The 90,692-nt window shown below is 66.3% G+C and carries 81 protein-coding genes and 2 tRNA genes; 49 read left to right on the top strand and 34 right to left on the bottom strand.

All coding sequences use genetic code 11. From position 1 onward, the window contains the following. From HUW43_RS02000 to HUW43_RS01960, 9 genes are all read right to left on the bottom strand, one after another. A partial coding sequence (locus tag HUW43_RS02000) for a zf-TFIIB domain-containing protein (RefSeq protein ID WP_188235850.1) occupies window positions 1-144 on the bottom strand: 144 nt, incomplete at its 3' end. Between the two features lie 49 nt (window positions 145-193). Continuing rightward, a complete protein-coding gene (locus HUW43_RS01995; RefSeq protein WP_053555767.1) occupies window positions 194-802 on the bottom strand; it encodes a cation transporter in 609 nt (202 codons plus the stop codon). Further along, window positions 795-1,295 carry an SRPBCC family protein gene (locus tag HUW43_RS01990; RefSeq protein ID WP_053555766.1) on the bottom strand — a complete coding sequence of 167 codons (501 nt, stop codon included), beginning with the start codon at window positions 1,293-1,295 and terminating at the stop codon, window positions 795-797. The genes HUW43_RS01995 and HUW43_RS01990 overlap by 8 nt, the downstream gene beginning before the upstream one ends. Before the next feature lie 97 nt (window positions 1,296-1,392). Further along, entirely contained in the window at window positions 1,393-4,629 is a 3,237-nt protein-coding gene (locus tag HUW43_RS01985; protein ID WP_188235849.1) for an efflux RND transporter permease subunit, read from the bottom strand. Window positions 4,630-4,634: 5 nt separating this feature from the next. Then, window positions 4,635-5,807, bottom strand: a complete 1,173-nt coding sequence (locus HUW43_RS01980; RefSeq protein WP_053555764.1) for an efflux RND transporter periplasmic adaptor subunit — start codon at window positions 5,805-5,807, stop codon at window positions 4,635-4,637. After that, window positions 5,804-7,072 carry a TolC family protein gene (locus HUW43_RS01975; protein WP_027443720.1) on the bottom strand — a complete coding sequence of 423 codons (1,269 nt, stop codon included), beginning with the start codon at window positions 7,070-7,072 and terminating at the stop codon, window positions 5,804-5,806. Before HUW43_RS01975 ends, HUW43_RS01980 begins: the two co-directional genes overlap by 4 nt. A gap of 57 nt (window positions 7,073-7,129) precedes the next feature. Further along, complete coding sequence (locus tag HUW43_RS01970; RefSeq protein WP_188235848.1) at window positions 7,130-7,591, bottom strand: hypothetical protein; 462 nt, start codon at window positions 7,589-7,591, stop codon at window positions 7,130-7,132. Window positions 7,592-7,808: 217 nt separating this feature from the next. Beyond that, window positions 7,809-7,884, bottom strand: a tRNA-Thr gene (locus tag HUW43_RS01965). A 68-nt stretch (window positions 7,885-7,952) separates the two neighbouring features. Next, the gene (locus tag HUW43_RS01960; protein WP_188235847.1) at window positions 7,953-8,423 is read right to left on the bottom strand and encodes an Lrp/AsnC family transcriptional regulator; all 471 of its coding nucleotides are present in this window, start codon (window positions 8,421-8,423) and stop codon (window positions 7,953-7,955) included. A gap of 124 nt (window positions 8,424-8,547) precedes the next feature. Between HUW43_RS01960 and HUW43_RS01955 the strand changes: the two genes are divergently transcribed. The 3 genes from HUW43_RS01955 to HUW43_RS01945 all read left to right on the top strand — a co-directional run bounded on the left by HUW43_RS01955 (window position 8,548) and on the right by HUW43_RS01945 (window position 11,198). Next, the gene (locus tag HUW43_RS01955; RefSeq protein ID WP_188235846.1) at window positions 8,548-9,600 is read left to right on the top strand and encodes a Leu/Phe/Val dehydrogenase; all 1,053 of its coding nucleotides are present in this window, start codon (window positions 8,548-8,550) and stop codon (window positions 9,598-9,600) included. Window positions 9,601-9,612: 12 nt separating this feature from the next. Then, on the top strand, window positions 9,613-9,867 hold the full coding sequence (locus tag HUW43_RS01950; protein ID WP_188235845.1) for a hypothetical protein: 255 nt from the start codon (window positions 9,613-9,615) through the stop codon (window positions 9,865-9,867). Between the two features lie 107 nt (window positions 9,868-9,974). Beyond that, complete coding sequence (locus HUW43_RS01945) at window positions 9,975-11,198, top strand: NAD(P)/FAD-dependent oxidoreductase (protein WP_188235844.1); 1,224 nt, start codon at window positions 9,975-9,977, stop codon at window positions 11,196-11,198. Here the strand turns inward: HUW43_RS01945 and HUW43_RS01940 are convergent. Then, on the bottom strand, window positions 11,195-11,815 hold the full coding sequence (locus HUW43_RS01940; RefSeq protein WP_188235843.1) for a DUF4126 domain-containing protein: 621 nt from the start codon (window positions 11,813-11,815) through the stop codon (window positions 11,195-11,197). The two genes, HUW43_RS01945 and HUW43_RS01940, sit on opposite strands and share 4 nt — an antisense overlap. 111 nt (window positions 11,816-11,926) lie before the next feature. On the opposite strand from HUW43_RS01940, the gene HUW43_RS01935 reads away from it, so the two are divergent. Next, the gene (locus HUW43_RS01935; RefSeq protein WP_188235842.1) at window positions 11,927-12,724 is read left to right on the top strand and encodes an NUDIX domain-containing protein; all 798 of its coding nucleotides are present in this window, start codon (window positions 11,927-11,929) and stop codon (window positions 12,722-12,724) included. A gap of 173 nt (window positions 12,725-12,897) precedes the next feature. Further along, the gene (locus HUW43_RS01930) at window positions 12,898-13,125 is read left to right on the top strand and encodes a hypothetical protein (protein WP_188235841.1); all 228 of its coding nucleotides are present in this window, start codon (window positions 12,898-12,900) and stop codon (window positions 13,123-13,125) included. A gap of 122 nt (window positions 13,126-13,247) precedes the next feature. On the opposite strand, the gene HUW43_RS01925 is transcribed toward HUW43_RS01930, so the two are convergent. Beyond that, window positions 13,248-14,120, bottom strand: a complete 873-nt coding sequence (locus HUW43_RS01925) for a carbon-nitrogen hydrolase family protein (protein ID WP_188235840.1) — start codon at window positions 14,118-14,120, stop codon at window positions 13,248-13,250. A gap of 83 nt (window positions 14,121-14,203) precedes the next feature. On the opposite strand from HUW43_RS01925, the gene HUW43_RS01920 reads away from it, so the two are divergent. Beyond that, window positions 14,204-17,128, top strand: a complete 2,925-nt coding sequence (locus HUW43_RS01920; RefSeq protein WP_188235839.1) for a M16 family metallopeptidase — start codon at window positions 14,204-14,206, stop codon at window positions 17,126-17,128. 103 nt (window positions 17,129-17,231) lie between these two features. Next, the gene (locus HUW43_RS01915; RefSeq protein ID WP_188235838.1) at window positions 17,232-18,107 is read left to right on the top strand and encodes a hypothetical protein; all 876 of its coding nucleotides are present in this window, start codon (window positions 17,232-17,234) and stop codon (window positions 18,105-18,107) included. A gap of 53 nt (window positions 18,108-18,160) precedes the next feature. Here HUW43_RS01915 and HUW43_RS01910 read toward each other — a convergent pair whose 3' ends face one another. After that, window positions 18,161-19,951, bottom strand: coding sequence for a cation:proton antiporter (locus HUW43_RS01910; protein WP_188235837.1), 1,791 nt, complete (start codon window positions 19,949-19,951; stop codon window positions 18,161-18,163). A gap of 138 nt (window positions 19,952-20,089) precedes the next feature. After that, complete coding sequence (locus HUW43_RS01905; RefSeq protein ID WP_188235836.1) at window positions 20,090-21,304, bottom strand: NADP-dependent isocitrate dehydrogenase; 1,215 nt, start codon at window positions 21,302-21,304, stop codon at window positions 20,090-20,092. A 162-nt stretch (window positions 21,305-21,466) separates the two neighbouring features. Between HUW43_RS01905 and HUW43_RS01900 the strand changes: the two genes are divergently transcribed. Both HUW43_RS01900 and HUW43_RS01895 read left to right on the top strand, forming a co-directional pair. Beyond that, window positions 21,467-22,201, top strand: coding sequence for a phosphatidylserine decarboxylase (locus HUW43_RS01900; RefSeq protein ID WP_188235835.1), 735 nt, complete (start codon window positions 21,467-21,469; stop codon window positions 22,199-22,201). Window position 22,202: 1 nt separating this feature from the next. After that, window positions 22,203-22,982: a CDP-alcohol phosphatidyltransferase family protein gene (locus HUW43_RS01895; protein ID WP_188235834.1), complete on the top strand. Its 780-nt coding sequence runs from the start codon at window positions 22,203-22,205 to the stop codon at window positions 22,980-22,982. On the opposite strand, the gene HUW43_RS01890 is transcribed toward HUW43_RS01895, so the two are convergent. After that, the gene (locus tag HUW43_RS01890; RefSeq protein ID WP_188235833.1) at window positions 22,966-23,229 is read right to left on the bottom strand and encodes a hypothetical protein; all 264 of its coding nucleotides are present in this window, start codon (window positions 23,227-23,229) and stop codon (window positions 22,966-22,968) included. The two genes, HUW43_RS01895 and HUW43_RS01890, sit on opposite strands and share 17 nt — an antisense overlap. Window positions 23,230-23,728: 499 nt before the next feature. On the opposite strand from HUW43_RS01890, the gene rpsB reads away from it, so the two are divergent. The 12 genes from rpsB (at window position 23,729) to rpmE (ending at window position 35,497) form a co-directional block, all read left to right on the top strand. After that, the gene (gene rpsB / locus HUW43_RS01885; protein WP_188235832.1) at window positions 23,729-24,562 is read left to right on the top strand and encodes a 30S ribosomal protein S2; all 834 of its coding nucleotides are present in this window, start codon (window positions 23,729-23,731) and stop codon (window positions 24,560-24,562) included. Between the two features lie 132 nt (window positions 24,563-24,694). Further along, window positions 24,695-25,621 carry a translation elongation factor Ts gene (tsf, locus tag HUW43_RS01880; RefSeq protein ID WP_188235831.1) on the top strand — a complete coding sequence of 309 codons (927 nt, stop codon included), beginning with the start codon at window positions 24,695-24,697 and terminating at the stop codon, window positions 25,619-25,621. 231 nt (window positions 25,622-25,852) lie between these two features. Then, window positions 25,853-26,575: a UMP kinase gene (pyrH, locus tag HUW43_RS01875; RefSeq protein WP_188235830.1), complete on the top strand. Its 723-nt coding sequence runs from the start codon at window positions 25,853-25,855 to the stop codon at window positions 26,573-26,575. Window positions 26,576-26,655: 80 nt separating this feature from the next. Continuing rightward, window positions 26,656-27,210 (top strand): ribosome recycling factor, encoded by a 555-nt coding sequence (frr, locus tag HUW43_RS01870; RefSeq protein ID WP_120218853.1) that lies wholly within the window; start codon window positions 26,656-26,658, stop codon window positions 27,208-27,210. Between the two features lie 96 nt (window positions 27,211-27,306). Beyond that, window positions 27,307-28,020 (top strand): polyprenyl diphosphate synthase, encoded by a 714-nt coding sequence (gene uppS, locus HUW43_RS01865; RefSeq protein WP_188235829.1) that lies wholly within the window; start codon window positions 27,307-27,309, stop codon window positions 28,018-28,020. Window positions 28,021-28,155: 135 nt separating this feature from the next. Further along, window positions 28,156-28,827, top strand: a complete 672-nt coding sequence (locus HUW43_RS01860) for a phosphatidate cytidylyltransferase (protein ID WP_188235828.1) — start codon at window positions 28,156-28,158, stop codon at window positions 28,825-28,827. A gap of 1 nt (window position 28,828) precedes the next feature. Next, the gene (locus HUW43_RS01855; RefSeq protein ID WP_188235827.1) at window positions 28,829-29,992 is read left to right on the top strand and encodes a 1-deoxy-D-xylulose-5-phosphate reductoisomerase; all 1,164 of its coding nucleotides are present in this window, start codon (window positions 28,829-28,831) and stop codon (window positions 29,990-29,992) included. Further along, window positions 29,985-31,118 carry an RIP metalloprotease RseP gene (gene rseP / locus HUW43_RS01850; RefSeq protein ID WP_188235826.1) on the top strand — a complete coding sequence of 378 codons (1,134 nt, stop codon included), beginning with the start codon at window positions 29,985-29,987 and terminating at the stop codon, window positions 31,116-31,118. Before HUW43_RS01855 ends, rseP begins: the two co-directional genes overlap by 8 nt. 71 nt (window positions 31,119-31,189) lie before the next feature. Then, entirely contained in the window at window positions 31,190-33,880 is a 2,691-nt protein-coding gene (gene bamA, locus HUW43_RS01845) for an outer membrane protein assembly factor BamA (RefSeq protein WP_188235825.1), read from the top strand. Next, on the top strand, window positions 33,880-34,569 hold the full coding sequence (locus HUW43_RS01840) for an OmpH family outer membrane protein (protein ID WP_188235824.1): 690 nt from the start codon (window positions 33,880-33,882) through the stop codon (window positions 34,567-34,569). Before bamA ends, HUW43_RS01840 begins: the two co-directional genes overlap by 1 nt. Before the next feature lie 5 nt (window positions 34,570-34,574). Next, entirely contained in the window at window positions 34,575-35,057 is a 483-nt protein-coding gene (gene fabZ / locus HUW43_RS01835; protein WP_188235823.1) for a 3-hydroxyacyl-ACP dehydratase FabZ, read from the top strand. A 212-nt stretch (window positions 35,058-35,269) separates the two neighbouring features. After that, complete coding sequence (gene rpmE, locus HUW43_RS01830) at window positions 35,270-35,497, top strand: 50S ribosomal protein L31 (RefSeq protein WP_011542237.1); 228 nt, start codon at window positions 35,270-35,272, stop codon at window positions 35,495-35,497. 33 nt (window positions 35,498-35,530) lie between these two features. Here the strand turns inward: rpmE and HUW43_RS01825 are convergent, their stop codons facing one another. Next, entirely contained in the window at window positions 35,531-37,003 is a 1,473-nt protein-coding gene (locus HUW43_RS01825; protein WP_188235822.1) for a glycerol kinase, read from the bottom strand. Window positions 37,004-37,428: 425 nt separating this feature from the next. Between HUW43_RS01825 and HUW43_RS01820 the strand changes: the two genes are divergently transcribed. The 3 genes from HUW43_RS01820 (at window position 37,429) to HUW43_RS01810 (ending at window position 41,695) form a co-directional block, all read left to right on the top strand. Beyond that, a complete protein-coding gene (locus HUW43_RS01820) occupies window positions 37,429-38,808 on the top strand; it encodes a DEAD/DEAH box helicase (RefSeq protein WP_188235821.1) in 1,380 nt (459 codons plus the stop codon). Between the two features lie 120 nt (window positions 38,809-38,928). Further along, complete coding sequence (locus HUW43_RS01815) at window positions 38,929-40,593, top strand: MFS transporter (protein WP_188235820.1); 1,665 nt, start codon at window positions 38,929-38,931, stop codon at window positions 40,591-40,593. Window positions 40,594-40,651: 58 nt separating this feature from the next. Next, window positions 40,652-41,695 carry an alpha/beta fold hydrolase gene (locus tag HUW43_RS01810; protein ID WP_188235819.1) on the top strand — a complete coding sequence of 348 codons (1,044 nt, stop codon included), beginning with the start codon at window positions 40,652-40,654 and terminating at the stop codon, window positions 41,693-41,695. On the opposite strand, the gene HUW43_RS01805 is transcribed toward HUW43_RS01810, so the two are convergent. The 6 genes from HUW43_RS01805 to HUW43_RS01780 form a co-directional block, all read right to left on the bottom strand. Then, on the bottom strand, window positions 41,649-42,401 hold the full coding sequence (locus HUW43_RS01805; RefSeq protein WP_188235818.1) for an alpha/beta fold hydrolase: 753 nt from the start codon (window positions 42,399-42,401) through the stop codon (window positions 41,649-41,651). The genes HUW43_RS01810 and HUW43_RS01805 overlap by 47 nt on opposite strands. A gap of 72 nt (window positions 42,402-42,473) precedes the next feature. Beyond that, window positions 42,474-42,716 (bottom strand): hypothetical protein, encoded by a 243-nt coding sequence (locus HUW43_RS01800; RefSeq protein WP_188235817.1) that lies wholly within the window; start codon window positions 42,714-42,716, stop codon window positions 42,474-42,476. A gap of 218 nt (window positions 42,717-42,934) precedes the next feature. Next, window positions 42,935-43,606 (bottom strand): spermidine synthase, encoded by a 672-nt coding sequence (locus tag HUW43_RS01795; RefSeq protein ID WP_188235816.1) that lies wholly within the window; start codon window positions 43,604-43,606, stop codon window positions 42,935-42,937. A 6-nt stretch (window positions 43,607-43,612) separates the two neighbouring features. Then, window positions 43,613-44,860 (bottom strand): N-succinylarginine dihydrolase, encoded by a 1,248-nt coding sequence (locus HUW43_RS01790; RefSeq protein WP_188235815.1) that lies wholly within the window; start codon window positions 44,858-44,860, stop codon window positions 43,613-43,615. A gap of 123 nt (window positions 44,861-44,983) precedes the next feature. After that, on the bottom strand, window positions 44,984-45,985 hold the full coding sequence (locus HUW43_RS01785; RefSeq protein ID WP_188235814.1) for an arginine N-succinyltransferase: 1,002 nt from the start codon (window positions 45,983-45,985) through the stop codon (window positions 44,984-44,986). Further along, window positions 45,982-47,190 (bottom strand): hydrolase, encoded by a 1,209-nt coding sequence (locus tag HUW43_RS01780; RefSeq protein WP_188235813.1) that lies wholly within the window; start codon window positions 47,188-47,190, stop codon window positions 45,982-45,984. Before HUW43_RS01780 ends, HUW43_RS01785 begins: the two co-directional genes overlap by 4 nt. A gap of 175 nt (window positions 47,191-47,365) precedes the next feature. Between HUW43_RS01780 and HUW43_RS01775 the strand changes: the two genes are divergently transcribed. Continuing rightward, window positions 47,366-48,553, top strand: a complete 1,188-nt coding sequence (locus HUW43_RS01775) for a GGDEF domain-containing protein (protein WP_223181192.1) — start codon at window positions 47,366-47,368, stop codon at window positions 48,551-48,553. Between the two features lie 118 nt (window positions 48,554-48,671). Here the strand turns inward: HUW43_RS01775 and HUW43_RS01770 are convergent, their stop codons facing one another. After that, a complete protein-coding gene (locus HUW43_RS01770) occupies window positions 48,672-48,971 on the bottom strand; it encodes a hypothetical protein (RefSeq protein ID WP_188235812.1) in 300 nt (99 codons plus the stop codon). Window positions 48,972-49,138: 167 nt separating this feature from the next. Between HUW43_RS01770 and HUW43_RS01765 the strand changes: the two genes are divergently transcribed. Next, window positions 49,139-51,232 carry a malate synthase G gene (locus HUW43_RS01765; protein ID WP_188235811.1) on the top strand — a complete coding sequence of 698 codons (2,094 nt, stop codon included), beginning with the start codon at window positions 49,139-49,141 and terminating at the stop codon, window positions 51,230-51,232. Window positions 51,233-51,341: 109 nt separating this feature from the next. Here the strand turns inward: HUW43_RS01765 and HUW43_RS01760 are convergent, their stop codons facing one another. The 4 genes from HUW43_RS01760 to HUW43_RS01745 all read right to left on the bottom strand — a co-directional run bounded on the left by HUW43_RS01760 (window position 51,342) and on the right by HUW43_RS01745 (window position 54,216). Further along, complete coding sequence (locus tag HUW43_RS01760) at window positions 51,342-52,139, bottom strand: hydrolase 1, exosortase A system-associated (RefSeq protein WP_188235810.1); 798 nt, start codon at window positions 52,137-52,139, stop codon at window positions 51,342-51,344. After that, window positions 52,124-52,807, bottom strand: coding sequence for a hypothetical protein (locus HUW43_RS01755; RefSeq protein ID WP_223181190.1), 684 nt, complete (start codon window positions 52,805-52,807; stop codon window positions 52,124-52,126). Before HUW43_RS01755 ends, HUW43_RS01760 begins: the two co-directional genes overlap by 16 nt. 144 nt (window positions 52,808-52,951) lie before the next feature. Next, a complete protein-coding gene (locus HUW43_RS01750; RefSeq protein ID WP_188235809.1) occupies window positions 52,952-53,230 on the bottom strand; it encodes an acyl carrier protein in 279 nt (92 codons plus the stop codon). Continuing rightward, the gene (locus HUW43_RS01745) at window positions 53,227-54,216 is read right to left on the bottom strand and encodes a GNAT family N-acetyltransferase (RefSeq protein ID WP_188235808.1); all 990 of its coding nucleotides are present in this window, start codon (window positions 54,214-54,216) and stop codon (window positions 53,227-53,229) included. The genes HUW43_RS01750 and HUW43_RS01745 overlap by 4 nt, the downstream gene beginning before the upstream one ends. Before the next feature lie 35 nt (window positions 54,217-54,251). On the opposite strand from HUW43_RS01745, the gene HUW43_RS01740 reads away from it, so the two are divergent. From HUW43_RS01740 to HUW43_RS01645, 20 genes are all read left to right on the top strand, one after another. Then, entirely contained in the window at window positions 54,252-55,784 is a 1,533-nt protein-coding gene (locus HUW43_RS01740; protein WP_188235807.1) for an acyl-CoA ligase (AMP-forming), exosortase A system-associated, read from the top strand. Beyond that, on the top strand, window positions 55,781-57,010 hold the full coding sequence (locus tag HUW43_RS01735; RefSeq protein WP_188235806.1) for a pyridoxal-dependent decarboxylase, exosortase A system-associated: 1,230 nt from the start codon (window positions 55,781-55,783) through the stop codon (window positions 57,008-57,010). The genes HUW43_RS01740 and HUW43_RS01735 overlap by 4 nt, the downstream gene beginning before the upstream one ends. Window positions 57,011-57,239: 229 nt before the next feature. Further along, a complete protein-coding gene (locus tag HUW43_RS01730) occupies window positions 57,240-57,836 on the top strand; it encodes an XrtA/PEP-CTERM system exopolysaccharide export protein (protein ID WP_223181194.1) in 597 nt (198 codons plus the stop codon). A gap of 49 nt (window positions 57,837-57,885) precedes the next feature. Beyond that, entirely contained in the window at window positions 57,886-59,415 is a 1,530-nt protein-coding gene (locus tag HUW43_RS01725; RefSeq protein WP_188235804.1) for an XrtA system polysaccharide chain length determinant, read from the top strand. 14 nt (window positions 59,416-59,429) lie between these two features. Then, window positions 59,430-60,437, top strand: coding sequence for a P-loop NTPase (locus HUW43_RS01720; RefSeq protein ID WP_188235803.1), 1,008 nt, complete (start codon window positions 59,430-59,432; stop codon window positions 60,435-60,437). Continuing rightward, on the top strand, window positions 60,434-62,140 hold the full coding sequence (locus HUW43_RS01715) for a hypothetical protein (RefSeq protein ID WP_188235802.1): 1,707 nt from the start codon (window positions 60,434-60,436) through the stop codon (window positions 62,138-62,140). The genes HUW43_RS01720 and HUW43_RS01715 overlap by 4 nt, the downstream gene beginning before the upstream one ends. A gap of 37 nt (window positions 62,141-62,177) precedes the next feature. Then, window positions 62,178-63,425, top strand: a complete 1,248-nt coding sequence (locus HUW43_RS01710; protein ID WP_188235801.1) for an XrtA/PEP-CTERM system-associated ATPase — start codon at window positions 62,178-62,180, stop codon at window positions 63,423-63,425. Between the two features lie 45 nt (window positions 63,426-63,470). Then, window positions 63,471-64,331 (top strand): XrtA system polysaccharide deacetylase, encoded by an 861-nt coding sequence (locus HUW43_RS01705; protein ID WP_188235800.1) that lies wholly within the window; start codon window positions 63,471-63,473, stop codon window positions 64,329-64,331. Between the two features lie 20 nt (window positions 64,332-64,351). Beyond that, window positions 64,352-65,398, top strand: coding sequence for a FemAB family XrtA/PEP-CTERM system-associated protein (locus HUW43_RS01700; RefSeq protein WP_223181193.1), 1,047 nt, complete (start codon window positions 64,352-64,354; stop codon window positions 65,396-65,398). A 9-nt stretch (window positions 65,399-65,407) separates the two neighbouring features. Beyond that, entirely contained in the window at window positions 65,408-66,613 is a 1,206-nt protein-coding gene (locus HUW43_RS01695; protein ID WP_188235798.1) for a TIGR03087 family PEP-CTERM/XrtA system glycosyltransferase, read from the top strand. Beyond that, window positions 66,610-68,088: an exosortase A gene (gene xrtA / locus HUW43_RS01690; RefSeq protein ID WP_188235797.1), complete on the top strand. Its 1,479-nt coding sequence runs from the start codon at window positions 66,610-66,612 to the stop codon at window positions 68,086-68,088. The genes HUW43_RS01695 and xrtA overlap by 4 nt, the downstream gene beginning before the upstream one ends. Window positions 68,089-68,097: 9 nt before the next feature. Further along, window positions 68,098-69,993, top strand: coding sequence for an XrtA/PEP-CTERM system amidotransferase (locus tag HUW43_RS01685; protein ID WP_188235796.1), 1,896 nt, complete (start codon window positions 68,098-68,100; stop codon window positions 69,991-69,993). Between the two features lie 128 nt (window positions 69,994-70,121). Beyond that, window positions 70,122-71,306, top strand: coding sequence for a GNAT family N-acetyltransferase (locus HUW43_RS01680; protein WP_188235795.1), 1,185 nt, complete (start codon window positions 70,122-70,124; stop codon window positions 71,304-71,306). After that, the gene (locus tag HUW43_RS01675; protein ID WP_188235794.1) at window positions 71,303-72,169 is read left to right on the top strand and encodes a transcriptional regulator; all 867 of its coding nucleotides are present in this window, start codon (window positions 71,303-71,305) and stop codon (window positions 72,167-72,169) included. The genes HUW43_RS01680 and HUW43_RS01675 overlap by 4 nt, the downstream gene beginning before the upstream one ends. A gap of 257 nt (window positions 72,170-72,426) precedes the next feature. Further along, a complete protein-coding gene (gene infA / locus HUW43_RS01670) occupies window positions 72,427-72,645 on the top strand; it encodes a translation initiation factor IF-1 (RefSeq protein WP_010162480.1) in 219 nt (72 codons plus the stop codon). 14 nt (window positions 72,646-72,659) lie between these two features. Next, window positions 72,660-73,232, top strand: coding sequence for a Maf family protein (locus tag HUW43_RS01665; protein ID WP_188235793.1), 573 nt, complete (start codon window positions 72,660-72,662; stop codon window positions 73,230-73,232). Then, on the top strand, window positions 73,225-74,217 hold the full coding sequence (locus HUW43_RS01660; protein WP_188235792.1) for a ribonuclease: 993 nt from the start codon (window positions 73,225-73,227) through the stop codon (window positions 74,215-74,217). The genes HUW43_RS01665 and HUW43_RS01660 overlap by 8 nt, the downstream gene beginning before the upstream one ends. Further along, window positions 74,207-74,386 (top strand): DNA gyrase inhibitor YacG, encoded by a 180-nt coding sequence (locus tag HUW43_RS01655; RefSeq protein WP_188235791.1) that lies wholly within the window; start codon window positions 74,207-74,209, stop codon window positions 74,384-74,386. The genes HUW43_RS01660 and HUW43_RS01655 overlap by 11 nt, the downstream gene beginning before the upstream one ends. A gap of 85 nt (window positions 74,387-74,471) precedes the next feature. After that, window positions 74,472-74,547: transfer RNA gene (locus HUW43_RS01650), tRNA-Phe, on the top strand. Window positions 74,548-74,769: 222 nt separating this feature from the next. Then, window positions 74,770-77,358 (top strand): TonB-dependent receptor, encoded by a 2,589-nt coding sequence (locus tag HUW43_RS01645; RefSeq protein WP_188235790.1) that lies wholly within the window; start codon window positions 74,770-74,772, stop codon window positions 77,356-77,358. 136 nt (window positions 77,359-77,494) lie between these two features. On the opposite strand, the gene HUW43_RS01640 is transcribed toward HUW43_RS01645, so the two are convergent. Beyond that, complete coding sequence (locus tag HUW43_RS01640; RefSeq protein ID WP_188235789.1) at window positions 77,495-80,404, bottom strand: TonB-dependent receptor; 2,910 nt, start codon at window positions 80,402-80,404, stop codon at window positions 77,495-77,497. A 435-nt stretch (window positions 80,405-80,839) separates the two neighbouring features. Here HUW43_RS01640 and folE point away from each other — a divergent pair, with 435 nt between their 5' ends. Next, window positions 80,840-81,442: a GTP cyclohydrolase I FolE gene (gene folE, locus HUW43_RS01635; RefSeq protein WP_188235788.1), complete on the top strand. Its 603-nt coding sequence runs from the start codon at window positions 80,840-80,842 to the stop codon at window positions 81,440-81,442. 13 nt (window positions 81,443-81,455) lie between these two features. Here the strand turns inward: folE and HUW43_RS01630 are convergent, their stop codons facing one another. The 5 genes from HUW43_RS01630 to HUW43_RS01610 form a co-directional block, all read right to left on the bottom strand. Continuing rightward, window positions 81,456-82,112: a Fe2+-dependent dioxygenase gene (locus HUW43_RS01630; protein ID WP_188235787.1), complete on the bottom strand. Its 657-nt coding sequence runs from the start codon at window positions 82,110-82,112 to the stop codon at window positions 81,456-81,458. An 11-nt stretch (window positions 82,113-82,123) separates the two neighbouring features. Continuing rightward, the gene (locus HUW43_RS01625) at window positions 82,124-83,161 is read right to left on the bottom strand and encodes a hypothetical protein (RefSeq protein WP_188235786.1); all 1,038 of its coding nucleotides are present in this window, start codon (window positions 83,159-83,161) and stop codon (window positions 82,124-82,126) included. A 159-nt stretch (window positions 83,162-83,320) separates the two neighbouring features. Then, window positions 83,321-84,748, bottom strand: coding sequence for an SPOR domain-containing protein (locus HUW43_RS01620; protein ID WP_188235785.1), 1,428 nt, complete (start codon window positions 84,746-84,748; stop codon window positions 83,321-83,323). A 22-nt stretch (window positions 84,749-84,770) separates the two neighbouring features. After that, on the bottom strand, window positions 84,771-85,361 hold the full coding sequence (locus HUW43_RS01615; RefSeq protein ID WP_411157923.1) for a hypothetical protein: 591 nt from the start codon (window positions 85,359-85,361) through the stop codon (window positions 84,771-84,773). A gap of 89 nt (window positions 85,362-85,450) precedes the next feature. Beyond that, complete coding sequence (locus HUW43_RS01610) at window positions 85,451-86,173, bottom strand: AAA family ATPase (RefSeq protein WP_188235783.1); 723 nt, start codon at window positions 86,171-86,173, stop codon at window positions 85,451-85,453. Between the two features lie 259 nt (window positions 86,174-86,432). On the opposite strand from HUW43_RS01610, the gene HUW43_RS01605 reads away from it, so the two are divergent. Beyond that, complete coding sequence (locus HUW43_RS01605; RefSeq protein WP_188235782.1) at window positions 86,433-87,626, top strand: SPOR domain-containing protein; 1,194 nt, start codon at window positions 86,433-86,435, stop codon at window positions 87,624-87,626. 23 nt (window positions 87,627-87,649) lie between these two features. On the opposite strand, the gene HUW43_RS01600 is transcribed toward HUW43_RS01605, so the two are convergent. Together HUW43_RS01600 and bla are read right to left on the bottom strand one after the other, a co-directional pair. After that, window positions 87,650-88,717 carry a TonB family protein gene (locus HUW43_RS01600; protein ID WP_188235781.1) on the bottom strand — a complete coding sequence of 356 codons (1,068 nt, stop codon included), beginning with the start codon at window positions 88,715-88,717 and terminating at the stop codon, window positions 87,650-87,652. Between the two features lie 81 nt (window positions 88,718-88,798). After that, window positions 88,799-89,665 (bottom strand): subclass B3 metallo-beta-lactamase, encoded by an 867-nt coding sequence (gene bla / locus HUW43_RS01595; RefSeq protein ID WP_188235780.1) that lies wholly within the window; start codon window positions 89,663-89,665, stop codon window positions 88,799-88,801. A 95-nt stretch (window positions 89,666-89,760) separates the two neighbouring features. Between bla and HUW43_RS01590 the strand changes: the two genes are divergently transcribed. Beyond that, complete coding sequence (locus HUW43_RS01590; protein WP_188235779.1) at window positions 89,761-90,639, top strand: LysR family transcriptional regulator; 879 nt, start codon at window positions 89,761-89,763, stop codon at window positions 90,637-90,639. The last annotated feature ends 53 nt before the right edge of the window (window positions 90,640-90,692 follow it).

The following is a 90,692-nucleotide window of genomic DNA, read 5'->3' as shown; positions in this document are numbered from 1 at the left end:
GATCTTGTCGAGTTCGCCGCGATCGAGCCAGACGCCGCGGCATTGCGGGCAGTAGTCGATCTCGATGCCCTGGCGCTCGCTCATGACGAGATCGACGCGACAGGCTGGACACAACAGACTCGTTGAAGTGCGGCCTTCTACCATGATGGCATCCTTTCTTCTTCGGCTTGGGGGGAGTGAATGGTGGGAGGCCTCATTCCTTTGCCTCCCTGTCCCGGCGCGCTTCCTCTCGCGCATCGCGCAGGATCTCGACGCCACCCTTGACGGCGATGGCCGCGGCAAGCAGCCCGACCAGCAGATCGGGCCAGTTGGAGCCGAGCCACCAGACCAGCAGGCCGGCGATCAGGATTCCGCCGTTCGAGATGAAATCGTTGAAGCTGAAGGTCGTCGCGGCGCGCAGGTTGACGTCGGGCTCGCGCAGCCGTTGCAAGAGCTTGAGGCAGATGAAGTTGACCACAGCCGCGACCGCAGACATCGCCATCATGGTGATGCCGATCGGCTCGCTGCCTTGCAGGTAACGTCGTCCGACATCGAGCATGATGCCGCCGGCGAAGATCAGGAGCATGACCCCCGACACGGCGGCCGCGCGGGTCTTCCATTTCGCGCCTCGGCTGAGCGCGATCAGGCTCAGTGCGTAGACCGCCGCGTCCGAGAGATTGTCGAGACCGTTGGCGAGCAGCGCGCTGGAATCGCCACTGATCCCAGCGATCAGGAAGGCCAAGGCGATCCCGACGTTGAGCATCAGCACGATCCAGAGCGTGCGGCGCTCGGCGGGCGCGCCCGCGGATGCAGGGTCAGTCATTGGCGGCCTTTCGGGTGAGCTGGGCCTTGCGGGCACGCCGGCGCTGGCGGTTGATGGTGAGGCTGCTGCCGCGCGCTTCCCTGGTGAGGTAGCGGAGCAGCGCCGCATCCTGCGCGCGCATCGATCTGCGCAGGCCTCGCCGCACGAGATAACCAAGCGGGCTCAGCGCGCCTTCCATCCTGACCGTATGGCGAACCTGCGTCTGCGGGCCGGCCTCTTCGAGCGCATATTCCTCGCTCAGCGTGAACAACCCGCCGAGGCCGATCCGCCAGGCGAACCGTTGTGCCCGTTCGTAGGCGACGATCGTGGCTTCGGTTCTTAGCGGCAGTTCTCCCTTGAGCATGCCGAAGGTCAGACCGACCTCGGCGTCAGGGGCAGCAACGCCGCGAAAGCGATAGCTTGGATGCCACAGTGCGAACGCAGCGAGATCGGCGATATGGGTCCACGCCCGGATCGGCGTGATGGTCAGGGCGAAGGAGGTGGTCTCCTTCATGGCCGGCGCGCCGCTTCGGTGGCCCAAGGGGCGGACGGCAAAGCCGTCTGCCACTCAGCCCGCACGCTAGGCGTGCTGGTGCGATGATCGTCGAGCCTCACAGCGGAGCCTCGACGGGATCGGAAGGCGGCGTGTCATGCCGCTCCTCCCGTGGCGGTACGTCCGTCTCCTTGCGCCCATAGCGGGCATAGAGCGTCGGCAGCACGAACAGTGTCAGCAGCGTCGCCGAGACGAGGCCCCCGATCACCACGGTCGCGAGCGGCTTCTGCACCTCCGCGCCCGATCCGGTGGCGATCGCCATCGGCACGAACCCGAGGCTCGCCACCAGCGCGGTCATGACGACCGGCCGCAGCCGCATCATCGCGCCCTCGCGCGCGGCCCGTGCCCGGTCCATGCCTCGCGCCATCAGGTCCTGGATCGAGGAGACCATGACCAGGCCGTTCAGCACCGCGATGCCGGACAGGGCGATGAACCCGACCGCCGCCGAGATCGAGAACGGCATCCCTCGCAGGAACAGCGCAAGCACGCCCCCGACCAGCGCCAGCGGCACGCCGGTGAACACGATCGCCGCGTCGCGCACGCTGCCCAATGCCCCGTACAGCAGCAGGATGATGAGCGCGAAGCAGGCCGGGACCACCAGCATCAGCCTTTGACTGGCCGACTGGAGGTTCTCGAACTGGCCGCCCCAATCGAGATATTGCCCTGCCGGCAACCGGACTTGGGCGTCGATCGCGGCCTGGGCGTCGGCGACGACGCCCGCCACGTCGCGCCCGCGCACGTTCGCCTGGACGACCACGCGGCGCTTGCCGTTCTCGCGGCTGATCTGGTTGGGACCGTCGGTGACGCCGATCTCGGCGACGCTTTGCAGCGGGACGAACCCACCGTTCGGCAAGGGCACCGGCACCTGGCCGAGCGTTTGCAGATCGGCGCGCGCCGCATCCGACAGGCGGATGGTCACGGCGAACCGCCGGTCCCCTTCGAAGATCATCCCGGCGTCGCGGCCGCCGATCGCCGCCGATATCGTGTCCTGCACGGTCTGTGCGGTGATGCCGAGCCTCGACATGATGTCGCGGCGCGGGCGGATGTCGAGCATCGGCAGGCCCTCGGTCTGCTCGACCCGGACATCGGTCGCGCCCCGCGTCTGGCGCAGGATCGCCGCGATGCGGTTGGCGGTCGCGGTCATCGCGTCGGTGTCGTCGCCGAACACCTTGATCGCGATGTCGCCCCGCACGCCCGCGATGAGCTCGTTGAACCGCATCTGGATCGGCTGGCTGATCTCGAACGCGCCGCCGGGCAGCCCTTCCAGCACCCGCTCGACCTTCGCCACCAACTCGGCCTTGGAGAGGTTCGGGTTGGGCCATTCATCGCGCGGCCTCATGATGATGAAGGTGTCGGAGATGTTGGGCGGCATCGGATCGGACGCGAGTTCCGCGGTGCCGGTCTTGGAGAAGACGAACCGCACCTCCGGCAGCCGCCCGATCTGCCGTTCGATGCGTGACTGCATCGCCTGGCTCTGATCGACCGAGGTGCCGGGGATACGCAGCACCTGGGCGGTGAGGTCGCCTTCGTCGAGCTGAGGCAGGAACTCCTGGCCGAGAAACGAGAAGGTGAGGATCGCGGCGAGGAATGCGCCGACCCCGACCCCCATGGTGAGGGTCGGCCGCTTCATCGCCCGATCAAGACCCGGCACGTACCGGCGCTTGAGCCAGGACATGATGCGGCCTTCCTTCTCCTCGACCGGCTTTGAGAGCCAGATCGCGAGCATCGCCGGCACGAAGGTGAGCGAGAGCACGAAGGCGCAGACGAGCGCGATGATGACGGTGAGCGCCATCGGCGTGAACGTCTTGCCCTCGACGCCGGTGAGCGTCAGCAGCGGCACATAGACGAGGATGATGATCGCCTGCCCGAAGACGGAGGGGCGGATCATCTCGCGGGCGGCCGTGGCGACCACCGACAGCCGCTCGTCCAGGTCAAGCGTGCGGCCATGATGATGTTGCCGCTCGGCGATGCGCCGCAGCGCATTCTCGACGATGATGACCGCGCCGTCGACGATCAGGCCGAAGTCGAGCGCGCCGAGGCTCATGAGGTTGGCCGAGACGCCGCCGCGCAGCATGCCGAAGCTGGTCATCAGCATCGTGACCGGGATCACCAGCGCCGCGATCAGCGCCGCGCGGAAGTTGCCGAGCAGCAGGAACAGCACGACGATGACCAGCAGCGCGCCTTCGGTGAGGTTCTTCGCCACGGTTTTGATGGTGGAATTGACCAGCGCCGTGCGGTCGAGCACCGGCTGCACCACGACATCGGTCGGCAGCGACGCGTTGATCTCGGTGAGGCGCTCCGCGACCGCCGAGGCGACGGTGCGGCTGTTCTCGCCGATCCGCATGATCGCCGTGCCGACAACCACCTCCTCCCCATTCTCAGACGCCGAGCCGTAGCGGATCGCCTGTCCCAGGCGGACCTGTGCGACCTGATCGAGCCGGATCGGCACGCCTTCGCGCGTCGCGATCACGGTGCTCGCCAGCTCTCCGACATTGCGGATGCGTGCGTCCGAGCGGACTGCCAGACCTTCGCCGCCGCGGTTCACGACGCCGGCGCCCACGCCGACATTGTTCTCTTCGAGCGCGCGGGCGAGGTCGGACAGGTTCATGCCGATGGCGGCGAGGCGCTGCACGTCCGGCACGACCTGGAACTGCTTCACATAGCCGCCGATCGAGTCCACGCCGGCGAGGCCGGGCGTGTTCCTGAGCAGCGGAGCGACGATCCAGTCCTGCGCGGTGCGCAGATAGGTCGCCTTGTCGGCTTCGGTGACGAGCCGCTCGCCTTCGGGCGTGATGTAGCTGCCGTCGGGCTGGATGCCCGGCTCGCCGGGCCGGTGCCGGTCCTCCCGGCGATGTTCGAGATGGACCGTCCACATATAGACTTCGCCGAGGCCGGTCGCGATCGGCCCCATGGTCGGGACCGCACCCTCGGGCAGGCTTTCCTCGGCGACCCGCAGCCGCTCGGCAACCTGCTGGCGGGCGAAGTAGATGTCGGTCGAATCCGAGAAGACCGCCGTGACCTGCGCAAAGCCGTTGCGGCTCAGCGACCGCGTGTATTCAAGGCCGGGAACGCCCGCGAGCGCGTTCTCGATCGGGAAGGCGACCTGCTTCTCGACCAGCTCGGGCGAGAGCGCCGGCGCGGTGATGTTCACCTGCACCTGATTGTTGGTGATGTCGGGAACGGCGTCGATCGGCAGGCGACTGATGGCCCAGCCGCCGATCACCGCGGCGATGAGCGTCAGCAGCAGGATGAACCAGCGGCGCTCGACGGAGAATGTGACGATGCGGTCGATCATGGCGGTCAATGGCCTCCATGCTCGGCTTCGCCCTTGCCGAGTTCGGCCTTGAGGGTGAAGCTGTTGGCGCCGGCGAGCTGTTCGTCGCCGCGAAGGCCCGAGGTCACGGCCACATTGTCGCCGCTGGGCGCGCCGAGCGTGACCGGGGTTGCCCGGAAGCCGTGCTCGGTGCGCACGAACACCATCTGTCGGCCTTCGACGGTCTGCACCGCGCTTTGCGGGACCAGCACCGAACCGGCGCCGGCATCGCCGCCGGCCAGCCGGATCGACGCGGTCACCGGCTCGCCGACCCGCCATTGGCCCAAGCGGTTGTCGATCACCGCGATCACCGTCGCGAGCCGCGTCGCCTCGTCGAGGATCGGCGAGACAAAATCGACCCTCGCCACCGACCTGCGTTCCCCCGCGACGACCTCGATGTCCGATCCCGGCCGCACCCTGCCGGCATCAGCCGGCGAGAGGGCGAGCGTGACCGCCACGCGCGAAAGATCGGCGACCCGGAACAACTCCGCGTCGGCCGCGACCGTCTGGCCGAGCGTCACGCTGCGCGCGACCACCTGGCCGGACAGCGGCGATGCAATGCTGACGCGGTTGAGCGCGCCGCCTTGGCCACCGGCCGCGGCGACCTGCTGCTGCGCGAGGCGCAACGCGATCCGCGCCTCGGTCGCCGCCGTTCGTGCGGCGATCAGATCCTGCTCGGGCGAGACGCGCTCGTTGAACAGGCGCTGTTCGCGGCGAAGATTGGATTCAGCAAGTCCGAGCCTGGCGCGTGCTGCCTCGATCTCGGCGTTAAGCGACGCCGCCTCACGGCTTTCGATCACCGCGAGCGTTTGCCCCCGGCCGACCGATTGACCGAGATTGCGGGTGAGCGACACCACGCGCCCGCCGATCGCGGCCGACACCACCTGCATGCCTTGCGGATCGCCTTCGATCGTCGCCGGCAGCGTGAGCGCGCCACCACCGCTGCGCACCGCACGGACCAGCTCGATGCCTGCCGCGCGTATCTGCTGCGGCGTCAACTCGATCTCGCCTTCTTCTTCCGCGTGACCGCCTTCCTTGCCGGCTTGCGCGGTGTTCCCGGCATCGGCGTTCTCCGGCGCGGGGTCGCCGCCGGAGCATCCCGCGACAGCGAGGGCGGCGGCGAGGGTGAGCGGCAGGACCGCTGCAAAACGGGTCTTCATGGGTTTTCCCCCTGGGTAGTCGGCGCGCGTGCGGTCAGCCGCTCGAGCTGCGCCTGGGCGATGTGGTAGGAGAGCAGCGCGTCGATTGCGGCTGCGCGCGTCTCGGCAAGCGTGCGTTCGGCGTCGAGCAGGTCGAGCTGGCCGAACTTGCCTTCCCGGTAGCCGATGCGGGCGATGCGGGCGGCTTCCTCGGCCGCCGCCAGCGCAGGACCGCTCGCGGTCGCGGCGCTGGTCGCGGCATTGGCAGCGTCCGCTTGTGCGCGGGCGATGGCCTGATCGACGTCGAGCGCGGTGACCCGGCGTTGCGCCTCTGCCCGCTGCCGTTCGGCCGAAGCCTGTGACAGCGCCGCGCGCCCATTGTTGAACAGCGGGAGCGGGATCGACAGGCTGAAGATCGCCGCCGTGTCGTTGGTCTGCTCGAACCGACGGGCGCCGGCGCCAACAGTTAGATCGGGCACACGCTGCGAACGGGCGAGCCGAACCCCTGCGTCGGCTATGGCGAGGTCGGCGTCGGCCGCAGCGAGCGCCAATGTGCCGGCGCTCTCGATCGGACGGAGCGGCCCATAGCCTGCCGGCACCTGGCCGAACCAGCCCGCATCGAGCGGCCCTGTGATCGGTTGCCCGACAATCCGTGAGAGGCTGTAGCGCGCAACCTCGACGGCGCGTTCTTCGCGGGCAAGGGCCGTCTCGGCATTGACGCGAGCCACGTCGGCGCGCTGGACCTCGATCGGCGAGGCTCGGCCCGCCTGGACGCGAACCTGCGCGGCGCGCAGCGCCTCCGTCGCGATACGCACTTGATCGCGCGCCGTTACAAGCCGCCTCTCTGCGGCGGCGGCTTCGGCATAGGCGCGGACGACCGACAGCCGGAGATCAGCCTGCGCGATCGCCGCCTGGATAGCCGCTCGATCACTGCGCGCATTGGCGACGGCGATCCGCGCCGATCGCTTGCCGCCAAGCTCGATCGGCAACGTGAGGGAAGTCGTCGCCTCCACGCTGTCGATGCCCCGATAGGGGCCGGAGCCGGCCACATTTTCGGCTTCGACGGTGACGCTTGGATTGGGGCGCAGACCAGCCACGCGGCGACCGGCTTCTGCCGCCCGCACGTCGGCCGATGCGGCCTCCAGCGACGGCGAGACCGCGCCCGCCAATTCCAGCGCTTGGTCTAGTGTGAAGGATTGGCCAGCTTCCGCTGGCGGCGGCTCTTGGGCCTGCGCGACGCTCGCGCAAGCCATCGCGGCCAACACGGCCGCGAGCAATCGGTGCATGATCGAAGACTCCTGACGATTCCGGAAAGCCCCGCAGACGGGGCTAGGTTGGAGTCGTCAGGCTCTTGGAGGGCGGAGTGCTGGGTCTGTGCCAGCCGACACGAGGTCTCTGGCGTTGCCGATGGAGGGCGGCGACGCCGACAGCGACAAACTGGCGCCGACCCCGTCGTCAACCGGCGGGGCGACCTGATGATGCCCGTGACATCCGCCATGCTGGTGCGGCGTGGCCTTGTTATCGTCGGAAGGGACCTGCTCGCTGCCGCCGCTGTCATGGGCCGGGTCTGATGCAATGTCCGAGTCGACGCAGACAACAACAACTGGCTCCGCGGCATGCGCGATCGTGCCCGCCGTCACCGACAGCGCGACAAGGCACATCAAGATCGCAGCCAAAATACGAGCCATTCGCATCTCGTAGCACAGCAGCGCCGCCTTGAGAACCGTTGCATCGTCGGCCGTGATCGCGCACGGGTTGGGCTTGGTGTGTTCTGGCAGTTCCTTTGGAGTAGCGCTTGCGGCCATTCTCGGCAGTGCCGAGCGGCCGTGAGCACGTTTAGACGGTGCTAGGGTAGTATGACCGGCGACACATATTCGTTATGTTTATCCAGCGTGGGGCACCATTTTTCTTTCCACCAGCGGTGATTGCAGGGCGGTCAGGTGACAAGCCGGACCTCGGCGCGCGGGGCCGCGGCCCGGCTGAGCGCTGTCCGTCGGTGGGCCAGTCATGTTCGGGGATACGTGGTGCCGCTTACAGGACTCGAACCTGTGGCCCCATCATTACGAATGATGTGCTCTACCAACTGAGCTAAAGCGGCAACGGGGGCGCCACTAGCAGTGGCGTGGGGCGAAGACAAGCGCCCTTGCGCAAGATTCGGGCGGAGGCTCATTCGCCGCCGAGCGGCAGCTGCGTTGTCGCCTTGATTTCGGAAAGCGCGACGGTCGAGTTGATTTCCTGAACGCCGGGCAGCTTGCTGAGCTGGTCGAAGAAAAAGCGTTCATACGCGTCGATGTCGCGCGCCACGATGCGCAGCATGAAATCGGTCGTGCCCATCAGGACGTAGGCGTCGAGCACTTCGGGAAAGTCCTGAATCGCGGCGCTGAACTCGTCGAGGTTGGCGCGGCCGTGCGCGTTGAGCTTGACCTGCGCAAAGACATGCGCGTTGAGCCCGACCTTGCGGCGATCGACGATCGCCACCCGCTTCTTGATGAAACCCTCGCGCTCCAGCCGGTCGATGCGGCGCCAGCACGGCGACACCGACAGGCCGACGCGCTCGGCGATCTCGGCCGTCGTCTGATTCGCGTCGCGCTGCAATTCGCGGAGAATCCTTATCTCAAATGGGTCCAGATCGGGCATTCATTTCGTCTATCAGCTGATCGCCGAACAGAATATCCCCAAAATGCGCCAACGAATGAAATCGCGATCAAGAACGTCCCGCCAGTCGATGCGATAAGCAGCGCATCGTTCAGGGAGAATCGTCATGGTCGTCCGTCCTGCCCGCCTCGCCCCGCCGCTTGAATGCGTGCGCCTTTATGATCCCGAAGCCGGGCTCGACGGCTTCATCGCGATCCATTCGACCGCATTGGGACCGGCGGCCGGCGGCTGCCGCCTGTGGTCCTATCCAGACGCGAGCCATGCGCTTGCCGACGCCGTGCGGCTGGCCGAAGGGATGAGCTACAAGAATGCGCTTGCGGGACTGCCGCTCGGCGGCGCGAAGGCCGTGTTGCGGCGGCCCCGGGGCGAATGGGATCGTGCCGCGCTGTTCCGCGCCTTCGGCCGCGCGGTCGAAGATCTGGGCGGCCTCTATGTGACCGCCGAGGATGTCGGGACGAGCGTGGAGGACATGCAGGAGGTCGCGCGGGCGTCCCGACATGTTGCCGGCTTGCCGTCTGTCGAGGGGCGCGCCGGGGGCGATCCGTCGCCCTGGACCGCCAGGGGGGTATTCGACGCAATGGCGGTCGCGGCCGAGTTTGCGCTGGGCCGCGGACTCGACGGGCTTACCGTCGCGGTCCAGGGCACCGGCAATGTCGGCGCCGACCTGTGCCGCCGCCTTGCCGACGCAGGCGCGCGGCTGGTGATCGCCGATATGAGTCCCGTGCGCCGCGACCGGCTGAAAGCCGTGCTTGGCGCCGAAGTGGTCGACGTGTCAGAGATCGCCTTGGTCGAGGCCGATATCTTCGCGCCCTGTGCGCTTGGCGGCTCGCTCGACCGCGACACGGTGGTCCGCATGAAGGCCAGGGTCGTCTGCGGCGCGGCGAACAACCAGCTCGCAAGCCCCGATGTCGCCCGCCTGTTGCTTGATCGCGGCATCGTCTATGCGCCCGATTATGTCGTCAACGCGGGCGGCATCATCAATGTCTCGGCCGAATATCTGGGCGAGGGCGCGTGCGACGTCGAGTTGCGCGTCGCCGAAATCGGCCCGCGCGTCGGCGCGCTGCTGGAGCGGGCGGCGCGCGAGGGGCGCTCGCCCGCGATCGTCGCCGACGAAATGGCGGAAGAAGTGATCGCGGGCGCACAGCGCGCGGCGGCCTGAGCCGGCATTCCCATGCACCGCTTTGCAATCGACGCGATGGCCGACCCGCAATCGCTGCCGCGCGTCGCCGATTTTTTCGCGCAGCGTGCGCTGGTTCCGGCGACGATGACGATGCACCTGCTATCGGCGCACATGCGCATCGAGATTATTGTCGCCGGACTGGACGCCGCGCAGGCCGCCGTTCTCGCCGCCAGGCTGGCCGAGGCTGTTGCGGTGTTGCGATCCGACGTGACGGCCGCCGACCCGCCGCTGCGTCTCGCCGGCTGACAGCGCTGCATTCAACTTTTTCTTGACCGGGCAAGAGGCGAGCACGGCTTGCCTCGCCGCGCCGTGCGTGCAACGGGCGCGCTGATCAATGGCGGGAGGCAGGCGCAATGCAGTTCGATGTGGTGATCGTGGGCGGCGGGCATGGCGGCGCGCAGGTGGCGGTGATGCTGCGGACGCAAAAGTTCGCGGGCAGCATCGCGATTATCGGCGACGAACCTGAACTGCCCTATGAACGCCCGCCGCTGTCGAAGGAATATTTCGCGGGCGAGAAGGCATTCGAACGCATCCTGCTGCGCCCCGCCCGTTATTGGGACGAGCGCGAGGTGACGATGCTGCTTGGCCAGCGGGTCGTGTCGGTCGATCCGGTCGGTCACTGCGTTACCACGGACAGCGGGGCGACGATCGGTTATGGCAAGCTTGTATGGGCGACCGGCGGCGCCCCGCGCATGCTGCCGATTCCCGGCGGCGACCTGCCCGGTGTGCAGGGCGTGCGGACGAAAGCCGATGCCGATGCAATGAAGGCGGCGTCCGAAACCGCGCGTCAGATCGTCGTCATCGGCGGCGGCTATATCGGGCTTGAGGCGGCGGCGGTGCTGCGCAAGGCCGGCAAGGCGGTCGTGCTGCTCGAGGCGCTCGACCGCGTGCTCGCACGCGTCGCGGGGGTCGAACTCTCGCGCTTTTTCGAGAAGGAGCATCGCGATCATGGCGTCGACCTTCGGCTCGGCGTCAGCGTCGAGGCGATCGAGGGCGACACGCACGCCACCGGAGTGCGGTTGGCGGACGGCAAGGTGATCCCCGCCGACCTCGTCATCGTCGGCATTGGCATCGTGCCCGCGGTCGAGCCTTTGATCGCTGCGGGAGCGAAAAGCGGCAACGGCGTGCTCGTCGACCGCTTTTGCAAGACGAGCCTGCCCGACATCTATGCGATCGGCGATTGCGCAGCGCACGCCAATGATTTTGCCGAAGGCGCGGTGATCCGCCTTGAATCGGTGCAGAACGCCAACGACCAGGCCAATGTCGTCGCCAAGGCCATCTGCGGCGACGAAGCCCCCTATCAGGCGCTGCCCTGGTTCTGGTCGAACCAATATGATCTGAAACTCCAGACCGCAGGCCTGTCGACGGGCCATGATCAGGCGGTGCTGCGCGGCGATGTCGCCAGCCGCAGCTTTTCGATCGTCTATTTGAAGGCGGGCAAGGTCATCGCGCTCGACTGCGTCAATGCGACGAAAGATTATGTGCAGGGCCGCATGATCGTGACCGCCGGGCTGCGCGCGACGGCGGAGCAACTGGCCGATACCGCAACGCCGCTGAAAGCTCTGCTGCCGGATTAAGCGTCCAGCGGCGGCTCGTCGCCCAAGGCTTTCTTCAGCTTCGTCTGGATGTTGCGGAGCAGACGGCGCAGCGCGACGATGACCATCACCGCACCGATGGCGAGCAGAACCGCGATGACGACCGCGAGCGGCGGAAACGCAATGGCGAGCGCGATCAGGCCGCCCGTCGCGACATCCTCGCCGGTCGATACGACGGCATTGCTGACGGGTTCGGGGCTGACATTGACGACGGCGCGCGTCGTCGCCTTGGCACCGTGGCTGAGCAGCGCGCCGCCGCCGCCGAGCAGGAAGGCGACGACCTGCCACGCCGGATCCGAACTGTCGACCAGTGCCAGCGCAAGCAGCGCGCCGCCCAGCGGGCGGATGATGCTGTGGACCGTATCCCATGCCGTGTCGACCCAGGCGATCTTGTCGGCCAGGAACTCGGCGATCGTGCCGACCGCGGCGACACCCAGCACCCATGGGTTTGCGAGCACCTGCAGCGCCGCCAATTGTTCGGGAAGCGGCAGCCAGCCGAAGCGCATCGCAACGCCCGTTGCCAGAATCGTCAGATAGAGCCGCCAGCCCGCGAGCAGGCTGAGACTCCCCGCAACGCCCAAAATCTCCACGATTCCCAATGGTCCGCTCCCTGTCCCGTGGATATGGTCCGCCGATCATCCTGCACCCTTGGCGGCGCGGCGGCAATGGCGGGATGACAAGGTGGAACGGCGCGGTTATCGACGGGAGCCATGAGCGATGCCGTTTTGCCGTCCACACCCGAAGCCGTCCTGCCCGACGGCGCCATTCCCGCCGCGACGCTGGTGATCATGCGGCCCTCCGGCGACGGCGGCCCCGACGAGATTTTGATGGTCAAACGATCGGCGAATATGGCCTTCGCCGCGGGGGCGGTCGTTTTTCCCGGCGGTCGCATTGACCCCGACGACCACAAGGTCGCGCGTCGTCACGCGCCCGACATCGACCCGGCCGACGCCGCCGCGCGCGTTGCCGCGCTCCGCGAAACGCTGGAGGAAACGGGGCTGGCGGTCGGTTGGCCGGGCCTTGCCGAACGCGATGTCGCCGACGTGCGGCGCGCCCTGCTCGGCGGGACGTTGCTATCCGACATATTGGCGGCGCGCGATGAACGAATCGCGTTGGAATCGCTCGTTCCGTTCGCGCGCTGGTGCCCGAACTTCAAGGAAGCGCGGACCTTTGACACGCGTTTTTATGCGGTCGCTGCCCCACCGCACAGCCACGAGCTCACCGTCGAGGAAGCCGAGCACAGCCATATATTCTGGGCCAGCGCCGCGGCGACACTGGCGATGGCCGACCGCGGCGAGGTGTCGGTGATCTTTCCAACGCGCCGCAATCTGGAGCGGCTGGCGCAGGCGCCCGATTTTCAAAGTTTTTCGGCGCATTCCCGCCAATATCCGGTCGAACTTATCACGCCCTGGATCGAAGATTGCGATGGTCGATCGCATCTGTGCATTCCCGATCATCTGGGCTATCCGGTGACCCGCGAGGCCATTGATCGTGTGCGGCGTGGATAAAGCGAAACGGGCGACAAGTTTCCGTCTGTTTATAATTTACTAAGATTTCAGGGGGTAGGTCAAAACGTCGTTGCAATTGCCGAAGCCCGTGCGTAAGAAGATCGGGCAGAAGCAGACCGGGGACGAACTTCGCGGTGTGATTCGACAAGACTATCCAGTGGACGGAGAAAAAGATGAACCTGCTTAAGAAAGCTGCGATCTCCCTCGCAGCCACCTCGATGATCGTGGCGCCTGTCGCTGCGTCGGCTGCGCCCGCGGCGCGCGCCGCTTCGGCCGTTGATGGCCAGAGCGAACTGGAAGGCAGCACGAGCTGGATCATCGCTGTCGTCGCTCTCGCTGCTATCATCGGCGGCATCATCATCGCGTCGGACAACGACGACGATGAACCGACCAGCCCGTAAGATCGGCTGATCGCCAGAAATACCAAAGGGCTCCGAGCATCGCTCGGGGCCCTTTGTGCATTGGGGCATCGCGTTTCGATGGATTGGGTGCTTAAGGACAGTGCGTCCAGCCCGATCGCGCCCTAAAGGTCGATACGCCGGGTCGCGCGCGATCGGTCCAGCGGAATCGCCCGGCGCGCCTTGCCGACCAACGCCGGATCGATCGGCACGATCGTTAGCGTATAGCCCTTTTCACTTGCCTCATTGGTCCGCGCGGCATCGGCCAGGACGGCGCCCCACGGATCGACAGCCAGGCTGTGTCCATAGGTCGCGCGGCCGTCGGCGTGGGTGCCGCACTGGGCCGCGGCTAAGACATGGCAGGCGGTTTCGATCGCGCGGGCGCGGAGCAGGACGTGCCAATGCGCTTCGCCCGTCGGCACGGTGAAGGCGGCAGGGACCGCGATCAGCGTCGCGCCGCGATCGACCAGCGCGCGATACAGTTCGGGAAAGCGCAGATCGTAACAGATGCTGAGCCCCAGTGCGCCAAGCGGTGTATCGACCACGCAGAGCGCATCGCCCCCGGCATAGGTCGCTGATTCGCGCCAATTCTCGCCCGACGGCAGCTGCACGTCGAACATGTGGATCTTGTCGTAACGCGCGCGGACGCTCCCGTCGGCGGCGATGATATGGCTGCGGTTGATGCGCTGCCCGCCATCATCGGCGAGCAGCGGCATCGACCCCGAATGCAGCCATATCGCGTGCCGCTGCGCCATCTCGCGCAACGCTTGTGGCCAGGGGCTGTCGGCCTCGGTCGCGATATGCGTCGCCGACCGCGCGCGATCACGGTCGAGCAGCAGCGACATTTCGGGCAGGAAGGCCATCGCCGCGCCATGGCTTGCGGCCTCGCCCATCGCGCGGTCGATCACCGCCAGATTCGCTGCGGGATCGATGCCGCTGGTCATCTGAACCAGCGCGGCGAGCGGGGCAGGGGACGGGTCGTCGTTGGGGCCGGTCATGTTCCATCGCTAATCCTGCGCGCTGCCGCGGACAAGGCGACAGTTCAGTGGCCAGCAAGGTTCGAAGGCGATAAGGTAGCGCAATGTCATCTGATCCCGCGCGCATGTGCTTTCATTTTTCTCGGTCTCTGGCTGTCGGCGCCGCCGCCCTGCTGCTGCTGGCACCGCTTGGCGCGCGCGCCGAGGATGATGTCGCGACGGTGAAAGCGGCAAAGAACAGCGACTGGCTCTATGTCGGCAGCGACATTCCGCGCGATACCGCGTGGCGGTTCGGCATGCTTCCCAATGGCCTGCGCTATGCGGTGCGCAACAACGGTGTGCCGCCGGGGCAGGTGTCGATCCGTGTGCGTATGGATGTCGGCTCGATGTTCGAAAGCGAAGCCGAGCGCGGCTATGCGCATTTGCTCGAACATCTGACCTTTCGCGGGTCCGAACATATCCCCGATGGCGAGGCAAAACGCATCTGGCAGCGTTTTGGCGTCACCTTTGGCAGCGATTCGAACGCCCAGACGACCCCGACGCAGACCGTATATCAGCTCGACCTGCCGAGCGTGACGCCCGCGAACCTCGACGAGAGTATGAAGTTGCTTGCGGGCATGATTCGCGCGCCGCGCATTTCGGAACTGGCGGTGGCCGCCGAACGCGGCGTGGTGATGGCCGAACTGCGCGAATCGGATGGCCCACAGAAACGCATCGCCGATGCGACCAATGCGCATCTGTTCGCGGGGCAGTTGCTTGGCGACCGGTCGCCGATCGGCACGACCATGTCGCTCGGCAAGGCGAGCGCGGCGTCGGTCGGCGCCTTTCACGATCGCTGGTATCGACCCGAACGGGCCGTCGTGGTCATCGTCGGCGACGGCGATCCCGCCACCTTCGCCGGGCTGATCGCCCGCTATTTCGGCGACTGGAAAGGCGAGGGGGCGAATCCGCCCGATCCCGATTTCGGCCAACCCGACCCGGCGGCGGCTGCCGCCCTGGAAATTGTCGAGCCGAATCAGCCGCTCGCACTGACGCTTGCGATGGTTCGGCCGTGGAAAAAGCGCATCGACACGGTTGAAAATACGCGGCGGCTTTACCTTGAGTTCATCGCGCAGGCGCTCGTCAACCGGCGGCTGGAAAATCGCGCGCGCGCGGGTGGCAGCTATCTCGTCGCGACGGTCGAACAGCAGTATGTCAGCCGCAGCGCCGATGTGACCGCGGCTTCGATCGTTCCCTTGAGTGACTGGAAGGCCGCGCTCGCCGACGTCCGCGGCGTGATTGCCGATGCGGTGAGCCGGCCGCCGTCGCAGGCCGACATCGACCGCGAAACCAACGAGATCGAGGCCTTTCTGCTGAAAGAGCTGGAAAATGCGCGCAACGAGCCCGGCGCGCGGCTTGCGGACGACCTGGTGCGCGCGGTCGATATCAACGAAACGGTGACCAGCCCGCAGGGACAGGTCGATATGTTCAAGGCGATCCGCGCTTCGGCAACGCCCCAGGTGATGCTCGAGATCAGCCGCGCCATCTTCTCTGCGCCGGTTACGCGCGTCGTGCTGACCACGCCCACCTCGGCAGGCGGCGACGACGCGGTTCTGGCCGCCTTGAAGGCGCCCGTTGCGGTGCGCGACGAACGGCTTGCGGCGGTCGAGGCCGATTTCGGCCAGCTTCCTTCGCTCGGCAAACCTGGCGCCATTGTCGCAACGGCGCCGCTGCCGGGGCTTCGCGCCGACCGGATCGAGCTGTCGAATGGTGTCACCGCGCTTGTGTCCAACAACAAGGTCGAACCGGGCAAGGTGCGGGTCAACGTCCGCTTCGGCACCGGCAATCGCAGCGTCGCCGCCGATGCGCCGAACCTCTTGTGGACCGGCGACTATGCGCTCGTCGCCAGCGGCATCGGTCCGTGGGGGCAGAATGAGATCGACCAGCTGACCAATGGGCGGCAGATCCAGATGAACTTCGCGATCGACGACGACGCGTTCGAGCTGTCGGCCGAAAGCCGCCCCGCCGATCTTGCCGACCAGTTGCGGCTGATGGCGGCAAAGCTCGCGCTGCCGCGGTGGGACGCAGCGCCCGTCGAGCGGTTGCGGATCGGCTATCTGACAGGATATGAACTCAATGACGCGACCCCCAATGCCGTGCTCGAACGCCATTTGCGCGGCTGGTTGACGGGGAATGACGCACGTTGGGCGGCGCCCGACCGGGCGGCGATCGAGGCGCTGACGCCCGCGGCCTTTCGTGCCTTCTGGGAACCGCGGCTCGCCAGCGGTCCCATCGAAGTGCAAATCTTCGGCGATCTCGAAACGGTCGATTACAGGAAGATTCTGGCCGAAACCTTCGGTGCGCTAGTGCCGCGCAGCATATTGGCGCCGCCGGGCGGCCAGCGCGTCGATTTTGCGCCGCATGTCACCGTTCCCGAAATCGCTTATCACCGCGGCGAGCGCGGACAGGCCGCGGCGATGACGGCATGGCCGACCGGTGGCGGACGCGCCAATCCGCGCGATGCGCGCGCCCTCGACGTGCTCGCGGCGATCTTCAACGACCGGTTGTTCGATCGGCTGCGCGCCGAAAAGGGTGCCAGCTACGGCCCCACCGTCGACAGCCACTGGCCCACCGGTTTTGACAGCGGTGGCTATCTGCTCGTCGGCAGCCTGCTCGCGCCCAAGGACATCGACGGCTTCTATGACATTGCGCGCGACATCGCTGCCGACCTTGTCGCGCGGCCGGTCAGCGCCGACGAACTGGCGCGCAACGCCGGTCCGATCCGCGAACAGGTGGCGCGTGCATCGACGGGCAATGTCTATTGGATGTTCCTGCTCGAAGGCGCGACGCGCGACCCGCGCGTGGTCGCGGCGGCCTTGTCGCTCCAGGACGATCTGGCGGCGGTCACCGCCGCCGATGTACAGCGGGTCGCGCGCCAATATCTGACGCCCGCTCGCCAATGGTCGCTGGCGATCCTGCCCAGGGGCATGACGCTGGCGGCGGCGCGCGACGTGGGCGCGACCGCGGCGGACGGACGGGCAGCCTATTGAACTTTGGCCAAATCTTCGCGACATGATTGGATTGGGGAAAGATGTGCGTGGCTGTCAATCTGGTCAGGGAAAGCAATTGACGATGCGGCGATGGACGGTGCTGATGGCTTTCGTCTGCATGTCGCCGGCCGCGGCACAGCAGAATGTCGAGGCGGAGGCGCCGATCGTCGTGACCGGCGAGCGCGCCGAACAGGCCGAACGCGCGGCCGATCAGGCGCGCGCGATCACGTTGCGGCCGTCGGCCGACCATCCGTTGCCCCGCCGCTATGCCCCCTTGTGTCTGGAACTGTTCGGCATAGACGCAGACTATGGCGCGGCGATTGCCGACCGCATCCGCGACAATGCGCGTGCGCTCGATCTTGATGTTGCGGGCGCCAATTGTCAGGCGAATGTGTGGATCGGCTTCGTTCGCGACAGCAAGGCCGCGGTTGAGCGGCTGCGCCGCGAAGAACCGGAGCTTTTTGCGTCTCTCAAATCCTTTGAAATCGACCGCATCTTTCGCGGCAGCGGCAAGGCCCAACTGTGGAACGTGACAGAAATCCGCAACCGCGATGGTCGGCCGATATCCGTCGTAGTCGATGGCGCGACGGGCACCGAATATAAAACCAACGCGCTCTATCAGGCCGGGCGACTGACGTCACCGATCCGCAACGACATCAACGGCACGATATTGCTGTTCGATGCCGGCCATGCCGCTGGCCGCAGCGTGCAGCAGCTTGCCGACTATGCGACATTCCGGATTCTTGCGCCGGTGCAGGACTTCGCCGAGGCAGGTGGCGAAGGGATGGAAACGATTCTGACGTTGTTCGCCACCGGGGCGACGCCGCCTGATGGCCTCACGGATTTCGATTGGGCCTATCTGGCGGCTTATTACCGCCTCGATCGCGGGGCGAAGGCGAGCGCGGTGCATGATGCCGTCAAGCGGTCGATACTCGACGGCCCCGGTCAGAGGCCGAACGCCAACGCAGCGAAGCAATAGCCCCCAAGCGATCCGCCTGGCGGCACGGAAGGCCGCTTCCGGCCTGCGCGACGCTAGGACCGATCGACATTGGCCGATCTTTTACCGTGCCGCCGGTTCACAATGCGCGGTTCGTGATCCAGCTTGCCCTTGGTCATGATGTCGTGGCGCATCTTGGCGCGGACGTCGTGGATGGATGCGATCACCGGGCCCATCGCGACGCCGAGGTCGATCAGCACGGCTTCGGCCAGTTGCAGCGAGCTTTCGAGCGTTTCGGGCACGGCATCGCTGGCGCCCGCCTGATAGAGAGCGGCGGCATGGTCGGCATCGCGCGCGCGGCTGATGATCGGCAGGTCGGGATATTTCTGCCGAAGCCGCCGGGTCATTCGCAGTTGCTGGACGGGATCGTCCATCGTCAGCACGATCGCCTGGGCGTTGTCGATCCCCAGCCTGTCGAGGCTGCCGGGCCGCGCCACGTCGGCATAACGGACGATAAAGCCATCCCGCCGGGCCGTCGCCACGGCGTCGATGTCGGCATCCACCGCGATATAGGGCCGGTCATGTTCGCGAAGCAGCTCGGCGACGGTATGTCCGACGCGCCCGAACCCGACGATGACCGTGCGCCCCTCCGGCGTCTCCTGATCGTCGGCATCGCCGCCGCGCATTTCGATCCGCCGCGCAACGTCGTGGCCGATGCGCGCGAGCAGCGGCGTGATCGTCAGACCGATCGCGGTGACGAGTTGCCAGAACTCGGCCGTGTCGCTGGTGATAAGCTGTGCCTGTAAAGCGGCGGCGAGTACGATCAGCGTGGTTTCCGACGGACTCGCCATCAACAGGCCGACTTCGGCCGCGGTCCCACGGCTTGCGAAACCCGAAAAGCGCAGCAGCGCGGCGGTGACCGCCGCCTTGATCGCAATGACCCCGACCACGGCAATCATCAATTCGGGCCATTGTTCGACGATCGTGCGGAGGTTGAGCCCCATGCCGACGCTGATCAGGAAAACGCCGAGCGCAAGCCCCTTGAACGGCGCGGTGATCGCTTCGACCTCGCCATGATATTCGGTTTCGGCGATCATCAGTCCGGCGAGCAACGCGCCGACGATCGGCGACAGGCCGACCGCTGCCGTCGCCAGCGCCGCGACGATGACAACCAGCAGACTGGCAGCGAGGAAAAGTTCGGGGTCTTTGGCGCGCGCCGCCTGGGCAAAGATGCGCGGCAGCAGGAACCAGCCGCCAATGGCAAGCGCCGCGATGACAAGCGCGCCTTGCCACAGCGTCGCGAACAATAACTCGGTGCTGTCGCCGCCCACCGTGGGGGCAAAGGCGCCGAGGATGAAGATGATCGGGACGATGGCGAGATCCTCGAACAGCAGCATCGAGAAGGACGCGCGGCCGACCGCCGATCGGGTGCCGGCGATCGGCAGCACGAGCGCGGTCGACGACAGCGCGAGCGCGATGCCGAGGCCGAAGGCGGCGGGCGTTGCATGGTCGGTGAAGAGCATCAGCGCACCGCCCAGGATCGCGCCGCCGAACAGCAGCTCGGCGGCGCCGATACCGAACACCAGTTTCCTGAGTTGCCACAGGCGGCGGAACGAAAGCTCCAGCCCGATCGAAAAGAGCAGCAGGATGATGCCGAATTCGGCGAACAGCGCGATATCCTCGGTCGATCCGATCGTGACATGTCGCAGCCACGGATAGTCAGCGGCGAGCGCGCCCAGCCCCGACGGTCCGACCAGCAGCCCGACGAGGATGAAGCCGATGACCGGGGGCAGGCGAAAGCGCGCAAAGGCGGGGATCACGACGCCCGCCGCGCCGAGCACCACCAGCGCGTTGCCGATGGCGGAGGTTTCTGTTTCGGATACCATAAGGGCCGACCTTATGCAGGCCGGCCCCGATTGGCTAGGAGGTTATGGGCACAAACCTCGCTCCCGCGCGGGCGCCGCCGCTATCGGCGGGCGCCCGATTGCCTGCGGCCCACGCCTGCGCCGGGGCGCCGCATGACCTCAGGCGCCCATCTTCTTGTCCAGATTCTCGACGATCGCTTCGAAAAAGCCTTCGGTGGTCAGCCAATTCTGGTCGGGACCGATCAGCAGCGCCAGGTCCTTGGTCATCTTGCCGCTCTCGACCGTCGCGACGCAGACTTTTTCGAGATCGTCGGCGAACTTCACCAGTGCCGCATTGTCGTCGAGCTTGCCGCGGTGCTTGAGCCCGCCGGTCCAGGCAAAGATCGACGCGATCGGGTTGGTCGAGGTCGCCTTGCCCTGCTGGTGCATACGATAGTGCCGCGTGACCGTGCCGTGCGCGGCTTCGGATTCGACGGTCTTGCCGTCGGGGGTCATCAGCACGCTGGTCATCAGCCCGAGCGAGCCGAAGCCCTGGGCCACCGTGTCTGACTGGACGTCGCCATCGTAATTCTTGCACGCCCAGACAAACTTGCCCGACCATTTGAGCGCCGATGCGACCATGTCGTCGATCAGGCGGTGTTCGTAAACGATGCCGAGCGCATCGAACTTCGCCTTGAACTCGGCCTGGAAAACCTCTTCGAAAATGTCCTTGAAGCGGCCGTCATAGGCTTTCAGGATCGTGTTCTTGGTCGACAGATACACCGGCCATTCGCGCGCAAGGCCGTAGTTCAGGCTGGCGCGGGCGAAATCGCGGATCGAATCGTCCAGATTGTACATGCCCATCGCGACGCCCGACGAGGGGAATTGGAATACTTCCTCGTCGATCAGCGTGCCGTCTTCGCCCTCGAACACCAGGCGCAGCTTGCCGGGGCCGGGGATGCGAAAGTCGGTCGCCTTATACTGGTCGCCAAAGGCGTGACGGCCGACGACGATCGGGTCGGTCCAGCCGGGGACGAGCCGCGGGACGTTCCTGATGACGATCGGTTCGCGAAAGACGACGCCGCCCAGGATGTTGCGGATCGTGCCGTTCGGCGACTTCCACATCTTCTTGAGCCCGAACTCCTCGACGCGGGCTTCGTCGGGGGTGATCGTCGCGCATTTGACGCCAACGCCATATTTCTTGATCGCGTTCGCGGCTTCGACGGTGACCTTGTCGTCGGTGCGGTCGCGTTCCTCGATGCCAAGGTCGTAATAATGCAGGTCGATGTCGAGATAGGGCAGGATCAGCCGCTCGCGGATCCATTGCCAGATGATCCGGGTCATTTCGTCGCCGTCGAGTTCGACGACCGGGTTGGCTACCTTGATCTTGCCCATGCGTTTCTGCCTTTATCCTTGGGGAGTCGGAGTTGCAGCGGGCCTTAGGCAAAGCGGGGCGATTGATCAACTGCCCCGACGCGACGGGCCTCGCGCATCTCCGCAACGATGTCGGCGCCTTATGCATTGTCACTGGGGACGCTGCCCCCTAGAAGAACGGCCATGTCGAACATCATATCATCGAACCGGCCCGGCGGCGGCATCAAGTGGCAATGGCCGTCGGTTCATCCCGAAGGCCGCAAGTTCCTGTTGATCGCGGGGATTGTGACGCTCTGCTTCTGGCTTCTGGGATGGGAAATCCTCGGCTGGCTGATGTTCGGCGTGACGTTGTGGGTCGGCGCTTTCTTTCGCGATCCGGTGCGCGTTACCCCCGCTGGCGGCGACATGATCGTCGCGCCCGCCGACGGATTGGTCACGCAGATCGCCGAAGTCGCGCCGCCGCCCGAAATCGCCGGACCCGACGGCCTGGGCAGCGCGCCGACGCTGCGCGTGTCGATTTTCATGAGTGTATTCGACGTCCACATCAATCGCACGCCGGTTGCAGGGACGCTGCGCAAACTTGTCTATATTCCGGGCAAGTTCGTCAACGCCGACCTCGACAAGGCGAGCGAGGAGAATGAGCGCCAGCATTTCGTCGTCGAACGCGCCGACGGGGTTCGGATCGGCTTTACCCAGATCGCGGGGCTTGTCGCGCGGCGCATCATGCCCTTCGTGTCGATGGGCAGCGACCTCGCGATCGGCCAGCGCGTCGGTCTCATCCGCTTCGGTAGCCGCGTCGACGTCTATCTGCCCGCGGGCACCACGCCGCAGGTGCTGCTCGGCCAGCGCACGCTGGCTGGCGAAACGGTGATTGCGCGGATCGGCACTGCCGAGACGATCGAAGGCGTCGGGCAGTAAAGTGGCGGACGGCGACCAGTCCCTGCCCGAAGCCGATGCCGCGGGCCGCCGCATCGGCGGGATCAGTTTGCGCGCCTTTGCGCCCAACGCGATCACCGCGCTTGCGCTCTGCTTTGGCCTGACCGGCGTGCGCTTTGCGATCGGCGAGGAGTGGGACAAGGCGCTGGCGGCGATCATCTTTGCCGGGGTGCTCGACGGCATGGACGGGCGCATCGCGCGATTGCTTCGCGCGCAGAGCAAATTCGGCGCCGAGCTTGATTCCTTGTCGGACGTGATCGCCTTTGGCGTTGCACCGGCGATGATCCTGTTTCTCTGGTCGTTGCAATATGCGCCGAAGTTCGGCTGGACCGCTGCGCTGGCGATCGCGGTGTGCTGTGCGCTGCGCCTCGCGCGCTTCAATTCGCGCATGGATGCCGAAATCCAGCCGCACAAATCGGCGGGGTTCCTCACCGGCATTCCGGCGCCGGCGGGCGCCGGGCTCGCCTTTGTTCCCGTCTATCTGTGGCTGGTGACCGGCAACGACCTGTTCCGCCAGTGGCAGCTTGTGATGCCTTGGGGGCTGGGCGTCGCGATGCTGATGATCTCCGCCATTCCGACCTATGGCTGGTCGTCGATCCGGCTGCGTCGTTCGTGGCGGCTTTTTGCGCTGGCGGGGGTGGGCCTGCTCGGCGCCGCGCTCGTCACCGCGCCCTGGCACACGCTGCTTGCCGTGTGCGCCATCTATATCGTCCTCATTCCGTTCGGTTTCGCGAGCTACGCAAAGGTCAGGCGACGCGGCTGAGCGCGGGTTCGGCGCGAAATGCCGCGCTGGCTGCGCGCGAAGCCGGGCGCCGACCGTCCGCGCGGCGCGGTGTCATCCGCTGGGGAGCGGGGGCCGTTTGCATTCCGGTCGCGGCTTCGGGAAATGCCCCTTCGCCAAGCAGCGCCGACAGGATCGCATCCGCATTGTTCCAAAGCATCGCGAGAATGATCGTCACGCCCAGGCAGGCGGCGATGGCAAAGAGGAGGGCGGCGGCGACCTGAACCATGACCTTGTCCTTTCGGCTTTCGCATGCAAAACCGTGATGCCTGCAATGGCTCCGTTGGGCTTTTGTTGCATGTTCACGGTATGTTCTCAATCATATTGCGACGAACCGTGAGTTTTCGTCGATGAACTGGGTATGCGCCAGACGGAGACGACAAAGGCGCGGAGGCTTTGGGGGCAGCCACAAAAACCTTTCGCTTCGGCGATCGGGTTGGGAGAAGGGCCATCCCAAACCCTCTCCACCGCGGCCAGGCACAAGCTGCCAAGCCTGCCTGCCCCTTCCCCTGAAAGGCAGACAGGATGAAATGCCAACGGCCATTTCCGGTCGGCAGCGGGCATTTTGCGCCCCCGCGCCCCCGGCGTTTCCCGCTTGCTTTTCGTGCACAAGCCCGCTAACGGGCCGCCCATTCCACATGGAAGGCGCACATAAACCGGTGCCGGATGATCCGCCCCGCGGACCCCGGTTCTTGCTTTCCAGAGGATCAACCGGAAGGAGAAAGACCATGGCGGCACCTGTCGTCACGATGCAGAATCTTATCGAGGCCGGCGCCCACTTCGGCCACCAGACGCACCGTTGGAACCCGCGCATGAAGCCGTATATCTTCGGTGCGCGCAACGGCATCCACATTCTCGACCTGTCGCAGACCGTGCCGCTCTTCGCGCGCGCGCTTGACTTCATCGCCTCGACCGCGGCTGCCGGGGGCAAGGTGCTGTTCGTCGGCACCAAGCGCCAGGCGCAGGGACCGATCGCCGATGCCGCGCGTGCTTCGGGTCAGCATTTCGTGAACCATCGCTGGCTGGGCGGGATGCTCACCAACTGGAAGACGATCTCGAACTCGATCAAGCGGCTGAAGGCTCTTGAAGAGCAGCTTTCGGGCGACACCTCGGGCCTTACCAAGAAGGAAGTGCTGAACAAGACCCGCGAACGCGACAAGCTGGAACTCAGCTTGGGGGGTATCCGTGATATGGGGGGTATTCCCGATGTCATGTTCGTGATCGACGCGAACAAGGAAGAGCTGGCGATCAAGGAAGCCAATGTCCTTGGCATCCCCGTCGTCGCCATCCTCGATTCGAACGTCTCGCCCGACGGCATCGCCTTTCCGGTTCCGGCGAACGATGACGCGGCGCGCGCGATCCGCCTCTATTGCGATGCCGTCGCCCAGGCGGCGACCCGTGGCGGCCAGCAGGGCCGCGCCGATCGCGGCGAGGACCTGGGCGCGGCGGTCGAGCCTGTCGCCGAAGCGGTGCTGGCCGACGATGCCGCGGCTCCGGTGACCGAGGACGAACAGGTTCCCGCCGAAGCGGCCGCCGAAACCGAACGTCAGAGCGACGCCTGAGCGCTCGCGCAGGACGGGGCGGCGCGGCATCGATCCGGCGCCGTCCCTGTCATCGGTTTGACTTATCGCGCCGCCATGCGCGCGGCGAACGCAGGCCCCAGCGAGCCTGCCCCTGTTGGAAAGGATTATGACATGGCTGAGATCACGGCCGCCCTCGTCAAGGAACTGCGCGACCGCACCGGCGCCGGCATGATGGACTGCAAAAAGGCGCTCGCCGAAAATGGTGGCGATATCGAAGCGTCGATCGACTGGCTGCGCACCAAGGGCCTCGCCGCCGCCGCCAAGAAGGCAGGCCGCGTCGCCGCCGAAGGACTCGTCGGCTTTGCGACTGACGGCACCAGGGGCGCTCTCGTCGAAGTGAACAGCGAAACCGATTTCGTCGGCAAGAATGAACAGTTCCAGGCTTTCGTCCGCGACGTGACGCAGGTTGCGCTTGCCGAAGGCATCGCCGACATCGACGCGCTCGCCGCCGCGCCTTATCCCACCGGGGGCACCGTGGCCGAACAATTGACCAGCAACATCGCCACGATCGGCGAAAATCAGTCGCTGCGCCGCGCCGCGCTGCTGACGGTGAAATCGGGCGCCGTGACCGGCTATGTTCACAACGCCGTTGCGCCGGGCATGGGCAAGATCGGTGTGCTGATCGCGCTCGAATCGAGCGCCGGACCCGACGTTCTTGAACCGCTCGGCAAGCAGCTCGCGATGCACGTCGCCGCCGCCAACCCGCTGGCGCTGAACGGCGACGACCTCGACGCCGACCTCGTCGCGCGCGAACGCGCGATCGCGGAGGAAAAGGCCGCGCAGTCGGGCAAGCCCGCCGACATCGCCGCCAAGATGGTCGACGGCGCGATCGCCAAGTTCCGCAAGGAAAACGCGCTGTTGTCGCAGCTCTTCGTGATGGACGGCAAAACCCCGGTCGCCGAGGTCGTCGCCGCCGCCGGCAAGGATGTCGGCGCCGCGATCACGCTCAAGGGGTTCGTGCGCTTCCAGCTCGGTGAAGGCATCGAGAAGGAAGAAAGCGACTTCGCCGCCGAAGTCGCGGCCGCCGCTGGCGTGTGACCCGAAATCGGGACTGCCGCCCTTTTCTCGTCACCCTGAACCTGTTTCCGGGTCCATGGCCGGTCCTTCCGGTCTCTGCACGGCTGGAAGGCGAATGCCGGGCCATGGATGCTGAAACAGGTTCGGCATGACGGTGTGAACGGACGCGGCAGTCCGCTTGGCAATGGCGCGCGCCTTCACTAGGGTGCGCGCCATTCGCATATCATCCCTACGCAAAGGTATCTTCGCACCATGGCATTGCCCGGCCTGAAACGCATATTGCTGAAACTGTCGGGCGAGGCGCTGATGGGGTCGAGCCCCTTTGGCATCGACCCCGAAACGGTCGCGAGCATGGCCGCCGAGGTCAAGGAGGCCAAGGATCGCGGGCTGGAGATTTGCCTCGTCATCGGTGGCGGCAACATCTTTCGCGGCATGGCGGGCGCCGCCAAGGGCATGGACCGCGCGCAGGCCGATTATATGGGGATGCTCGCGACGGTGATGAACGCGCTCGCGATGCAGAATGCGCTCGAGCAGCTTGGCGTGCAGACGCGCGTGCAGTCGGCGATCGAGATGGACAAGGTGTGCGAACCGGTGATCCGCCGCCGCGCCGAGCGTCATATGGAAAAGGGTCGCGTGGTGATTTTTGCCGCGGGTGTCGGCGCCCCCTATTTCACCACCGACAGCGGCGCGGCGCTGCGCGCGGCGGAGATGAAGTGCGACGCGCTGCTCAAGGGCACGAGCGTCGACGGGGTTTACAATGCCGACCCCAAGCAGAACGCCGATGCCGTTCGTTATGATCGCCTGAGCTATGACCGCGTGCTGGCCGATAATCTGAAGGTGATGGACGCGAGCGCCGTCGCGCTGTGCCGCGACAATCATATCCCGATCGTGGTGTTCAACATCCGCGAACCGGGAAATCTGGCGCGCGTGCTGGCGGGCGAGGGTGTGTGCACCGTCGTCGGCGACGCGGGCTGATGGATCTGTCATGCGGATTTTGGCTTTGCCTTTCGCGTTCGCCCGATGCGAACGGGGCTGGGGAATAGAGAGGAAGAGAGATGGCGAAATATGACAAGGCCGACCTCGAACGCCGGATGCACGGCGCGGTCGAATCCTTAAAACATGACCTCGCCGGGCTGCGCACGGGCCGCGCCAATGCCGCGCTGCTCGACCCGGTGACGGTCGAAGTTTACGGCAGCCACATGCCGCTCAACCAGGTCGCGTCGATCAGCGTGCCCGAACCGCGCATGCTGTCGGTGCAGGTGTGGGACAAGGCGAACGTCGGCCCCGTCGACAAGGCGATCCGTTCGGCGGGCCTGGGGCTCAATCCGATCGTCGACGGCCAGATGCTGCGCCTGCCGATCCCCGAAATGACGCAGGAGCGCCGCAAGGAATTGTCCAAGCTCGCGGGCCAATATGCCGAAAAGGCGCGTGTCGCGGTGCGCAACGTCCGCCGCGACGGGATGGACAACCTCAAGGCCGACGAAAACAAGAAGGAAATCAGCGAGGACGAACGCAAACGCGCCGAAACAGAGGTGCAGAAGCTGACCGACGCGACGATCGCAGAGATTGACGCCGCGGCCGCCGCCAAGGAAAAGGAAATTCTGGGCTAGTGCGTTTGGGCGCCCCACTCTCTTCCGCTCGCGTCGATCGAAGTCGCGACACCCATCGGACCGGAACGCGGCCGAGGGGCAAATCGACGTCGCTCGATGCGAACCGATTTTGAGGTTTTGCCGGTGACGGTTTCAGGCCACGGCGCGCGCCATGTCGCCATCATCATGGACGGCAACGGTCGCTGGGCCAAAAAGCGCATGTTGCCGCGCGTCGCCGGGCACAAGGCAGGGGTCGAAGCGGTGCGCACCATCGTGCGCGCAGCGGGCGAGCTGGGGCTGGAGGCGATGACGCTCTATGCCTTCAGTTCCGAAAACTGGAAACGGCCGGAGGAAGAGGTCAACGACCTGATGGGTCTGATGAAGCGCTTCATCCTGTCCGACCTCGACGAATTCGCCGCGAACGACGTCAAGCTCAAGGTCATCGGCAACTGGCGCGCGCTGGCGCCCGACGTCGTCGCGCTGATCGACAATGCGCTGGAACGCACATCGGGTAACAAGCGCACGACGCTGGCGGTCGCGCTCAACTATGGCGCGCAGGACGAGCTGGTTCGCGCGGCGAATGCGGCCGCCGCGAACGGCAAAATCTCTGCCGAGACGATCGAGGCGAACCTCGATACTGCCGATATGCCGCCGCTCGATCTGCTTATCCGCACGTCGGGCGAGGTGCGCTTGTCGAACTTTCTTTTGTGGCAATCGGCCTATGCCGAACTTTATTTCACCGACACGCTGTGGCCCGATTTCACCCCGGCGGACCTGAAGGCGGCGCTCGATCAGTTTGCACGGCGCGATCGCCGTTACGGGGGACTTTGACGATGGCCGCCGGTTCGTTGACCCTCTCGTCATTCCGCGGGCGGCCGCAGACAGGGCCAACGGCCGGTGATGGCGTTCCGCCTTCGCGGGGGACGATGTTGGTTCGGTTCGGTCAAGGCGAAGAAGTTTAGAGCGATGGCAACCACGACAAAATCGGATCTGTGGGTGCGGGTCGGGTCGGCGATCATATTGTTTGCGATTGCCGGAACCGCGCTGTGGTTCGGCGGAATCGCGTTCGGCCTGCTGCTGCTCGTCGGCGGCGCGCTCGTTCTCGTCGAATGGCTTGCGCTGGTGCGGTCGATGGCGCCTGGTGGCGGGGCGCGGGCGGGGCTGATGATCCTCGGCCCGATCCTGATCCTCGGCGCGGCCGCGGGGCTGTGGTTCATTCGCGACCATTTGGGCATGACCGCCGCGCTCTGGGTCTTCGGCATGGTCTGGGCGACCGACATCGGCGCCTATTTTGCCGGGCGTGCCTTTGGCGGCGCGCGGCTGGCACCGACGATCAGCCCGTCGAAGACCTGGTCGGGCCTGTTCGGCGGCATGGTCGCGGCGCTGATCGCCAGCGCGACGATCGGCGACCGTGCCGGGATCATCGGCGTGCCGCTGTGGATCGGCCTGTTCATGGGGCTGCTCGCGCAGATGGGCGATCTTGGCGAAAGCTGGATGAAGCGCCGCGCAGGCGTGAAGGATTCGGGCAGGCTGATCCCCGGCCATGGGGGGCTGTTCGACCGCGTCGACGGTCTGCTGCCGGTGGCGCTGCTGCTCGGTGCCCTGGCGTTCGCGGGCCAGATCATGGTGCGCGGCTGACATGACGCGCTGCCTCTCCCTCTTCGGCGCCACGGGGTCGGTCGGGCAATCCACGCTCGACCTTGTCCGCCGCGACGGCGAGGCGTGGCGCGTCGGCGTGCTGACCGCCAATTGCGACGTCAGCGAACTGGCGCGGCTGGCGATCGAGTTTCGGCCCGATGTCGCGGTGGTCGCCGACGAACGCTGTCACGACGACCTTAAGGCCGCGCTTGCGGGATCGGGGATCGAAACCGCGGCGGGCGCGGCCGCGCTGGTCGAAGCTGCGCAGCGCCCGACCGACCTGGTGATGGCGGCGATCGTCGGCACGGCCGGGCTGGCGCCGACGATGGCGGCGCTGGCCGCGGGGCACGACGTCGCGCTCGCCAACAAGGAAGCACTGGTGTCGGCGGGTGAGCTGATGACCGCTGCGGCGCGCGCATCGGGCGCGACGATCCTGCCCGTCGACAGCGAGCATAATGCGATCTTCCAATGCCTTGCGGGCGGGCGGATCGACCAGGTGCGGCGCATCATCCTGACCGCGAGCGGCGGGCCGTTCCGCACGATGAGCGCCGCCGACATGGCCGGGGTGACCCCGGCGCAGGCGGTGGCGCATCCCAATTGGTCGATGGGCGCGAAAATCAGCGTCGATTCGGCAACGATGATGAACAAGGGCCTTGAACTGATCGAGGCGCATCATCTTTTTCCCGTCGGGCTCGACCGGATCGAAATCCTTGTCCACCCGCAATCGGTGATCCACAGCCTTGTCGAATATATCGACTGCTCGACGCTGGCGCAGCTCGGGTCGCCCGACATGCGCATTCCCATCGCGTCGGCGCTGGCGTGGCCGCAGCGAATGGCGACGCCCTGTGCCCCGCTCGACCTGGCGACGATCGCGCGGCTCGATTTCGAGGCGCCCGACGAGGTGCGTTTTCCCGCGACCGCGCTCTGCCGCGCCGCGATCGCCGCGGGCGGCGCGCGCCCGGCGCAACTCAACGCCGCCAACGAGGTAGCGGTCGCCGCGTTCCTCGCCGGACGCATTTCCTTTCCCGCCATTGTCGACACGGTGCGCCGGGTGATCGACGCGGCGGAACCCGCGGCTCCGTCATCGCTTCAGGACATATTCAGCGTCGATGCCGCATCGCGCGCGGCTGCCCGGCTTTTTGTGGACCAGTTTGAACATGCTTGAAACCCCCGGTTTCGCCTTCACCGTTCTGGCCTTTCTCCTTGTCCTTGGCCCGCTCGTGTTCGTGCACGAATATGGCCATTATATCGTCGGGCGCTGGTGCGGGGTGAAGGCGGAGACTTTCTCGATCGGTTTCGGGCGCAGGATATTCGGCTGGACCGACAGGCGCGGCACCGAATGGAAGATCGGCTGGCTGCCGCTCGGCGGCTATGTGCAGTTCGCGGGCGACCGCGATGCGGTGAGCCAGCCCGATGCCGGATGGCGGTCCTTGCCCGACGACGTGCGTTTGCAAAGCTTTCCCGCGCAGCCCGTTTGGAAACGCGCGGCGATCGTAGCGGCGGGGCCGGTCACCAACTTCCTGTTTGCGATCCTGATCCTCGCCGGTTTTGCGTGGGTCGGCGGCAAGGTCGTGACACCCCCCGTCGCAGGCGCGATCGAGGTCGGGTCGGCCGCCGATGACGCGGGGCTGCGCGTGGGCGACCGGATCGTTGCCATCGATGGCCGACCGATTGCGACGTTCGGCGATATTCCGATGGCCGTCGCGCACCGTCCGGGCGAGGTGATGCAGTTGCGTGTGCTGCGCGAGGGGAGCGAGCGGATGGTGACGCTGGCGCCGCGGCTGATCACCGAAAAGGATCCTTTCGGCAAGGAATATGAACGCGCGATCATCGGCCTCGCGCCGCCGCCGCCGCGGCTTGAGGCGGTATCGCTGATCGAAGCGCCCGCGGTCGGGCTGCGCCAGACGTGGCAGATCGTCCGCCAGACCGGCGAGGTGCTTGCCCAGTTTCTCACCGGTCGCCGTTCGATCAAGGACATGAACGGCCCGGTCAAGATCGCGGAGATTTCGGGGCAGGCGGCGACGCTGGGCATCGCCTCGCTCATATTCTTCATCGCGCTCATCTCCATCAATCTGGGGTTCATCAACCTCTTGCCATTGCCCATGCTCGATGGCGGTCATTTGCTTTTCTATGCCTATGAAGCGATCCGGCGGCGGCCTGCACCGCTCCGCGTGCAGGAATGGGCATTCCGCTTCGGCTTTGCCGCGGTGGTGACGCTGATGCTGGTCGTAACTTTCAACGATTTGGGCTCATTGGGCCTTTGGGACAGGATCGCGCGCTTGATTGGCTAGCGAGTCTGGGGCAGGGAGTGCGCGCAAGCCCGCGGTCAGGCGGGTTTGTCGTTTTTTGAGTATTTTGCGGGATGAACGGCGTGGCTTCACACAAAATCTTGAGCCGGACACAATTGTCGGTGGCTCTTCTGGCCGGTACGATGCTCAGTGCGCCGCTGATGGCGCAGGATGTCGTGCCGCCGACCGTTCCGGCGCCGACGATTCCCGCGGCTGCAACGGCGCCCGCCGCCAGCACGATCCAGTCGATCACCGTCACCGGTAACCAGCGGCTCGAGGCGCAGACGATTCTGTCCTATCTGCGGCTGCGCGTCGGTCAGACCTATGACCGCGCGGTGCTCGACCAGGCGCTGAAAGACCTTGCCGCGACCGAGCTGTTCAAGGATTTCCAGATCACCGACAACAATGGCGCCCTGCAGATCCAGGTTACCGAGAATCCGGTCATCAACCGCGTGATCCTCGAAGGCAACAAGCGGCTCAAGGAAGACAAGATCCGCCCCGAAATCAAGCTGGCGCCGCGCCAGATATTCACGCGCTCGAAGGTGCGCGCCGACGTCGCGCGCATCATCGAGCTTTACAAGCGGCAGGGTCGCTTCGCCGCGACCGTCGAGCCCAAGATGGTATCGCTCGATCAGAACCGCGTCGACGTCGTGTTCGAGATTAACGAAGGGCCGAAATCCAAGGTCCGCCAGATCAATATCATCGGCAACGAAAAGTTCAGCGACGGCGACCTCAAGGACGAGATGGCGACGAAGGAAACAGGGCTGCTGACGATCCTGTCGTCGAACACCAGCTACGACCCCGATCGCCTGGCCTATGACCAGCAGAAGCTGCGCCTGTTCTACCTGACCAACGGTTACGCCGATTTCCGCGTGATTTCGGCGGTGGCGGAGCTGACGAGCAACCAGCAGGATTTCATCATCACCTATGTCGTCGAGGAGGGCGAACGATACAAGTTCGGCAACGTCGACGTGAAGAGCGAGCTGCGCGACTTCCAGCCCGAGATGCTGAAGAGCCTGCTGCCGATGAAGACCGGCGACTGGTATGACGCCAAGCTGGTCGAGGATACGGTCGAGAGCCTCAGCGAAACCGCGGGCCTGTTCGGTTATGCCTTTGCCGACATCAACCCCGAGTTTCGCCGCAATCCGGACGATCGGACGATGGACATCACGTTCAACGTCGCCGAAAGCCCGCGCACCTATGTCGAGCGCATCGACGTCAACGGCAATACGTTGACGCACGACAAGGTGGTGCGCCGCGAGTTTCGCCTCAATGAAGGCGACGCCTTCAACAGCTTCGGCGTCAAGCGGACCGAGAACCGCATCAACAGCCTGGGCTATTTCCAGGAGAATCTGGAGATCGAGCGCAAGGAAGGCAGCGCCCCCGATCGCATCATTCTGGAAACCAATGTCGAGGAAAAGCCCACGGGCGAACTGTCGCTGTCCGCCGGTTTCTCGTCGATCGAGAACTTCCTGCTCCAGGCGTCGATCCGCCAGCGCAATTTCCGCGGGCTTGGCCAGCAATTGCAGGCGTCGGTCAATTATTCGAGCTATTCCAAGTCGGTCGAGCTGGGCTTTACCGAACCCTATCTGTTCGATCGCAACATCTCGGTCGGCGGCAGCATCTATCGCCGCGACCTCAATTCGTTCAACTTCATCGACAACGACCGCCGCACGACGTTCGAGCAGGTGACGACGGGCTTCCAGATCAACGCAGGTGTGCCGCTTACCGAGTTTCTGTCCTTTTTCGGCCGTTACAGTCTCAACTATGACGATGTCACGCTCGATCGCGACATCTATTTCTTCGGCGACCAGTGCGACCCGCTGGTTGCCGGTCGCTATCTCTGCGACGCCATTGGCAAGCGCACGACGTCGCTCGTCGGCTTCACGCTCGCCTATGACGACCGCGACAACCGGATTCGCCCGACGCGCGGCCAGTCGGCGTCGATCAGCCAGGATTTCGCGGGGCTGGGCGGCAGCGTCAAATATGTCCGCACGCGCCTTGCCGCATCGAAGCACTTCAATCTCGGCAACCGCTTCATCCTCAACATCTCGGCCGAGGGGGGCTATATCCACCCCTTTGGCAGCGCGCCGACGCCGACGAGCGACAAGGTGCGCCTGACCGACCGCTTCTTCCTGGGCGAACCGCAGATGCGCGGCTTCGACATCCGCGGCGTTGGCCCGCGCGTCATCCGCTATGCCGCCACTTACGATCCGACCAACCCGGTCATCGATACCAGCAATGACAATCGCGGCCAGATCGACGACGCGCTCGGCGGTCGCGCTTATTATCAGGGACGGCTCGAACTCGACATCCCGCTCGGCACGGGTGCAAAGGAACTGGGGCTCAGGCCGTCCATTTTCCTCGACGTCGGTTCGGTGTGGAGCGTGAAGCGCCCGACGCTGACCACGCTTGAAGATTTCCGCGACACGCGCGACGGTGTTCCGGGCAGCGGGCTTTACAAGTTCCTGTGCCGCAACGCGTCGACGGGCGTGACCCAGTTTGCGGACGAAACCACCACCACGACAAATGGGGTGACCACCGGCACCGGGCAATATACCACCTGTCCCACCGGTTTTTCGTCCCTGGCGCCGTTCGAGGAACGCTTTTTCGGCGACACCTGGATGCCGCGCGTCGCGATCGGCGCCGGGGTCAATTGGAACTCCCCCTTCGGTCCCTTTCGGATCGACTTCGCTTACGCCCTTCGCAAAGAAGAGGGCGATGATACCAAACGCTTCTCATTCAACGTAGGAACCCAATTCTGATGAAAAAACTTCTTGCCGCTTCCGCGCTGGCGATTGCCGCGCTGTCGGTCTCGCCCATCCTGTCGGCCCCCGCCATCGCGCAGGCGAAGGGTGTCGCCGTCGCCGACGTGCGCGTCGCCGCCGCGCGTTCCAACGCTTTCCGCACCGCCTCGCAACAGATCGAGACCACTTACAAGGCGCAGATCGACCAGCAGCAGTCGCGCGGCCAGACGCTTCAGGCCGAAATCAACGTGCTGATCGCCAAATATAATGAAGAGGCGAAAAAGACTCCTCAGAACCAGGCCGCGCTTCAGGCGGCGGCCAAGGCGGTGCAGGACAAGCGCCAGGCCGCGCAGGCCGAACTCGCCCAGATCAGCCGACCGGTGGACCTGGCCATCGCCTATGTCGAGGATCAGATCAGCGTGCGCATGAACGATGCGATCAAGGCGGCGATGACGGCGAAAAAGGTCGACCTGCTGCTCAATCCCGACGCGGTGCTCGCGCGCGAGAACAATGTCGACATCACCGACGCGGTGGTGACCGAACTCAACCGCATCCTGCCGAACGTGTCGATCGCGGTCCCGGCCGGCTATCAGCCGGGCCAGCTCGTCCAGCAGCGCAACCAGCAGCTGATGGACGCCGCACGCGCCGCGCAGCCCGGCGCCACGCCCGCACCGGCGCCGACCGCCAACCAGCCGACGACGCGCTAAACGCGATGGCGGCCGGGGAAGGCAGCGTGGACGAAGCGATGGGGCCGGCGGACATTCGCCGCGTCCTTGGCCTTCTGCCGCATCGTTATCCGATGCTGCTCGTCGACCGGGTGGTGTCGATGGTCAAGGACCAGTCGATCCACGCGGTCAAGGCAGTGACGATGAACGAGCCCTTTTTCCAGGGCCATTTCCCCGGCCGACCGATCATGCCGGGCGTCCTGATCGTCGAGGCGCTGGCGCAGGCGGGCGGCGTGCTCGCGATCGAATCGCTCGGCCTCGCGGGATCGGGCAAGCTCGTCTATTTCATGGGCATCGACGGCGTGAAGTTCAGAAAGCCGGTCGAACCCGGCCATCTGCTAGACCTGCACGTCACCATCCTTCAGGCAAAGCGCAACATCTGCAAATTCGAGGGCCGCGCGATGCTGGACGGGCAACTCGCGACCGAATGCCAGTTCACCGCGATGATCGCCGACCCGCCGAGCGATTGAGTCGCTTTACGATATTCCGTTTGCCCCGACCTTGTCGACGGGCCGCTCTTTCTGTCGACGCCGCAGGAAGAGGGACGGTGCTTCGACAAGCTCGGCACGAACGGGGTTTGGGTTGCATTTTGCCTTTCAGCCCAGTAAGGGCGCCGCTTCGCGTCCCCGGACGCACAGACTCAAGCTCGCTGGTCGGAAACCAGCGGCACAGGAGCCAGGACATGAAAAAAGACATTCACCCCGACTATCACATGATCACGGTCAAGATGACCGATGGCACCGAATATCAGACGCGCTCCACCTGGGGCAGCGAAGGCGACGTGATGACGCTGGAAATCGACCCCACGGCACATCCGGCATGGACGGGCGGCCAGGGGCGTATGCTCGACAGCGGCGGCCAGGTTGCCAAGTTCAACAAGCGTTTCGGCGGCCTCACCCTCAAGCGTTGAGGGCCGTTGCCCTCGCCTTTGCGGGGCCGACGATCAGCCCAAAACCTTCGCAAGCGCGCCTTGCCACCCGGCAAGGCGCGTTTTGCGGTTCTGGACGTCCAGCGCGGGCGTAAAGCGCGTCGCGGTGCCGCGCATCGCCTGTGCCGCGGTCTTAAGGTCGGGATAGAGACCCGCGCCGGTCGCGGCGAGCATGGCGGCGCCGAGCGCGGTGCTCTCGACGAAATCGGGCCGCTCGACCGTCAGATCGAGCATGTCGGCCAGATCCTGCGCCATCCAGTCGTTCGCCGCCATGCCGCCGTCGATTCGGAGCTCGGCCCAGTCGACCCCGTCAGCGGCGAAGGCGGATTTGAGGTCGTGCGCCTGATAGGCCTGCGCTTCGAGCGCTGCGCGCGCCACATGCGCCTTGGTGCTGGCAAAGCTGAGGCCTGACAGCGCCGCCAGCGCATCGGGCCGCCAGTGCGGCGCACCCAGCCCCGACAGCGCCGGGATGAGATAGACGCCGCCATTGTCAGCGACCGATCGCGCCAAACCCTCGCTTTCGCCCGCGCTTGCGAGCAGGCCCAGTCCGTCGCGCAGCCATTTGATGAGACTGCCCGCAACGAATACCGATCCTTCGAGCGCATAGGAACGGACGTCCCCTTCCTGCACCAGGACAGTCGCAAGCAGGCGATTCCGAGAAACCGGCCGAGTGGTTCCGCTCGCCGACAGGATGAAGGCGCCGGTGCCGAAGGTCGCCTTGGTTTGCCCCGGCACCAAACATGCCTGACCGATCGTTGCCGCCTGCTGGTCGCCGGCCATGCCGCAGATCGGGATCGCGCCCCCGAACAATGTGGGATCGGTTGTGCCGACGGTCGTGGTGCAGCCCACGATCTCGGGCAGCGATCGCATCGGCACGCCGAACAGATCGCAAAGCCCGGCATCCCAGCCGCCCTGACGCTCGATCGCCATCAAGGCGGTGCGCGACGCATTGGTCGCGTCGGTGACATGCGCGCCGCCGGTCAGCCGATAGACGAGCCAGGATTCGATCGTCCCGACGGCGAGCCGGTCGCCCGCCTCGCAGAGCTGCGGCCAATGCCTGAGTGCCCAGCCAATCTTGCTGCCGGAGAAATAGGGATCGAGCAGCAATCCGCTCGCCCGCTGCACCGTCGCCTCGTGCCCAGCGTCCTTGAGCGCGGCGCAGTCGGCGGCGGTGCGCCGGTCCTGCCACACGATTGCGCGGGCGAGCGGGGCGCCCGTCTGGCGGTCCCAGAACACCACCGTCTCCCGCTGGTTGGTGACGCCGATCGCCGCGACATGATCCGGCCCACCCGCGCGGGCGATCATCTCGCGCGTGCAGGCGAGCGTCGCCTCCCAGATCTCGGCGGCGTCATGTTCGACAAGGCCGGGCGCGGGATAATGCTGGCTTATCTCCCGCTGCGCACTGCCGAGCGGCGTGCCGTCGGCGCCGAAGAGCATCGTGCGGGTCGAGGTCGTGCCCTCGTCGATGACGATGATCTTTTCGGCCAAAATATATCCCCTCTGTTTACCCGAATGTCTGCCAAAGGCCGCGGGGCAGGACAAGGGTTCACGCGAAGACGCGAAGGCGCGGAGAAGGCAGGGAAACGATTGTCGACCTCTGCATCATTTTCTTTCTCTTCTGCGACCACTGCGCCTCTGCGCCTATCCTCTTTCTTTCTTCCAGCGGCGCCCAAGCAATTATCTTGCAATTGCGCACAGTCCATGCCATATGATTGTGCAGCGCAACATGGCGGACTCATCCGCCGCAACCACCGGCAGCGTGATTTTCCCGCCCCAAGAAGGCGCGGGTCGAGCCGGAAGCGCTTTGTCCTTAAGAGGCACCCTTTCACGCGGGTCGTTTCGAGCCCGCGGTCCGTGCGCCGTCCGTTCGCGCGCGAACGGATGCGCCTGCGCGTCGCGCATAGTGAGTATATATGAAGACTTTCAACGACTTTGACCTGCACGCCGACATCAATCGTGCGCTTGCGGCCAAAAAATATAGCCAGCCGACCCCGATCCAGCTTCAGGCAATCCCGGTGCTGAAACAGGGCCGCGACCTGTGCGGCATCGCGCAGACCGGCACCGGCAAGACCGCGGCCTTTTCGTTGCCGGCGATCCACCATCTTCTGACCTATCCGCATCGCGCCAACCCGCGCGGTTGCCGGATGCTCGTCCTCTCGCCGACCCGCGAGCTGGCGGCTCAGATCGCGCAGAGCTGTCGCGATTACGGCCGCTTTACCGAGCTCAGCGTCGCGACGGTGTTCGGCGGCGTGCCGATCAACCGGCAGATCCGCGACCTTGCACAGGGCGTCGACATTCTCGTCGCCACGCCCGGCCGCCTGCTCGACCTCATCGACCAGCGTGCGCTGCGTCTCGACGATGTCGAAATCTTCGTCCTCGACGAAGCCGACCAGATGATGGACATGGGTTTCATCCATTCGCTGCGCCGTATCGCCAGGCTGCTCCCGTCGCGCCGCCAGAACCTCTTTTTCTCGGCGACGATGCCCAAGGAGATCGCGGGGCTCGCCGACCAGTTCCTCAACGATCCGGTCACCGTGTCGGTGACGCCGCAGGCGACCACCGCGGAAAAGATCCGTCAGTTCGCCACCTTTGTCGAGCAGAAGGAAAAACAGGCGCTGCTGACGTCGGTGATCCAGCGCGAGGACATCGACCGCGCGCTCATCTTCACGCGCACCAAGCACGGCGCCGACCGTGTCGTTCGTCATCTGGCGGGCGCGAAGATCAAGGCGATGGCAATCCATGGCAACAAAAGCCAGGCGCAGCGCACCCAGGCGCTCCAGGCCTTTCGTTCGGGGGAGATCAAACTGCTCGTCGCGACCGATATCGCCGCGCGCGGCATCGACGTGTCGGGGGTCAGCCATGTCATCAACTTCGAGATTCCGAACGTCCCCGAACAATATGTCCACCGCATCGGCCGCACCGCGCGCGCCGGCGCCGAGGGCAAGGCGATCAGCTTCATCGCGCCCGACGAACGCCCCTATATGCGCGACATCGAGCGCGTGACGCGGACCAGGGCCGAACCGATGCCGTTGCCCGACAATTTCGGCGAACTGGTGCGGAGCCTCCCCAGGCCGGTCCAGCCGCCGCGCGATACCGGCAGCAAGGGCCGCAACCCGCAGCGCCAGCGCGAAGACGCCATGCGCGGCCGCGGTCCGGGCAAGCCGGGCGGCGATCGCGGCCCGCGCCGCGATGGCGCGGCCGGCGAAGGCGCCGAAGGCCAGCGCAAGCGTCGTTTCCGCCCGCGCAACAAGAGCGTCGGCGCGCACAAGGGCGCGGTGAAGCGCGTCGGTTGATGCGGTAAACCTTCCTCTTTTTTCCGTGTGCGCCGAGCTTGTCGAAGCACCGTTCTTTCCTTTAGCGTGGCTGAAAGAAGGACGGTCCTTCGAAAGGCTGAGGGCGAACGGGGAAAGATAATGACCGAGCAAGCCGCGACGCCCGTCGACACCCGCCAGAGCGAGCGCAAGGTCATTCTGGCCTCTTCGCTGGGCACGGTGTTCGAATGGTATGATTTCTACCTCTATGGCCTGCTCGCGACGGTCATTTCGGCGCAATTCTTTTCGGGCGTCAACGAAACCACGGGGTTCATCTTTGCGCTCGCGGCCTTTGCCGCGGGCTTTGCGGTCAGGCCGTTCGGCGCAATCGTCTTTGGGCGCATCGGCGATCTTGTCGGTCGCAAGAACACCTTTCTGGTGACCATGGGGCTGATGGGCGGGTCGACCTTCCTCGTTGGCCTGCTGCCCAGCTATGCGTCGATCGGCGTCGCGGCGCCGATTCTGCTCGTGCTGCTGCGGCTGGTGCAGGGTCTTGCGCTGGGCGGCGAATATGGCGGCGCCGCCACCTATGTCGCCGAACATGCGCCTGACGGGAAGCGCGGGCTGTTCACCAGTTTCATCCAGACGACCGCGACGCTCGGCCTGTTCGCGGCGCTCGGCGTTGTCATCGTCATCCGTTCGGCGATGGGCGAAGCGGCGTTTGCCGACTGGGGCTGGCGCATTCCGTTCCTGATCTCGATCGTCCTGCTTGGCATTTCGCTCTGGATTCGCCTCCAGCTCGAAGAAAGCCCCGTGTTCAAGCAGATGAAGGTCGAAGGGACGACGTCGAAGGCGCCGCTGACCGAAGCGTTCGGGCGCTGGGCCAATCTCAAATGGGTGCTCGTCGCGCTGTTCGGCGCGGTCGCGGGGCAGGCGGTGGTCTGGTATTCGGGGCAATTCTATGCGCTTTTCTTCCTCGAAAAGACGCTGAAGGTCGACGGCGCGACCGCGAACATATTGATCGCCATCGCGCTCGCGCTCGGCACACCATTTTTCATCCTCTTCGGCTGGCTCAGCGACAAGGTGGGGCGCAAGCCGATCATCCTTGCGGGCTGCGCGCTTGCGGCGCTCACCTATTTCCCGGCGTTCCAGATGCTGACCCAGGCGGCGAATCCCGCAATGGCAAAGGCGCAGGCCAGCGCGGCGGTGCGCGTCACCGCAGACCCCGGCACCTGCACCTTCCAGTTCGATCCCGTCGGCAAGGAAAAGTTCGAAAGCACCGGCTGCGACATTGCCAAATCGGCGCTTGCCAAGGCCGGGGTCAGCTACACCAGCGTGACGCGGCCGCGCCATACGGGCGACGCCGCCGACGTCTGGATCGGCGACCGCGTGCTGATCGCGCCCGAACCGTGGCGGATCGCCGAGGAAGATCGCGCCGCGGCCGTCGAGGCCTTTCGAAGCGAGCTCGCCGCCGCGACCGCCGCCGCGGGCTATCCCGCCAAGGCCGACCCCGCGCGGATCAACAAACCGCTCGTCGTCGCGATCCTCTTCTACCTCGTGCTGCTCGTGACGATGGTATATGGTCCGATCGCCGCGCTGCTCGTCGAGCTTTTCCCCAGCCGCATTCGCTACACCGCCATGTCGTTGCCCTATCATATCGGCAACGGCTGGTTCGGCGGATTCCTGCCGACGACGGCGTTCGCGATGGTCGCCGCGACGGGCAATATCTATTACGGCCTCTGGTATCCGGTGATCGTGGCGCTGATCACTTTGGTGGTCGGCCTGTTGTTCCTGCCCGAAACTTTCCGCCGGTCGATCCATCAATAGCGGATATTGACGTCGGTAGGGCGTGGGTTAGGTTCCCCTCCGTCTTGAGGGGCGCGCGATGATTGCCGACGACGATCTGGATTTCGATCCGCCGCCACCGCCGCGGCGGCCGTTCTACCGGCGCAAGCGCGTCCTGGTCCCGCTCGCCCTGCTCGCGGCGTTCATCGCCGCTTTCCTGCTGCTCCTGACCCCCGACACCGACCGCGAAGCGATGATCGCCAAATATGGCGGACCCGGCGCCGCCTTCGCAGCGGGGCCGGCGGGTCAGCGGATTCACTATCGCGATCAGGGACGCCGTGACGGCCCCGCGATTGTCCTGCTCCACGGATCGAACGCGAGTCTCCATACATGGGAGCCGCTGGTCGAAAGGCTCGGCGGCGAATATCGCATTGTAACACTCGACCTGCCGGGGCACGGGCTGACCGGCGCGATCCCCGGCCGCGACTATAGCGCCGCCGCGATGATCGAGGCGGTCGATGTCGTTGCGGCAAAGCTGGGGCTCGACCGGTTCGTCCTCGGCGGCAATTCGATGGGCGGCTGGGTTGCGTGGCGCTACGCGCTCGAACGCCCGGCGCGGATCGAGGCGCTGCTGTTGCTCGACGCCGCCGGGATGCCGCTTCGCAAGGGCGAGCGGCCACCTGAATCGAACGTCGGTTTTCGCCTGCTCGAATATCCCCTGGGTCGCTGGCTTGCGACGCGGATCACTCCGCGGATGCTTGTCGAACAGTCGCTGCGAGGCTCGGTCGAGAAGCAGGAGATCGTCGATGAAGCGATGATCGATCGCTATTGGGAATTGCTGCGCTTCCCCGGCAATCGCGAGGCGACGGTGATCCGCGCTCGGACCGGCCGCGAACCCGAAATGGCGGCACGGGTGCGGGAGATCAGGGCGCCGATGCTGATCCTGTTCGGCGATCGCGACCGGATCATCCACCCGAGCGCGGCACAGACTTTCCACGAGCGCGTTGCGGGGTCGGAACTGCTGCTGCTGCCGGGTATCGGGCATCTTCCGATGGAGGAGGCGCCCGACGCGACCGCCGCGGCGATCGCGGGATTCCTCAAGCGGCGGCTTGCAATGCGGGCGGCTGATCCAGAAACGCGCTGACCCGCGCCGCGATGGCCGCGGCGTGGGTGAAGGGAAAGAGGTGCGAACCCGGCACCACTTCCAGCACCGCGCGGTCGATCAGGTCGGCGATCGCCTGACCGTGGCAGGCGGGCACGACGCCGTCGCGCTCGCCCATCAGCACCAGCACCGGCACATCCTTCAGCCGCGGCAGCATCGTCGCGCTGGTCCAGCCTGCCATCGCCATGGACTGATAGGCAAGGCCGAGCGGTGTCGCCGTCGGCAGCCTGAGCCCGCTCGCCAGCATGTCGTCGTCGAGCAGCGCGGCCCAGCCGATCCCCGGCGCGCCGACACTGGGCGTCGTCGCCATCAGCACGAGGCGACGCACGCGCCCTGGAAACTGGATCGCGATCTGCTGCGCCAGCGCGCCGCCCCAGCTGAAACCCGCAATGTCGAGCGCGGTGTGACCGAAGCGCCCGGCGATCTCCATGACGATTGCCGCCATCGTCGGCGCCGAATAGGGGAGCAGCGCGTCGGGCGAGCCGCCGACGCCCGGCATGTCGAGCGTCCACACCTCGCGCCCGTGCATCTGCGCGAGGAGCGGCGCGGCGGCGGCGATGTCGGCGCCGATGCCGTTGAGGAACAGCAGCGGCGCGCCGGGAGCGCCTTCACGCCAGCGCGCGACGCGCAGCGTCAGGCCATAGACATGCTGGGTGCTGATGGCCGGGTGGCCTTCGATCCTGCTCATGCAACGCGCCTTGACACAGTCGAGAGACGTAAGAAAGTCCGCTCTGGCTTCGCCCGGATGACGGCAGGAAAATCAGGCGTCTGTCTGTCTCGCGGCCTCGGCCGCCTGTTCATAGCGCAGACAATCGAAAATCTTTGCGCCCGCGAGGAATACCGCGCCGGTGCAGGCCAGCATCAGCAGCTTGCCGCCCAACCCTGGATATTCGTGCAGATAGGCGGACCCCCGCGCCATCGCCCCGACGGCGAGCGCATAGATGATGAGGCACGCCTCGAGGCGGGTCTTGATGACGAACAGGCGTCCGATCTTCTTCAGCATCGTCAATGTCCAAGCAAGCGCCGTGCCAGCCGCGCGAATGCAGGGTTTGCCAGGCGGCAGATATAGTAAACTGTAAATTAACCCGACAGCCGGGGCAAGGCGCATGGGTTCCGGGGTGGGATAAGCCAACGCTTGCTTTTAGGCACCATGGACCCCGGCATTCTTCGGGATAGGGCAACTTTCGGTCGAAAGCCGACCGCCTGCTGGACAGCCTGACCCTAATCCCTGTGCGCGAACCAGATGATGTGCCGCGCACCCTTGCCGCCTGCGCGCGCACGAACGCCGACCTCTTCGACCCTGAAGCCCGCCCCGGCCAACCGCCGCGCAAAGCGGGCATCGGGTGCGGCCGACCAGATCGCAAGGAGTCCGCCGGGACGCAGCGCCGCCTTCGCGGCGGCCAGGCCGACCGATGAATAGAGCCGGTCGTTCTGCGCGCGGACCAGTCCGTCGGGGCCGTTGTCGACGTCGAGCAGGATCGCGTCATAGCGCCCGCGTCCCTCGGCAATGACAGCAGCCACATCGCCCATGACCAGATCGACACGTGGATCGTCGAGGCAGCCCGCCGCGAGCGCGGCCATCGGCCCGCGCGCCCAGTCGATGATCGCGGGGACCAGCTCGGCGACGGTGACGTTGGCACCCGGTCCCAGCACGGCCAACGCCGCGCGAAGCGTAAAGCCCATGCCATAGCCGCCGATCAGCAGATGCGCCTGCGCCGCGCTGCGCAGCCGATCGCAGCTCATCACCGCCAGCGCTGCTTCAGAGCCGCTCACGCGGCTGCTCATCAGCTCATTGCCGCCGATTGCGATGATATATTCGTCGCCGCGCCGGAACAGGCGCAGCGGCTCGCCGCCCGGCACCGGCGCCGTGTCGATCAGTTCGCGAATCTGCAAGTCGCGTCAGCCCAGTTCGGCCAGATCGAGCGCGTCGAGCAGCGCGGCGCGGGCCTTGCGAACGTCGGCCATCAGCGCGGTCGAGGCAAGGTCCGCCGGCGCGATCGCCTCCGGCCAATGCGCCGCAACCACCTGGGCGATCCGGTCAAGCTTTTCCTCGTCGGCGATGAAGCGCGGATCGACCGTGGCGGGATCGGCGACGACGCGCAGCCGAAGGCACGCCGGGCCGCCGCCGTTCGCCATCGATTGCCGCACATCGACGGGCAGCAAGCGGCGGATCGGGCCGTTGCCGACGATCATCTCTTCCAGCCAGCTCCACACCGCGGGGGTTTCGCGCGCCTCGGTCGGCAGCACCAGCGCCATACCCCCTTCGGGCAGGCTGACGAGCTGGGCGTTGAACAGATAGGATCTGATGGCGTCGGGCAAGCTGACCGCGCTTGCGGGCACCTCGACGATTTCGACCGCGGGAAAGGCCGCGCGGATTTCGGCGTGCGCGGCTTCGCGATCCTCGAACGCGGTTTCGTGGGTGAACAGCACATGTTCGTTCGCGACCGCTACCACGTCGTTGTGAAAGGCGCCGCCCTGGATCGCGGTGTCCGACTGTCGGATGAACAGCGTGCGCGCCGGGTCGAGCCGGTGGTTGCGCGCCACCGCCTTCGACGCGTCGAGATGTTGGCGTGCAGGGAAGCGCCCGCCGCCGACGCCATAGACGAAGATTTCGACCCCGGCGCCGTCGTGCCCGCTGCACAGCCGCATATGGTTTGCCGCGCCTTCGTCGCCGAAGGGGGCAGGGATCGGCGCGTGCACGGCAAAGGCGGGGTGCGCAAAGGCGAGGCGAAGCTGCGCCAGCGTCCCCGGCCATTCGTGGCTGCGGTGCGGCATGGTGACGAGGTTGGCGACGGTGAGGTGGCATTTGCCGTCGGCGCAGTCGGGCGCGGGCGAGACGGTCGCGGCGTTTGCTGCCCACATCGACGAGGCCGACCATGCCTGCGCGCGCAAATGGCCTTCGGCCGCCTCGGGCGAGGTGCCAAGCTGGGCAAGCCATGGCGCGTCAGGGCGATCGAGCGGCACGAAAAAGCCTTGCGGCAGGCCAAGCGCAAGGTTGTGGCGCATCTTTTCTATGCCCTGCAGCGCGGCGGCGCGCGGCTGCGACACGTCGCCCGCATGGCTTGCCGAGGCGATATTGCCGCGGCTCAGCCCGGCATAATTATGCGTCGGGCCGATGATCCCGTCGAAATTGATTTCGGTGAGCATGGTTTTCTTTCCAACTATCCAGCCAAAGCCGTTTGCCCTGAGCTTGTCGAAGGGCCGTTCATTCTTTGCGGCACTCAAAAGGGAAAACGGTGCTTCGACAAGCTCAGCACGAACGCAAGAGGGTCATCGTCCTATCCAGCTGATCGTGTCGCCAACCCCGACATTCAATATGCGCGCGGCGTCGGCGTCGATCCGGCCATCGGCATCGACCTTGCCAAAGCAGCAGCGGAAATCCGCGAGCCGACCGGTTGCGATCAGCGCATCTTCGCCGCCTTCGGCGATGCCCGTCAACTCGATATGGCGCGCGTCGCGGATACTGGCCACCTGGTCGGTGCGCGCAGTCATCGTCGGACCGCCGTCGAAAATGTCGATGTAGTTTTCAAAGGCGAAGCCCTCGTTTTCCAGCATCCGCATCGCGGCGCGCCCGGTGGGGTGCGGAACGCCGATCACCGCGCGCGCGGTTTCGGGCAGCATCGCGATATAGACGGGATGCTTGGGCATCAGGTCGGCGATGAACTGGTTGCCGTGGACCGCGTTGAACTGGTCGGCTTCCTGAAAGCTCATCCCGAAAAACTTGCCGGCGACTCCGTCCCAGAAGGGCGAACCGCCCGCCTCGTCGATCACCCCGCGCAGTTCGGCAAGGATGCGGTCGGCGAAGCGCGCACGATGGCGCGCGATAAACAGATAGCGCGAGCGTGCGAGCAGCAGCCCCAGCCCGCCGGCGCGCGCCGCCGGGTGCAGGAACAATCCGCCGACTTCGCTGGCGCCGTTCAAATCGTTGCTCAGCATCAGCACCTGCGCGTGAAAGGTGCGGCCCAGCTGTTCGCTGTGCTTGCTGTCGGTGCCGATGCGATAGGAATAAAAGGGCCAGCGCTGGCCGACCTGCCCGAAGATCTGGCAGGTGCCGCGCACCTCGCCGCTGTCGATATCTTCGAGCACCATCAGATAGAGTTCGTCGGCGGGATATTCCTTTTCCGACGCAAAGCTCGCCTCGGCGCGTTCGAGCTTGGCGCGCAGCGCTCTTTTGTCGGGAGGCAGGTTGGTGAAACCGCCACCCGTCAGTTTCGCCATTTCGTAGATGCTTTGCAGGTCGCCCGGTTTGGCCGCCCGGATCACATAATTCACACAGTCCCCCGTTCCGCTATTCGCAACATGGTCAGCGCCGACAGCTGCGCGCGTTCGGCGAGGCTGTCGACGATCAGATATTCGTCCGATGAATGAATCGCGCCGCCGCGCGGACCCATGGTGTCGACCACGGGGATGCCGCAGGCGGCGATGTTGTTGCCATCGCACACGCCGCCCGTCGCCTTCCACGCAATGTCGATTCCCAGCGCGGCGCCGCATGACCGAACCAGTTCGAACAGTCGCGTCGCGGCGGGGTCGAGCGGTTTGGGCGGGCGATTGAAACCGCCGTGAATGTGGCAATGCACGTCATGTTCGCGCGATACCGCTGTGACCGCGGCGCGCAGCGCATTTTCGGCTTCGCCCATCGCTTCGCGCGTCGACGGGCGCATATTGACGCGCAGGATCGCGCTGTCGGGGACGACATTGTTCGGGCCGCCGCCGTCGATTTTTGCAGGATTGACCTTGAGCGACGGCGACTTGAGCTGCGCAAGCCGCAACGCCAGATCGGCCGCCGCCAGGAGGGCGTTGCGGCCGTCGTCCGGATTGCGCCCCGCGTGCGCCGACCGGCCATGGACGATCACCGAAAAATTGCCGCTGCCCGGCCGTGCGCCCGCCAGCGTGCCGTCGGGCAGCGCGGGTTCGTAGGTGAGCGCCGCGGTCTTGCCGCGCGCCAGTTCGGCGATCAGCGCCGCCGACGCGTGGCTGCCCGTTTCCTCGTCGCTGTTGATCAGCACGTCATAACCGACGCGGGCGGCGAGCGGCGAGCGTTCGAGCGCGGTCAGCGCGGCGAGGATCACCGCGATCCCGCCCTTCATGTCGGCGGTGCCGGGGCCGTTGAGCACCCCATCATCGAGCCACTTCAGCGTCTGGAACGGATGGTCGGCGCCGAACACCGTGTCCATATGACCGGTCAGCAGCAATTGCACCGGCGCCTCCGGGCGCACGCGAAGGTGCAGATGGTCGCCGCGCTGGATGATGTTCACTTGCCCCGCTGCGTCGACGCTCTCGACCGGATCGGGGGCGACAAGCCGGACCTCGCCGGGCAAGGCGGCAAAGGCGTCGGCAAGCTGACTGGCGACCGCCTTCAGCCCCGCCAGATTGCCCGTGCCGCTATTTACCGCCGCCCAGCGTTCGACCTGCGCCAGCATCGGCGCATCGGCGGCGTGTTCGAGGGCCGCCCGTTCGGTTGTCGTCATGGATGTCATGGCGCGGCTATAGCGAGCGGCGCGCCGCTTTGGCACCCCCGCCCGCGATTTTGTCGCCGTCATGGGCCGCATCGCGGGTTTCGGATGCGGGATCGGTTATCGCGACCGGGAATATCGCGAATTGCAAGGCGTTAACCGAACCTTGGGGACCAGGGCCTAGGCTGGCTGAAAATTGATGAGCGAGCCGATGTCCGTCGCCTTTGTCCTTGGCATCAACATGTCCGTCGCCGGCCTGATCGCCGCGGCGTTCGCCGTGATTGCGGCGACGAACCGGACGGCGCGCGGCGCCTGGTGGCTCGCGGCCGGAAGCGCGCTGGGCATCGTCAATGTCGGCCTGGAGTTCCTGTTGACGCACCAGGTCGATCCGACGCCCATCGGCATCAGCATATTCCTGGTCTTTCTGATGGCGCAGAGTTTCGCCCTGATCGGCGTCGCATCGCATTACCGGGTCGCGCCGCCATGGACCGCGATCGCGACGATCTGGGTGCTGACGATCCTGGCGGTGCCGGTGATTTTCAGCCTGCCCTATGGATCGTCGCCGCGACTGACGCTTTATCAGATGCCCTATTTCGCGATGCAATCGCTCTTTGCCATCATCATCCTGCGGTCGGGGCGGCGGCAGGTGCTCGACCTGTTGCTGATCGCGCTGCAGATCGTTGCGGCGCTGATCTATCTGGCCAAGCCGCTGATCGCGGCGGTTGTCGGCACCGCGAGTTCGCCCCAGGGCTATATCGCGTCGACCTATGCGGCGATTTCGCAAAGTGGCAGCGTCGTTGCGCTGTTGGCGATCGCGCTCGTCCTGTTGCTGGTGATGATGCGCGATACGACCGCCGAAATCGTCGCGCGATCCGAAACCGATCCGCTGTCGAGCGTGCTCAACCGGCGCGGTTTCGAACAGCATGCCGGGATGGCGTTGCTGCGCGGCGGCGAGACGGCGGTGCTGATCGCGGCCGACCTCGACGATTTCAAGACGATCAACGACAGCTTCGGCCATGCCGCAGGCGACGGCGTGATCGCGCATTTCGCCGCGATGCTGGTCGACGCCGCCCCCGCCGACGCCATCGTTGGCCGCATCGGCGGCGAGGAGTTTGCCGTGCTGGTCCCCGACGCGATGCTGTCGGACGGGCGCATCTATGCCGAACGGGTGCGCGCCGCCTTTGCCGCGGCGCGGTTGCCGGTGCTGGGAGTCGATCGCGGCTTTACCGCCTCGTTCGGCGTCGCGCAGCGCGTGGGGGAAGATTCGCTGTTCGACCTGCTGCGCCGTGCCGATGCCGCGCTTTATCGTGCCAAGGCAAGCGGTCGGAACCAGGTTTGCGTCGCGCTGGGCGAGATGGTGCCGACGTCGGCGGTTGGCGCGGCGTGAGGCCTGATCCGACCCGGCTTGTGACCTGCATGTTCCCATCAGCGCCACCCGCAACCGACCGGAGATGGACCCCCGGCTTTGCGGCGACGCGCAGGCGTTTTGCCGTCATGTCATCAGGCTAAACCCCCAACAGCGGGATATCCTCCTCCCGCGGCGGGGCGGCGTCGAAGCCGGGCAGGGGGGCAAAGTCATCGTCGCTGAGCACGACCGCCGCGAGCCCGCCGAGTTTGAAATGGCCGAGCCGTGGTTCCTCGTCCGCCCGCCAATTCTTGCCCAGGTTGAGCGCGCTGACGAACAGGTCGCCATGCCGTTCGAACAACAGGTGCGGCGCAAGCGTCAGCGACTGGCCGTTATACCGCGCCGTCACCAGTTTTTTGCGCGCGATGGCTTCCATCAATTTCAGTCGTGTATCGTCCATGAATCCGGTCGTTTGGGGAGATGTTTTTTCGTGGTCCAGTGCAACCTAACCCAGGCCGTCGGGCTTGAAAAGCGCCCATTGCCAATCGAAACCAATCGCGGCATAGGGCGGCTGCCCTTTCCTCCCCGGGTCCACGGGCGCAGCCGCGCCGACCAGAGGGTGATAGCATGACCGAATTTCTCGACCGCTCCGGCCTGTCCGTCGATTCGCGGCTGGCCGATTTCATCGAGCAGCGCGCGCTGCCGGGAACGGGGCTGGACGCTGCGCGCTTCTGGGCCGACTTCGCGGCTTTGCTTGGCAGATTCGCGCCGGAAAATGCGGCGCTGCTGGCGAAGCGCGAGGATTTGCAGGCCCGGATCGACGCCTGGCATCTGGATCGAGAAGGTCAGCCGCACGATCCCGCCGCCTATCAGGCCTTTCTTGCCGACATCGGCTATCTCGTCCCCGAACCCGCGCCGTTCCAGATCGGCACGGCGAACGTCGATCCCGAAATCGCGACGATGGCGGGGCCGCAACTGGTCGTGCCCGCATTGAACGCCCGCTTTGCCCTTAACGCCGCCAATGCGCGCTGGGGCAGCTTGTATGACGCGCTTTACGGCACCGATGCGCTTGACGCGCCGCCCGCAAAGCCCGGTGGTTATGATGCGCCGCGCGGCGCCGCGGTGATCGCGCGCGCCAAGGCGTTCCTTGACGAAGCGGCGCCGCTGGCATCGGGCAGCTGGGCCGACTGGCAGGGCGGCCAGCCGGCGCTTGCCGACCCGGCGCAATGGGTCGGCAGCAAGCCCGGCGGCATCCTGCTTCGCCACAACGGCCTGCATATCGAACTGGTGATCGACCCGGACAGCCCCATTGGAAGGGCCGACCCGGCGGGAATCGCCGATGTCGTGCTGGAAGCCGCGCTGACGACGATCATCGACCTGGAAGACAGCGTCGCAGCGGTCGATGGCGAGGACAAGACGCTCGGCTATGCGAACTGGCTGGGGTTGATGCGCGGCGACCTTGCCGAAAGCTTTGAGAAGGGGGGGCGGATCGTCAAGCGCGCGATGGCCGCCGACCGTCAATGGATCTCTCCGTCGGGCGAACCGTTCACCCTGCACGGGCGCAGCGTGATGTTCGTGCGCAATGTCGGCCATCTGATGACGACGCCGATGATCCGGCTGCCCGGTGGCGCCGAAGCGCCCGAGGGGCTGTGCGATGCGGTCGTCACCAGCCTGTGTTCGCTTCACGACCTGAAAGGACTTGGAACCCTTACGAACAGCCGTGCGGGCAGCATCTATATCGTCAAACCCAAGCAGCACGGGCCAGAGGAATGCGGTTTCACCAACCGGCTGTTCGACGCGGTCGAGGATATGCTGGGGCTGGCGCGTCACACGATCAAGGTCGGGGTGATGGACGAGGAACGCCGCACCAGCGCCAATCTTGCGGCGTGCATCCATGCGGTGAAGGACCGGATCGTTTTCATCAACACCGGCTTTCTCGACCGCACCGGCGACGAGATCCACACGTCGATGCGCGCGGGGCCGATGATTCCCAAGGGCGAGATGAAGGCATCGGACTGGATCGCCGCCTATGAGGACCGCAACGTCCGCATCGGGCTGGCCTGCGGGCTGTCGGGCAAGGCGCAGATCGGCAAGGGCATGTGGGCGATGCCGGACCTGATGCGCGCGATGCTGGAAGCGAAGATCGGCCATCCGAAATCGGGCGCGAACACCGCCTGGGTGCCCTCGCCGACCGCTGCGACCCTCCACGCGCTGCATTATCATATGGTCGATGTGTTCGCGCGGCAGCGCGAGATTGCGGGCGAAGCTGTGCCGTCGCTCGACCGCCTGCTCGCCATTCCCGTCGCGACGGGGCGCAACTGGAGCGAGGCGGAGATTGCCCGCGAGCTCGACAATAATTGCCAGGGCATATTGGGCTATGTCGTGCGCTGGATCGACCAGGGGGTCGGCTGTTCCAAGGTGCCCGACATCGACGACATCGGGTTGATGGAGGATCGCGCGACGCTGCGGATCAGCAGTCAGGCGCTTGCCAACTGGCTGCTCCACGGCGTTTGCACGCCCGCGCAGGTCGATGCCGCGCTGGCGCGGATGGCGGCAAAGGTCGATGCGCAGAATGCGGGCGACCCGCTGTACGAGAAGCTGACGCCGGATGGCGTCGCGTGGCAGGCGGCGCGGGCGCTGATCTTTGAAGGCGTGACGCAGCCGTCGGGCTATACCGAGCCGCTGCTGCACAAATATCGGCAGATGAAAAAGGCGGGGTAAGCGGCGGGGCGCGGCCCATACCGGCCGTCGCCGCCTTTCATCGGGGTGCAACGTCAAGGCGAACCATCGCCCGCGCCCCAATGCGCCATCGCTTGCCGACGCGACGACATCAACGGCCCAAAATCGTCAATATCCGCGCCGCCAGCCAGTCGGCATCGTCGCCTGCAAAGCTGTGCGAGGCGCTTGCGATGCGTTCGACGGGCAAGCGCGCCAGAATTGCCGGGCAGTCGGCGGCGAATGCCTGCGCGGTGCGGTCGCCGGTCGCGAGCAGGATCGTCGCGGGAATGGCAAGGCGCCGGGCCGCCGCGTCGAGGCGCGCGGCGAGGCTGTCCGGCGCGGCGGCTTGTTTGGGGCGGCGCAGCGCCGCAAGGCCGCGGCGCAGCTTGGCGAAATCGACCTCGCCGCGCAGCAGGCGCAGCAGGCTTTCGGGATTGGTGAGCCGCGACAGGTAACGCGCGCGGATCGCCGCGGCGGGGGGCAGCGCGGGTTCGTCGGCGGTCTCCGCCGCGGCCTCATAGGTCCAGGGGTTGGCGAGGATCAGCGCGTCGAGCGGCAGCGGCTGGTGGAGGAGAAGCGCGCTCGCCGCGTCGCAATTGCCGAAGGCGGCGACCCGTTCGACATGCGGTGCAGCGTCGCGGAACGCGGCGATCGCGGCGGCGATGTCGGGCGCGCTGCTTTCAAAGCCGCCGTTCGCCCCCTCGCTGTCGCCGATGCCGCGACGGTCAAAGCGGAACACCGGATAGCCTGCATCGGCGATGCGCGCCGCGAGCATCGCCATGCCGCGATGCGCGCCGCTGCGGATTTCATTGCCGCCCGATACGATGAGCAGCCCGGTCGTTCCCGGCGCCTCGTCGAGCGTGGCGGCAAGCGCCGCGCCGTCGCAGGGGAAGCTCAGCCGATGCCGCACGTCGCGCTCCATGCCGCAATGTCGGCGGCAATCGCGTTGACCATGGCCGCGTCCTCGCCGGGCTCGGCGCGCAGCCACAGCGGCGTGCCGACGATGGCGTCGGCGCCGCCGCCGCCGACGGTGACGGTGCGGAGCGGTTCGACAGGCCGGATTTCCGCGCTGCCCAACTGCGCGATCATGGCGGGCGACAGGCGATTGCCCGCGAGCAACAGCGGCGCGGTGGCGGCATCTGCTTGCAGGCTGTCGAGCGACGAGGTGACGCCGCTTTCGCGGTCGGCGGCGACACGCGCGCGCAGAAGGGTGCGGAGCAGCGCGGCGCCGCCAACGGGGGCGAGGCGCCACCAGGCGGTGGCTTTCGCATGGTGGTCGATCAACGCGCCGCCACGCAGAGCGGCGATGATAAGGGGGCCGTCGATGGCGGCTGCGACGTCGGCCAATGCGCCTTGCCAGGCGGCAAGGTCGACCTGTTCGAGCGGGACCAGGCTTTCATTCTGCCCGGGAAGGTCGGGGATCAGGGTCGCAAAGCCGTCCGCGGCCAGCGCGCGCATCGCGCATACGAGGGTGCGGCGAATGCGGTTGGCTTCGTCGAACAGCGGCGGGACGAAAAGGATGGTGGCGCGCGGCGTGCCGACGGGGGCGATGCGGAACTGATGTTCGGGGGCGGACATCGCGTTACCCGTCAGCAGCTCTGACCCACCGCCGTTTGTCCTGAGCTTGACGAGGGACCGTCCTTCTTCTTTCCAGGGTCCGAAAGAATGGAACAGCCCTTCGGCAAGATCAGGGTGAACGCGGAAAGCGAGTGCTCCATGCCGTCAACCCGTCACCTTGCGCGTCACAAAGGCGAGCAGGTTGCCATAGGTTTCAAAGATTTCGCCCTCGATCTCGTCATCGTCGATGAGGATGCCAAGGCGGTCCTCCATCTCGGTGAGCACCGTCGCGACCGCCATTGAGTCGAACTCGGGCAGCGCGCCGAACAGCCCGCTGTCGTCAGAGAGCGCGGCCGCGCGGTCGGTCCCAAGACCCAGCACGTCGGCGAGCAGCGCGCGGAGGGCGGCGTCGACGCCCGATGTTTGGGAGGCGGAATCGGTCACGTGTCTTTCCTCAAAATCGATCGGGCAAAGGCTTTCAACGCCGGTCCCCATGCCGCGGCGCGCGACGGATTGAAAGCCTCGATGCGCCACAAGGGATCGTGGCGGTTCATCCAGTCGCGCTTGTAGGCATCGTTGCCGGTGCCGAAATCGACCCGGCGGACACCGTCGACCTCGATCACATGGCGGAACAGCGCGGCCGAGAGCAGGGTGCCGGGGGACGCTTTCAAGCTGTCCTCGACATGCGCGAGCTTGTGGATGAAGGCGGTGCCGCCCTCGACGGTCCAGAACTGCGCCGCGACGGGCATATGGTCGATGCGCGCGATCCCCATGCGCAAGGTGCCGCGCGCCCCTTCCATTTCGGCAAAGGCGCGGAGCAGGGCGGGGTGCCCTTCTTCGGGTTTCCAGCTTGCGGCGTATATCTGTTCATAGGCGGCCCAGCTTCCGGGATCGAACTCGGTCAGCAGCTGAATGTCGACGATGCCCTTTTTCGCCTTGCGCCGGACGGTGCTGCGCAGCGCGCCGGGGCGGCTCGCCCACCAGGCGGCATGGTCCATCCCGCCGAGGTCGAGCCAGTGGCGATCGCCCGCGGGGGTGGCTTGCACCCACCAGCCGGCGGCGCGCAGCGCCGCGGCGATTCGGTCCTGTTCGCCTTCGATCACGGGATAGAGCGACAGGCGGGCGGCCTCTGCGCGCAGGCGCCTGAACAGGTCGGCGAGCGCCGCCGGGCGGTCCCCGGTTCCGATGAACAAGGGCCGGATCGCGAAACTGTACCAGTTGGTCAGGCCCGCCAGATGTGCGGCCCTTTCACGGCGCAGCGGCAGAACCGCCGTGGCGGCGGCGCACGAACCCCTGGCATCGACGCGGCCCTTGCCCGCAAAGCCATAGGCTTCGAGCAGATCGAACCATTCGGCGCGGTCGAAAGGCGAGGCGAAGTCTGCGGCGCGCGCCGCATCGTCATTAGCCTGATCTTCACCGTTCCCTTGCATGGTGCGCCCCTCTATCATCCCACCCCTAACAGCCGATGACCAAGCCCCAAAATCCCGTGTCGCATCCAATTGACCATCTCGCCCGCCGCGGCGCGATGGACGCGACTGCGCTGCTGACCGGCGAGCGGAGCACGACCTACGCCGAACTCGATGCAGGCGTGGGACGGCTTGCCGCATGGCTGCGCGAACAGGTCGGCGATCCGGGCGAGCGCGTCGCGAGCTGGAGCGCCAAGACGCGGCTTGCTTGCCTGATGCCGCTCGCCGCGGCGCGCGCGGGGCTGATCCATGTGCCGATCAACCCGCTGCTCAAAGGACCGCAGGCGCAGCATATCCTGGCCGACAGCGGGGCGAAGCTGCTCGTCACCAACGCGGCGCGCGCCGAGGCGCTGGGCGATGGGTTGCCCGCGGGATGCGCGCTGCATGATCTGAAGGCGGCCGAGCAAGCCATGGATTCGGGCGGAGAGGCGTTGCCGCCGTCGAAAGCCGACCCCGATGACCTTGCCGCCATTCTTTATACCAGCGGTTCGACCGGACGGCCCAAGGGGGTGATGCTGAGCCACGCGAATCTGTGGCTCGGCGCCGAAAGCGTCGCCACCTATCTGAAGCTGGCGCCGGCCGACCGCGTGCTTGGCGTGCTGCCCTTGAGCTTCGATTATGGGCAGAATCAGTTGTTGTCGAGCTGGTATGCGGGCGCCGCCGTCGCGCCGCTCGATTATCTGACCGCGCGCGACGTCATGAAGGCGGTGGCGCGGCACGGCATTACCACGCTGGCGGGTGTGCCGCCGCTGTGGGTGCAGCTGGTCGAGAGCGACTGGCCGGCCGACACAGCCGCGTCGCTCAGGCGCCTGACCAACAGCGGCGGGGCGCTGACGCCGTCGCTGATCGACGCGATGCGCCGCACTTTCCCCGCCGCCGACATCTATCCGATGTATGGGCTGACCGAGGCCTTTCGATCGACCTGGCTCGAACCCGGGTTCGTCGCCGATCATCCGACGTCGATGGGGCGCGCGATCCCGCACGCCGAAATCCTTGTCTGCCGCGGCGACGGCACGATCACCGCCGACGAAGAGCCGGGCGAGCTTGTGCATTGCGGGCCGCTCGTCGCCAAGGGTTACTGGCGCGACGCCGCGCGCACCGCCGAGCGGTTCCGCCCGGCGCCCGCCGCCTCGCTTTATGGCGGCACGGCGGTCTGGTCGGGCGATACGGTCCGGCGCGATGCGAACGGCCTCCTCTATTTCGTCGGCCGCGACGATGCGATGATCAAGACCGCCGGCAACCGCGTCAGCCCGACCGAGATCGAGGACGCCGCGATCGCATCGGGGCTGGTTTATGAAGCGGTCGCGTTCGGCATTCCCGATACGCGGCTGGGCGCGGCGATCATATTGATCGTGCGCGGCCGGGATGGCGGCGCCGACCGGGATGCGCTCGCCGCCCATCTTCGCCGCACCCTGCCCAATTTCATGCAGCCGCAGACGATCGAATGGCGCGACGCGCTGCCGCGCAATCCCAACGGCAAGCTCGACCGCGTGGCGATCGCCGCCGATTGGGCACGGAAAGCGGCGGCATGAAGCCGCACGGGCCGATCCCGCCCGGTTTCCGGGCCGATCCCGACGGGATGTTGCTGATCGGCGGCGACCGCGCCGAATCGCTCGCCGATGCGGCGGGCGACACGCCGCTGTTCGTCTATGACAGTGCGATGCTCTGCGCGCGCGTCGCCGAATGGCGCGCGGCGATGCCTGCGGAGGTGCAGCTTCATTATGCGATGAAGGCCAATCCCTATCCGCCGCTGCTCGCCTTCATGGCCGGGCTGGTCGACGGGTTCGACGTGGCGTCGGGCGGCGAGCTCAGGGCCGCGCTGGCGAGCGGGATGGCGGCGGTGCACATCAGCTTTGCCGGGCCGGGCAAGCGTGACCGCGAACTGGAAGCGGCGATTGCCGCGGGCGCGACGGTCAATCTCGAATCGGCGGGCGAGGCGGAACGCGCGCTGGCGATCGCCGACCGCCTCGGCGCGGCGCCGCGGCTGGCGGTGCGCGTCAATCCCGACTTCGACCTCAAGGGATCGGGGATGAAGATGGGCGGCGGCGCCAAGCCCTTTGGGGTCGACGCAGCCGCGGTTCCGGCGCTTGTCCGTCGCCTGATCGACGCGGGCGCCGACTGGCAGGGCTTTCATATTTTCGCGGGATCGCAGGCGCTTGACGCCGCCGCCATCGCCGAAACACAGGCGCAGACGGTGGCGCTTGCGGCGCGGCTTGCCGACGCGATCGGCGCCGCGCCGCCGCTCGTCAACCTGGGCGGCGGGATGGGCGTGCCCTATTTCCCCGGCGATACGCCAGTCGATGTGGCGGCGGTGGGAGAGGCGCTCGGCGCGACGCTCGCCGCGCGCGGCGCCGGGCTGGCGGAAAGCCGCTTCGCGATGGAGCTTGGCCGCTGGCTGGTCGCCGAAGCGGGCGTCTATCTGACGCGCGTCGTCGACCGGAAGGTCAGCCATGGCGAAACCTTTCTCGTCACCGACGGCGGGTTGCATCACCAGCTCGCAGCAAGCGGCAATTTCGGCACCGTCATCCGCCGCAACTATCCGATCGCGGTGGCCGGTTCGTTCGGCCGCGAAGCCGTCGAGACCGTCTCGGTCGTCGGCTGTCTGTGCACCCCGCTCGACCGGCTGGGCGACCAGGTCGCGCTGCCGCGCGCCGGGGTCGGCGACCTCATCGCGATCTTTCAGGCGGGGGCCTATGGCGCAACCGCCAGCCCGGCGGCGTTTCTGGGCCAGGGACCGGCGCGCGAGATGCTCGTATAGCTGCGAAACTGTCCCTAATCGGGACATATTTGCAAGCGTGTGAGCCAAACCTATGCCAATACTAACATTATGTTCACCCTTTTCGCGCAATGGCGGAGGCTGACTCAATGGCTGTCGCCGCCGGTTTTGGACCGTCGCTCGATCCTGACGGCGTGAAAGGTTGATGATTATGGCTTCCTTCCCCTTGCTCCGCCTCCCACGCGCCGCGCTCGCGTCCGGCATCGCCGCGATGATGCTGACCGCGTGCATGGGCGCCGGCGGCAGCGCGCCGCAGCTTCCCAGCGCGAACTTCGTCGCGAACCAGGAAGGGCCGGGCGAGGAATATATCATCGGTCCGCTTGACGAATTGCAGATCTTCGTGTGGCGCAACCCCGAACTGGGGGGCAAGGTCCAGGTGCGGCCCGACGGACGCATCACCACCCCGCTGATTACCGACATGCCCGCCGTCGGCAAGACGCCGACCATGCTGCAACAGGACATCAAGCTCCAGCTCAGCCAATATATCACCGACCCGATCGTCAGCGTCATCGTCACCAGCTTCAACAGCACCTTTTCGCAGCAGGTGCGGATCGTCGGCGCGACCGAAAAGCCCGCCTCGATCCCTTTTCGCGCGAACATGACGGTGCTCGACGCGATGATTGCCGTCGGTGGGTTGGGCGAATATGCAGCCGGCAACAAGGCGCGACTCGTCCGCTTCGACAAGGGGACGGGCAAGCAGCAGGAGTTTGCCTTGCGCCTGAACGACCTCATCAAGCGCGGCGACATCAAGGCGAATGTGCGATTGCAGCCGGGCGACGTCATCATCATTCCCGAAAGCATGTTCTGACGCCGAGGCGCGACGCACCAAACACCATCCCAGGGATCGAAGCACCGCGATGAACAGCCTTTACGACGAAATCCGGGTGGCGCTGCACAGCGTCTGGACGCGCCGGTGGCTCGTGCTGGCGGTCGCATGGGGCATCTGCATCCTTGGCTGGCTGGCGATCGCGTCTATCCCCAACCGCTATGACAGCCGCGCGCGCCTGCTCGTCGACGTCAACGAAATCCTGCCCGACGAAGCGCAGGTCGGCGGGGGTCGCGCCCAGATCGATCAGATCCGCGAAACGCTGACCAGCGCGCGCAACATGGAAAAGGTCGCGGCGACGACAGGGCTGCTGCCCGCGGGGGCCAGCGAGCGCGACAGGGCGAATGCGGTCGCGATGCTGCAAAAAAATATCAAGGTCGTGCCGCAGCAGGACAATATCTTTGAAATCACGTCGAGCATCGCCGTCGGCAGCCTGTCCGACGCCGACAATGCCAAGCTGGCATCGGGCGTGCTCGACAGCCTGATAACCGTGTTCCGCGACGATCAGCTGCGCGGCGGACGGATGAACGCGCGCGAAGGGCTGAAGTTTCTCGACGCGCAGATTGCCGACCGCGAAAAGGCGCTGCGCGAGGTCGAAGCGCGCCGTGCGGCATTCGAGGCGCAGAATATCGGGCTGGTCCCCGGCGGCGCCGGATCGCCCGCGCAGCGCGTCGAGGCGGCGCGCGCCGAACTCGGCCAGATCGATTCGCAGCTGGTCGCCGCACAGGCGCAGCTGGCGGCCGCAAACGGCCAGCTCGCCTCGACCCCGGCGACCATTCCGGGCGTCGGCGGGGTCGGCGGCGGCGTCGCGCGGCAGCAGCTGGCAGGCGCGCAGAACGAGCTGTCGGCGATGCGTTCGCGCGGGCTGACCGATGCGCATCCCGACGTCATTGCACTCAAAAGTCAGATTGCATCGCTGAAAGCACAAGCCGACCGCGAGGGAACGGGCGGCAGCGGCGGGGTGCAGAACCCGGCCTATGCCTCACTCGCGGCCATGCGCGCCGAGCGACAGGCGACGGTCAGCGCCCTTTCCGCGCGCAAGAGCCAGCTTACGAGTGACATCGCGCGGATCACCGCGCAGCAGATCCAGAATCCTGGCATCGCCGCCGAATATGACCGGATCAACGGCGAATATACCGCGCTCAAGGCGCAATATGACAAGCTGCTCGCGCAGCGCGAACAGGTGCGGCTGCGCGGGGAGGTGCAGACCGAAACCGACGCGATCCGCATCGAACTGCTCGACCCGCCGTCAAAACCGACGAGTCCGGCGGCGCCCAACCGGCCCTTGTTCCTGACGCTGGTGCTGCTCGCGGGCATCGGCGGCGGCATCGGGGTCGCGTTCGGCCTGTCGCAGGTGCGCACCAGCTATGCAACCGCGGCGCGGCTCGAACGCGCGAGCGGTCTGCCGGTGATCGGGTCGATCACCGAAGTCCTGACGCCCGAGCGCCAGGTCGATCGCCGCAAGAAGCTTGTCTGGCTCGCGGGGGGAGGCGCCGCGCTCGTCGGGCTTTATGCGCTGCTGCTCGTCGCCGAGTTCATCCAGCGCGGCATGGTTGCGTGACGGGGGGCGATGACATGAACGACCAACGCAAAGTCAAGCGTCCACCCTCGCTGCTCGAACGCGCCGCGGACATGTTCGGACTCGACGCCGTCGGCAATGCGCCGACGATCGACCTGTCGAGCCTGCCGCCGGAGCCGGAAAAGAAGGCGAAGAGGGTCAAGGCGGACCCCGTCGCCGAGGCACCGGTCGCCGAGGCCGCCGAACCCGTCGTCGAAACCGCACCGTCGCCGCGGCCTTCGCCGCGCAAGGAGGTCGCCAGGGCGGCGCCCGCGGTCGTGCCGACGCGGCAGGGGACGATCGACCGGGACCGGCTCGCGGCACGGGGCATGATCGTGCCGGGCACGCCGGTCACGGGCATTTCCGAAGAATATCGCATCGTAAAGCGCGAGCTGATCCGGGGCATCGGTGGCACGGGCAGTCGCCCGATTCTGCCGCGCGGGCACCGCGTGCTGATCGCGTCGGCGAACCCCGGCGAAGGCAAGACCTTCTCTGCGGTCAATCTGGCGCTCAGCCTGGCGGTCGAGGCCGACCATGACGTGCTGCTCATCGACGCGGACATTGCCAAGCCGAGCGTGCTTGAAACATTGGGACTGGAAAATGGTCCGGGGCTGATGGACGCGCTTGCCGATCCGCATCTGGCGGTCGGCGACTGCCTGATCCAGACCGACATTCCGGGGCTGAAGGTCATGCCCGCGGGCGCGCATCACATGCACGACACCGAATTGCTGGCTTCGGCAAGGACCGAGGCGCTGCTCGCGCAGCTCGAAGCGGGGGCGCCGGGACGCATCCTGATCCTCGATTCGCCGCCGGTGCTGGCGGCGTCGCCCGCCGCGGTGCTTGCCGGGCATGTCGGTCAGACGATCATGGTCGTGCGCGCCGACAGGACGCTCGAAAGCGCGCTGCGCGACGCGATCGGGCTGATGGGCGCGTGCCCGCAGATCCAGCTGCTGCTCAACGGGGTCAAATTCTCGCCGGGCGGGCGCCGCTTCGGCACCTATTACGGTCAGGGGGGCACCGGATGAACCCGCGTCTTGTCCTGCATGGCGCCGGGGCGCTGGCCGCGCTGTTGCTCGCGGGCACGGCGACCGGCGCGCACGCGCAATTTTCGGGCGATCCCGGTGTCAGCGATGCGTCGGCGAGTGCGGCCCAGCCCGAACCCGGCCGGTCGGGCGCGCGCGGCGAAGGCCAGCGCGGCCAGCGGCAGGTCGATGTCAGCCCCTATCTCGAAATCGGGCAGGTGCTTACCGCCGACCTCAAAAATGGCGGGGACGTGCTCACCTATACGACCGTCGCGGCGGGCATTGATGCCGCGATCGTCACGCGCCGTGCCGAAGTCGCCGCTACGCTGCGCTACGAACACCGTTTTGGCTGGAACGGCGACCTTGGCGATTCGGGCACGATCAGCGGGCTTGCGCGCGGGCGGATCGAGGCGGCGCGCGGGCTGAACTTCGAGGCCGGGGCGCTCGCGACGCGCACGCGCGCCGACGGGCAGGGCGCCGACAGCGGCCTGTTCATCGGCGATGCCAGCAATGTCGCCGACCTGTATTCGATCTATGCCGGCCCGACTTTCGCGCGGCGGATCGCCGGACTCGACTTCGGCGCGGGTTATCGCTTTGGCTATACCAAGGTCGATGTCGATACCCCCGCCGTGCTGTCGCCGGGCAGCCAGCCGCAGGATATTTTCGACAGTTCGACCAACCATGTCGCCTGGGCCAGCGTCGGCGCGCGGCCGGGCGACCTGCCCTTTGGCTGGCAACTGTCGGGCGGTTATGAGCGCGAGGATGCGAGCCAGCTCGACCAGAGGTTCGAGGGCAAATATGCGCGCGCTGATGTCACCGTGCCGGTTGGCCCGACCGTCGCCTTGCTCGGCGGTGTTGGCTACGAGGATATCGAGATTGGCCAGCGTGACCCCTTGCTCGACGCGAATGGCGTTCCGCTGCGCGATGCGAACGGCCGTTTCGTCACCGACCCATCGTCGCCGCGCCGCCTGTCGTTCGACACCGACGGGCTGATCTGGGATGCCGGGGTGATGTGGCGGCCGAGCCGCCGCACCTCGCTCACCGCGCGCGTCGGTCGGCGCTATGGCGACACCATCTATACGGGCAGCTTTGCCTATCGCGCCGATCATGCGACGACGGTGCAGGTCGGCGTTTATGACGGGCTGTCGAGCCTCGGCCGCGGGCTGTCGGGCGGACTGGCGGCGCTGCCGACGCAGTTCGACCCGACGCGCAATCCGATCGACGGCGACATCAATCCCTGCGTGTTCGGCGGAGAGGGCGGCGGCTGTTTGAACAACCAGCTCGGCAACGCCACCGCGGCGCAATATCGCAGCCGCGGGGTGCAGGCGACGATGTCGTCGCGCTTTGGCCGCTGGGCCTATGGCGTCGGACTCGGTTACGACCGGCGCAGGCTGCTCGCGCCGCAGCTGTCGCCGATCGCCAGCCTCGACGGGATCACCGACGAAAGCTGGTATCTGTTCGTGTCGGCGGGGCGCCAGCTCGACGCCGATTCGGATCTTAGCCTGTCGGGTTATGTCAATTATTTCGACAATGGCGCGCCGGGCGCGAGCGACGTCCAGTCGGCGGGGCTGTCGGCCGCCTATTCGCGGCGCTTCTGGCGCGGTCTGACCGGGACCGCGGCGGCCAGCCTCAACGCCTTCGACCAGGACGGCTTCAACAGCCAGCTCATAGGTTCAGCTTTGGTGGGACTGCGTTACAACTTCTGACGGGTTTGATCCCGCTTGGGCAACAGGATTACAAGCGATGTACGATCAATACTATGGTTTCACCGGCCGGCCGTTCCAGCTGACGCCCGATCCGCATTTCTACTTTGAAAGCGGGACGCACCGCAAGGCGATGTCCTACCTCGGCTATGGCCTTGCGCAGGGCGAAGGTTTCATCGTCATCACCGGCGACGTGGGCGCGGGCAAGACGACGCTCGTCGGCCATCTGATGAACACGATCGACCCCAATCGGCTGACCGCGGTCAAGCTGGTGTCGACGCAGGTTGAGGGCGACGACCTGCTCCGCCTTGTCGCCGAACAGTTCGGCATCGAGTGGGAAGGCGAGAGCAAGGCCGAGCTGTTGCGGTCGATGGAGCAATATCTGCGCGAACAGGCACGCGCGGGCCGCCGCACCCTTTTGATCGTCGACGAGGGGCAGAATCTCGCCATCTCGGCGCTCGAAGAACTCAGGATGCTGTCGAACTTCCAGCTCGGCGGCCATTCGCTCCTGCAAATCTTCCTGCTCGGCCAGCCCGAGTTCCGCCAGACATTGTTCCATTCGCCGACGCTCGAACAGCTGCGCCAGCGGGTGATCGCGACGCACCACCTCGACCCGATGGAACCCGAGGAGGTCGAACCCTATATCCTCCACCGCCTCGGCAAGGTCGGCTGGACAGGCAATCCCAGCTTCAGCCCCGACGCTTTCGAGGCAATCTTCGATTACAGCGAGGGCGTGCCGCGCAAGCTCAATGTGCTGGTCAGCCGCCTGCTGCTCTACGGCGCGGTCGAGCAGATGAACCGCATTACAGCGCAGAATGTCCGATCGGTCGTGGCAGAAATCGAAGCCGATCGCGGCATCGACGCTGCGACGCTCGCGCCGCTGCCGGTCGATGAGGTCGTCGCGGCGGCCGCCACTGCTGCGGCCCCGACGCCAGCGCCTTTCGCCCCGCGCGCGGCCAATGAAGCCGCTCCCGAATGGCCGCGCCGTTCGGACGAACCCGCTGCGGCGACGCCCGCGCCGTTCGCCGCGCCCGCCGAACCGGCGCGCGTCGTGGCGCTGGCGCCGCAGGCGGCGAGCGAGGCCGACGAAGCGGCGAGCGCACCCGCGGCTCCGGCAATCGATCCCGGCCATCTCGCGGCGCTGGAAAAGCAGATCGCCTCGCTCGAGGCGCAACTCGTCGAACAGGATGCGGCGCTGCGCCGCGTGCTTGACCTGCTCATCGAATGGGTCGAACGCGATCCCGAAAACGCACCCAATCCGGCGAAGTCGCAGACTTGGGCCGCCTGACACCCCGGCCAGAACCGGCTAACGGGTCCGCGAAGGTGAGGAAAAATGCAAAACGGCCTGTCGGTCGATGTCGAGGACTGGTTCCAGGTCGGCGCCTTTGAGCGCACGATCGACCGCGCCGACTGGCCGACGCTTGAATGCCGGGTCGAGGCGAATTGCGACGCGGTGCTGGAGATTTTCGCGGGGGCCGGCGCGAAAGGCACCTTCTTCACCCTCGGCTGGGTCGCCGAACGCTATCCCGCGCTGATCCGGCGGATCGTCGCGGCGGGGCACGAAATTGCCAGCCACGGCTATGACCACAAGCGCGTGTTCAACATGACCGCCGACGAATTTGCCGCCGACCTTCTGAAAACGCGCGCGATCCTCGAAGATGTCGGCGGTGCCCCGATCCGCGGCTATCGCGCGCCGAGCTTTTCGGTCGATGCACGCACACCGTGGGCGCACCGGGTGCTCGCCGAACAGGGCTATGCCTATTCGTCGAGCGTCGCGCCGGTGGTTCACGATCATTATGGCTGGCCGCAAAGCCCGCGCCATGCGTGGCGGCCGGTGGCGGGCAGCGAGCTTGTCGAATGGCCGGTGACGACCGCGCGCTTCGCCGGGCGCACGCTGGCGGCGGGCGGCGGCGGTTTCATGCGCCTTCTGCCCTATGGCTTCACGCGCTGGGCGATCGCACGCATGAATGCCGAGGGGCATCCGGCGATCCTCTATTTCCACCCGTGGGAGATCGACCCCGGCCAGCCGCGTGTCGCCGATGCGCCCATCCGGTCGAAGTTGCGCCATTACAGCGGCTTGTCGGCGATGGCGGGAAAGCTGAAGAAGCTGCTCGCCGATTTCGACTGGACGCGCGCCGACGCCGTGCTGCCCGCGCAGCGCGCGCGCGCCGAGCCATGGCAAGCCGCGGCGTGAACGCGCCTGCCGATCCGACGATGCTGAAGCCATTTGCGGGCGCGCCGCTTTCCGACGCGGCCGAATGGGACGCCTATGTCGCGGCGCACGATGATGCGACGCCCTTTCACAGCCGCGCCTGGTGCGAGGCGATCACGCGGGCGACCGGGCACCGCTGCCACCTTGTCACCGCGCGCGATGCGGCGGGCGCGCTCACCGGCCTGCTGCCGCTCCATCACATCCGCTCGCCGCTGTTCGGGCAGGCGCTGGTCGGCAGCGGCTTTGCCGTCGGCGGCGGCATTTTGGCCGACAATCCCGCGATAGCCGCGACATTGGCAGAAGGCGCGGCGAACATGGCGCGGGCGCTTGGCGTGCCGTCGGTCGAACTGCGCGGCGGATCACTGCCCAAAGGCGAGGGCTGGGCGCGCGAGGCAGGCGTCTATGCGGGCTTTGCACGTGACCTGGCGGGCGATGACGAGGCCGAACTGCTTGCCATCCCCCGCAAACAGCGCGCCGAGGTGCGCAAGGCGCTGGGCAGCGAACTGACGGCGACGACGGGGCGCGACGCCGCCGAACGGCGCGACCATTACCGCATCTATGCGACGAGCGTGCGCAACCTCGGCACGCCGGTCTTTCCCAAAAGCCTGTTCGACGCGGTGCTCGATGCCTTTGGCGAGCATGCCGATATTTTGACCGTGCGCGACGGCGTTCGGCCGGTGGCAAGCGTGCTCAGCCTTTATTGGCGCGGCACGGTGATGCCTTATTGGGGCGGCGGACTGGCCGAGGCGCGGCGGCTGCGCGCGAACGAACTTATGTATTTCGCGCTGATGCGCCATGCGCGGGCGCGCGGCTGCACGCGCTTCGACTTTGGGCGGTCGAAGCTGGGGACGGGACCGTTCGCCTACAAGAAGAACTGGGGATTCGAACCGCAGTCGCTCGTCTATGCGCGCTGGCTCGCGCCGGGCGAGGCGCCGCGCGATACCAACCCGAACAGCGCCAGATACCGGATGCAGGTCGACCTGTGGAAACGGCTGCCGCTGTGGGCCGCGAACCGTATCGGGCCGCTGATCGCGCGCGGATTGGGATAGGTGCGGGCGATGCCCGAAATCCTGTTCCTCGTTCACCGCGCGCCGTGGCCGCCCGACCGCGGCGATCGCATTCGCAGCTGGCATATGTTCGAGGCGCTGGCAAAGCTCGCCCCGGTGCATGTCGCGGGGCTGGCCGACAATGCCGACGACGCCGACGCCGCGCGGAGGAAGCTGGCGCCGCTTTGCAAAAGCGTAGCGATCGAAGAGCGCAATGTGGCGCGTCCGATCGCATTGGCAAAGGCGGTGCTGCGCGGCGAGCCGGTGTCGAACCGGCTGTTCCGCAACGCTGCGCTGGCGCGCCATGTCGATGCGCTGATCGGGCAGGGCGATGTCAGCCATATCGTCGCCTTTTCAGGGCAGATGGCGCAATATCTGCCGACCCGGTTCGACGGGCCGGTGCTGATGGATTTCGTCGATGTCGATTCGGCGAAGTTCGGCACCTATGCCGAACAGGACCGGCGCCAGCCGCTCCACTGGGTTTACAAGCGCGAAGCGCGCGTGCTCGGCGCCCATGAAGCAGCGGTCGCGGCGCGCGTCACCGCCAGCCTGTTTGTCAGCGAGGCCGAGGCGGCGCTGTTCCGGCAACGGAGCGGGCTGGGCGAAGACAGGGTGCGGGCGGTCGAAAACGGCATCGACACCGATCGTTTCGACCCGGCGCTGCCGTTCGATCCGGTGGGTCGTGGCGAGGGTCCGCTCGCGGTATTCACCGGCCAGATGGACTATCGCCCCAATATCGACGCGGTGCGCTGGTTCGCCGCCGACATCTTGCCGCTGATCCGGCGGCGGCACGCGGCGGCGCGCTTTGCGGTCGTCGGGCGCGCGCCGACCGACGAGGTGAGAGCGCTTGCAGCGCTGCCGGGCGTGACCGTGACGGGGGAGGTGCCCGACGTGCGGCCGTGGCTCGCCGCCGCCGACGCGGTGGTCGCGCCGTTGCTGCTCGCGCGCGGGGTGCAGAACAAACTGCTCGAAGCGATGGCGATGGCGCGGCCGGTGGTCGCCAGCGCCGCGGCGGCGGCGGGGATTGACGCGGCTGCCGGCGAACATCTGCTGGTTGCCGACGATGCCGAGGCGATGGCTCGGGCGGTCGGCGCACTGTTCGACGACCGCGCGGTGGCGGCCGCAATGGGACGGGCGGCGCGCGAACGGATGATCGCACGCTATGGCTGGGATGCGCGCATGGCGCCGCTCGGCGCATTGCTGGGGCTGCCCGCATGACGCCCTGGCAGCGCCATCTGGCCGCGTTGGCGTTGCTGTCGGCGGCGATCGTCGCGCTCTTTTGGCGCGATGCGGCCGACATGGCGGGCATCTGGTGGAACAGTTCGACCTTTACCCATTGCCTGCTGATGGTGCCGATGATCGGCTGGCTGGTGTCGCAGCGCACCCAATTGTTGCGGCGGCTGACTCCGGCCTGTTGGTGGCCGGCGCTGGTCTGGATGACGGGCGCGGGGCTGGTGTGGCTCGTCGGCGAAGCGGCGGGGGTGGCGCTGTTCCGCCAGTTCGGCCTGGTGCTGATGCTGCAGGGCGCCGTCGGCGTGGTGCTGGGCGAAAAGCTGGTGCGCGGGCTGCTCTTTCCGCTCGCCTATGCGCTGCTGCTCGTGCCGTTCGGCGAAGAACTGGTGCCGCTGCTCCAGACCTTTACCGCGCATATCAGCGTCGCGCTGCTCCGCCTGTCGGGCCTCGCAGCCGAGATGCAGGGGGTGTTCATCACCACGCGCGCGGGCTTTTTCGAGGTGGCCGAGGAATGTTCGGGGGTCAATTTCCTGATCGCGATGCTCGCCTATGCGGTGTTCGCGGCGCATCTTTGTTTCCAAAGCTGGACGCGGCGGATCGTCTTTGTCGCGGCGGCGCTCGCGGCGACGATCCTGGCCAACGCGCTGCGCGCCTATGGCACGATGCTCGCCGCCGATATCTGGGGGATCGAGGCGGCGGGCGGCATCGACCATATTTTCTATGGCTGGATCTTTTTCGGCCTTGTCATCCTGATCGTGATGCTGGTGGCGCGGCGCTGGTTCGACCGCCCCGCGAACGACGCCGCGGTCGATGTGCGCGGGCTGGACGGTCCGATCCGTTTTGCCGGAACGGGCCGCGCGGTGCTGCCCGTCGCCTTGCTGTTGCCGCTGCTGTTCGCCGCATGGGGCCTGCTCATCGCCGGGCGCAGCGCGCCGCTGCCACCCACCATGACGGTTGAGGCACCGCCCGGCTGGCGCGACGTGCGCGTGGTGGGAACTCCCTGGACGCCGCGCTTCGACGGCGCCGACCGGCGGCTTTTGCGGCACTTTGCGGACGCGAAAGGGCAGGTCGTGACCGTCGCGATCGGCGGCTATGAACGCCAGGCCGAGGGTCGCGAAGTCGTCGCCTTCGGGCAGGGCGCGGTCGACCCCGACAGCCGGTGGGCATGGAGCGCGCCGCTGCCCGCCGTCGATGGCGGCAAGACCGAGCGCCTGCTTCATCCCGGCCCGGTGCTGCGCGACGCCGCGACCTGGTATGTGGTCGGCGACGACGTGACGGGCAGCGCGCGTTCGGCCAAACTGGCGGGGCTGAAAGCACGGCTTATCGGTGGCGACCCGCGCGCGCTGTCGCTGATCGTATCGAGCGAGGAGCGGCAAGGCGGGCGCGATGCGATCAGCGCCTTTGTTTCCGCGTCGGGCGGAGCCAGGGCGATGGCTGACCGCGCGCTGAAAAGCGGCTAGGGACCGGCCATGTGCGGCATCGCGGGCATCTACCATCTCGTCACCGCAAAGCCGGTCGATCCGGCGCGGCTGCGCGCGATGCTCCACCCGATGAGCCACCGCGGCCCCGACGGATCGGGCGAATGGACCGCGCCCGGCGTCGGCCTTGCGCATCTCCGCCTCTCGATCATCGACATTGCGGGCAGCCCGCAGCCGATGGCGAGCGACGATGAGGCGGTTACGCTGACCTATAACGGCGAAATATATAATTTCCGCGAGCTGCGCGCCGAACTGGAGGATCGCGGGCACCGCTTTCGTACCAGCGGCGATACCGAGGTCATCATCGCGGCGTGGCGGCAATGGGGCCCCGAATGCCTGTCGCGGCTGAATGGCATGTTCGCCTTTGCGATCCACGACCATGCGCGCGGCTGCCTGTTTCTCGCGCGCGACCGGCTGGGGGTGAAACCGTTGCACTATGCGCGCCTGTCCGACGGGTCGGTGGCGTTCGCGTCGGAACTGAAGGGATTGTTGCGCCACCCGTTGCTGCGGCAGGAAGCGAATTTCACCGCGGTCGAGGATTTCTTCGCGCTGGGTTATGTGCCCGACGACAATTGCATCGTCGCGGGGGTCGAGAAGCTGCCCGCCGGCCATTATCTGATGCTCGAACGCGGCAAGGCCACGCCCGCGCCGACCTGTTGGTGGGCGCCCGATTTTTCGCGGCGGATCAAGGCGAGCGAGGGCGAGGTGGCCGAACATCTGGTCCACCTGATGCGCGCGGCGGTGACCGACCGGATGGTCGCCGATGTGCCGCTCGGCGCCTTTCTGTCGGGCGGGGTCGATTCGAGCGCGGTCGTCGCGCTGATGGCCGAGGCGAGCGCGAAAGCGGTCAAGACCTGCACCATCGGCTTCGACCAGGCGGCGCTCGATGAAACGGCCTATGCGCAGCAAATCGCCGAGCGGTTTGCGACCGATCACCGGACGCGCACCGTGGCGGCGGGCGATTTCGCGCTGATCGACAAAATCGCCGACATGTTCGACGAACCCTTTGCCGACGCGAGCGCGCTGCCGACCTATCGGGTGTGCGAACTCGCACGCGAAGAGGTGACGGTCGCGCTGTCGGGCGACGGCGCCGACGAGGCCTTTGCGGGGTATCGCCGCCTGCTGTTCCAGCATCGGGAAGAAAAGCTGCGCGGGCTGATCCCCGGCTTCATGCGCCGCGGCGTGCTGGGACCGTTGGCGAAGGTCTGGCCGCAGATGGACTGGGCGCCGCGCCCGCTGCGCGCGCGCGCGACGCTCGCCAGCCTGTCGAAAAGCGGCGCGGAGGGCTATGCCGAGGCGGTTGGCGTGACGGGGCCGACGCAGCGCGCGCGGCTGTTCAACGACGCGGCGCTGCGCGGCCTTGGCGATCATGTCGCCGAGGCACGCTATTGGCGGGCAATGGCGGCAGCGCCCGCGCGCGAACCGCTCGACCGCGCCCAATATGCCGACCTGAAAATCTGGCTGCCCGGCGACATTCTGACCAAGACCGACCGGATGAGCATGGCGGTCAGCCTGGAGGCGCGCGAGCCGTTGCTGGATTACCGGCTCGTCGAGTTCGCCGCGAGTCTGCCCGCGGCGATGCGGGTCAAGGGCGGGACGGGCAAGGCGATAGTGAAGCGGGCAATGGAAGCCTATCTGCCGCACGACATCCTTTATCGCCCCAAAATGGGGTTCGTGACGCCGGTGTCGCACTGGTTCCGCGGCGCGCTTGCCCCGCAGGCAAGGGCGCTCGCCACCTCTTCGACGCTCGCGCGCGCGGGTTGGTTCGACATGGCCGAAATCGAACGCATCGTCGCCGCGCACCAGTCGGGGCGACGCGACCATGGGCGGTTGATCTGGCAGTTTTTCATGCTGGAAAAATCGCTGGCGAAACTGTTCGGGATTTGATGGCAGCTTTGGGATGGGGATTTGTCGGCACGCGATTAAGCCCCTCCCCTCCAGCGGAGGGACTTTACGTCCAAAACCGGCCGAATGCCGCCACCCCATTTTAACGCTTCGCGGCTAAACTCTCGCCGATGACGGTCCATCCCGCCTTTCCGGTCAGCAGCATCGACGCCGCGCCATTGATGGTGCGCCTGGTCGATCCGCTGGCGCTGTCGGCGGAGCTAGCGGCGGCGTGGGACGGGCTGGCTGGCGAGGCGAGCGAGCCCAACCCCTTTGCCGAACGCTGGTGCCTGCAATCGGCGCTTCACCTGCTTGATCCCGCGCGCAAGGCGCGGCTGGTCATGGTGCAGGGTGGCGCCGATGGGCCGCTGATCGGCATCATTCCGCTCGCACCGGCGCTGCGATACGGCCGATTGCCGCTGCACCATGCAACGGAATGGATGCATCCGAATCATTTTCACGGCGCGCCGCTGGTGCGCGCCGGTTTCGAAGCCCTGTTCTGGTCGATCCTGCTCGGCTGGTGCGATGCTGCCCCCTGGGCGCGCACGCTGCTCCATGTGCCGCGCCTGACCGAGCATGGGCCGCTTCACCGCGCACTGGTCGAGGTCGCGCGCCAGCGCGGCGGCGACGCTGTGGCCGTCCACCGCGAGGAGCGCGCACTGCTCGAAAGCGACCTGTCGCCCGCCGATTATTGGGAGGCTGCGGTGCGCGCGAAGAAGCGCAAGGAACTCAGGCGGCAGGCGAACCGGCTGGCCGAACAGGGCGTGGTCGCATTTCGCCGGTGGCGGGCGGGCGATCCGCCGGGGCCGTGGATCGACGCCTTTTTGACGCTGGAGGCACGCGGATGGAAGGGGCGCGCGGGGTCCGCGCTGGCAAGCCACGGCGATACCGAAGCGTGGTTTCGGGCGATCGTGCCGGCCGCAGCGACGGCGGGACGGCTCGACATGCGCGCGCTCGATCTGGACGGGCGGCCGCTCGCGATGCTCGTCAACTTCCTGTGTCCGCCCGGCGGCTTTTCCTTCAAGACGGCGTTCGATGAGGATCATGCGCGCTTTTCACCCGGCGTTCTGCTGCAACAGGCGAATCTGGACCTGCTGGGCGATCCACGCATCGATTGGGTCGACAGCTGCGCGGCGCCCGGTCATCCGATGATCGACAGCGTCTGGCGCGAACGCCGCGCGCTTGTCTGGGTCAATGTTCCGCTGTCGGGCGCAGCCGACCGCTGGCGCTTTACATGGCTGACGCGCGCCGAGCGGGCATGGCGGCGCTGGAAGGGTGCGCCCGCGCAAGCCGACGAGGTAGAAAGCCCGACATGACCGTGCATCCGACGATCGACCGCCCCGTCTTTCCTGCCGAAACGCTGGCGCGCATGGCCAAGCTTTATCCGGGTGAAGCGGGGCTGCTCCGCCATCATCTGCCCGACCATCGCCTGCTGTCGATCGAGGCGCTGGCGGTGCTGGGCGAAAGCTTGCCGGCCAGCGCGGTCGAATATAATCCGGGCGACCTGCCCGTCGGCATCCTGCCAGAGGATATTCCGGCGAACGGCCTGTCGATCGGCGAGACGATCCGCACGATCGACACCAACGGCAGCTGGGCGGTGCTCAAGAATATCGAGACGATCCCCGAATATCGCGCGCTTCTGATGGACCTGCTTGGCGAACTGAAGCCCGTTGTCGAGCCGCGCACGGGGGCGATGCTGACGCCGCAGGGCTTTATCTTCATTTCCTCGCCAGGATCGATCACGCCGTTTCACTTCGATCCCGAACATAATATCCTGCTCCAGCTTCGCGGAACGAAGGTGATGAATGTCTGGCCCGCAGGCGACGAACGCTTTGCGCATCGCATCGAACATGAACGCTATCATACCGGCGGGCACCGCAACCTGCCGTGGGACGAGGCGTTTCGCGGCGGCGAGCAGCAGGTGCCGCTCGGCCCCGGCGACGCCGTCCTCATGCCCGTGATGGCGCCGCATTTTGTCGCCAACGGCGATACGCCGTCGATCTCGCTGTCGATCACCTGGCGCAGCGAATGGAGCTATCGCGAGGCCGAGGCGCACGCCGCCAACGCGCTGCTGCGCCGCATGGGACTGGACCCCGCGATGCCGCCGCGCTGGCCAGACTATGCACGGGCGCGGAGCATCGGCTGGCGCGTCGCGCGCAAGCTCAAACTGGTGTCGTGACATTCTGGTTCGCGCGAAGACGCGGAGCAGTTGATCGGGACCGACCGGTCCCTTTCTCCATCCGCGCTGCGCCCCGTCGCAACGTGGAAATGCAGAACGGCTTCGCGGTCGGCGCAATCGCTCCGCGTCTCGGCGTGAAGAAAGTCGCGTTCGCGGTCCTGATGCCGCCCGAACACTGCTTGTGACAGATTGCTTTCATTTGGCCCGAATTGCGGTTATGGGCGCGCATCCCGATATTTCGAGCCCATAGAGGATAGATGGCGAAAGAAGAACTTCTGGAAATGCGCGGCCAGGTGGTCGAACTGCTGCCCAACGCGATGTTTCGCGTCAAACTGGAAAATGACCACGAGATTCTGGGCCACACGGCGGGCAAGATGCGCAAGAACCGCATCCGCGTGCTTGTCGGCGACGAAGTGCTCGTCGAACTTACCCCCTATGACCTGACCAAGGGTCGGATCACCTATCGCTTCAAGTGAGCGGGGCGGCGACCATGCCCGCCCTCGTGCTTGCATCGACCTCGCCGCGGCGGCGCGAATTGCTCGCGCGGATCGGCATCGTGCCCGCGCGTATCGCGGCCCCCGAAATCGACGAAACGCCGCTGAAGGGCGAATTGCCGCAGGCTTATGTCGTCCGGCTGGCGCGCGCCAAGGCGTTGGCGGTAGAGCGGGCGCCGGATGAGGTCGTGCTTGCGGGCGACACCACCGTTGCGGTCGGGCGCCGTATCCTGGAAAAACCGGCCGACGAGGCCGATTGGCGGCGGATGATCGGCCTGCTGTCGGGCCGCCGTCATCGCGTCTGGTCGGGGGTGTGCGTCGTCGGTGCCGATGGCAGACCGCGCGTGCGCGCGGTCGATACGATCGTCGCCTTCAAGCCGCTGTCGCCCGCCGAAATCGATGCCTATGTCGCATCGGGCGAAGGCATGGGCAAGGCGGGCGGCTATGCGATCCAGGGCCGCGCCGAGGCCTTTGTCCGTTTCCTGTCGGGCAGCCACTCCAATGTCGTCGGCCTGCCGCTGTTCGAAACGCGCAGCCTGCTCACCAGCGCGGGAATCCCGCTTGGCTGAGTGGCTTTACGAGGCAGGGATCGGCGAGGCGCGCGCGGCGCTGGTCGTCGATGGCGCGATCGTCGAGGCACGCGTCGAGCGCGAGGAGGAAGGGCCGCGCGTCGGTGCGGTCGTCGCCGCGAAGCTGGTCGAGGCGCGACGCGGCAAACGGGGCGCGCTGGTCATGCTCGATTGGCCCGGCGAGCCGCTGGCGACGCTCGGCGGCCTGCCGCCCGGCGTCTCGACCGGCGCGCGACTGGTCGTCGAAATCACGCGCATGGCGCTTTGCGAGCGCGGCCGCGACAAGCCCGCGCGCGCGCGGATGGCCGATCCGGGCACGCTGCTTGGCGACGGACCCGATCTCGCCGCGCGGATTGCTGCGAGCGGCGTGCCGGTAGCGGTGCTGCATCCGGCTGGCGCCGACCGGCTCGAAGAAGCCGGATGGGGGGAGGTGATCGATAATGTGCGCACCGGTCACTGGCGCTTTCCGGGCGGGGCGCTGTGGGTCGACGCGACCCCGGCGATGGTGCTGATCGACGTCGATGGCGAAGGCGACGGGTTGGCGCTCGCCAAGGCGGGCGCGGTCGCGGCGGCGGCGGTCATCCGCTGCTGCGATATTGGCGGGTCGATCGGCATCGACTTTCCTTCGTTGCCCGATCGCGCGGGACGGCAGGCAATCGACGCGGCGATCGACGCAGCGCTGCCGCCGCCCTTTGAGCGCACCGCAGTCAACGGTTTCGGTTTCATGCAGATCGTCCGGCGCCGCAAGCGGCCGTCGCTGATCGAACAGGTGCGGTTCGACCCTGTGCGGACCGACGCCGCGCTGCTGCTGCGGCAGGCCGAACGCGCGGCCGGGACGGGCGAGTTGATCTTGACAGCGCGATCGGCAGTGATCGACCACATCGCCGCGCGCCCGCATTGGACCGCGATGCTGCACATGCGCAGCGGGCGCCCGGTGCGACTGGTTGCCGACGCGGCTGCCCAGGGAGCAGGCCATGCCCAGTAAGAATCCGCGTTGCCCGCTGTGCGGCAAACCGCGCGATCCCGATTTCAAACCCTTTTGCAGCCGCGGTTGCCGCGACCGCGACCTGCTCAATTGGTTCGGCGAGGATTATCGCGTGCCGACGGCGCAGGCGCCCGACGACGCCGATGACCATCGTTTCGACGAAGGATAATTCGCCAACAAAGACGCTGGACAGGAGGCAAAGCCCTGCCTATAGCCGCCGCTCGCCAGCGCGGCCGACCGGCCGCCGGCGCTTCGCCTGGGTAGCTCAGTTGGTAGAGCATGCGACTGAAAATCGCAGTGTCGGCGGTTCGATCCCGTCCCCAGGCACCACCCCCCCCTGTATCGACCAATGTTCCGTCGGCGACCGTCCGGTGACGCGATCCGTAACGTAAACTGTTGCTTTTCTGTCACTAATTAAAAGAAAAGCCGGGGGGCTGGACGCGCGCGCGTTGACGCGAAGCCGGGGTGCGTTAGACCGGGCGTCGACCGCCGGGCATCTCCCGACAAGCCTTTGGCTGCGCCGCGGCGGTTCTGGAGAGAGAGACCCAAATCATGACTTTGCGCAACATTTTGTTGGGCGCCACAATGCTGTGCGCCGCGACCTCCCCCGCCTTCGCTTTTGCTCAGGATAGCGGCCCGGCGACGCCCGCCGCAACCGACGCCGACGCGGAGACATATGACGACAGCGATTATGGCAACGACATCATCGTCACCGCCACCGGCCGCGCGCAACGTTCGCAGGATATTCCGATCGCGGTCAATGTGGTCGGCGGCGAGCAGCTTGAAAATGCGGGCATCACCGATATTCGCGGGCTTCGCCAGATCGCGCCCAGCTTCCAGACGACGACCGGCCAGTCGACGGCCACCGGCGTGGTGCTGCGTATCCGCGGAATCGGCACCGCAGGCGACAACCCCGGTTTCGAACCGTCGGTCGGCGTCTTCGTCGACGGCGTTTTCCGGGCGCGCGCGGGCCTTGCGCTTGCCGACCTGCCGCCGATCGACCGCGTCGAGGTGCTGCGCGGTCCGCAGGGAACGCTGTTCGGCCGCAACACCTCGGCGGGCGCGCTCAATATCGTGACGCAGAAGCCGAGCTTCGATCTCGGCGGCTATGCCGAGGCGAGCTATGGCAATCTGGACGAAATCGAGCTGAAGGCCGGCGTCACGGGGCCGGTGTCCGAAACGCTCGCGGTGCGGCTCGACGGCGGTTATCACAAGCGCGACGGCTATATCAAAGACGTCAACAGCGACCGCCGTTTCAACGATCTCGACCGCTGGTCGGTGCGCGGGCAGGCCTTGTTCGAAAAGGACGATGTCTCGTTCCGCCTGATCGCCGACTATGCCCGGACCGACGAGCAATGCTGCGGCGCGCTCAACACCAATTCGGGCTTTGCGCAGCCGGGGACGCCGGCCTTTGCCGCGAGCGCGGTCATCCAGGGTCTCGCCGCGGCCAACGGCCTGACGGGCATCGTGACACCCTTCAACCCCAAGGATCGCGAAGTCGCCTATTCGCCCGCTCGCGACCTCACCGAAAAGATGCGCGAATGGGGCGTGTCGGGCCAGCTCGACTGGGATCTGGGCGGCGTCGAGCTGACCTCGATCACCGCGTGGCGCGACTGGAAAGCGACGCGCGGCATGGATGTCGACTTTTCCGGCATCGACCGCGCCTATCGCGAGAACATGCCGATCGGGATGCGCGATTTCACCCAGGAAATCCGTCTGAAGGGCACAGCGTTCGACGACCATGTCGACTGGCTGATCGGCGGCTTCTATCTCAACGAAAAGCTGAATTATACCGAACGCACCCGCTTCGGCACGCAGGGCGCGCAATATGTCGATGCCTTCATCAATGCGCTGACCGATTCGGCGGTGCCCGGACCGACGGGCTTTCAGATTTTCCAGTCGATCCCCAACGCGCCGCTCGTCGGTCAGGTGCTGCTGGCGTCGAACCCGCAACTGGCGGCGGCGGCGGCGCAGGCGGGCGTGCTTGACACCTTCCTGACCCCGCTTCCCGGCCCGCAGGCGGGGCAGGGGCAGATCGGCGATCGTTATCGGGTCGACACCGAAGCCTTTGCGCTGTTCACGCACAATATCATCGACTTCAACGACAATGTCTCGCTGACCCTTGGCCTGCGCTACAATCATGAATCGAAGAAGCTGGACGCCGATCTTCAGTCGAACCTGCCCGGCTGCGCGACCTTGCAGAGCGCGCGCTACGCCCTCTATCGCCAGGCGCTGCAGGGCCTGCCGTCGGGGCTGGGCAACGCGATCTTCAACCTCGTCTGCAACCCCGTGGTCAACCCGGAGTTCAACGGCGTCTATCGCGACAAGCGCAGCGAAAGCAAGCTGACGGGCACCGCGAAGCTGTCGGTCAAGCTCGACGAACGCGTGATGATCTATGGCGGTTATGACCGCGGCTACAAGTCGGGCGGCTACAACCTCGACCGCGGGTCGTTCGACACCCGCTTCCTTGGCGGCAACGGTGCGCAGGCGTCGGACCTCGAGTTCGGGAATGAGGATGTCGATTCGTTCGAATTCGGCGTGAAGACCGATTTCAGCACGGCGTTCCAGTTCAACGCCAACGCCTTTTACACCGAACTCAAAGGCTATCAGAATCTGGCGTTCGAGGGGAACAACTTCGTCGTTCAGAACTTCGACAAGGTGGTGGCGAAGGGTGTCGAGCTCGAATCGGTGATCCGTCCGGCATCGAACCTCAACATCGTGCTCGGCTATTCCTATGTCGATACCGAGGTGAAGGATCCGGTCGCCGGGCCCGACAATGGCCTGCCGCTCACCAATTCGCCGAAGCATGTCGTCACGGGCGCGGTCACCTGGACCCCGCAGATCAGCAGCAATGTCGGCGGCCTCGTTCATGTCGACTGGCGCATGAACAGCGACGCGAACACGATCAACGATCCGGTCGCGGTGCCGTTCACGACCAACGACGGCTACACGATCGTCAATGCGCGGGCGGGGCTGAACTTTGGACCCGACCAGAATTATGCGGTCGAGTTCTATGTCGAGAATCTGTTCAATAAATATTACAATATCACGGCCTTCCCGATCCCCGAACAAAGCGCGAGCTTCGCCGTCTATCCGGCGCCGCCGCGCCTCTATGGGGTGAAGCTGCGCGCCAAGTTCTGATTGATGCGCTGATCCCAAGGGTCAACGAAGGGGCCGGGCCATCATGTGATGGCCCGGCCCTTTCTTGATGTCAGGAGCAAAAAAGAAGCCCGGCCTCTCCCACGGGAGGCCGGGCCTTTTTACGCTTCGCGCCGGATCAGAATTTGAACCCGGCAGCAATGCCATAGCGGCGCGGGTCAAGCGTGAACACGTTGGTGAACAGGCCCGACGACTGGTCGGTGACATACAGGCCGGTGACCGGCTGGCTGTCAAAGATGTTCGACACGAACGCTTTGACAAACCATTTCTTGTCGGGTCCGTTCAGCTGGATCTGCGCGTTGACCTGGGCATAGCCGTTGATCTCGTTGACGCGGCCGTTGAAGATATTGCCATAGCTGTCACCGGTATAGGTGACGTCGAGGCGCGGCGTCAGCGACATGTCGTTGGCGAAATTGTGCGTATATTGCACGCCCGCGCTGAACTTCACATTCGGCGCCTGCGGCAGCTTGTTGCCGCGGATGTTGACCGGCACGCCGGCATTTTCGATTGCGATGCCGCCGAACAGGGCGCCGACCGTTGCGGCATTGGCCTGAAGCACCGAACAGATACCAAAGGCGCCGGGCGAATTGATGCCGCTGTCCGCGCCGAAGCCCGCCGGGCCACGAAGGCCAAGGCTGGCGTTGATCGCGCTGACATAACCGGCCGTGCCCGCCGCATTGCCTGCCGTCGTCGGAACGACCGCGCAGTTCGACCCATTGGTGATGTCCTTGATGATGACCGCATCCGACCGGCCGCCCGACGGATCGCGCGGATTGCCGAGGAACTTGTCGCTCGACACTTCGGTGTTGAGGTAGCTCGCGCCGATGTTGACGACAAAGTCGGGGGTCGGCGTGATCACCGCTTCGGCTTCGAGACCCCAGATATTCGCATCGACATTGTCGTTGACCGAGGTGCGCGCGACGATGCGGCTGAGTTGCAGATCCTTATACTGATAATAGAAGCCCGTGACGTTGAGCTGCAATGCGCCAAAGCGGTTCTTCGACCCGATTTCGAACGCATTGACGATTTCGGGCGAAAAAGCTTCATCGACGGCGAACACCGGCTGGAGCGGCGGGTTGATGCCGCCCGATTTATAGCCGCGCGAATAGCTGGCATAGACGAGATTGTCGGGGGTGATCTTCCAGTCGAGCACCGCCCGTCCGGTGATCTCGTCAAAACCGACCTTGCGGATCTGGAAAAGCTGGTTGCCCGCAAGCCCCGGATCGGCGTCGAACGAGCCGACGAACGGCGAATTGAAGGCATTGCCGGTCTGGCCGAAGGGAACGAGGAAGCTGGCGAGCGTCGAACGCGCCTGCACCCGTTTCTTGTCATTATTGTAGCGCAGCCCGACGGTCAGCTTGATCGCGTCGTTGAACTCATAATAGGCCTCGCCGAAGAAGCCATAGGATTTGACCTTCAGATCGTCCGTATTGTTGCGGAAAAAGGGCGTCGCAAGGAAGGACGGAGGAATCGTGCCCCCCGATCCCAACGCCGTGAAGGTGCCGAGAATGCCCGTCAGATAGTCGATGCCGAACGAGTTCACATAATAGCTGTTTTCGGTCAGATGCGATTCGCCGTAGATCCCGCCGAGCAGGAAGTTGAACGGGCCGTCAAAGTCGGAACTGATAATCATTTCGCCCGACCATGCGTTGCTCTTCTGGTTCGACCGGTCGAAATCCTGCGGCGTCATCGTGCAGGTCGAACGGCCGCCATAGGAACCAAGCCCCGATTCCTCGGCAAGCGACGTGCAAAGCACGCCGTTCGGTCCGTTGGGAATCAACGCCTGCGCGATCGGGGCAAAGAAGGATGCCGGCAAGCCCGGAACCAGTCCCGCCCCCGCGGCCGCGAGCGTGTTGAGCGCCGGCGCAAAGAAGCTGCGATCCTGGATCGACAGGTTGTAATCCTGGCTGCTGTCGACGCGCGCTTCCTGATAGACACCGGCAAGCGACACGTTGATCGCCCCGAAACTATGTTCGAGCCGTCCCTGCAATTGCAGTTCGTCGGAAAAATAGGTCGGCGTATAGTCGGTGTTGACGACGCGCGGATCGGCGATGGGCTGGAAGGTCGACAGCGCGTCGGGACCATAAAGGCTGCCCAGCGCGAACGCCGTCGGAATGCCCCGGATGGCAAGGAACTCGCGGCTGGTCAGCACGCCCACGAAGGTCGAATTGGCATTTGTCACGCCCGGGTCGCGGCGGTTGTTCAGACAGCCCAGCACGCCGGTCGGGTCGCGCTGGCAATATTGCTTCTGGATACGCAGGCGATTGTCATCCTCGCGGAAATAATAACCCATCAGGTCGAGCGTCGTGTCGGGGGTCGGTTGCCAGCGGATCGACCCGCGGACGGCATACATGTCGCGGTCGTCGATGCGGCTGTCGTCGAACAGGTTTTTGGTGAAGCCGTCGCGGTTGAGATAGAAGCCCGCAATGCGCACGCCGAGCGTCTCGCCAAGCGGCACATTGACCATGCCCTTGGCCTTGATGCTGTCATAATTGCCATATTCGAACTCGCCCGACGCGCCAAAGGCGCCGAGATCGGGCTTGGCGGTGACGACGTTGACCACGCCCGAGGTGGCGTTGCGGCCGAACAGCGTCCCCTGCGGGCCGCGCAGCACCTCGATACGTTCAAGGTCGAAAAATTCGGTTTCAAAGAGGCGCGTGCCGATCAGCGGGGATTCATTCTGGTGAATCGCGGTCGCGCTGTCGCAGCTGACGCCGACGCAAAGGTCGCCGATGCCGCGGATGGTAAAGCTCGACGAGGTGAAGTTTGTCTTGGTGAAAGTGACGTTCGGGAGCGTCAGTTGCAGGTCGGACGGATTTTCGATCTGCTGCGCTTCCAGCGATTCGGCCGAAAAGGCGCTGACCGCGATCGGCACGTCCTGCAGGCGTTCCGACTGGCGCTGGGCGGTAACGACGATTTCGCCGCCGAACGCATCACGCGCCACTTCTTCTTCCGCGTCCTGCGCAAAGGCCGGTGTCGCCACCGTCATCGCAAGGATCGACGTTCCGATCAGTGCCTTGAACTTCATCTACAACCTCCCTTTTTCGTCCCCGCAAGACGCGGGACCGCCCAACTTCAGATTGTGGTAAGGGGAGGGGAAACGACAAGACGCGGCAACGGGCGGCCGACAATCGCGGCCCTGTGCCCGGGTGATTCCCACCTGCCAGCTGTGCTGGTCATCATCCTCTCCCACCGGCGTCGGGGAAAACGCGCGGCCTCTCCGGAATACGACCCGCTGAAGCGGGTTCTGTATCGCTTAAGGGTGCGCCGAGTTGACGAAAGCGTCAAGTGGCTTGTTCGACCCGGAAAAGGACGCGAAACCGCGCCTGTCGGGACGCGAAAAAAGCCAAGATTCCGCAACGTCAACTCGATCGCCGCCGACAATTTCTTTGTGCACAGGCCTTGCGCATCGGCCGCGGCGCGCCGAAATGTGCGACATGATAGCAACAGTGAAAGTGGGGCGATGAGCGATTTGGGGCGGGAGTTGGGACCGGACGGCAAGGTGATCGTGCCGGATCATGTCGCGGACGCGGTGCGCACGCTCATCGAATGGGCGGGCGACGATCCCGCGCGCGAAGGACTGCGCGACACGCCGCGCCGCGTCGCGCGCGCGTGGAAGGAATATTGTGCGGGCTATGGCGAAGACCCCTCGATCCATTTGTCGCGCACCTTTGAAGAGGTCGGCGGCTATGACGAGGTCGTGCTGCTGCGTGACATTCCCTTTCAGTCGCATTGCGAACATCATATGGCGCCGATCACCGGCAAGGCGTCGATCGCCTATCTGCCCAAGGATCGCGTCGTCGGCATCTCCAAGCTCGCGCGCGTGCTCAACGGCTATGCGCGGCGGCTCCAGGTGCAGGAACGGCTGACCGCCGAAGTTGCCCAGTGCATCTGGGACAATCTGCAACCGCATGGGGTCGCGGTGGTGATCGACGCCCAGCATGGCTGCATGACCGGACGCGGCGTGCGCACACCCGGCGTCGGCATGGTGACCAGCCGCCTGCTCGGCTGTTTCCTCGACGACCAGCGAAGCCGCAAGGAAGTGCTGGGCCTGATGGGCTATTGACGGGCGGACGGGTTCAGCGCCGCCACATTCGGAGCAGCTGATACTGCACAGCCTGAAGCCGCGTGAAATTTGCGGGTTCCATCTTGCCACCTTCCAGCGCCGCTATCTCGTTGAGCTCGTACATCAGGTTCCGTTGCTGGACGTCGGGGATCAGGCTCTGGATGAAGGTGATGGCGACCAGTCGCTCGCCGCGCGTTACCGGCTCGACCTCGTGCAGCGTGTGCGAGGGGTAGACGATTGCGACGCCAGGCGCCTCCTTGAAACGCAGATCGGCATTGCCAAGCTGAACATGGAGCGCGCCGCCGTCATAATCGGCGGGGTCGTTCAGGAACACCGTGCAACTGACGTCGGTGCGAAGCTGGCCATCGGGCAGCGGAATATAGGCGGCATCGGGGTGCAGCCCGTAATGCATGCCGGGGGTATAGCGCGTCAGCAGCGGGGGCGCGATGCGCGCGGGAAAGGAAAACTCCATGAAGTCGGCATTTCTGACCATCGCGTCGAGCAGGATTTTCGACGAGCGTTCGTAGGCGGCGGCATCGTGCAGTTGCAGGTTGTTCTTTACCCTGGAATGCGGGTTGCTGATCTTGCCGTCGACAAAGGTGCCGCTTGCGGCGATGTCGCGCAGTGTGCGCACCGCATTGTCGTCGAGCAGCTGGACTAGCTTGAACATTTTTCGTCTTCCTATCGGCCGTGGATCGGCAACTCGGCAAGGCTGTTATAGCGTGCGGCCATCGCTTCAACCCAGGCAATCGCTTCGGTGATCGCGGCGGCGTGGCGGGCGGCGGCTTGCGACTGAAGCTGGCGTCGCAGGTCGGGGCTGTAACCGTGTTCGGGAGCTTTCGAATATTGACGCATGATCGGACCGGCAAGCGCAGCATCGATCGGTCCGGCATCGACCGACAGGCCGAAATGTGCCGCCTGAAGCGCGAGTGCGGCAGCGGGATCGCCCAGGAAAGCTTCGAAATCCATCCATTGATGGCGCGGGTCGGATGGTGGCAGCGTGCGCTGCGCGCTCGCCATCTCGCAAAGCCAGCTCATCGCGATTCGCGTGACCGGTGCGAGCTGCCATAGCGCAAAGGGAAAGTCGGGGAGCTGCCCGGCGAGCCGCGCCATGCGCGCGGGGGCCTGTGCCAGCGTTTCCGCCGTCGAGGCCTCGCCCGCCAGGATCGTTTCAAGATAACGGGTCAGGGGGACGTACAGGAACAGCGCGCGTCCGCCATCGGCCATCAGATCGTCGGCGATCGCGGTGATGACGCTCGACGCCTTGACGATTGCTTGCTGACCGGGGCGGAAGCCGCGGCCCAGCCAGCCGCAAACCTGGCCCAGCCGCTCGCGATAAAGTGCCGGCGACCACAAGGATTCGGGGCGATCGATGCGTTCGGCGACTTGCGCCAGAGTGCGCAGCAGCATCGGTTCGCGCAGCGGCAGCACGTCGGCGAGTTCGGCAATCAGGCGCGAAACGAGCGTGGAACCGACATGGCCGATGTGGAAGATGAAATGCGGATGCGGCGCAGCGGCGCCAGGGTCCGGCAGCACTGTCCACGGCACCCATTCGCGCCCGATCCGGTCGGTCAGCAGGCGCTGGTCGAGAAAGCTGGCGCTGCGATAATCGCCTTCGCCGAGCTGCGCGACGAGGATGCGGTCATTGGCAAGGTCGGCCATGTGCGCAAGCAGACCTGCATCGGCGGCGAAACGGTCGGGGAGCGAGAAGGCGGCCATCCGTGCCAGCCATAGGAAAGCGCGTGTCGGTTGGCCAGCCTTGACGTCGGTGTAACGGGGCCGCTCGCCAGGTCAGGCGAAAGCCGCATCAGCCGATAACAGAGAGGCGCGGCCTTGCGGCCGCGCCCCTCCCCCATATTTGCCGGCAAAGCAGGCTGTTCAGCGCGAGGCGAGCCGCATCGGGCTGGCCTTTGCGGCCCACTGGATGTTTTCGCTGCCGCCCATCGCGCGGACGAAGCAAGGCTGGCCCTGCGCCTTGAGCTGGTTGCACAGGTTGGCGGCGTCGGCGCGCGAGGCGAGGCCGTTGACCGTCAGGCGATAGAAGGTGCGTCCCTTGACCGTCGCGGCATGGCTGGAGGCAGGGAAGCTGCCGAGCACGCCATTGCGCTTTTTGAGCATGCCCCATTTTTCCCTGGCGATCGCCAGGCTGTCATAGGCACCGACCTGCACCGCCCAACCGTCGGGCTTTCGGGCGTCGAAACCCAGCGCCTTGGGCACCATGACGGTTGCGAGTTCGAGCGCCTGTTTCTGCGCCGGACGGATATGGCCTTCGCCCACGACGCGCGGCGCGCGGCGATAGGGGGCGGCGTCGGCAAGGATGACCTCGGCGGCGGGCGCCGGTTGCGGCAATTCGGTGACCGGCACGACGCCGTCGGCGGTGCGTTCAGGCATTGGCAGTTCGACGCTGCGAATGCTGCCGCCGGCATCGGCCAGCACAGGGGCTGGCACGGGGGCGAGTGCGGGCGGCGGCGGCGCATAGTCGGCGACCGGCGCGGGGTCGGCGCTCGCCAGCCGGCCGGGCGCATCGCTGGCCGGTTCGGCGGCGGCCATCCGGATATCGGCGAAGTTGCTGAGCGCGAGGCGCACGGGCATCCCGGCGTCGGGCTGCGCGCTGGTGCCGATCAGGCTGGCGACGCGCACCTGTGCGTTGGGCTGCTCGGCGAGCTTCGACCATTCGGCCATCCGCCCTTCGAGCTTGGCGAGCGACAGATCCTGCGACGCGACAATCCGCGCCTGCGCCCAGCGGCCCGACAGCGCGAGCGCCAGCGCAAGATTCTGCCGCGTCCGCGCGTCGGCGCCTTCGGCCCGTGCGGCCTGCCCCAGCACGTAGAGCGAACCTTCGCTGTCCCCCGCGAGCGCAAGCGCGAGACCAAGATCCGAGGCGGGCACGGCATCGCGGTGGCGCGTGAGCAGTGTGACGGCTTCGCCGTTGCGGCCCTGCGCGATTTCGGCGAGCGCACGCGCGAGGATCGTGTTGCTGTCACCGGCGCCAAGTTCCATCGCCTCGGCAAGCGCCGTCGATGCCGATGCGAAGCGGCCATCGTCAAGATAGGCCTGGCCCAGCAGCGCGCGATACCCCGCGTCGCGCGGACTTGCCGCGACCGCGGCTTCGGCCAGTGCGACGGCTTTGCTCGGCTTGCCGGCTTCCAGGGCTTCGCGCGCCTTGTCGGCCGATTTGGCGGCGATCGCCGGCGTTCCGGCGGCGCGCGACGGCGCGTCGGCGATCTTGCCCACGCCGCTGCACCCCGTCGCCACACCGAGGACGAAGCCCGAAACGGCGAGGTTCATCAGCATCTTGCGGTTCATGTCGGGTCCCCCTGTATGTCGTTCAGCGCTGCCCGCGTGCCGGGCGCGCCGCGGGCAGGCGGCTTGCCATCGCCTCGATTTCGGGCAACGACGCCAGATAATCGTCAAGCAGGTCGGTAAGGATGAGCTGCGACGACCGGTTCGTGATCGCGCTGGCAAGACGCAGGCGCAGATGACGCTCCGCATCGAGGCGGAGCGTGAACGCCGCTTTCTCTCGCGCGCGCACCGCGCGCGGGGCCTTGTCCTTCTTCGGCGCCGGCTCGGGGCGGGCCTCGACCTTGCGCGCGACGGCGGCGACGCGCTCGATCAGCGATTCCTGCTGGCGCACCACTTCGGGCACGTCGGATGCTTCGGCCATGACGTCCTCGGCGCCCGGATCGACGTCGAACCGCCCGGCGACAAGTTCATGGCCTTCGCTTTCGTCGACGGCATGTTCGGCCTCGACATTATGCGCCAGCACCGATCCGGTCAGCAGCGGCTTCAGATCGACCATCCGCGCGGGTTCGCTCGACTGGTCGGGATCGACATCATAACCCATGTCGTTCCAGCCGAGGTCGTCATAGCCCATGCTGCCGATCGGCGCGGGACCGCTGCCGAGCGGCTGGCGGCGCATGGCTGGCCGTGCGCCCCCCTTGCGGGCCAAAAGTCCGGCGCTCAACGATGCGAGGGGTTTTGGTTCGCCCATGATTCCCGTTCCTCCCGTCACTGACCGGCAATGCGGCGGCCGAAACCACCGCCCATCGGGCGAACCGCCCCGTAATTGCCCTGTTGAGGCACCGGCGCGGCGAAAACGGTGCGGCGGAAATTCTTTTCAAGCCGGTCGTTCATATAGGTCCACAGCTGACGTATCTCGTCGGCCGAGCGGCCATTGGGGTCAACTTCCATAACCGTGCGGCCGTCGATCATCGACGCGGCATAGTCCGTGCGGTGGTGCAGCGTGACGGGGGCGACGGTGCCGTGCTGCGACAGGGCAACGGCGGCTTCGCTGGTGATCTTGGCTTTCGGGGTGGCAGCGTTGACGACGAACACCAGCGGCTTGCCAGCGCGTTCGCACAGGTCGACGGTGGCGCCGACGGCGCGCAGGTCGTGCGGGCTGGGACGCGTCGGCACGACGATCAGTTCGGCAACCGAAATCACGCTCTGGATCGCCATGGTGATCGCGGGCGGGGTGTCGATGACGGCGAGCTTGAAGCCCTGCTGGCGCAGAATCTCAAGATCGGAGGCAAGGCGTGCAACGGTGGTCTGCGCAAAGGCGGGAAGGTCGGTTTCGCGCTCGTTCCACCAGTCGGCGAGCGATCCCTGCGGATCGATGTCGATCAGGACCACGGGACCGGCCCCGGCAAGCTGTGCCTGCACCGCGAGGTGCCCCGACAGCGTCGTCTTGCCCGACCCGCCTTTCTGTGAAGCCAATGCCAGTACGCGCACTGCGTTACCCCCTCGGAAAGCCATCAAATCGGCGAAGGAATGCCATGCAGGGCGCTAAAATTGGGTTAACGATGATAAAATCAGGGTAAACGAATGGTTCGCGACCGTGGTAAACAGTCGCTTAAGCCGAACCTGTCCCGATATGGGTCGGATTCGGCTCGCCCCTATTTGCCGCTAACACCGTGTTAGCCATTTGGCGCTATGACGATTGCCGGGGACTGCGGCCGCCCCGTTGCGGCGCAAGTCATTGGAGAATAACATGCCTTCGTTCCGCACCATCGCCCTGCTGACGCTGCCGCTGCTGGCGCTGTCGTCGATTTCGGTCCCCGCGCGCGCCGACGTCAAGGCCGGGGTCGATGCGTGGCAGGCGGGCGATTATCAGACCGCGGTTGCCGAATGGCGTCCGCTGGCGATCGCGGGTGATGCCGATGCCCAGTTCAACCTGGGGCAGGCCTACAAGCTGGGCCGGGGCGTTCCCGCCGATCTGGCACAGGCGGAGGCCTGGTATCGCCGCGCCGCGAAACAGGGGCATTTGCAGGCGGAAGACAATCTCGGCCTCGTGCTCTTCACCGCGAACCGGCGCGAGGAAGCGATGCCCTTTATCGCCAGGTCCGCGGCGCGTGGCGAACCGCGCGCGCAATATGTCCTCGGCACCGCGCATTTCAACGGCGACCTGGCGGAGCGCGACTGGCCGCGCGCCTATGCGCTGACCAAGCGCGCGAGCGATGCCGGGCTTGCGATCGCGTCGGCGCGGCTCGCCCAGCTCGACAATCTGATCCCGCTCGACCAGCGCCAGCGCGGCCTTGCGATGATCCCCGAAATCGAACGCAGCGAACAGCGCGAACGGCTCGCCGCCGTGAGCGCCGCCGCGCCGCCCGCGCCCAAACCCGCGTCGGCTTCGCCGATCAGGAGTGCGACCCTGCCGCCTTCGGCACCGGGGACGAGCTATACGCCGCCGCCGGTCATTTCTGCGGCGAAACCGGCGTCCACACCGGCGGCCGGCAAGCCCGCCACGACGTCCTCGCCGGTCGCGAGTGCCGCAGCGGCCGCCGCGGTCGAAGCGACCGCCGCCGCAGCGGCCGCGACCGGACAGCCGGGCACGAGCTATGCGCCGCCTCCCGAAAGCAGCGTGCCGACGCCCGCGGCGCCGACGCCTGCCACGGCCGCCTCGGTTCCGGCCAGGTCGGATCCCGCACCGGTCCGCGTCCACAAGGCGGCGGCCAGCCCGTGGCGCGCGCAACTCGGCGCCTTCGGTGTCGAGGCCAATGCCCGCCGCCTCTGGACAGCATTGGCAAAGAAGAATCCCGCCTTTGCCGGGCGCCAGCAGCATCTGGTCAAGAGCGGCAAGCTCACCCGGCTGCAGGCCGGTGGTTTTGCAGCAAAGGGGGAAGCCGAAAGCTTCTGCGCGGCGCTGCGCAAGGACGGTCAGGCCTGTCTGGTGGTCGATCAATAGGCGCCGGATCGGCGATGCGCCGGTCACTCTTCGTCGGCGGATTGCCCATCTTGGTCAGGCATCCTGAATTGCACCGTTTCGACGCACCCCGTCGCACCCTGCGTTGACGGCGCGACGCGCCCGCTGCGCAGTATCTGGATGGCCTGCTGCCCGAAATCCGCCGACGGCTGCGCGTCGAGCAGCTTCACATTGCCGACCTCGCCCCATGGCGCCGCATCGAACGACAGGATCGCCCATCCCTCGATCGCGCGCTGGCGATAGGCGGGCGGATAGCTGCTGTTCGGCCGGATTGCCCAGTCAATCTTTGCCGGACAGCGCGCATCGGCGGGGCGCATCTGGCCCTCGTAGGGTTTGTCGGGTGCCGTCAGGCGGCCAGCCGCGCGCCAATAAGGATAGAGGCAACCGGTGCGTGCGCCGCCGGTAAAGCGCGAGCCGCGCACCGCTTCGACCGCCGCGGCGTCGAGGTCGGCGTTGTCCGTGCCGTGCGCGACGCGCGCGTGGACGGGGCGCCCGTCGGCGTCGGTGTCAAAGATGACGAGCGACCAGTCGCGCGCGCCCGGCGTCGCCGCGACTTTGGAAAAGTCGGGATAGGCGCGCAGCAGCACTGCGGGACGCGGTCGGTCGCCACAATTGCCGACCGCGCCCAGCCGATCCCAGCCTGTCCTGGGCAGTTTCGGTCCGGCGGGAAAGATCGAATAGGCCGCAAGGTCGGCGATCGGCGCCTGTTCCAGCGAGGCGAACTGCGGCGTGTAGCGGATCGTGCAGTCCGCGCGTTCGGCGCCCGCGGGAAAGCGGCTGGCCGCGAGCGCCGGGCCGATGTCCTGCCCGAAGGGGATAAAGGCGTCGCCCTCGCGCATGATCGAGTGCGGCCGCCCGGCATCGTCGATGGCAAAGCGATAGGCGATGCTTCGCATCCGTTGCGGATCGGTCGTAGCCAGGGCGATGTCGGGGCGCCGCATGGCCGCTCCCGCCACCGCCTGTCCGTTGCAGCGGATCTCGCCGGGTTGCCACGTCAGCAATTGTTGCGACAGGGCCGGGACGTTGACGACGGGCGCGGGGATGGAGGCAAGAAGCAAGGCGGTGGTCAACATCGTCCGATCTCCCTTGTGATCGGTGGCCAGACTAGCGGGACCGGCACCGCTTACAAGTTTGAAAAATCAAGCGATCGCGCATTATCGCGCTTCCGACCGTTCCGCCTCCAGCCGCTTGGCGAGCGCCCTGCGCGATCGGTCGGCGTAGGCGCGGCAGGCGCCGGGGCTTTCGCTGTAACGCCCTTCGCCCGCATTGTCGGGATGTGCCGCGATCAATATGTCGCACGCGATCGCATCCATCTTGCGATAACTTTCCTCGAAACCGGCGACGAACGGTTTGCCCGCGTCGGAGGTGAAGCGATAGCCGTCGGCGGAAACGGGGTTGAGGCTCGATGCAAAGACGACCGCCTTGCATCGGCCACCGTCGCACGCCTGCCAGGTCCAGCTCATGCTGCCCATCGTGTGCCCCGGTGTCGCGACGGCGGTGATCGCGGTGTTGCCCAGCCGCAGCATTTCGCCATCCGTCATCGTGCGGACCTTTGCTACCGCGGGCCAGCTTCCGCCATAGCCGAGCTGCGGATCGTCGTCGGCGAGTTTGCCTGTGCGCAGCCCCTCGGCGCCGCGCGCGCTCGCCACCACCGTCGCGCCGGTGTCGCGCGCCAGCGCCGCAAGGCCGCCCGCATGGTCGAAATGGGGTTCGGTGCTCAGAATATAATTAATGTCTTGGGGATCGAAACCGAGCCGCCGGACATTGGCGAGGATCGCCGGCGCCGCCTGTGGCAGCGCGCCGTCAACCAGCACCAGCCCGTCGCCGGTGTCGATCAGCGCGACGCTTAATCCGCCAAAGCCGACAAGATAGGAGTTGCCGAAGATTTTTTCAGGTTCCACAGGCTCCAGCCATTCGGCCGAGCGCGACGTCTCAATCGGCCGCGTCAGCGGATCGATGGTCGGAACCGGCGCCCCGCCCGCACCCGCGAGCCACAGAAACAGGCTGATTGCTTCGATCATCTTCATCTCCCTTCGCTGCTGAAAATGGCCCGTTGCGCGCGGCGCGGCAAAGCATCATTTCTCGACAAAGCCATGAGAATAATTGATGATAACCCATGGACCGCGCACAGCTTCCCCTCAACGCCCTGCGCGCCTTCGAGGCGGCGGCGCGGCACCTCAATTTCACGCGCGCGGGGATCGAGCTGTGCGTCAGCCAGGGCGCGGTGAGCCATCAGGTCGCCGAACTCGAACGGCGCCTCGGCACGCGGCTGTTCCATCGCCTGCCGCGCGGGCTGGCGCTGACCGACGAAGGCCATGCGCTGGTCCCCGTGGTGTCGGACGCGTTCGACCGCGTGGCGGCGACGCTTGACCAATATGCCGACGGGCGGTTTCGCGAGGCGTTGAAAGTCGGCGTGGTCGGAACCTTTGCGACCGGCTGGCTGCTGCCGCGGCTCGATGATTTTGCCCGCACGCATCCGTCGATCGACCTGCGCATCGCGACGAACAACAACCGCGTCGACCTGGCGGGCGAGGGGCTTGATTATGCGATCCGCTTTGGCGACGGGGCGTGGCACGGCACCCACGCCGAACCCTTGCTTGCCGCGCCAATGGCGCCGATCTGCGCGCCGGTCGTGGCCGCGCGGCTGGCGACGCCCGCCGACCTCGCCTCCGAACGGTTGCTGCGATCCTATCGCGCCGACGAATGGGCGCTATGGTTCGGCGCCGCGGCCGTGCCCGTCCCCTTCCTGTGCGGTCCGGTCTTCGACAGCTCGGCGCTGATGGCGGCGGCTGCGGCGGCGGGGCAGGGGGTGGCGCTCGCGCCGCCGTCGATGTTCACGCGCGAACTTGCTGCCGAGCTGCTCGTCCAACCCTTTTCGCTCACAGTCGATACGGGGCGTTACTGGCTGACGCGCCTGAAGTCGCGCGCCGAGAGCGAGGCGATGCTTCGCTTTCGCGCATGGCTGTTTGCCGAGGTGGCAGCCGCGAGCGCATGAAGCGCCGCGCGCCATGACAAAAGGGCCGCGTTTCCGAAATGGAAACGCGGCCC

The sequence above is a fragment of the Sphingopyxis sp. LK2115 genome (assembly GCF_014595975.1).
GTDB lineage: Bacteria > Pseudomonadota > Alphaproteobacteria > Sphingomonadales > Sphingomonadaceae > Sphingopyxis.
Note: the sequence above shows the minus strand (reverse complement) of the source record. Positions and strands in the feature narration are given on the sequence as shown.

Coding starts and splice junctions, on each gene's coding strand:
- HUW43_RS01975 (WP_027443720.1), bottom strand. CDS start 7,072: ATGCACCGATTGCTCGCGGCCGTGTTGGCCGCGATGGCTTGCGCGAGC.
- HUW43_RS01780 (WP_188235813.1), bottom strand. CDS start 47,190: ATGACATCCATGACGACAACCGAACGGGCGGCCCTCGAACACGCCGCC.
- pyrH (WP_188235830.1), top strand. CDS start 25,853: ATGGCATTGCCCGGCCTGAAACGCATATTGCTGAAACTGTCGGGCGAG.
- HUW43_RS01805 (WP_188235818.1), bottom strand. CDS start 42,401: ATGAGCAGGATCGAAGGCCACCCGGCCATCAGCACCCAGCATGTCTAT.
- HUW43_RS01890 (WP_188235833.1), bottom strand. CDS start 23,229: ATGGTTCAGGTCGCCGCCGCCCTCCTCTTTGCCATCGCCGCCTGCCTG.
- HUW43_RS01605 (WP_188235782.1), top strand. CDS start 86,433: ATGCCTTCGTTCCGCACCATCGCCCTGCTGACGCTGCCGCTGCTGGCG.
- HUW43_RS01625 (WP_188235786.1), bottom strand. CDS start 83,161: ATGGCCGCCTTCTCGCTCCCCGACCGTTTCGCCGCCGATGCAGGTCTG.
- rseP (WP_188235826.1), top strand. CDS start 29,985: ATGCTTGAAACCCCCGGTTTCGCCTTCACCGTTCTGGCCTTTCTCCTT.
- HUW43_RS01620 (WP_188235785.1), bottom strand. CDS start 84,748: ATGAACCGCAAGATGCTGATGAACCTCGCCGTTTCGGGCTTCGTCCTC.
- HUW43_RS01615 (WP_411157923.1), bottom strand. CDS start 85,361: ATGCGCCGCCAGCCGCTCGGCAGCGGTCCCGCGCCGATCGGCAGCATG.
- HUW43_RS01790 (WP_188235815.1), bottom strand. CDS start 44,860: ATGCTCACCGAAATCAATTTCGACGGGATCATCGGCCCGACGCATAAT.
- HUW43_RS01955 (WP_188235846.1), top strand. CDS start 8,548: ATGGTCGTCCGTCCTGCCCGCCTCGCCCCGCCGCTTGAATGCGTGCGC.
- folE (WP_188235788.1), top strand. CDS start 80,840: ATGAGCGATTTGGGGCGGGAGTTGGGACCGGACGGCAAGGTGATCGTG.
- HUW43_RS01920 (WP_188235839.1), top strand. CDS start 14,204: ATGTCATCTGATCCCGCGCGCATGTGCTTTCATTTTTCTCGGTCTCTG.
- HUW43_RS01775 (WP_223181192.1), top strand. CDS start 47,366: ATGAGCGAGCCGATGTCCGTCGCCTTTGTCCTTGGCATCAACATGTCC.
- xrtA (WP_188235797.1), top strand. CDS start 66,610: ATGACGCCCTGGCAGCGCCATCTGGCCGCGTTGGCGTTGCTGTCGGCG.
- HUW43_RS01820 (WP_188235821.1), top strand. CDS start 37,429: ATGAAGACTTTCAACGACTTTGACCTGCACGCCGACATCAATCGTGCG.
- HUW43_RS01970 (WP_188235848.1), bottom strand. CDS start 7,591: ATGGCCGCAAGCGCTACTCCAAAGGAACTGCCAGAACACACCAAGCCC.
- HUW43_RS01715 (WP_188235802.1), top strand. CDS start 60,434: ATGAACCCGCGTCTTGTCCTGCATGGCGCCGGGGCGCTGGCCGCGCTG.
- fabZ (WP_188235823.1), top strand. CDS start 34,575: ATGGCGGCCGGGGAAGGCAGCGTGGACGAAGCGATGGGGCCGGCGGAC.
- uppS (WP_188235829.1), top strand. CDS start 27,307: ATGCGAACCGATTTTGAGGTTTTGCCGGTGACGGTTTCAGGCCACGGC.
- HUW43_RS01755 (WP_223181190.1), bottom strand. CDS start 52,807: ATGTCCGCCCCCGAACATCAGTTCCGCATCGCCCCCGTCGGCACGCCG.
- HUW43_RS01925 (WP_188235840.1), bottom strand. CDS start 14,120: ATGACCGGCCCCAACGACGACCCGTCCCCTGCCCCGCTCGCCGCGCTG.
- HUW43_RS01725 (WP_188235804.1), top strand. CDS start 57,886: ATGAACAGCCTTTACGACGAAATCCGGGTGGCGCTGCACAGCGTCTGG.
- HUW43_RS01705 (WP_188235800.1), top strand. CDS start 63,471: ATGCAAAACGGCCTGTCGGTCGATGTCGAGGACTGGTTCCAGGTCGGC.
- rpmE (WP_011542237.1), top strand. CDS start 35,270: ATGAAAAAAGACATTCACCCCGACTATCACATGATCACGGTCAAGATG.
- HUW43_RS01900 (WP_188235835.1), top strand. CDS start 21,467: ATGTCGAACATCATATCATCGAACCGGCCCGGCGGCGGCATCAAGTGG.
- HUW43_RS01800 (WP_188235817.1), bottom strand. CDS start 42,716: ATGCTGAAGAAGATCGGACGCCTGTTCGTCATCAAGACCCGCCTCGAG.
- frr (WP_120218853.1), top strand. CDS start 26,656: ATGGCGAAATATGACAAGGCCGACCTCGAACGCCGGATGCACGGCGCG.
- HUW43_RS01645 (WP_188235790.1), top strand. CDS start 74,770: ATGACTTTGCGCAACATTTTGTTGGGCGCCACAATGCTGTGCGCCGCG.
- HUW43_RS01945 (WP_188235844.1), top strand. CDS start 9,975: ATGCAGTTCGATGTGGTGATCGTGGGCGGCGGGCATGGCGGCGCGCAG.
- HUW43_RS01915 (WP_188235838.1), top strand. CDS start 17,232: ATGGCTTTCGTCTGCATGTCGCCGGCCGCGGCACAGCAGAATGTCGAG.
- HUW43_RS01960 (WP_188235847.1), bottom strand. CDS start 8,423: ATGCCCGATCTGGACCCATTTGAGATAAGGATTCTCCGCGAATTGCAG.
- HUW43_RS01810 (WP_188235819.1), top strand. CDS start 40,652: ATGATTGCCGACGACGATCTGGATTTCGATCCGCCGCCACCGCCGCGG.
- HUW43_RS01860 (WP_188235828.1), top strand. CDS start 28,156: ATGGCAACCACGACAAAATCGGATCTGTGGGTGCGGGTCGGGTCGGCG.
- HUW43_RS01675 (WP_188235794.1), top strand. CDS start 71,303: ATGACCGTGCATCCGACGATCGACCGCCCCGTCTTTCCTGCCGAAACG.
- HUW43_RS01745 (WP_188235808.1), bottom strand. CDS start 54,216: ATGCAAGGGAACGGTGAAGATCAGGCTAATGACGATGCGGCGCGCGCC.
- HUW43_RS01640 (WP_188235789.1), bottom strand. CDS start 80,404: ATGAAGTTCAAGGCACTGATCGGAACGTCGATCCTTGCGATGACGGTG.
- HUW43_RS01950 (WP_188235845.1), top strand. CDS start 9,613: ATGCACCGCTTTGCAATCGACGCGATGGCCGACCCGCAATCGCTGCCG.
- HUW43_RS01905 (WP_188235836.1), bottom strand. CDS start 21,304: ATGGGCAAGATCAAGGTAGCCAACCCGGTCGTCGAACTCGACGGCGAC.
- tsf (WP_188235831.1), top strand. CDS start 24,695: ATGGCTGAGATCACGGCCGCCCTCGTCAAGGAACTGCGCGACCGCACC.
- HUW43_RS01685 (WP_188235796.1), top strand. CDS start 68,098: ATGTGCGGCATCGCGGGCATCTACCATCTCGTCACCGCAAAGCCGGTC.
- HUW43_RS01680 (WP_188235795.1), top strand. CDS start 70,122: ATGACGGTCCATCCCGCCTTTCCGGTCAGCAGCATCGACGCCGCGCCA.
- HUW43_RS01910 (WP_188235837.1), bottom strand. CDS start 19,951: ATGGTATCCGAAACAGAAACCTCCGCCATCGGCAACGCGCTGGTGGTG.
- HUW43_RS01665 (WP_188235793.1), top strand. CDS start 72,660: ATGCCCGCCCTCGTGCTTGCATCGACCTCGCCGCGGCGGCGCGAATTG.
- HUW43_RS01770 (WP_188235812.1), bottom strand. CDS start 48,971: ATGGACGATACACGACTGAAATTGATGGAAGCCATCGCGCGCAAAAAA.
- HUW43_RS01630 (WP_188235787.1), bottom strand. CDS start 82,112: ATGTTCAAGCTAGTCCAGCTGCTCGACGACAATGCGGTGCGCACACTG.
- HUW43_RS01720 (WP_188235803.1), top strand. CDS start 59,430: ATGAACGACCAACGCAAAGTCAAGCGTCCACCCTCGCTGCTCGAACGC.
- HUW43_RS01695 (WP_188235798.1), top strand. CDS start 65,408: ATGCCCGAAATCCTGTTCCTCGTTCACCGCGCGCCGTGGCCGCCCGAC.
- HUW43_RS01990 (WP_053555766.1), bottom strand. CDS start 1,295: ATGAAGGAGACCACCTCCTTCGCCCTGACCATCACGCCGATCCGGGCG.
- HUW43_RS01840 (WP_188235824.1), top strand. CDS start 33,880: ATGAAAAAACTTCTTGCCGCTTCCGCGCTGGCGATTGCCGCGCTGTCG.
- HUW43_RS01815 (WP_188235820.1), top strand. CDS start 38,929: ATGACCGAGCAAGCCGCGACGCCCGTCGACACCCGCCAGAGCGAGCGC.
- HUW43_RS01765 (WP_188235811.1), top strand. CDS start 49,139: ATGACCGAATTTCTCGACCGCTCCGGCCTGTCCGTCGATTCGCGGCTG.
- HUW43_RS01590 (WP_188235779.1), top strand. CDS start 89,761: ATGGACCGCGCACAGCTTCCCCTCAACGCCCTGCGCGCCTTCGAGGCG.
- HUW43_RS01730 (WP_223181194.1), top strand. CDS start 57,240: ATGATGCTGACCGCGTGCATGGGCGCCGGCGGCAGCGCGCCGCAGCTT.
- rpsB (WP_188235832.1), top strand. CDS start 23,729: ATGGCGGCACCTGTCGTCACGATGCAGAATCTTATCGAGGCCGGCGCC.
- HUW43_RS01655 (WP_188235791.1), top strand. CDS start 74,207: ATGCCCAGTAAGAATCCGCGTTGCCCGCTGTGCGGCAAACCGCGCGAT.
- HUW43_RS01935 (WP_188235842.1), top strand. CDS start 11,927: ATGAGCGATGCCGTTTTGCCGTCCACACCCGAAGCCGTCCTGCCCGAC.
- infA (WP_010162480.1), top strand. CDS start 72,427: ATGGCGAAAGAAGAACTTCTGGAAATGCGCGGCCAGGTGGTCGAACTG.
- HUW43_RS01995 (WP_053555767.1), bottom strand. CDS start 802: ATGACTGACCCTGCATCCGCGGGCGCGCCCGCCGAGCGCCGCACGCTC.
- bamA (WP_188235825.1), top strand. CDS start 31,190: ATGAACGGCGTGGCTTCACACAAAATCTTGAGCCGGACACAATTGTCG.
- HUW43_RS01930 (WP_188235841.1), top strand. CDS start 12,898: ATGAACCTGCTTAAGAAAGCTGCGATCTCCCTCGCAGCCACCTCGATG.
- HUW43_RS01740 (WP_188235807.1), top strand. CDS start 54,252: ATGACCAAGCCCCAAAATCCCGTGTCGCATCCAATTGACCATCTCGCC.
- HUW43_RS01710 (WP_188235801.1), top strand. CDS start 62,178: ATGTACGATCAATACTATGGTTTCACCGGCCGGCCGTTCCAGCTGACG.
- HUW43_RS01700 (WP_223181193.1), top strand. CDS start 64,352: ATGCTGAAGCCATTTGCGGGCGCGCCGCTTTCCGACGCGGCCGAATGG.
- HUW43_RS01855 (WP_188235827.1), top strand. CDS start 28,829: ATGACGCGCTGCCTCTCCCTCTTCGGCGCCACGGGGTCGGTCGGGCAA.
- HUW43_RS01980 (WP_053555764.1), bottom strand. CDS start 5,807: ATGAAGACCCGTTTTGCAGCGGTCCTGCCGCTCACCCTCGCCGCCGCC.
- HUW43_RS01600 (WP_188235781.1), bottom strand. CDS start 88,717: ATGTTGACCACCGCCTTGCTTCTTGCCTCCATCCCCGCGCCCGTCGTC.
- bla (WP_188235780.1), bottom strand. CDS start 89,665: ATGATCGAAGCAATCAGCCTGTTTCTGTGGCTCGCGGGTGCGGGCGGG.
- HUW43_RS01735 (WP_188235806.1), top strand. CDS start 55,781: ATGAAGCCGCACGGGCCGATCCCGCCCGGTTTCCGGGCCGATCCCGAC.
- HUW43_RS01985 (WP_188235849.1), bottom strand. CDS start 4,629: ATGATCGACCGCATCGTCACATTCTCCGTCGAGCGCCGCTGGTTCATC.